The 115,343-nt window shown below is 36.7% G+C and carries 88 protein-coding genes and 1 tRNA gene (1 of these 89 running past the window's edge); 49 read left to right on the forward strand and 40 right to left on the reverse strand.

Annotation, left to right across the window (positions count from 1 at the left end; genetic code table 11):
* Positions 1-212: 212 nt before the first annotated feature.
* From G9Q29_RS00005 to G9Q29_RS00035, 7 genes are all read right to left on the reverse strand, one after another.
* Positions 213-1,883, reverse strand: a complete 1,671-nt coding sequence (locus G9Q29_RS00005; RefSeq protein WP_166132464.1) for a sodium/sugar symporter — start codon at positions 1,881-1,883, stop codon at positions 213-215.
* A 3-nt stretch (positions 1,884-1,886) separates the two neighbouring features.
* Positions 1,887-2,954, reverse strand: coding sequence for a UDP-glucose--hexose-1-phosphate uridylyltransferase (locus G9Q29_RS00010; RefSeq protein ID WP_166132465.1), 1,068 nt, complete (start codon positions 2,952-2,954; stop codon positions 1,887-1,889).
* A gap of 116 nt (positions 2,955-3,070) precedes the next feature.
* Entirely contained in the window at positions 3,071-4,246 is a 1,176-nt protein-coding gene (gene galK, locus G9Q29_RS00015) for a galactokinase (protein WP_166132466.1), read from the reverse strand.
* Between the two features lie 53 nt (positions 4,247-4,299).
* Complete coding sequence (locus tag G9Q29_RS00020; protein WP_166132467.1) at positions 4,300-6,723, reverse strand: DUF4982 domain-containing protein; 2,424 nt, start codon at positions 6,721-6,723, stop codon at positions 4,300-4,302.
* Between the two features lie 126 nt (positions 6,724-6,849).
* Positions 6,850-7,890, reverse strand: coding sequence for a glycoside hydrolase family 53 protein (locus G9Q29_RS00025; RefSeq protein ID WP_225872865.1), 1,041 nt, complete (start codon positions 7,888-7,890; stop codon positions 6,850-6,852).
* An 11-nt stretch (positions 7,891-7,901) separates the two neighbouring features.
* On the reverse strand, positions 7,902-8,996 hold the full coding sequence (locus tag G9Q29_RS00030) for a glycoside hydrolase family 53 protein (RefSeq protein WP_166132468.1): 1,095 nt from the start codon (positions 8,994-8,996) through the stop codon (positions 7,902-7,904).
* A 2-nt stretch (positions 8,997-8,998) separates the two neighbouring features.
* Positions 8,999-10,051 carry an aldose epimerase family protein gene (locus G9Q29_RS00035; protein ID WP_166132469.1) on the reverse strand — a complete coding sequence of 351 codons (1,053 nt, stop codon included), beginning with the start codon at positions 10,049-10,051 and terminating at the stop codon, positions 8,999-9,001.
* Positions 10,052-10,153: 102 nt separating this feature from the next.
* On the opposite strand from G9Q29_RS00035, the gene G9Q29_RS00040 reads away from it, so the two are divergent.
* Complete coding sequence (locus G9Q29_RS00040; RefSeq protein WP_166132470.1) at positions 10,154-11,152, forward strand: GntR family transcriptional regulator; 999 nt, start codon at positions 10,154-10,156, stop codon at positions 11,150-11,152.
* A gap of 34 nt (positions 11,153-11,186) precedes the next feature.
* Here the strand turns inward: G9Q29_RS00040 and G9Q29_RS00045 are convergent.
* Positions 11,187-11,266: transfer RNA gene (locus G9Q29_RS00045), tRNA-Leu, on the reverse strand.
* A gap of 285 nt (positions 11,267-11,551) precedes the next feature.
* Here G9Q29_RS00045 and G9Q29_RS00050 point away from each other — a divergent pair.
* From G9Q29_RS00050 to bioB, 7 genes are all read left to right on the forward strand, one after another.
* Complete coding sequence (locus G9Q29_RS00050) at positions 11,552-12,493, forward strand: ribose-phosphate pyrophosphokinase (RefSeq protein ID WP_166132471.1); 942 nt, start codon at positions 11,552-11,554, stop codon at positions 12,491-12,493.
* Positions 12,494-12,619: 126 nt separating this feature from the next.
* A complete protein-coding gene (locus tag G9Q29_RS00055) occupies positions 12,620-13,231 on the forward strand; it encodes a 50S ribosomal protein L25/general stress protein Ctc (RefSeq protein WP_166132472.1) in 612 nt (203 codons plus the stop codon).
* A 286-nt stretch (positions 13,232-13,517) separates the two neighbouring features.
* Positions 13,518-14,144 (forward strand): aminoacyl-tRNA hydrolase, encoded by a 627-nt coding sequence (gene pth, locus G9Q29_RS00060; protein ID WP_166132473.1) that lies wholly within the window; start codon positions 13,518-13,520, stop codon positions 14,142-14,144.
* A 155-nt stretch (positions 14,145-14,299) separates the two neighbouring features.
* On the forward strand, positions 14,300-16,345 hold the full coding sequence (locus G9Q29_RS00065; RefSeq protein ID WP_166132474.1) for a M43 family zinc metalloprotease: 2,046 nt from the start codon (positions 14,300-14,302) through the stop codon (positions 16,343-16,345).
* A gap of 101 nt (positions 16,346-16,446) precedes the next feature.
* Entirely contained in the window at positions 16,447-17,376 is a 930-nt protein-coding gene (locus G9Q29_RS00070) for a bifunctional riboflavin kinase/FAD synthetase (RefSeq protein WP_166132475.1), read from the forward strand.
* Positions 17,377-17,470: 94 nt separating this feature from the next.
* On the forward strand, positions 17,471-17,926 hold the full coding sequence (locus tag G9Q29_RS00075; protein WP_166132476.1) for a hypothetical protein: 456 nt from the start codon (positions 17,471-17,473) through the stop codon (positions 17,924-17,926).
* A gap of 225 nt (positions 17,927-18,151) precedes the next feature.
* Entirely contained in the window at positions 18,152-19,237 is a 1,086-nt protein-coding gene (gene bioB / locus G9Q29_RS00080) for a biotin synthase BioB (protein ID WP_166132477.1), read from the forward strand.
* A gap of 57 nt (positions 19,238-19,294) precedes the next feature.
* Here bioB and G9Q29_RS00085 read toward each other — a convergent pair whose 3' ends face one another.
* The 3 genes from G9Q29_RS00085 to G9Q29_RS00095 all read right to left on the reverse strand — a co-directional run bounded on the left by G9Q29_RS00085 (position 19,295) and on the right by G9Q29_RS00095 (position 32,195).
* Positions 19,295-23,152, reverse strand: a complete 3,858-nt coding sequence (locus G9Q29_RS00085; RefSeq protein WP_205729812.1) for a delta-60 repeat domain-containing protein — start codon at positions 23,150-23,152, stop codon at positions 19,295-19,297.
* A 193-nt stretch (positions 23,153-23,345) separates the two neighbouring features.
* Positions 23,346-28,181: a PA14 domain-containing protein gene (locus G9Q29_RS00090; RefSeq protein ID WP_166132478.1), complete on the reverse strand. Its 4,836-nt coding sequence runs from the start codon at positions 28,179-28,181 to the stop codon at positions 23,346-23,348.
* Positions 28,182-28,715: 534 nt separating this feature from the next.
* Entirely contained in the window at positions 28,716-32,195 is a 3,480-nt protein-coding gene (locus G9Q29_RS00095; protein WP_166132479.1) for a hypothetical protein, read from the reverse strand.
* 336 nt (positions 32,196-32,531) lie between these two features.
* Between G9Q29_RS00095 and G9Q29_RS00100 the strand changes: the two genes are divergently transcribed.
* Positions 32,532-33,002 carry a regulatory protein RecX gene (locus tag G9Q29_RS00100; protein ID WP_166132480.1) on the forward strand — a complete coding sequence of 157 codons (471 nt, stop codon included), beginning with the start codon at positions 32,532-32,534 and terminating at the stop codon, positions 33,000-33,002.
* Here the strand turns inward: G9Q29_RS00100 and G9Q29_RS00105 are convergent.
* The 4 genes from G9Q29_RS00105 to G9Q29_RS00120 form a co-directional block, all read right to left on the reverse strand.
* A complete protein-coding gene (locus G9Q29_RS00105; RefSeq protein ID WP_166132481.1) occupies positions 32,988-34,151 on the reverse strand; it encodes a beta-ketoacyl synthase N-terminal-like domain-containing protein in 1,164 nt (387 codons plus the stop codon). The genes G9Q29_RS00100 and G9Q29_RS00105 overlap by 15 nt on opposite strands.
* 106 nt (positions 34,152-34,257) lie before the next feature.
* Positions 34,258-35,562 carry an adenosylmethionine--8-amino-7-oxononanoate transaminase gene (bioA, locus tag G9Q29_RS00110; RefSeq protein WP_166132482.1) on the reverse strand — a complete coding sequence of 435 codons (1,305 nt, stop codon included), beginning with the start codon at positions 35,560-35,562 and terminating at the stop codon, positions 34,258-34,260.
* A gap of 3 nt (positions 35,563-35,565) precedes the next feature.
* Positions 35,566-36,183, reverse strand: a complete 618-nt coding sequence (gene bioD, locus G9Q29_RS00115) for a dethiobiotin synthase (RefSeq protein ID WP_166132483.1) — start codon at positions 36,181-36,183, stop codon at positions 35,566-35,568.
* 61 nt (positions 36,184-36,244) lie between these two features.
* A complete protein-coding gene (locus tag G9Q29_RS00120; protein ID WP_166132484.1) occupies positions 36,245-37,402 on the reverse strand; it encodes an aminotransferase class I/II-fold pyridoxal phosphate-dependent enzyme in 1,158 nt (385 codons plus the stop codon).
* 291 nt (positions 37,403-37,693) lie between these two features.
* Between G9Q29_RS00120 and G9Q29_RS00125 the strand changes: the two genes are divergently transcribed.
* From G9Q29_RS00125 to G9Q29_RS00140, 4 genes are all read left to right on the forward strand, one after another.
* Positions 37,694-38,233 carry a hypothetical protein gene (locus G9Q29_RS00125; RefSeq protein ID WP_166132485.1) on the forward strand — a complete coding sequence of 180 codons (540 nt, stop codon included), beginning with the start codon at positions 37,694-37,696 and terminating at the stop codon, positions 38,231-38,233.
* 540 nt (positions 38,234-38,773) lie between these two features.
* Positions 38,774-39,685: a hypothetical protein gene (locus G9Q29_RS00130; RefSeq protein ID WP_166132486.1), complete on the forward strand. Its 912-nt coding sequence runs from the start codon at positions 38,774-38,776 to the stop codon at positions 39,683-39,685.
* Positions 39,682-41,238 (forward strand): phosphatase PAP2 family protein, encoded by a 1,557-nt coding sequence (locus tag G9Q29_RS00135; protein WP_166132487.1) that lies wholly within the window; start codon positions 39,682-39,684, stop codon positions 41,236-41,238. Before G9Q29_RS00130 ends, G9Q29_RS00135 begins: the two co-directional genes overlap by 4 nt.
* 42 nt (positions 41,239-41,280) lie before the next feature.
* Complete coding sequence (locus G9Q29_RS00140; RefSeq protein ID WP_166132488.1) at positions 41,281-41,823, forward strand: GNAT family N-acetyltransferase; 543 nt, start codon at positions 41,281-41,283, stop codon at positions 41,821-41,823.
* 51 nt (positions 41,824-41,874) lie between these two features.
* On the opposite strand, the gene G9Q29_RS00145 is transcribed toward G9Q29_RS00140, so the two are convergent.
* The 7 genes from G9Q29_RS00145 to G9Q29_RS00175 all read right to left on the reverse strand — a co-directional run bounded on the left by G9Q29_RS00145 (position 41,875) and on the right by G9Q29_RS00175 (position 53,003).
* Positions 41,875-42,156 carry a FoF1 ATP synthase subunit delta/epsilon gene (locus G9Q29_RS00145; RefSeq protein WP_166132489.1) on the reverse strand — a complete coding sequence of 94 codons (282 nt, stop codon included), beginning with the start codon at positions 42,154-42,156 and terminating at the stop codon, positions 41,875-41,877.
* 71 nt (positions 42,157-42,227) lie between these two features.
* On the reverse strand, positions 42,228-43,739 hold the full coding sequence (atpD, locus tag G9Q29_RS00150; RefSeq protein WP_166132490.1) for a F0F1 ATP synthase subunit beta: 1,512 nt from the start codon (positions 43,737-43,739) through the stop codon (positions 42,228-42,230).
* Positions 43,740-43,995: 256 nt separating this feature from the next.
* A complete protein-coding gene (locus G9Q29_RS00155; protein ID WP_166132491.1) occupies positions 43,996-45,474 on the reverse strand; it encodes an SGNH/GDSL hydrolase family protein in 1,479 nt (492 codons plus the stop codon).
* Between the two features lie 29 nt (positions 45,475-45,503).
* Positions 45,504-48,314: a TonB-dependent receptor domain-containing protein gene (locus G9Q29_RS00160; RefSeq protein WP_166132492.1), complete on the reverse strand. Its 2,811-nt coding sequence runs from the start codon at positions 48,312-48,314 to the stop codon at positions 45,504-45,506.
* A gap of 338 nt (positions 48,315-48,652) precedes the next feature.
* Complete coding sequence (gene glmS, locus G9Q29_RS00165; RefSeq protein ID WP_166132493.1) at positions 48,653-50,500, reverse strand: glutamine--fructose-6-phosphate transaminase (isomerizing); 1,848 nt, start codon at positions 50,498-50,500, stop codon at positions 48,653-48,655.
* 8 nt (positions 50,501-50,508) lie between these two features.
* Complete coding sequence (locus G9Q29_RS00170; protein ID WP_166132494.1) at positions 50,509-52,176, reverse strand: DUF4270 domain-containing protein; 1,668 nt, start codon at positions 52,174-52,176, stop codon at positions 50,509-50,511.
* A gap of 20 nt (positions 52,177-52,196) precedes the next feature.
* Positions 52,197-53,003 carry a glycogen/starch synthase gene (locus G9Q29_RS00175; RefSeq protein ID WP_166132495.1) on the reverse strand — a complete coding sequence of 269 codons (807 nt, stop codon included), beginning with the start codon at positions 53,001-53,003 and terminating at the stop codon, positions 52,197-52,199.
* 108 nt (positions 53,004-53,111) lie between these two features.
* Between G9Q29_RS00175 and panC the strand changes: the two genes are divergently transcribed.
* The 10 genes from panC to G9Q29_RS00225 all read left to right on the forward strand — a co-directional run bounded on the left by panC (position 53,112) and on the right by G9Q29_RS00225 (position 62,239).
* Positions 53,112-53,960 carry a pantoate--beta-alanine ligase gene (gene panC, locus G9Q29_RS00180; protein WP_166132496.1) on the forward strand — a complete coding sequence of 283 codons (849 nt, stop codon included), beginning with the start codon at positions 53,112-53,114 and terminating at the stop codon, positions 53,958-53,960.
* A gap of 14 nt (positions 53,961-53,974) precedes the next feature.
* On the forward strand, positions 53,975-54,325 hold the full coding sequence (gene panD, locus G9Q29_RS00185) for an aspartate 1-decarboxylase (protein ID WP_166132497.1): 351 nt from the start codon (positions 53,975-53,977) through the stop codon (positions 54,323-54,325).
* A gap of 234 nt (positions 54,326-54,559) precedes the next feature.
* Positions 54,560-55,708 (forward strand): alpha/beta hydrolase, encoded by a 1,149-nt coding sequence (locus G9Q29_RS00190; RefSeq protein WP_166132498.1) that lies wholly within the window; start codon positions 54,560-54,562, stop codon positions 55,706-55,708.
* Positions 55,708-57,069 carry a DNA repair protein RadA gene (gene radA / locus G9Q29_RS00195; RefSeq protein WP_166132499.1) on the forward strand — a complete coding sequence of 454 codons (1,362 nt, stop codon included), beginning with the start codon at positions 55,708-55,710 and terminating at the stop codon, positions 57,067-57,069. Before G9Q29_RS00190 ends, radA begins: the two co-directional genes overlap by 1 nt.
* Before the next feature lie 33 nt (positions 57,070-57,102).
* The gene (locus tag G9Q29_RS00200) at positions 57,103-57,942 is read left to right on the forward strand and encodes a helix-turn-helix domain-containing protein (RefSeq protein ID WP_166132500.1); all 840 of its coding nucleotides are present in this window, start codon (positions 57,103-57,105) and stop codon (positions 57,940-57,942) included.
* An 88-nt stretch (positions 57,943-58,030) separates the two neighbouring features.
* Complete coding sequence (locus tag G9Q29_RS00205; RefSeq protein WP_166132501.1) at positions 58,031-58,579, forward strand: YbhB/YbcL family Raf kinase inhibitor-like protein; 549 nt, start codon at positions 58,031-58,033, stop codon at positions 58,577-58,579.
* Between the two features lie 4 nt (positions 58,580-58,583).
* Positions 58,584-59,030, forward strand: a complete 447-nt coding sequence (locus G9Q29_RS00210; RefSeq protein ID WP_166132502.1) for an OsmC family protein — start codon at positions 58,584-58,586, stop codon at positions 59,028-59,030.
* A 10-nt stretch (positions 59,031-59,040) separates the two neighbouring features.
* Positions 59,041-59,442, forward strand: coding sequence for a GlcG/HbpS family heme-binding protein (locus G9Q29_RS00215; protein ID WP_166132503.1), 402 nt, complete (start codon positions 59,041-59,043; stop codon positions 59,440-59,442).
* Between the two features lie 173 nt (positions 59,443-59,615).
* On the forward strand, positions 59,616-60,128 hold the full coding sequence (locus tag G9Q29_RS00220) for a hypothetical protein (protein WP_166132504.1): 513 nt from the start codon (positions 59,616-59,618) through the stop codon (positions 60,126-60,128).
* 143 nt (positions 60,129-60,271) lie between these two features.
* On the forward strand, positions 60,272-62,239 hold the full coding sequence (locus G9Q29_RS00225; RefSeq protein ID WP_166132505.1) for a transglycosylase domain-containing protein: 1,968 nt from the start codon (positions 60,272-60,274) through the stop codon (positions 62,237-62,239).
* 97 nt (positions 62,240-62,336) lie between these two features.
* Here G9Q29_RS00225 and G9Q29_RS00230 read toward each other — a convergent pair whose 3' ends face one another.
* The 4 genes from G9Q29_RS00230 to G9Q29_RS00245 all read right to left on the reverse strand — a co-directional run bounded on the left by G9Q29_RS00230 (position 62,337) and on the right by G9Q29_RS00245 (position 66,421).
* Positions 62,337-63,233: a leucine-rich repeat domain-containing protein gene (locus tag G9Q29_RS00230; RefSeq protein ID WP_166132506.1), complete on the reverse strand. Its 897-nt coding sequence runs from the start codon at positions 63,231-63,233 to the stop codon at positions 62,337-62,339.
* A gap of 166 nt (positions 63,234-63,399) precedes the next feature.
* Positions 63,400-64,437 carry an aldo/keto reductase gene (locus G9Q29_RS00235; protein WP_166132507.1) on the reverse strand — a complete coding sequence of 346 codons (1,038 nt, stop codon included), beginning with the start codon at positions 64,435-64,437 and terminating at the stop codon, positions 63,400-63,402.
* 124 nt (positions 64,438-64,561) lie between these two features.
* Positions 64,562-65,503, reverse strand: a complete 942-nt coding sequence (locus G9Q29_RS00240) for an OmpA/MotB family protein (protein WP_166132508.1) — start codon at positions 65,501-65,503, stop codon at positions 64,562-64,564.
* Positions 65,504-65,659: 156 nt separating this feature from the next.
* Positions 65,660-66,421: an exodeoxyribonuclease III gene (locus G9Q29_RS00245; RefSeq protein WP_166132509.1), complete on the reverse strand. Its 762-nt coding sequence runs from the start codon at positions 66,419-66,421 to the stop codon at positions 65,660-65,662.
* A 112-nt stretch (positions 66,422-66,533) separates the two neighbouring features.
* On the opposite strand from G9Q29_RS00245, the gene G9Q29_RS00250 reads away from it, so the two are divergent.
* On the forward strand, positions 66,534-68,336 hold the full coding sequence (locus G9Q29_RS00250; RefSeq protein ID WP_166132510.1) for a GNAT family N-acyltransferase: 1,803 nt from the start codon (positions 66,534-66,536) through the stop codon (positions 68,334-68,336).
* Positions 68,337-68,391: 55 nt separating this feature from the next.
* On the opposite strand, the gene G9Q29_RS00255 is transcribed toward G9Q29_RS00250, so the two are convergent.
* Genes G9Q29_RS00255 through G9Q29_RS00270 form a run of 3 tightly spaced genes read right to left on the reverse strand, consistent with a single transcriptional unit; the run spans position 68,392 to position 70,595 of the window.
* On the reverse strand, positions 68,392-68,856 hold the full coding sequence (locus G9Q29_RS00255) for a DUF2752 domain-containing protein (protein ID WP_166132511.1): 465 nt from the start codon (positions 68,854-68,856) through the stop codon (positions 68,392-68,394).
* Positions 68,831-69,214, reverse strand: coding sequence for a DUF4234 domain-containing protein (locus G9Q29_RS00260; protein ID WP_166132512.1), 384 nt, complete (start codon positions 69,212-69,214; stop codon positions 68,831-68,833). The genes G9Q29_RS00255 and G9Q29_RS00260 overlap by 26 nt, the downstream gene beginning before the upstream one ends.
* Positions 69,215-69,236: 22 nt before the next feature.
* On the reverse strand, positions 69,237-70,595 hold the full coding sequence (locus G9Q29_RS00270) for an NAD(P)-dependent oxidoreductase (RefSeq protein WP_187038226.1): 1,359 nt from the start codon (positions 70,593-70,595) through the stop codon (positions 69,237-69,239).
* Positions 70,596-70,737: 142 nt separating this feature from the next.
* On the opposite strand from G9Q29_RS00270, the gene nhaA reads away from it, so the two are divergent.
* Together nhaA and G9Q29_RS00280 are read left to right on the forward strand one after the other, a co-directional pair.
* Positions 70,738-71,901 (forward strand): Na+/H+ antiporter NhaA, encoded by a 1,164-nt coding sequence (gene nhaA / locus G9Q29_RS00275; RefSeq protein WP_166132513.1) that lies wholly within the window; start codon positions 70,738-70,740, stop codon positions 71,899-71,901.
* 305 nt (positions 71,902-72,206) lie between these two features.
* The gene (locus tag G9Q29_RS00280) at positions 72,207-73,352 is read left to right on the forward strand and encodes a pyridoxal phosphate-dependent aminotransferase (RefSeq protein ID WP_166132514.1); all 1,146 of its coding nucleotides are present in this window, start codon (positions 72,207-72,209) and stop codon (positions 73,350-73,352) included.
* A 262-nt stretch (positions 73,353-73,614) separates the two neighbouring features.
* Here the strand turns inward: G9Q29_RS00280 and proC are convergent, their stop codons facing one another.
* The 8 genes from proC to G9Q29_RS00320 all read right to left on the reverse strand — a co-directional run bounded on the left by proC (position 73,615) and on the right by G9Q29_RS00320 (position 81,810).
* Entirely contained in the window at positions 73,615-74,391 is a 777-nt protein-coding gene (proC, locus tag G9Q29_RS00285) for a pyrroline-5-carboxylate reductase (protein ID WP_166132515.1), read from the reverse strand.
* A 219-nt stretch (positions 74,392-74,610) separates the two neighbouring features.
* Complete coding sequence (gene mgtE, locus G9Q29_RS00290; RefSeq protein ID WP_166132516.1) at positions 74,611-75,963, reverse strand: magnesium transporter; 1,353 nt, start codon at positions 75,961-75,963, stop codon at positions 74,611-74,613.
* Positions 75,953-76,732, reverse strand: a complete 780-nt coding sequence (gene rsmA / locus G9Q29_RS00295; RefSeq protein WP_166132517.1) for a 16S rRNA (adenine(1518)-N(6)/adenine(1519)-N(6))-dimethyltransferase RsmA — start codon at positions 76,730-76,732, stop codon at positions 75,953-75,955. The genes mgtE and rsmA overlap by 11 nt, the downstream gene beginning before the upstream one ends.
* A gap of 138 nt (positions 76,733-76,870) precedes the next feature.
* Complete coding sequence (locus G9Q29_RS00300; RefSeq protein ID WP_166132518.1) at positions 76,871-77,182, reverse strand: DUF4286 family protein; 312 nt, start codon at positions 77,180-77,182, stop codon at positions 76,871-76,873.
* Between the two features lie 116 nt (positions 77,183-77,298).
* Positions 77,299-79,077 (reverse strand): tetratricopeptide repeat protein, encoded by a 1,779-nt coding sequence (locus G9Q29_RS00305; RefSeq protein ID WP_166132519.1) that lies wholly within the window; start codon positions 79,075-79,077, stop codon positions 77,299-77,301.
* Positions 79,078-79,155: 78 nt separating this feature from the next.
* A complete protein-coding gene (gene serS / locus G9Q29_RS00310; RefSeq protein ID WP_166132520.1) occupies positions 79,156-80,427 on the reverse strand; it encodes a serine--tRNA ligase in 1,272 nt (423 codons plus the stop codon).
* A 195-nt stretch (positions 80,428-80,622) separates the two neighbouring features.
* Positions 80,623-81,162, reverse strand: a complete 540-nt coding sequence (locus tag G9Q29_RS00315) for a DMP19 family protein (RefSeq protein WP_166132521.1) — start codon at positions 81,160-81,162, stop codon at positions 80,623-80,625.
* A gap of 447 nt (positions 81,163-81,609) precedes the next feature.
* A complete protein-coding gene (locus G9Q29_RS00320; RefSeq protein WP_166132460.1) occupies positions 81,610-81,810 on the reverse strand; it encodes a hypothetical protein in 201 nt (66 codons plus the stop codon).
* Between the two features lie 388 nt (positions 81,811-82,198).
* On the opposite strand from G9Q29_RS00320, the gene metG reads away from it, so the two are divergent.
* From metG to G9Q29_RS00340, 4 genes are all read left to right on the forward strand, one after another.
* Positions 82,199-84,259, forward strand: coding sequence for a methionine--tRNA ligase (metG, locus tag G9Q29_RS00325; RefSeq protein WP_166132522.1), 2,061 nt, complete (start codon positions 82,199-82,201; stop codon positions 84,257-84,259).
* Positions 84,260-84,327: 68 nt separating this feature from the next.
* Positions 84,328-85,017, forward strand: coding sequence for an HAD family hydrolase (locus G9Q29_RS00330; RefSeq protein WP_166132523.1), 690 nt, complete (start codon positions 84,328-84,330; stop codon positions 85,015-85,017).
* 17 nt (positions 85,018-85,034) lie between these two features.
* Positions 85,035-85,664: a chloramphenicol acetyltransferase gene (locus G9Q29_RS00335; protein WP_166132524.1), complete on the forward strand. Its 630-nt coding sequence runs from the start codon at positions 85,035-85,037 to the stop codon at positions 85,662-85,664.
* Between the two features lie 25 nt (positions 85,665-85,689).
* Complete coding sequence (locus tag G9Q29_RS00340) at positions 85,690-86,589, forward strand: histone deacetylase family protein (protein ID WP_166132525.1); 900 nt, start codon at positions 85,690-85,692, stop codon at positions 86,587-86,589.
* A gap of 60 nt (positions 86,590-86,649) precedes the next feature.
* On the opposite strand, the gene G9Q29_RS00345 is transcribed toward G9Q29_RS00340, so the two are convergent.
* Positions 86,650-86,973 carry a single-stranded DNA-binding protein gene (locus G9Q29_RS00345; RefSeq protein ID WP_166132526.1) on the reverse strand — a complete coding sequence of 108 codons (324 nt, stop codon included), beginning with the start codon at positions 86,971-86,973 and terminating at the stop codon, positions 86,650-86,652.
* 186 nt (positions 86,974-87,159) lie between these two features.
* Between G9Q29_RS00345 and G9Q29_RS00350 the strand changes: the two genes are divergently transcribed.
* From G9Q29_RS00350 to G9Q29_RS00375, 6 genes are read left to right on the forward strand one after another with little or no spacing between them, the layout of a single operon-like run.
* Entirely contained in the window at positions 87,160-88,689 is a 1,530-nt protein-coding gene (locus G9Q29_RS00350) for a bifunctional GNAT family N-acetyltransferase/carbon-nitrogen hydrolase family protein (RefSeq protein WP_166132527.1), read from the forward strand.
* On the forward strand, positions 88,686-89,036 hold the full coding sequence (locus G9Q29_RS00355; protein ID WP_166132528.1) for a hypothetical protein: 351 nt from the start codon (positions 88,686-88,688) through the stop codon (positions 89,034-89,036). The genes G9Q29_RS00350 and G9Q29_RS00355 overlap by 4 nt, the downstream gene beginning before the upstream one ends.
* A gap of 30 nt (positions 89,037-89,066) precedes the next feature.
* Positions 89,067-91,475, forward strand: coding sequence for a M28 family peptidase (locus G9Q29_RS00360; RefSeq protein WP_166132529.1), 2,409 nt, complete (start codon positions 89,067-89,069; stop codon positions 91,473-91,475).
* Between the two features lie 5 nt (positions 91,476-91,480).
* Positions 91,481-92,008: an ORF6N domain-containing protein gene (locus G9Q29_RS00365; RefSeq protein WP_166132530.1), complete on the forward strand. Its 528-nt coding sequence runs from the start codon at positions 91,481-91,483 to the stop codon at positions 92,006-92,008.
* Positions 91,995-92,798: a Rossmann-fold NAD(P)-binding domain-containing protein gene (locus G9Q29_RS00370; protein WP_166132531.1), complete on the forward strand. Its 804-nt coding sequence runs from the start codon at positions 91,995-91,997 to the stop codon at positions 92,796-92,798. Before G9Q29_RS00365 ends, G9Q29_RS00370 begins: the two co-directional genes overlap by 14 nt.
* Position 92,799: 1 nt before the next feature.
* Positions 92,800-93,729: a DMT family transporter gene (locus tag G9Q29_RS00375; RefSeq protein ID WP_236364378.1), complete on the forward strand. Its 930-nt coding sequence runs from the start codon at positions 92,800-92,802 to the stop codon at positions 93,727-93,729.
* A gap of 709 nt (positions 93,730-94,438) precedes the next feature.
* On the opposite strand, the gene G9Q29_RS00380 is transcribed toward G9Q29_RS00375, so the two are convergent.
* The gene (locus G9Q29_RS00380) at positions 94,439-95,653 is read right to left on the reverse strand and encodes a helix-turn-helix transcriptional regulator (RefSeq protein WP_166132532.1); all 1,215 of its coding nucleotides are present in this window, start codon (positions 95,651-95,653) and stop codon (positions 94,439-94,441) included.
* 459 nt (positions 95,654-96,112) lie between these two features.
* Here G9Q29_RS00380 and G9Q29_RS00385 point away from each other — a divergent pair, with 459 nt between their 5' ends.
* The 9 genes from G9Q29_RS00385 to G9Q29_RS00430 all read left to right on the forward strand — a co-directional run bounded on the left by G9Q29_RS00385 (position 96,113) and on the right by G9Q29_RS00430 (position 107,971).
* Entirely contained in the window at positions 96,113-98,434 is a 2,322-nt protein-coding gene (locus G9Q29_RS00385) for a T9SS type A sorting domain-containing protein (protein ID WP_166132533.1), read from the forward strand.
* 14 nt (positions 98,435-98,448) lie between these two features.
* Positions 98,449-98,670, forward strand: coding sequence for a hypothetical protein (locus G9Q29_RS00390; RefSeq protein ID WP_166132534.1), 222 nt, complete (start codon positions 98,449-98,451; stop codon positions 98,668-98,670).
* 92 nt (positions 98,671-98,762) lie between these two features.
* On the forward strand, positions 98,763-99,515 hold the full coding sequence (locus tag G9Q29_RS00395) for a hypothetical protein (RefSeq protein ID WP_166132535.1): 753 nt from the start codon (positions 98,763-98,765) through the stop codon (positions 99,513-99,515).
* Positions 99,516-99,587: 72 nt separating this feature from the next.
* Complete coding sequence (locus tag G9Q29_RS00400) at positions 99,588-100,646, forward strand: hypothetical protein (RefSeq protein ID WP_166132536.1); 1,059 nt, start codon at positions 99,588-99,590, stop codon at positions 100,644-100,646.
* Between the two features lie 75 nt (positions 100,647-100,721).
* On the forward strand, positions 100,722-103,076 hold the full coding sequence (locus G9Q29_RS00410; protein ID WP_222616834.1) for a tetratricopeptide repeat protein: 2,355 nt from the start codon (positions 100,722-100,724) through the stop codon (positions 103,074-103,076).
* A 5-nt stretch (positions 103,077-103,081) separates the two neighbouring features.
* Positions 103,082-105,403: a YfhO family protein gene (locus tag G9Q29_RS00415; protein WP_166132539.1), complete on the forward strand. Its 2,322-nt coding sequence runs from the start codon at positions 103,082-103,084 to the stop codon at positions 105,401-105,403.
* Positions 105,400-106,095, forward strand: coding sequence for a class I SAM-dependent methyltransferase (locus G9Q29_RS00420; RefSeq protein WP_166132540.1), 696 nt, complete (start codon positions 105,400-105,402; stop codon positions 106,093-106,095). The genes G9Q29_RS00415 and G9Q29_RS00420 overlap by 4 nt, the downstream gene beginning before the upstream one ends.
* Positions 106,096-106,110: 15 nt before the next feature.
* Positions 106,111-106,815, forward strand: coding sequence for a glycosyltransferase family 2 protein (locus G9Q29_RS00425; protein WP_166132541.1), 705 nt, complete (start codon positions 106,111-106,113; stop codon positions 106,813-106,815).
* Between the two features lie 379 nt (positions 106,816-107,194).
* Positions 107,195-107,971: a DUF3667 domain-containing protein gene (locus tag G9Q29_RS00430; RefSeq protein ID WP_166132542.1), complete on the forward strand. Its 777-nt coding sequence runs from the start codon at positions 107,195-107,197 to the stop codon at positions 107,969-107,971.
* Positions 107,972-108,281: 310 nt separating this feature from the next.
* Here G9Q29_RS00430 and G9Q29_RS00435 read toward each other — a convergent pair whose 3' ends face one another.
* Positions 108,282-110,345: a M13 family metallopeptidase gene (locus G9Q29_RS00435; protein WP_166132543.1), complete on the reverse strand. Its 2,064-nt coding sequence runs from the start codon at positions 110,343-110,345 to the stop codon at positions 108,282-108,284.
* A gap of 228 nt (positions 110,346-110,573) precedes the next feature.
* Here G9Q29_RS00435 and G9Q29_RS00440 point away from each other — a divergent pair, with 228 nt between their 5' ends.
* The 4 genes from G9Q29_RS00440 to G9Q29_RS00455 form a co-directional block, all read left to right on the forward strand.
* On the forward strand, positions 110,574-111,251 hold the full coding sequence (locus tag G9Q29_RS00440) for an SCO family protein (protein ID WP_166132544.1): 678 nt from the start codon (positions 110,574-110,576) through the stop codon (positions 111,249-111,251).
* Positions 111,252-111,392: 141 nt separating this feature from the next.
* Positions 111,393-111,635 carry a FeoA family protein gene (locus G9Q29_RS00445; protein ID WP_166132545.1) on the forward strand — a complete coding sequence of 81 codons (243 nt, stop codon included), beginning with the start codon at positions 111,393-111,395 and terminating at the stop codon, positions 111,633-111,635.
* Positions 111,629-113,731 (forward strand): ferrous iron transport protein B, encoded by a 2,103-nt coding sequence (feoB, locus tag G9Q29_RS00450; RefSeq protein WP_166132546.1) that lies wholly within the window; start codon positions 111,629-111,631, stop codon positions 113,729-113,731. Before G9Q29_RS00445 ends, feoB begins: the two co-directional genes overlap by 7 nt.
* Positions 113,732-113,848: 117 nt before the next feature.
* Positions 113,849-115,343 carry the 5' portion of a TonB-dependent receptor family protein gene (locus tag G9Q29_RS00455; protein ID WP_166132547.1) on the forward strand. Its footprint extends 734 nt past the window's final position, so the window shows 1,495 of its 2,229 coding nt (coding positions 1-1,495); the start codon lies at positions 113,849-113,851; its stop codon lies beyond the right edge, outside the window.

Below are 115,343 nucleotides of genomic sequence, written 5' to 3' on the forward strand. Positions count from 1 at the left end.
GTGCGCTTTAAGTAGCGTGATTCTTGAGGGTTTTCCATAAGGATACTTTTTGTGTATCGCTATTTTAGGACGGGACATAAAGGTTAAAAAAAAGCTTTCGAAATGTTCGAAAGCTTTTTTTTTGCACCAGCATGACCTTGATTGAAGTAGTCTGGTTTTTACTGCTATAATGCTTCACATAGTAATTAAATGCAATGTGAAGCATTTATCTTTTACCAAAAAATAGTATAGAATGCAGCAATTAATGACAAAACAATTAACATTCCTACTGTAAAGGCAGGGCTCATTTTAAACATTGCTCGGTCAATTTCAAGACCATTAGTTTTAACACCTCTTGACATTTCGTACAAACTAATACTCACCATACCGATTATACAAATTAAGAATACAAATCCCATACGGTCAATAAACGGAATTTCATACAATCCATCTGCATTTGGTACTGCAAACCCTGTTGAATATAAAAATGATAAATCAACAACAGCGGGCATAAATTTGAAAGCAAGCGATAGTAAGAAACCACCAATGGTAGCAAACAAAGCCGCATTTGAAGTTGTTTTTTTCCAGAAGAAACCAAGAATAAACATGGCAAAAACTCCAGGGCTTACGAAACCTGTATACTCTTGAATGTATTGAAATCCTCCTTTTTTATCAATTCCTAAAAATGGAGCCACAACTACAGCAATCAGCATCGCAACTATTATTGCTTTTTTACCAACGTTAACTAATTTTTTTTCATCAGCATCCACATTTAGTTTTGTTTTGTAGATATCTAATGTAAAAATAGTCGCAATGCTGTTCGCTTTTCCAGCAAGGGAAGCTACAATTGCCGCTGTTAATGCTGCAAAAGAAAGTCCTTTTAAACCAACCGGAAGTAAATTCAACAACACAGGATAAGCACGATCTGGATTTAAAGTACCGTCTTGTAGCATCTCGGAACCAAAATATCCTTTTTGATACAATACAAAAGCAGCTATTCCAGGCAATACAACAATAATAGGCATTAACAGTTTTAAGAAAGCAGCAAACAAAATTCCGTTTCGCGCCGTTTTAATATCCGCTCCTAATGCTCGCTGCGTGATGTATTGGTTACAACCCCAATAATTGAGATTGATAATTAACATACCACCAATCAAAACAGAAAGTCCAGGCAAATCCATATAATTCGGATTCGTTTTTTCGAAAATCATGTGGAAATGATCGTTAGCCTCAGTAGTCATAAAGTTGAAACCATTAATAACTCCTGTTGTTCCAAACTCCTCGGCAACCAAATTCAGGGCTAGATAAGTAGTTACCAATCCTCCTAATATCAAAAAGAAAACTTGAATAACATCTGTATAACCAATAACCTTCATACCGCCTAGTGTAATCATAACCGCGAAAAACGCCAAGAAAATCATACACAGAGTCAAATTCAGTCCAGAAATACTACTAATTGCCAAAGCACCTAAATACAAGATTGAAGTCAAATTCACTAAAACATATAACAACAGCCAAAACACAGCCATAATCATTGCCACATTGCTATTATACCTTTGATTAAGATACTGCGGCATGGTGAAAATTTTATTTTTTAGATATACCGGTATAAAGAAAATAGCAACAATAATTAAGGTAAAAGCCGCCATCCACTCATAAGTAGCAATGGCTAGTCCCATCTTGAAACCACTTCCGCTCATTCCAATAAACTGCTCCGCACTAATGTTACTCGCAATTAATGAAGCACCAATGGCCCACCATGTGAGTGATCCCTCGGCTAAAAAATAATCCTTACTACTGGTTTCTTCTTTTTTCTTCTTGCGATAAATCCATACTCCATAACTCACAATTAAGATGAAGTAGAAGAAAAAGACAATGTAATCTTGAATAGCTAATGTTTGCATTTGTTAAATGGTTTTTGGTTTTTGGTTGGTTTTATAGTGAATGGTTGGCAATGCTCTTAATATGGCTGCACTTTTTTCTGGTGTAATATCCCGTTGCGATTCGCCCATCATTTCATATCCTACCATGAATTTTTTAACCGTTGCCGAACGTAACAAGGGCGGGTAAAAATGCATGTGGAAATGCCACTCAGGATGCGCATCACCATCAGTTGGCGACTGATGAATACCTGACGAATACGGAAAAGAAGTTTCGAAAAGGTTATCATACTTAGTTGTCAACTGTTTCAACATCAGCGCAAAATCAGCGACTTCGGCTTTGGTAAAAATAGTTATTTTATTTACATTACGCTTACTAATAATCATCGTTTCATAAGGCCAAATGGCCCAGAACGGAACTAAAGCTACAAAATGTTCGTTTTCGATCACAATTCTTTCTTGAGAACGCAACTCCTCTTGCACATAATCCTGCAAAAGTGTGCGCTGGTACTGGTCCCAATATTTTTTCAGACTAACTTGTGTTTTTTCAACCTGAGTTGGTAAAGACGATTGTGCCCAAATTTGCCCGTGCGGATGCGGATTACTGCAACCCATCACACTGCCTTTGTTTTCAAAAATTTGCACATGATTGATGTATGGTACAGCACCTAAATCTGTATACTCGCGCTGCCAAGTGGCAATTATATCTTCAATTTCATGTCCCTCCATTTCTGGCAAAGTCAGATGATGTTTGGGTGAAAAACAAACGACTCTAGAAATTCCTCTTTCTGGTTTAGCTTTAAAAAACAGTTCGTTTTCATCTTCCTCAAAATAGATTTTTTCTTGTTTTAAAGCTGCAAAATCATTCTCAAAAACAAAGGCATTTTCATACTCGGGATTAACTTCTCCGTTGGCACGAACGTTACCCGGACATAAATAACAAGTTGGGTCGTACTCTGGTAGTTTTTCTGTTGCTACAGATTCATTTTGGCCTTGCCAAGGTCGTTTAGAACGGTGGGGCGAAACCAAAACCCATTCATTTATTAAGGGATTGAAACGCCTATGTGGATCTTCGTTGATATTAAAATTTTTCATGCTATTCATTTTCTATTTTTAACACCTCTCAATTGAAGAGTATTTTATAACACAAGTTAGCTGCGCACGCAGACATATTTTATGCTTAAAAATGGATGTAATCAGTGTTACGTTTTTTAATGTTTCAGAGGTTCATACAAAGAAGTGCCGTTTCCGATTTTAACATCATAAATCTTTAAATCGATACCGAAAGTAGCTTTATAACCTTCAACTAATTTCGTTTTTATTGCATCTTCTTCTCCTTTTTTAATCAAATTAATGGTGCAACCACCAAAACCGCCACCCATTAAACGCGAACCTACAACGGCCTTTTCGTTTTTAACAAAATCAACTAAAAAATCCAGCTCGTTGCAACTCACTTCATATTCTTGAGATAATCCTTCGTGGGTTTCAAACATCAACTGTCCTAAAGTTTCTATAGCACCATTATCGAGCGCAGTACAAGCTAAAGTTACTCTTTCGATTTCTTTCACCACAAACGAACATCTTTTAAAAACGTCGGCACTCATAACATCTTTCAGCTCGTGTACATGCTTTAAACGACAATCTCTAAAACTATTGATTTCTGGGAACTTATTTTTTAAAAGAGACAACCCTTCTTCGCATTGTTCTCTTCTTTGATTGTAGGCCGAAGTCATCAAGGAGTGTTTCACATTCGAATCAAATAAAATCAAAGCATAATCATTAAAGTCAGCCGTGTGGTATTCGTATTCTAAAGTTTTACAATCGATTTTAATCACTTTATTTTCGAGTCCCATTACACTCGAAAACTGATCCATGATACCACAATTAATTCCTACCCAATGTTCCGCTTTTTGACCCATAAGTGCCATATCGATAGGTTTTATTTGCAAATCAAAAAGTGAATTAATTCCATATAAAAAGCCACATTCAAGCGCTGCCGAAGATGACAAGCCGGAACCAACTGGAATATTACTGCTAAACACACAATTAAAACCTTCAAAATTAAATCCATTATCCTGTAATTGTTTGATCACTCCCAGAAGATAATTTGTCCATTCAATTTTGCTATAACTAACATCTGCCGAAAGATCAACCACCAATTCTTCATTCAAATCCAACGCTATAATTTTAGATTCGTTTGAATTATTTTTGGCAAAAGCAAAGCAAATAATCTTATCAATGGCAGCGGGCAAAACATAACCATCATTATAATCAATATGTTCTCCGATGATATTAATTCGACCTGGAGAAAGCACTACTTTTTCAGGAGTTGAACCAAATTTTTCCTGAAAAAAAGCACTCGTTTTTTGTATTACTACATCATTCATAAACTTCTTATTTTATTGTATTATTGGCTTGCTACGCCTTTTGCTTGGCTTGATTATTTAACAAGCAAATCGATAAAACCACTTTTTAAACCGGCTCCGCTTACCTCTAATTTCGCTGTTCCAGCACTTGTTTTTGATTGTACTAAAACCACTAATTTTCCGCTAAAAAGTTTCATTGTATCATTATGAAACATTTCGAGCGAGGTCGCATCACCATTACAAGCCGCTCTGTACGATGCCGCACCTGAAACTTTAAACTTTAATTGATTTGTAGCTGTTGGGCACGGAATTCCATTTTTGTCAACCACTGAAACCGTAACAAACGAAATATCTTCACCATCAGCCGACATTGTTTTTCGCTCCGCCTCAAGTACAATATGATGGGGTTTTCCTGCGGTTTGAATTTGCTCCTCGGCCACTGCTTTACCGTTATCATCTAGGGCAACTACTTTTACTATTCCTGGCTCGTACTTTACATCCATCCACATCAGGCGGTAGCGATTTTGTGGTGTGCTGTTATTTTTTTTCAGCACACCCATACTTTTGCCATTGATAAAAAGCTCAGCACTGTTATAATTGGTGTAGACAAAAACAGGTGTTGTTTGCCCCTCGCGGCCTTCCCAATTCCAATGGGGTAAAATATGCAGCGTTGTATCCTTAGTATTCCAGCGACTGCGATACAAATAATATCGATCTTTGGGTAAACCCGCTAAATCATTGATTCCGAAATACGAACTTCGTGACGGCCAACTTTCGTCGTAAGGTGTCGGTTCGCCGAGATAATCAAAACCGGTCCAAACGAATTCGCCAATTACCCAAGGTTTATCATCTTGCAACACAAAATCTTCATCCGGAACATTTGACCAACTGCAGGCTTCTAAATCATACGATGAAGATTGAAAATCGGGATATTGCTTCATTTTTTCTTGAACAACAGGAAATTTGTAAATGCCCCGTGAACTTACTGTGGAAGCCGTTTCGGAGCCCAAAATAAAACCTTGAGGGAATTTTTTTTGAGCCTCATCATATAAATGAACGCGGTAATTGAGTCCAGGAATGTCAAGTAATGCTCCAAAACCTGATTCGATAGTAGCTTTTACCTGATCCATTCCAACGGTTACCGGACGAGTTGGATCTTCTCGATGAAATATTTCTTGCAACCATTTGGCTCTTTTAACGCCTTCTTCGCCCCACTGATCAGGGACTTCGTTACCGGAACTCCACATCACAATCGAAGGATGATTTCTGGTAGCTCGAACTAAATTTACGATATCTTTCTCTGCATATTCTTCAAAAAAACGATGGTAGCCATTATCTACCTTTGGCTTAGCCCATTCATCAAAACTTTCTGCCAGGAATAAGAAACCCATTTCATCGGCCAACTCTAATTGTTCGAATGACGGCATATTGTGTGAACTTCGGATGGCATTGCAACCCATGTCTTTCAGAATTTGCATTTGTCTACGAAGCGCCGCTTTGTTTACAGCAACTCCAAGCGGTCCCAAATCGTGGTGCAAACAAACACCTTTGAACTTAGTCACTTTTCCATTTAAGCTAAAGCCTTTGGCTGCTTCATATTTGATAGACCTTATTCCGAATACGGTAGTATTTTCATCTTTTAACTGATCACCAACGAACAATTGCGACACTGCTTTGTATAAATACGGACTTTCGGGACTCCACAATTTCGGTGTTTCAACTTTTATATTTTGATCGAACTCTTGACCAAACGGCACTGTAGCTTCGTCAGAACCAATTTTTTTACCATCGGCATCAAAAATGGTAGTGAGTAAACGCGTGTTTTCTCCTGATACTTTCGTTTTAATGTTCACTTTTGCAACAGCATCTGTAACAAGTGGTGTAGTTACAAACTGTCCCCATTGATCGATACTTTCTTCATTCTTGATGATCACGCTTACATTTCGATACAATCCTGCACCCGGATACCAACGTGAAGCAAATTCTTTATTGGAAAGTTTTACCGCTAAAGTATTATTGCCTTCTTGTGCCCATTGCGAAATATCAAAATAAAAATAACTGTAACCGTATTTCCACTCGCCTACTTTTTTTCCGTTCCAGTAAATTTCAGGCTCACTCATGGCTCCTTCAAAAAGTAAAATAACTTTTTTACCTTTTACATCTTTTGGCAAAGTCACAGTATTACGGTACCAAGCACTACCAATGTGTGGCAAAGCTCCTGTTCTACCTGTTTTTTCGGTTGCTACAGTTTCTCCGTTTTGAACGATGGCTACCTTTTGGATATCAACATTTTTGTCAAAAGGACCGTAGATTGCCCAATCATGCGGAACGCTCACTCTTTGCCATTTGGCATCGTTAAAAACGACTTTTTCTGCGCCAGCGTGATCGCCTTTTTGAAATTTCCAATTGGCATTTAACACCTTAACTTCTCTTGATTGAGAAAATGCAGCTTGTGTAAAAGCTAAAATTACAACTAGAAAACAGAACAATTTCTTCATTTGTGAAATATTTTTTGAACCATATAAGTCATGTAAGATCAGATAAGTTTGCTACTAATTGTAGATTTAATCTGTGTTACCTTTACCAGATATGGTTAATTTATTTTGCATTTTAATACCGATTGACTACTCTTTGAAAGCATCTAAAGCCATTGAGGGTTTTCCATCTGATTGCCAAGCGCTCAAACTGTAACCGCTCCATGATTTGGCTCCTTGCGGTTCCCAATACATGACGCCTAATCCTTTTTGGTTCGGGACGGCTTTCACGGCTTTGATAGTTTCTGTTAATAATTCAAAAGTGTTTTGAGGTTTATCATCCTCGCCGCCTACTTCAACCACCATAACTTCTTTACCGTAGCGAGAAACCATATCATTTAAATTAAAAGCTAAATCTGAAATAGTTTCTGAGTAGTCTTTTTTAATCCAAAACGGATAATACGATAAACCAATCACATCATACTTGACCTTGAAAAGCGTAGCTTGGTCAAAAAACCAACGGAATTTTTCATTGTTATTTCCCTCATCAAGATGCACAATTACTTTAATTTTTGGGTCGATTGCTTTTGTGGCTTCGTATCCTTTATTAAGTAGTTGGGCTAGTTGTCCAAAATTTGAGGTTTTACCTTCAGGCCAAAGCATACCGCCAGGAATTTCGTTTCCAACTTGGACCCATTCTGGAGTCACTTTTGCCGCTTTTAGCAAACGTAGTACTTCAAAAGTATGATTGTAGACATCGGTCAAAAGTTGCTCAAACGAATGATTTTCCCACGCTTTAGGTTTAAATTGTTTAGCCGGATCAGCCCAAGAATCACTATAATGAAAGTTAATCATGATGCGCATTCCCATTTTTTGAGCACGAACTGCCATTGCAACGGTTTCGGCAGGGCTGCAATGGCCGCTGGCCTTGTCATCATTTGGATTTACCCAAACTCGCAAGCGAACGGAATTCATTCCGCGGGCTTTCAAAAGTTGCAGAGCATCTTTGGGCTTTCCATCCGTATCGTAAAATTTGTAACCCGTAGCTTCCATTTGTGGCAACCAGCCTACATCGGCACCTTTGGCGAAAGCCGGAACAGTCGAAGCTATTTTCTTTGTTGAACTACAAGAAAAAAATAGGAATTGCAAGGATACTAAAACTATAAGATGCTTGATGTTTATCATTTTCATCTTTTAACCTTTTATTGTGCAAAAGCTTGTAAAACAGGCAAAGCTTTATTGTTAAAATCATAAAAAGCTTGGTTCTCAAAAGTAGATCCATTGGTAGCTTGATTCCCTTTGAAAGACACCCATTCGCCACCCCAATAGGCAAACCCTTGACCATATTCTGATGCTTTAACAAGATTTTTAATAGCTAGTACAAAACTTTTTTGACCATCAGGCGTTGCAGGATAACCAGCTACCAACTGCGATTCAAGCCCCACAATATTGTTGGTGTAATCATTCCAAGTTAATGTAAATGGGTAAGCAGTCTCGGCAATGAGTACCTTTTTAGCAAATGTTTTTCCCAAAGCATCAATCGTTGTTTTTACATTATTGATGTCTTTTCCGTGCCATATCGGATAGTAGGACAAACCGATATAATCATAATCGACACTTTTTACTTTATTGAAGAACCAATTCGTATCCGAGGAAGAAACTCCTGCATAATGAATCATGATTTTCGTAGAAGGTTGCGCAGCCCGAACCGCTACACTTGCCGCAGCCAACAAGGATAAACTTTGCGTTTCTTGGCTAATCAAATTACCTTGAGGCCAAAGTAAACCGCTATTTATTTCATTTCCTATTTGAATAATATCTGGCTTAATCTCATTCATTACCGTTGTAGTGTAGGTTGTTACAGCTGTTTTAAGAGCAGTGAATGAGAGTGATTTCCACTCAGCTGGCGTTTCTTGCGCTCCTGGATCAGCCCAAGTATCAGAATAATGAACAGTCAACCAAACTTTGAAACCCGCTTGTTTTGCTTTTTGTGCTAGTGTCTTCACTTCAGCTAAACCAGAACGTCCGTTGCTAGGATTATTCCACAAACGAATTCGAACAGTATTGCATCCTGAATTTTTTAAGGTAGTTAGCATGTTTTCCGGCTGGTTGTTGGCGTTGTACAACACTTTTCCTGACGCTTCTAGTTCAGGTAAATACGAAATATCAGCTGCTCGTATAAATGTATCAACAACTGCAGGAGGCGCTACCTCAACTTCTGTTTCATTACTATTAGAACAAGAGAAAAGGGAAGCAATTGCAATGATTTTGATTAAAAAAGCTTTTTGTAGTTTCATTTTTATAATGCTTTAAATTTGTAAATAGTTTTATGATAGTACAGTTCGCCCTTATCTAATTCACAAGAAGGAAAATGCGAGTGATTGGGCGCATCTGGAAAATTTTGAGTTTCAAAACAAACACCGCTCAAGGCTGTATAATCGGCGCCTTCTTTTCCTTTTAATTGCGAAAAACAATTTCCGCCCACGTACACATGAACAGCTGGTTGATTTGTGAAAACCGACATCTTTAAGGTTTTGGTACTGTTGTACAAGCTGGCAGCATATTCTTTAACTTGATTTAAGACGAAAGTATTGTCTATCTTGCTTGGGCAAAGTCTACCCTCTGAAAAATCAAAAGGGCAATTGGCCACATTTAAAAATTTACCCGTTGGAATTCCAGACGAAATCGTGTCTAAAATGCGTTGCGACTTAATTTTTAATTCATGATTCACAACTGTTGCTGCTTGCCCATCTAAATTAAAATAACTGTGATGCGTCAAGTTGATAATGGTTTTCGCAGTTGTATGGGCAATATACTCTAATGCCAATTCATTCGTTTCAGTTAAAGTATAAGTTAAATCAATATGTAACTCTCCCGGAAAACCGTTATCGCCATCAGGACTTATGTGACTTAAAGTAACCGAAGGGTTTTTACCTTCTGTTCGTTTTTTGATCACCCAATTTTTTTGACTGAAACTATTTGATCCGCCGTGCAATGTATTTCCGTTCGAATTGGTACCCAAATTAATTGTTGCTCCGTCCAGCGAAAAAGCACCCTCGTTGATACGACCTGCAAACCGACCTATAGTAGCCCCAAAATAAGGTGCACTTGGCAAATCAAACGATTTGAGGTATTGTTCTAAAGTTTCGAAACCCAAAACCACATCTACACTACTCTCATCCTTTAATGGCACTTTCAAACTAGTTAGCGTAGCACCGTAAGTGATAATTTTGGCTACAAGACCATTTCCATTTTTTAGTTCACATTCAAAAACAGCTGATCCATCGGCGAGAACACCAAACGATTTGACAGCAGAATTAGAATTAAAATGTGATTTATGTTTTATTTTCATGCTAAAATTATGAAATATGAAAAATCAAAAATAAAGGAATTGTCAAATTATACATACCAGTACCTACCAGTTTTTGTATCTTGCACTAAAATTAGCATACAAATGAAATTAATTTCGATTCAAAACAACATTGGAATTCCAAAATACAAGCAAATTGTCTCCTCAATTGAACAAGTAATTGCCGACAAAAAAATTAAAAAAGGAGATGCTCTTCCATCTGTAAACAAGGTCTGTATGGAGTTTTCATTGTCTCGAGATACCGTTTTACAAGCTTACGAGGAATTAAAAAAGAGAGGGATAATTTATGCCATTCCTGGAAAAGGATACTACATCAAAAGTATTGAAACTACTATCAAACAAAGGATTTTTTTACTATTTGATGAGTTAAACATCTTTAAAGAAGACTTATACAATTCGTTTTTAGAGAGCATTGGAGCTGATGTACAAGTAGATATTTTTTTCCATCATTTTAACCCAACTGTTTTTCAGAAACTAATTAATGATAGCAACGGAAATTACACTAAGTATATCATTATGCCAACCAGTTTAGCAGATGCGGCGGCTTGTATAAAAACCCTACCAGTTAATGAAGTATTTATCCTAGACCAAACCAACGCCGAATTATCAGACTACCCAGCGGTGTATCAAAATTTTGTAAAAGATATTTATAATGGATTACTCAAGGGGCAAAACCAGTTGAGTTCCTACCAAAAATTAATTATGATTTTTCCTGGATTTCGAGAACCTTTGGGAATGAAAACAGGTTTTGAAAAATTTTGTTCAGACTTTGGTTTAAGCCACGAAATTATCACCAAAATGCAAAACCGCACCATTCAAAAAGGCGAAGTATACATTATTCCGAGTGATCGAGATTTAGTTGAAGTAATCGAAAAAGCAAAAACACAACAATTACAACTAGGTATTGATTATGGTATTATTTCCTATAATGAAACTCCTTTAAAAAAAGTAGTTGAAAACGGAATCACCACCATTTCTACTGACTTTAAACTCATGGGAAGCTTACTAGCCGATATGATTTTGAAAGGAAAAAAAGGACAAATTGAGAATAAAAGCGCATTGATACTTCGGAATTCTTTGTAATAAAAAAAATCCGCTTCTTTCGAAGCGGATTTTGTACCCGGAGCCGGAGTCGAACCGGCACGGTTTCCCACAGGTGTTTGAGACCAGCGCGTCTACCAATTCCGCCATCCGGGCTTAGCAGACCGAAACGACAACAGCCGTTTCACGCAATAAAGAGACAAATGGTGGTAGCCAAGTGCCTTTATCTTTAACACGGTGCAAATGTAAAAAATATATTTAATAGTCCAACAAAAAATACTTAATTTTTTCCTTTCAGAGTTGAATAAATTTCATAAATTTGCACCTCGGTAAAAACACAACACACAACTAACTACAACCGAGGTAAATACATAAAAAGAAGCCAAAATACAGTTTGGATTTTTTGAAACAATTTTAACTTCGGGATTAAACAACAACTAAATGTCACACCTAGAACCAGAAGCTAAAATATTTGCTTGTTCGCAAAGTGTTTATCTTGCTGAGAAAATAGCAAAAGAATACGGAATTCCTTTAGGGAAAATCACCATGTCAAAATACAGCGACGGTGAATTTCAACCTTCGTACGAAGAGTCAATTAGAGGATTACGCGTATTTATTGTTTGCTCTACTTTTCCAACAGCAGATAATTTAATGGAATTATTACTAATGATTGATGCTGCAAAAAGAGCTTCAGCCAGACACATAACTGCTGTAATTCCTTATTTTGGCTGGGCAAGACAAGATAGAAAAGACAAGCCTAGAGTTCCGATTGGAGCTAAGTTAGTAGCTAATTTATTAGATGCTGCGGGCGCAACAAGAGTAATGACCATGGATTTGCACGCTGATCAAATTCAAGGATTTTTTGAAAAACCAGTAGATCACCTTTTCGCATCTACTATCTTTTTACCATACGTAAAAAGCTTAGAACTTGACAATTTAACAATTGCTTCGCCTGATATGGGTGGTTCAAAAAGAGCTTATGCCTATTCTAAATTTTTAGAATCGGATGTAGTAATTTGCTACAAACAGCGAAAAGCTGCCAACGTGATTGACACGATGGAACTAATCGGAGAGGTTAAAGGTCGCAACGTCATTCTTGTGGATGATATGATTGATACCGGAGGCACTTTGGCGAAAGCCGCCGATCTAATGATTGAAAAAGGAGCTTTGAGCGTACGTGCTATTTGTACACACGCCATTCTATCTGGTGATGCTTATGAGAAAATTGAAAACTCTAAGTTGAGCGAATTAATAGTTACCGATTCTATTCCGTTAAAGAAAGAGTCAAACAAAATAAGAGTGTTGAGCTGTGCTCCACTTTTTGCCGAAGTAATGCACATGGTACACCATAACAATTCGATTAGCGGAAAGTTTATCATGTAATTTTTAGTCCCTAGTGATTAGTACTTAGTAGAGTGGCTATGATCTAGAGTCAAAAACTAAGGACTTAGAACTAGCAGCTAAGGACTTAAAAAAAGAGTTTAATTAATAACTATATAAATATTTAAAATGAAATCGATTACAATTAAAGGATCAGAAAGAGAAAGCGTGGGCAAAGTAGCTACTAAAGCCTTACGTAATGCTGGATTGGTTCCTTGCGTATTATACGGAGGAAGTCAAGCAGTTCATTTCTCAGCAGAAGTAATGGCATTCAAAAACTTGGTTTACACTCCAAACGCGCACACAGTTGTGATCGATCTTGGAAACGGAAAATCATTCAATGCTGTTTTACAAGACATTCAAGTACACCCAGTATCTGACAAAATTTTACACATTGACTTCTTTCAAATCTTTGATGACAAAGAAATCACTATGGAAGTTCCTGTGAAAATCGTAGGAAAATCTAAAGGTGTTATGGCAGGTGGTGATTTACGTATGAACAACCGTAAATTAAAAGTAAGAGCGCTTCCTAAAGATCTTCCTGATTTTGTTGAGGCTGACATTACTCCACTTGACATGGGTAACAAATTGTACGTTACTAAAGTACCTACACCAAACTTCAAAATCATGCACCCAGACAACACAGTAATTTGTCAAGTGAAGATTTCTCGTGCGGCTATGAAAGCAGCTCAAGAAGCAGCAAAAGCAGCAAAAGCTCCTGCAAAAGGAAAGAAAAAATAATTTTTTTCAATCATACATCAAAGCGTCAGTTGCAAAACTGGCGCTTTTTTTTGCTTTTTAGTTTTTGATGTCAATTTTAAGGAGCAGCTAAACTATTTTATTACAGCTATTTTGTCCCGCTTTCCGTTACAATCTTTTTGTCCGCAAAAAAATGCGCACAAAAAGGATTTTCACTCCAATCGGGGCTACGACACACTACTTTTGCATCTCAGACGATTGCCTAAGCAAAGCTTTAAATATCGGCAACAGCATAGCCATTTTATTGAATTAAGCTTACTTTTGCAACATGATACAATGGATTTTAAATCTTTTCTCAACCTCAAAACAAGAGACCAATAGCAATAGCATGAAGAAATTTTTAATAGTAGGACTTGGCAACATCGGTGCCGAATATGTAAACACTAGACACAACATCGGTTTTAAAGTACTTGACTTTTTAGCCAAAAAAGAAGGCATTCAATTCGAAACCGTAAAACTTGGCGCATTAGCAAAATATAGTTTTAAAGGTAGAGCCTTTTTCTTGCTTAAACCCAACACCTATATGAACCTGAGCGGCAAAGCCATCAAATATTGGATGGATCAAGAAAACATTCCGCTGGAAAACATCTTAGTCATCACTGATGATTTGAACCTTTCATTTGGCACCATTCGCATTCGTCAAAAAGGAAGCGATGGCGGACACAACGGTTTAAAAAACACCAATCTCGTACTTAATACGCAACAATACGCTCGTTTTAGATTTGGAATTAGCGACGAATTTAAAAAAGGAAAACAAGTAGATTATGTGCTTGGCGACTGGAACGATGCAGAACAAGCTGCCTTACCGGAACGTTTAGAAGTAGCTAGCGAAATCATAAAATCATTTGGAACAGCTGGTATTGAGATCACTATGACCACATATAATGGAAAATAAAAGACAGGCAAGCCCTTTTGGGATAAAAAAAATTAGTAATTTTAAAATCTAATTTCATTTTGTACAAATAAAAGAATGGCAAAATAAGTTGAAACGCAAGCCAAAACCATGTTAATTTCGTAAATAGTACAACTCACGTCCCAAAAATACCACACATGAAAAAATTTACTTTCCTTTTGTTACTTATTATAGTTGCACATCACTCGAGTTATGCACAATCAAATGTAGAAGTAACTCTTTTTGGTAAAAAAAAGTCCGTACAAGCAGGAAAAGTAATTCGTTGTGCGTCGACAGAATATGAGGAATATTTAAAAGCATCAAACCCACAGCGACTTTCAACACAAGAATTCGAACAATGGCTTGCGCCAAAAGTACAACTAGAACAAGCTAGAAAGAGAAACTCAAACAAAACAGCAAAGACTAGTGCAGTAATTACAATTCCTGTTGTTGTCCATGTAATTCATAATGGCGACGCTGTAGGCAGTAACGAAAATTTGTTTGCAGAACAAATTTTTTCTCAAATTCGCGTATTAAATGAAGATTTTAGAAGAAAAGTAAGCACCCCAGGATTCAACACCAATCCGGTAGGCGCTGATACTGAAATTGAATTCGCATTAGCCAAAAGAGATCCTGCTGGAGTTTTTACAAATGGAATAAACAGAGTAAATTTAGGAAAAAGTAGCTGGTCAGATGAAGAAATCAAAAACACATTAAAACCTCAAACACAATGGAACCCCGAAAAATATTTAAATATTTGGGTAGTCAACTTTACACAAACCGGTGTATTAGGTTTCGCTCAATTCCCGACCCAATCAGGACTTAATGGATTAAATAGCGATGAAACAGATGCTAATACTGACGGAATTGTGGTACAATATCAATATTTTGGGTCAAAATCCTATTTCCCATCAGGCACATATGGCCCTATTTATGATCAAGGCAGAACAGCGACTCATGAAGTAGGGCATTATTTAGGACTTCGACATATTTGGGGCGATGGGAATAAAAGTATTGACGGGTGTACTGTTGATGATTTTTGCGAAGATACTCCTAATGCAGCCACAGACAATGCTGGCTGCCCAACAAACGTAGATTCCTGCATCAACTCTCCTGGATTAGACATGGTAGAAAACTACATGGATTATACCGATGATATTTGCATGAATATATTTACTGGAGACCAAAAAACAAGAATGATTACCGTAATGAATAACTCACCACGCAGAGCATCATTAAAAACCTCAGATGCGCTTACTCCTGGCGTGATACTAAATCATGATGGTGCAATTGCAATTTCTAACTTAAACATTCAAAAGTGCAGCAACAGTTTTACTCCTGTAATTATTTTAGAAAACAAAGGAAATGCCGCACTAACTGCTGCTACAATTCGTTACAGTATTGACAACACCAATTTACAAACCTTAAATTGGACTGGTAATTTAGACACAAATGCATCTGTAACCTTAACATTAAATACACTAACAACAAGTGGTGGAACTCATAATTTTAACGCAACAATTTTAAATGTTAATAACACAACAGATCAAAATACTGCTAATAACAGCGCCGACCAAACTTTTAAAATTGACAAAAACATTGCAAGTACCATAGTCAATTTTACCCTACAAAATGATCGATTTGGCTCTGAAACTACTTGGTTACTTACTAATTCAGCAGGTACCATTTTATATAGTGGCGGACCTTACACTGATATTGCAAGAGCACAGCCTCTACCCGCTCCAGTAAAAGAAACATTTGTCTTAGCAAATAATGACTGTTATACTTTTACCATAAATGATGATGCCGCTGACGGGGTGTGTTGCGATTGGGGCGAAGGATCTTACACCTTGGCCACTCCAACCAATGAAGTAATAGTGACTGGTGGCGCTTTTTTAGATACAGAATCAACCAATTTTAGAATAGGAACTCTTGGAACAAATTCAATTGATACACTGCAAAATACTGTGATTTATCCTAATCCAACAACAGATATCCTAAACGTTAGCTTTGACACTAACAGTCTTGATTACCCAACATCATACAACATCATCAATCTTTTAGGGCAAACAATACGAACAAAAACAATAGATGTTAAGCAAGAATTACAAATTAATGTTGCCAACTTAGCACAAGGCATGTACTTTTTACAACTTGTCAAAAACGGATCAAGTAGACAAACCATTCCTTTCGTTAAGAAATAACAATTTATGTACTATTTTATATCAAAGGGCCGAAGTTTTCGGTCCTTTTTTAATTATATCAATTGTATAGCGTAAATTTGCAGCATTATAAAACCCTTGCTTTGAAGATTTTTCATTCTATAAACGACTTTTCGACTACCAAAAAAACGATTTTGACTCTTGGAACTTTTGATGGAGTACACTTAGGCCATAAAAAAATCCTTCATAAACTGACTCAAAATAACGCCAACAAAGAATTTGAAAGTTTGGTACTTACTTTTTTTCCGCACCCGCGAATGGTTTTACAAGAAGGCTCAACGATACAACTTTTAAATACGATTACAGAAAAAGTTGCATTAATCGAAGAATTAGGAATAGAAAACATTGTCATTCATCCTTTTGACGAAGCCTTTTCAAGACTTACCGCCGAAGAATTCGTTAGAGATGTTTTGGTTGACAAATTTCAAATACACAAAATTATAATAGGCTACGATCACCGATTTGGACGAAATAGAACTGCTGACATCGATGATTTGATTGGTTTTGGACTTGAATACGGGTTTGAAGTGGAACAAATTTCTGTTCAAGAAATTAATGACATCTCTGTAAGCTCAACAAAAATTAGAACAGCTTTACTCGAAGGCAACATGAGCTTAGCCAACAGTTATTTAGGTTACGATTACTTTTTAACAGGCACCGTTGTAAAAGGCAAACAATTAGGACGTACAATTGGCTATCCTACAGCCAACTTACAAATACCAGAGAAATTTAAACTCGTACCGCAAAACGGTGTTTATATTGTACAAAGCCAAATACAAAACAAACTTGTGTATGGTATGATGAATATAGGTAACAATCCAACTGTGGGAGGACAGCAACAAACTATTGAAGTTTATTTCCTAGACTTTGAAGCCGATTTGTACCAACAAAAACTTCAGATTTCAATCTTACAACGTATTCGATCCGAGAAAAAATTTGACACCATCGAAGATTTAAAAAATCAGTTGCATAAAGACGAGCAAACTGTTTTAGCATTCATAAACAAAATCTAAGATTTTATACTATCGTTCGATTTTTTTAATTAAATTTGGTATTAACCTCTCTTTATCAAAGAGATACTATTGTCAAACTAAAAAATTTAGCGGTATGAAACTTCCAAAAGAATTAACAAATGGAGTACTTATCATTGTAGGTATTGGACTCTATTTCTTGGCGATGGAACTATTGGGCTTAGCCGATAGTCACATTTTACGTGTATTTAATGTGCTGTTCATTTTTTATGGCACTAATCGAACTCTTCTATCCAACTATGCCGAAGGCAAAACTACCTTAGCTGCAAATGCTGTTTCTGCTTTATTAACCGCTTTAATAGGTGTTTTGTTAAGTATCGTAGCGCTTGTTGGCTACAGTTATGCTAAAGGAGGAGAAGAGTACATTGGTTCTTTATCTAAAACATTTTTATTTGGTGGTGAGCCATCAGTTATGACGTATTCAATTTCTCTTTTGTTCGAAGGAGTTAGTTCTGCAGTAATAGTAACTTTTATGCTTTTACTATATTGGGATGCCCGCTTTACTTCGAATAAAAAAATAGCAAAGACGTAAATCTTCATCAAAAAACTTAATCACCTCGCTACAGCACAAGCCTTAGCGAGGTTTTTTTATATCTATTTCCAGACAAAACTTTTCCTGGCTACAAAATTAAAAATAGTCTTTAAAGCAGTGGGATGAATTGAAAAAGGCCTTCAAAGCACTAATTTCATTTCGGCTGTTTAAGATTGGTACTTTAGAACAATTTAACTACTTTTGAAGCATCAAAAATTCGTATCAATGAGCATTACAAAACACAATTGGACTAAAGACGAAATAATCGCCATATATAACAAACCTTTAATGGATTTGCTTTACGAAGCAGCATCTATACATAGAGAACACCACGACCCTAATGTAGTACAAGTTTCTACTTTACTTTCAATAAAAACAGGTGGTTGCCCTGAGGATTGTGGCTACTGCCCACAAGCAGCGCGCTATCATACCGATATTGAGGGCAACGATTTAATGTCAGTTTCACAGGTAAAAGCACAAGCTTTGCGCGCAAAATCTGGAGGATCGTCACGTGTATGTATGGGCGCCGCATGGCGTAACGTAAAAGACGGGCCGGAATTTGACCAAGTACTTGAAATGGTGCGTACCATAAATAAACTGGATATGGAAGTTTGTTGCACACTTGGTATGATTACCGAAAACCAAGCACAGCGACTTGCAGAAGCTGGTTTGTATGCATACAATCACAATCTTGACACAAGTGAAGAATATTACAAAGAAGTAATCTCAACACGTGGTTTTGAAGACCGAATTCAAACTATCGAAAACGTTCGTAAAACCAATGTAACTGTTTGTAGCGGAGGAATTATTGGAATGGGCGAAAGCATCGAAGATAGAGCAGGAATGTTAGTTGCTTTGTCTACATTGAATCCACAACCAGAATCAGTGCCAATTAACGCCTTAGTTGCGATAGAAGGAACTCCGATGGAAGAAGAAAAACCAGTTGAAATTTGGGAAATGATCCGAATGGTAGCTACTACCAGAATTATTATGCCTGAAACTCAAGTGCGTTTATCAGCAGGTAGAATGAACATGAGTCGCGAAGGACAGGCTATGTGCTTTTTTGCTGGAGCTAATTCGATTTTTGCAGGTGACAAATTGTTAACCACACCAAATCCAGATGTAAATGAAGACATGAAAATGTTTGAAATGCTTGGATTAAATCCTCAAAAACCGTTTACAAAAGTATCGCAACCGCAAACTGTTGAAGCAGAAGATTCACAATTTGTACCTCTTGGCGAAAAACCAAAATGGTCAAGACCAGGTCACACTATTGAACGTAATCTAGAAGCATCTGCTAAAGAAAAATAATAGTTATACACCAAAACAATTAGCCATCTTGTATTGCACAAGATGGCTAATTGTTTTTTAAGGAAGTATCACTTTTTTAAAAAACACTTCCCCATCCAAACCTTTTACCTTTAAAATAGCAACTTGCTGCGAAATTGGCAATAGCTGAATGCTGCAATGCGTTGTTTGAATGTCTTTTTTATGATATATTTCTTTTCCATCAATGCCATACAACCATAACTCATCAATAATTTGATTGTGCAAACCAACAGTAATTGTTTTGCTATTTTGAATAACAGTTAGTCCATTTTTTTCCTTCACAAACTCCGAATTACTTAAGTTTTTATCTGTAAATCGCAGCAGAAAACGATCATTAAATAAGCCTTTTTCAGAAGTGAATTTATAGCCCTCGGTTGCGAGTGGAACAATAGTTTGACTCACTTTATCTTCAACAAAAATAATTTTGTCCTGTAAAAAACCATCTGCATGATCTATTTTAAGCACAAATGTACTTGCCGCAGCAGTGCTAAAACCTAGTTTAAAAACATCAATATCATTAAATGGCAATCCATTAGCCTGAATAGTTAGGTTTTTATCCTCATTGATGCTATAAAAATCTAAAGCAGCGTTCCCGTTAAAGGAAATTCCATCATAAGCCAAATCAAATTGATTTGTTGCTGCCTCGCTATACCCTACTAAAATTTGTTTGAATGCACCTTGTTCATTAGTTAAGTTTAACCAAAGCCGATGTTTATCTGTATCATCCTCTTTCTTGTCTTTTGCATTCTTGATTTTAAAAAAATCTTCATTACCTGAACTTTCGCGCATTGAATTATCAAAAACAGCATTACCTCCAGTGTTAATCCCAAGCGCAAAGAAGGATTGTCCAGATGCTATTTTACCTTTTGGAACTAATGTATTAACTCCCAAATTTAAAGCGGCTGTACCCACACCACCAAACAAGTTGTAGGCAGCATAATCGCCTGAATTGTAGTTATAGTTGGTGATAGCTGTATTGTGTGTCCAAAAATACAATGTGCCCCCAATGATAGTTTTGTTTCGATCTAAAAACAAGTCGGCATTTAAAGTTGATGGATACGGATTACCAATTAAGTTGAAGGTACTGGCTCCAACAATTGGAATATTGTATTGACCATTATTGGGAATACCTGTAAATACTGCTTCGTAAACTGCTGGAACGGTTTCTGAAAAATTTAATGGACTCCGAATGATATACCCTTTTCCTACCGTCATGACTGCATTAGGTAGTTCGCCAACCCACTTATTTAGCACGGAATTGTATGAAAAAAGTCGGTCTTGCGGAGCATTTGGCGATACATCAGCCAATACATGACTGGCAACGGGCGACGACCAATACGTATAATCTGATTTTACAATTGGAGTGGTCTTTCTGTGCATTTTCATTTGCCCAGAATTTACCACATGATTTTCTTCTTGAAAAAGCACACCCGTATTTTCTAAAATTAAAGTACCTGTACCAGCATAGTCAAACACCAAATTTAGAGCTGCTGATGAAGCTACTGTCACCGTTGAAATCGAATTAATGCTACAAGAGCAAGCATTAAGTGTATTTGCAATTGAATAATTAGCATTAATAAATAACGATTTTTCTGAAGATGGGAAGCCGTTTGACCATAAAAGGCCATCCCATGTTGAGCTATTAGTACATAACTTTAAGCGTGCAACTCGATGCTTAGTAATTCCTGAAATTGAGTTAAAATTACCTCCAATTATCAATTTATTATTGATGGTAATTGCCATTGCAAATAAAGTATTATTAAGTACAGCCGAAAACGTAGCGTCAATTTGTCCATTACTTAAAGTTCTTATGAGACGTTTAACACTTAAACCATTGTACGTACCAGCAAATGTGCCCCCTATAAGCAATCTGTCGTCTGGCTGAACTACAATTGCCCTTACATCGCCTGTGCTAAAACCAGACCCCATATTAAAACTACTATCAAAAGTACCGTTAGATTCCAATCGAACTATCCTTTTTGCTGCATTCCCATTGTAATTAAAAAAACTACCTCCTAATAGTATTTTTCCATCGGATTGAAAAGCGATTGTATAAACGGTTTTATCCAGTCCCAAACCCGATACAAAACTTGAATCTAAGCTGCCATCAGACAAAAGACGTGCAACACGAGCTTGTGCCGTACCATTAAAATTAGAAAACTGACCACCCAAAAGCAACTTCCCATCAGACTGAATAACGACAGTTTCTACAATGGCATCAGCTCCTAGACCAACATTGAAGGTTGGATCTAAAGAGCCATCATTAAGTAACCGAACTACTCTATTTATTGGGATGCTATTGTATGACGTAAAATTTCCAACTACGATCATCTTACCATCAGCTTGCAAGGCCAAATCATACACTTGATTATTAAAACCGCTTCCTGTACCAAAACTTATATCTACATTTCCGTCAGCAATTATTCGAACAATTCTACCACAAGTTGTTCCATTGTATGTAGTAAAAGCACCTGCAAATACTATTTTTTGATCTGTTTGCACAACGGCTGTTTTAATGGTATTATTTGCACCTGATCCCAAAAGATTAAACGAGGGATCTACAGCGCCTGAGGGCAACAAACGAGTGATTTTCGAACATAGAAAACCATTGAACTTTGAAAAATTTCCAAAAACTAAAGCGGTATTATCTGCCAACGGTATAAGCCCTAAAACCGAATTATCAAACCCTACACCTGCCGTTAGGTAAGCAATGTCTAGTACACCATTAGTGTCAAATCGAGCCAATCGTCCTTGATTTTGCGAATCGAAAACTGAAAAAGAACCACCAGCATAAAAATTTCCAAAACTATCCTCAGCGAAACTGTAAATAGATCCCGATGCCGGACCTACTCCAAGATCAAAATTACTTGCTACAGTTCCATTTGCAATCAACAATACAATTCGATTCACATCAACAGCGTTATAAGTACTAGAAAATGATCCGCCCACAAAAATGGAGCCTGAAGTATTTACTCGAACCGATTCAACTACCCCATTGGCAAAACCTGTACCTGATAGAAAACTTGAATCGATAGAGCCATCTGTATTTAGTCGAATAATTTTTTGTGCCGTAGCAGCATTATAAGCTAAAAAACTTCCTCCAACGATAATTTTACCATCTGCTTGAATTGCTAAAGCGGAAACAGAATTATCAAAACCAGAACCTTGTATGAATGAAGGATCTACAACTCCTGTTGAATTTAAGCGAATAATTCTACCGCAAGGAGTTCCATTATACGAAACGAATGATCCTGCAAGTATTATTTTCCCATCCGTTTGTAATTGCACCTCTTCAACCAAAGAGCTAGCTCCAACCGAAGTAACAAAAGTAGGGTCTAAACCGCCAGTAGGTAAAATTCTCGCTACTCTATTGGCTGTGACTCCATCATATTTAGTAAAGCTTCCTACAATAATAATTCGGCCGTCCGCTTGCTCTGCCATATTGTAAATAATACCACTACTAGCTGCTACGGTGGTATTAAAAGTTAAATCTAAACTTCCATCGCTATTGAGTCGAATTAATCTATTAGCCGGTAGACCGTTGAATGTTGTAAATGATCCACTTAAAATAATTTTTCCACTAGCTAGTAACAAAATACTATAGACTTTTCCATTTAGACCCAAACCCGTATTGAATGTAGGATCCTTAGAACCATCAGGCAATAAGCGACAAATTTGCGGCGTAGATGCACCATTGAAATTTAAAAAATCTCCGCCAACTAGCATCTTACCATCCGGCTGCAAAACAGTTGTTCGAACTATACCATCAAAACCATCACCAAGCAAACCATCATCATACGTATTAAACGTGGGGTCAGAAATTCCTTGCTGCGCAAAACTCACATGGAAAAATAGTGATGCTATTAAAATAAAACCGAAGAGTAAAGTTTTTTTCAAAGGATTAACATTTTAATTTTACAAAAAACATGTATTAATCTGCCATACAAATCAATACAATATAAAATTAATCACATTGGAACTTTTACACAATACCCACATTTAGTGATATTTACAAAAAATTAATTTATTTTTTACATAAAAAAAGCCCATTCAAATTAGAATGGGCTTTGTTAAATAAGGTATTTTTATTTTACTTAAAAATTGTTTTTGTAGTGTACAATGTGCCGTCTTCAAGAACAGTCTTTACAATTAAAACTTGATCGCTCGAAGGAAGGTTCTCGATGACCAATTCTTTATTTGCTATGTCTTTTTTGAAGTAAATTTGCTTCCCTAAAATGGAATAAATAACAACCGAATTGATGTCTTCTTTGCCAGCAGTTACTTTTAATTGCTTATTTTTTACAGTTACTAGCACAGTATTAAAATCAGTAATTACATCTTCTACACCAAGAGTCTTATCCGTGTAACGCAAAACAAAACGATCATTAAAAGTTCCTTTTGTAGTTTGAAAACTATAAGGAGACGTTTTTAGATTATGAATCGTATTGGTGTTTTTGTCTTCTAAAAAGACATTTTGAGTGGTAAATAATCCATCCAAATTATCAATGCTAATTGAAAATTCACCATCAATGGTAGAGCTGTAACCTAATGGAACCAAATCGTTTTGCTCAAACGGAAGTGCACGACCTTGAATTACGTAGTTAGTAGATTTGTTTACGCTATAAAAATTAATAATCGCATTGGCATTAAAACTTGGTCCATCAAAAGCAGCATCAAAATCATTAGTAGCACCATCTATGTACCCAACTAAAGTTTGCTTAAAAGCATTTTGTTTGTTGGTCAAGTTCAACCAAATTCTGCTTCTGTCAACTACTGCACTAACTTTTTCAGTTTCTTTAGTTCTAAAAAACTGAGAATTGTTCAAGTAACCAGTACCAATACGCATATCATTATTAAAAGTAACAGGGGTTCCAGCAGCAGCGATACTTGTAGTGAAAAACGATTGACCAGCAGCGATCATTCCATTCGGAATATTAGGGTTGCTAAGCAACTTATCTGGATCACTTATAGCTACTGTTCCAACTCCTCCTGTACGGTTAAAACTAGCATAATCGTCCTGAATATAAACCAAATCTCCTGAACCTTCATTCAAAGTTCCAACTTTATTACGAATTTCTGTATTATGTGTCCAAAAATAAATGGTGCCACCTAAAACTGTTGAATTTGCATTTAAAAATTTAATAGCATCGATTGCGGAAGGATACGGATTCCCGATCAAATTAAAGGTCCCTGGTCCTCCAACTGCTATTGTTTTTACTCCATTGTTGGGTGCTCCAGAAAATGTAGCTACGAATGTTGAAGATGGTGGATTAAGTCCAGGAAAAAACTCTGGAGCTCTAATAATATACCCCTTTGCTACATCCATTATTTTAGTTGATGGTGTTTCTACAAACCATGTACCTCCCGGTACAAAAGACCAAAAACGTCCCAAATTTGTATTTGGAGAAACAGCCAATAAGTTTTGCCCTATTACCGGACTTGACCAATAGGTGTAATCCGATGCTTTACGAACGACAGACGTTATTCTTTTATAATTAATAACACCACTATTTACCGCAGCATCATTAACTTGAACCAAACTAGAGGCATTTTCGAAAGTGATGGATCCTGAGGTACTTACATTTAATTCATTTTGTAATTTTAATGTAATCCCAGTATTAACGATCACATTAGTATTAGGACTAATTGTACAAGAGCAAAGTTCCGTATTATTTGCCAAAGTAATAGGGCTTGCAGTAGCTGATGTAATTACTCCAAGCTTGGCAATAGTAGGTGGGCTCGTCCAAGAACTTCCATTGTAAGTAGTAGTTACTAAACTGTTAATCGCAGCACTTCCTGTTGCAAGAGAAGAACAAGTTCCGTTAGACACTGTAAAAGTATAGCTTTGGCCTTGGACTAATCCCCCGATCGTTGTGGTTGTCCCTGAACCTGACAAACCAGTTAAGCCAGATGTCGCTGGACTTGCTGTAATAGTCCATGTACCACTAGAAGGTAAACTACTCAAAGCAATACTTCCTGTTTGAACCGCGCAAGTAGGTTGCGTGATAGTTCCTAAAGTTGGAACCACTGGAATTGGTTGTGGCCCAATTAAAACGTTTCCAGAAGTATTATTGCCACACAAAGCAGCCGAAAACAAGCGGTTTTGCGGTATAATTTCTAATGCCTGACTCGCACTTAACCATGATAATTGGGCTACTGCTCCAACTCCTCTCTCATAATACTCTAAAACGATTTCATATTTTGTACCTGCTACAAGACTTATCGTTCCATTATCGATTGTAGGACCGTGATCTGTCCAATTATTTATGACTTGAACTCCATTTACTCGCAACCTGATACCATCATCACTATTTGTTCTAAAAGTATAAGTTTCAGTAAATGCTGGTTCAACAAAACCAGACCATCTTATAGAGAAATTATCATTCCCAATAGCAGCACTTGGGCTTCCAGTACCATAATTGTTATCTATCACTGCATCAGTACGAATTAAAGTTGGGGTACCAGTTAACCCTACATTATTGTAGTACTCGCCTTTTAATCCATTAGTTAAATTGTCAATTGCAAATGTATAAGTGTTAGGCGCAAGATTAGTAATTGTAGTGCTCGCTCCTGTTCCCGTGGTAATAACATTTCCGGGTAATCTAGTTAAAACCCATGGTGTAGATGGTAATCCATTCAAAACAACACTTCCTGTTGCAACAGTGCAAGTTGGTTGTGTTATAGTACCTACTGCAGGTGCTGCCGGAGCAATAGGAATAGGATTAATTACTACAGTTGTGGAAGCTACAGAACTACAGGCTACAGGTGGATCTAATCTTGCTTGCGGAATAATCTCTTCTATTTGACTTGGACTTCTCCATCTCAATCGTGATGTTGCCCCGCCACCTCTCTCAAAAAACTCTAAAACAACATTGTATTTAGTTCCAGCCACAAGGTTTATTGGAGTTGAAATATCGTCTGTAGCGCCATGAATTGTCCAGTTATTTATAATTTGAGCACCATTAACCCACAATCTTATCCCATCATCACTGGTTGTTTCAAAAATATAAGCCTCAGTATAAAGTGCTTCTACTGTACCAGTCCATCTTACTGAAAAATCATCAGCATTAACGCCTGGTCCAGGGCTTCCTCCCCAATTAAAATCTACTGTAGCATCTGTTCTGGTTAGTACTGCAGGCCCTGTAAGATCAACTGTATTAAAATAAGTCCCTTGTAAACCCTTACCCAAATCTGTTACCATAAAGGTGTAAGATCCAGGAGCAAGACCAGAAATAGTTGTAGTTGTACCTGAACCAGTTGTAGTGACATTTCCTGGCATCGTGTTAACAGACCATTGTCCGGCAGGAAGGTTATTTAGAACCACACTTCCTGTTGGAGTTGAACAAGTAGGCTGTGTTCGAGTACCAATAGTTGGAGCGGCTAACTGAACAGGTACAGGATTTATAGTAAAATTGGTAACTGCAGAAGTACACCCACCATTAGTTGCAGTAATTGTGTAGTTTCCCGGATTAGCAGTCACATTTGCACCAGAACGTGTTATACCGGCAGATGGTGAAAATGTATAGCTGTTAGCAGCATTAAAATTAGAAATTGTGAAACTACCTGTACTAGTTGTACAAGATGGCTGTGTAATTGTACCTAATACTGGGGTAGAAGTTCCACCTGCAACAAAAGATGTTACATTAGAATTTACACTTACACCACACCCCAAATTATTGTTACGAACTCTATAGTAATATGTAATACCAGCTGTAAGGCCAGTAAGTGGATAGCTGATAACATTACCAACGTTTAGATTTTCAAAACCAGGAACAAAAGTCCCCGTATTAAAGGTATTTGTAGTAGCAACATCTAAAAAGTACCCGCTAACAAAGGTGTCATTTTGCCATTGAGCCGTCCATCCTGAACAAGTTGAGAAACCTGCAAAGGCAGTAGGAGTTATTGGTTGGTATACATTTACAGTATTAGAAACATTATTAGTCGTTATAGAATTATTACAAGTACCCGAGGCTAAATTACTTACCCTTATGGTAGTAGAATTATTAGCACCTAATATTCCGAGATCTGCGGTAAATTGTCCTGTACCAGCTGTAGTTACAGTCATAGGTGCTGTATATGTCGTAGAATTCCCATTGAAACTTAAACTATACGCTACTGAATATGTACCTACTGGCAAACTCGTTGCTGAACCGCTAAGTGTAACCAAAGTCACTCTATTTGTAGTACATACTGTGGAGACAGCTATAGTGCTTGATAAAGAATATGATGGACAAGCCCAACTTAAAACTACTCTTCCTGCTCCTCCCGATCCTCCGATTCTAGAGCCACCACTTTGAGAAGTCCTAGCTCCACTACCACCTCCACCAGGCATATCACCACTGTTACCGTTATTTGTACCAGATGTAATCGCTGTGCCTCCTGCTCCGCCAGAATTAGCGCTTGCTCCACCTGCTCCAGATGCAATACCAAAACCCGTATCACCGTTTTCACCAGTAATTCCAGCAATTCTGGTGGCGCCAACTGATGCAGCTAGCGAACCACCTACACCACCTGATGATCCGCCTGGATTAGATTGGCCTCCTAGTCCCCCTGCGGCACTAACAGGATAACCTGTAATTGTGGATGCAGTACCGTTTCCTCCATTACCTCCAAGTGAACCAACACCCCCAGCCCCAACCGTTATATTTAAAATTTGGTTAGGCACAACTGTAATAATACCACTTACAAAAGCACCGCCACCGCCGCCACCGCCGCCACGTGCTGATAAAAATGCTGCGTTGTTTGAGCCACCGCCTGCGCCACCGCCTCCCCAAGCTTGAACAGTAATACTAGTTACACCTGCTGGGACTATAAAAGTTCCAGAACTTGGAAATAGTTGTGTACTTTGTCCAAAAGAAAACAGAGAAACGAAGAAAAAGAATGCTGTTAGGTAGCTATTAGTGATCGAAAAGTATTTTTTTTCCATGAAGATAAAAATTAGAGTTAAAGAAATTACTTCAACTTTACTTACAAATTAATAATTAATCGGGATTACTTCAAAATATAGTTGTTTATCAACACGTAAACTCGTTGAACGACTTTTTTACATTCAATTACCTAACATTTAAACCATTATTTCAAATCTACTTAATGGTCAAAATTAAACGGACTTTCAGGTTTCTGTTTCACTCATTATTTTACTTGAAATAGATACCTTCGGAATGAAAATTGTTAGCATTTTAACTTCAACAAAAATAAAAAAAACATAAAACCTTATAAATCAACTCTTAATTCACAAAGAAAATATTTAATAATATGAAAACAAACTTCCTTAACAAAAATATAATAATACAGTATATTCGTCCTTTTTAGAAAATCATAACAGTTATAACGTAGTTATATATCCGAAAATAATTGCTGTTTAGATTTAAAAAAAGGTGAATGGCAATTAAGATATTAAACTAAATAAGAAGCCCATTCAATATAGAATGGGCTTCTTGTAGACTAATAGTATTTTTAATTATTTGAATATTGTTTTTGTAGTATGTAGTGTATCATTTACTAAAATAGTTTTTACAATTAAAACTTGATCACTTGCAGGAAGAGTGTCAATAATCAATTCTTTTTTAGCAATAGCTTCTTGGAAATAAATTTGTTTTCCTAAAACGGTATAAATAGCAACCGATTTAATATCTCCAAGGCCAGAAATCACTTTTAATTGTTTATTTTTTGTTGTAACAACCACATCATTACTATCTGTAATTACATCCTCTATAACTTGATTTTTATCCGTATAACGTAGTACAAATCGATCATTGAATGTTCCCTTTGTAGTTTGAAAACTATAAGGAGCTATTTTTAAATTGTGCATCGTGTTAGTAGATTTATCTTCCAGAAACACGCTTTGTTTGGTAAATAGTCCGTCAACTGTGTCAATGCTTATCGTAAATTCACCTTCAACAGAAGAACTGTAACCTAGCGGTACCAGATCGCTCGGTACAAATGGAAGTGCTCTACCTTGAATTGCATAATTTGTAGCATTATTTATACTATAAAAGTTAATTATCGCGTTCGCATTAAAACTTACACCATCAAATGCCTTGTCAAAGTCATTGGTAGCGCCTTCAATATATCCAACAAGCATTTGTTTAAAAGCTCTTTTTTTGTTGCCTAAATTCAACCAAATTCTATTTTTCTCAGGTTCTATAGTCACTTTTTCAGAAGCCTTGGTTCTAAAAAACTGTGAATTGTTTAAGTATGATGCACCAAGACGCATATCATTGTTAAAAGTAACAAGAGTTCCAGCAGGAGCAATACTTGTTGTAAAAAACGATTGTCCTGCAGCAATCATTCCATTAGGAATATTAGGATTGGTTGGCGACTTATTCGGATCACTTGAAGCAGCTGTACCAACACCTCCGGTACGGTTAAAACTGGCATAATCATCCTGGATGTATACTAAATCTCCAGTTCCTTCATTTGTGGCTCCAACCTTATTACGGATTTCAGTATTATGTGTCCAAAAATAAATGGTACCTCCTAAAACGGTTGAATTTGCATTTAAAAATTTTACGGCATCAATTGCAGAAGGATAAGGATTACCTAAAAGATTATATGTCCCTGAAGCTCCAACAGCTATTGTTTTTACTCCATTATTCGGTTCTCCAATGAACGTAGCCTCGAAAATTGATGAAAAAAATGGGTACGCAGCATAGTAAGAATCTGGTGCTCTAATAATAAATCCTTTTCCTATATCCATTGTTTTAATTGATGGTGTTTCTACAAACCAAGTTGCTGCCGGATTAAATGACCAAAACTTACCAGTATTTGTATTAGGTGACAGGTTCAATAAATTCTGCATTGACACAGGACTTGACCAATAGGTATAATCTGAACCAATACGAACAACAGTTGTTTGACGTTTATAGCTGATGGTACCACTATTAATTGCAGCATCATTAATTTGAACCAAACTAGAGTTATTTTGAAACGTAATAGAGCCGGTGCTATTTACTTCTAGTTGATTTTGCAATTTCAATGTTACTCCAGAATTAACAATCAAATTCGTATTTGCACTAACGGTACAGGAACAAAGCTCGGTATTGGCACTGAGAGAAATTGGTGACGCACTGCTTGCCGTTACGACTCCTATTTTTGCTAAAGTTGGAGCGCTAGACCAATTGGAGCCATCAAAAGTGGTAGTTACCAAATTGTTAATAGGCACAATAGCAGTTTGTACAGAACTACAAGTACCATTAGAAACAGAGAAAGTATAGTTTGTTCCTTGTGCTAATCCTCCAATTGTAGTAGTACTACCAGATCCTGTTAAACCTGTAATTCCAGACGTAGTGGGATTTGCTGTAATAGTCCAAGTTCCTGCAGATGGCAAACCACTCAAGGCTATACTGCCGGTTGGAACAGTACAAGTGGGTTGAGTAACTGTACCAAGAGTTGGTGTTGCCGGCAAAGGATTGACCGTAATATTAAAACTAGAAGTACCACTGGTTGCACATCCGTTCACTGACGCCACTCTTAAAATTCCATTTGTTGCAGAGGCATTAAAAGCCACCGAAACAGACAAACCATCTGCTGCAGGTGTAATAGTCCAACCGGTTCCAGTATTTGTCCAACTATAGGTCACAGCATTAGGAACCGCTGCTATACTGTAGGTTGCCACACTAGCCCTACATTGACTTGACCCTCCAGAAATTGGACCTGGAACAGCTGCGGCACCTCCACTAGTAGTAACAGTAACAACACTTGAATTAAATTCACATGCCCCAGGTATTAAAGCTGAAGGCTTGAAAACACGTCTAAAATAGCGCACGTTATTTGGGGCACCAGCAACCACTGTCACTGCTGGAGCTACATAATTGGCTGCAGTTGCTCCTACAATATCAGTGAATAAAACATTGTTTGTAGATATTTGCCATTGGTACAAAGAGTTAGTTCCACCATTTGTACCTCCTGTGCAAGAACCAAGAACGGAACCTGTTATGTTTGTTGTTAATCCTGAACACAATCTGACATTTGAGGCGCTTGTTATTGCATTGCCTGAACCATCAAAAGTCGCTAGACTGAAAGTCAAGTTATTTCCCCCTCCATTTTCATAATAATCCAATACAATATCACTATTACCTGTCAGTCTTATAAGATTGTCGCAATAGGATGTCGTGCCCTGATCAACCCAACGGTCAAAAACTAAGACCCCATCAACATACACTCGTATTCCATCATCTCCACTAACATTCAAAGTATAGCATCCCGCAGGTCTTGTTGATCTCATTCTATACCTTACAGCAAAAGATTCTGTATAAATCTCAGCTCTTTTTACACTATTGCTAAAAACATCAAAACATGCTGTATTTCCCCCAAAAGTCGTAGTAAAACCCTCTGTGGCCACTGTATAATTACCCACATAATTTGCATTGAGAAACGGAGAAGTAGTTGAAGAAATTGGATTTGGTGAAGGAAATCCACCAGGTCTAACACCACCTCCATAATTATAAACATGACCTACCCAAGTATTTACACCAAAAGCAGATTGATTATCTAACGTATTACCAACTGATAATAGAGTCAAAGTAATTACACCACCGGCTGTATTATCATTCACGCAATTACGAGATAAGAGAACTTTTATTTCACCCGAAAGTGGAGCAGTCCAACTGTTAATAGTTGCTCCAGATGCACCAGATGCAAAACTCCCTGCTCCAAAACTTGAATTATCGGCTGCATTTAGCAGTGTAAGACTCTCTGTATCCGCTGGAAAAACATTTCCTATAGAGAAACGATAGGAAAATCCTTGTACAACATTCAAAAGCACAAATTGACCTGCCCTTACAGCAGCGCTTGAAATCGTATTTGTAGTTCCGGGAGTATTGACACAAAAAGTAGAAGTACCTACCGAGGTAAGAGGCGAACCAGTGTAAGTACATTGCGCCTTCATAGACATAAAAGTCATTAAAAGCAGTACAGCAAAATATAAAGTTTTTTTCATTTTCATTATTTTAAAAACAACAATATCTTAAGGTCATTTATCCTAGCTAACAAACTAACAATCAATAAGTAGCGCAAGTTAGTTAAAGTTCTATAAATGTTAAAAAAATTCAACCTAAAAATTAAAAATTTGCTCCAATTTATTGCAAAAATTTAAAAACTTTAACTAGAAAAATTATTTATTCTATATGCAACCCTAAGATAAGAACATTTTTACTTTTATTTACTAAACAACGGCGAAGTTTTTAACTATAATTTTTATATTGAAAAATTCATCATTTCACCAAAAAGATTAAACGTATTTTTGCCATGCAAAAAACACCAATTTTACGTATTGATGAAAGAAATCTATTCGATAAAAGAAGCTATCAAAAAAGCAGAGCATTACTGCGCTTACCAAGACCGTTGCCATGACGAAATGATTAGCAAACTGCGCAGTATGAAAATGTCAAGTGATGAGATAGACGATATTATCGGCCATTTAATTCAAGAAAATTTTTTAAATGAAGAGCGTTTTGCTTGTAGTTTTGCACGAGGCAAGCACCGCATAAAATCATGGGGTAAAATCCGAATTACAAATGAACTCAAGTTCCGAAATATCAATCAGCGACTGATTACAACAGCACTACAAGAAATTACAACCGAAGAATATTTGGAGACTTTTCATAAAACTGCCGACCGAGTTTGGGAAAACAGTAGCGAAAGAAACACACTGAAAAAAAGAAAAAAGTTTTGTGATTATTTACTCCGTAAAGGTTTTGAGAGCCAGTTAGTGTACGAAAAAGTGAAAGACTTAGAGGCTCAATAACACGCTCACCGCATTGCCACCAAAACCAACCGCATTGACCAACACTTTTCGAATTGGTTTTTTGGACTGCTGCGCTTCCGCAAAAGGTACGCCGATAAACGTATTGTACTGCATCATCAGGATGGCCAATTCCATACTCAAAATTCCAGAAGCGCCAAAAGTGTGACCTATTTTCCATTTATTGGTAGTCAACAGCGGTAAATCGGTACCGAAAAGTTTCTGAATGGCTTTGTTTTCAGTCAAATCGCCTTTTATGGTTCCGGGCGCGTGCATTACAATTACATCCACATCAGTGAGAGCCGTATTTTGCAAAGCCATTTGCATTGATTTTTGAAAACAAATCGCCTCTGTTGATATTGAAATATTATGTTCAAGTAACTCAGTAGCATAGCCAATTCCTTCAATGTAGGCCAATGCATTTGGCGCTTTTCCCGCTTCAAGACAACAAACTGCGGCTCCTTCACCAAGCACCATCGTATTTTTTTTCTTCTCGAAATCTAAAGCACGATTGGGCCATAATTGAACTTCAGATTCTGTTTGAGAATAGATTTTTAACGCTCGCATTTGAGCAATCGTAAAATCAGTCAAAGGCGCCTCGCTGCCACCTACCAAAAACTTATCAATCATACCAGATTGCAACCAAACATAACCATTTAAAACTGCATGTAGCGCTGTAGAACAAGTAATAGAATGTGAAATTTCTGGACCCGAACTTTGTAAATCATGCGCTACCCAAGAGGCAATATTTCCTAGAGTAGTAGTAGGCGAAGCCAAAGTTTGCGCTTTACCAGATTGAATATAATCCAGATGATGTTTTTCGAATAATTCTGTCGCTCCGCGTGAAGAACCTAAGTTTATCCCAAACACGTCTGACTTATCCCAACCCGCTTTTACAACAGCGTTACGGGCAGCAATCATCGCATACAGAACAGACTTGTCGAGGAATTTGTATTTAGAATCTTCTTTACGCAATGCTTCAACCAAAGCTGCTTCTTTTTCATTTAAAGAAGCTACAAATGTTAGTGCATTATCATACGATTGCTTTGTAAAACAATGTTTATCTTGCAAATACATTTCCCAAACCGCCTTAGCGTTGCTACCTAGAGGCGAAATTGAGGCTATTGAAGTGATGGAGATAATTTTCGACAAGACTATTTTTGATTTAAGGAATGCTAAAAAATTAAAAATGCTCCGGTAATTTGCTTTTAAAACTACTTCAGAGCATCTTCACTTACTTTGCAAATTTTCTGCAAATTTAAACTATTTCTAAAGCATTTTCGATCACTTGATATACTTTTTGTAACTGCTCATCGCTAATTACGTACGGCGGCAATACATAAACAATGTTTCCTACAGGTCGTAAAACAACGCCATTGGCAATAAAAAAATCGTACAACTTGTTGCGCAAACTTCCGTAATAACTTGCCGCGCCATCGGTGACAACTTCGAGTGCAATGATAGTTCCCAAAATTCTTGTGGTAACTACTTTTGGGTGAATTTTTATTCGCTTCTCAAAAGCCTTATGATTTTCATGAATCCTGGTAATATTAGTTTGCATTTCACCCGTTTGCAACAAAGTCAAACTCGCCAAGGCTGCTGCACAGCCAGTTGGGTTTGCTGTAAAAGTATGACCATGAAACAAGGCTTTATTGATATCATCATCATAAAAGGCGTCGTATAAATCTTGTGTAAAAGTGGTAATCGCCATCGGAATCGTTCCGCCTGTTAACGCTTTCGACAAACACATCATGTCAGGTTTTGTATCAACATAATCAGTAGCAAAGTTGCGTCCCGTTTTACCAAAACCCGTCATTACTTCATCAGCAATGTTGAAGACTTGATTTTCCTTGCAAATTTGCATCAGTACTTCAAGTGAATTAGGCTCATACATCACCATACCTGCCGCTCCTAAAACCAAAGGTTCAAATATAAAAGCCGCACAATTTTTTGTGTTAATGACATTTTGCAAAGCATCATAACTCTCTTGTTCGTGCCCTTTCAAAGGAACAGGAATACGCACCACATCAATAAACATTCCTTCAAAGGCTTCGACAAAAAACGAGATTCCGCTGGCTGCCATGGCGCCAAAAGTATCACCGTGAAACGCATTTTCAAAGGCAATAATAGTCGTTCGCTTTTCGCCTTTGTTGAAAAAATACTGCAACGCAACCTTAATCGCTACTTCAACAGCTGTTGAACCGTTATCTGAAAAGAAAATCTTTTGTTGATTTTTTGGCAAAATCTCCATCAACTTTTCGGCAACAAGAACCGCCGGCTCATGTGTAAAACCACCAAATAGCACATGTTCTAATGTGGTTAATTGTTTGTAAATCGCATCAGCTATAAACCGATTGGAGTGCCCATAAGGATTGACCCACCACGAGGCAATAGCATCAATATACTCCTTGCCATTCTCGTCCCAAAGTAAAGCGCCTTCTCCTTTTGCTATAGCAATGGGCAAAGAAGCTGTTTTATGTTGGGTGTACGGATGCCACAAATACTTTTGATCTCTATCTACAAGGCTAGACTTTTCCACAGCAACACTTTTTATAGTACTCATAAATTATAAACTCAAAAGGTTGTCACGAAATAAATCAGCGTATTCTTTTATGGCATTGGCATCAAAATAAGGTTCTTGATCAATGCGGCCAATGCATTTAATACCTGTCTTGTTTAAAATAATTGATTCGGTGGCTTTGTTTTTGTTGCCACTAAAAACGATACCAGCAACCAATAGATTTCTGTTTTTCAAACATTCAATGGTCATCAAAGTATGATTGATACTGCCCAAATAATGGCGTGAAACTACTATCACTTTATAATCGGGTTGAATCAAATCAACGACGCAATCCGTATCATTTAATGGAACCAAAACCCCTCCAGCGCCTTCAATTACCAAATGATTTTTGGTTTCGGGTGAAGTTATATTACTTAAGTCAATTGTAATTTTATCTAACACGGCAGCATAATGCGGACTTGCTGGAGTTTGCAAAGCGTAGGCATTAGCATGAATCACTGTTTTATTGTTTGACAAAAGCAATTTGATTTTGTGACTGTCTGAGTCATCTAAATCTCCTGCTTGAATTGGTTTCCAGTAATCAGCTTCGAGAGCCTCTGTAATAATTGCCGATGCAACAGTTTTACCAACATCAGTTCCAATTCCTGTTATAAATAGTTTCATACTTTTCAAATAATTAACCACCAAGCAAATGCTAGCAGTACTTTAATATTTTATCTTTTTTTTATGCAAAAACGTACGCACTTAGCAAAGTAAGCACTTTTTCAATTTGTTCCTTCGTGTTGTAATTATGTAAACAAAAACGAAGGCGTTCTTGGCCTTCTGGCACCGTAGGCGAAAGGATGGCTTTTACATCAAAACCTTCCTTTTGTAATTGGTTGGCAATCATTTTTACCTTGTCATTGCCCGGTATAATTGCGGATTGAATGGCAGATTTGCTACGCACAAATAAGGGCTTTACTCCCAACATGTTTTTTATTTGATTAAAATGAACAATATTCTCCCGAAGTTGAGATAATGCGGTTGCATCTTGATCCAAATGATTGTAAGCAACGAAAATCGTTGCCACCGAATGGGGAGAAAGACCGGTTGTATAAATAAAACTGCGAGCAAAATTTACCAAATAATTCTTCAAATCTTGACTACCTAAAATGGATGCTCCATGGCAACCTAATCCTTTACCAAAAGTCATGATACGCGCAAAAACATGGTCTTGTAAGCCTAACATTTGCACCAAACCTTCCCCTTTTTCGCCAACCACTCCCAACGCATGCGCTTCATCTACTACCAAAAAACAATCATTGTCAGAAGCAATTTGAACTAAATTAGATAAATCTGGGCTATCGCCATCCATTGAAAAAACTGATTCAGTGACAATGTAAATACTGGACGAAGATAGTTGCGTAGCTTTGGCTTTAGCGATGAGTTCTTCTAAATTTTCAAAATTATTATGCTCAAATTTAAACGACCTTGCAGCACTCATTTGAATTCCGTCACGAATGGAGGCATGACACAAAGAATCAAATAGAATAATATCATTGCGTTGCGGTACAGCACCAAAAAAACCAACGTTAGCATCGTAACCAGAATTGAAAAGCAAAGTAGTTTCTGATTGATGAAATTGTGCAATATAATTTTCAGCTGTAGCATAAACAGCATGATTACCTGATAACAAACGGGAACCCGTTGCACCATTTTGAAGCAAATTATGAGCTACTAAATACTCATGAGTTTGATGAAACAGACTTGCAGAAGCAGCAAAACCTAAATAATCGTTAGAAGAAAAATCAACACCGCCACGAGTCGAAGGCAATACGCGTAAAGCATTTTGCTCCACTCTTGCTTGTAGCTTATCCGAAAGATTTTTTGGAAATTTTTTCATGGTGACACAAAAATAGGCAAGTTTTATTTGAATTGAATTTTGAAGCGTCAATTCATCAAAAAGAGTGCTCTAACACATGACTACTAATTAAGGAAACGAAAAAAGAGTTTTGAATTAAAAAAATACAAATTCATTATAATTTAACATATTAAAAAGAAGAGTCATAAGGTTAGCGCTTTATTTTTACGAAAACGGTTTCGATTAATCTAAATCATAAATTTATGTTAATTTTATCTTAAAAACAATCTCAAAAAAAACAGTCTGAACAATTGTTTGCTACTTTCGGAGCATATGAAACGGATTGCTACTCTTTTTCTGATAGTTACGTTATTTTATAACGTACTTGGTTATTACCTGATGTTTGCCTATCAGGAAGAGCAAGCATGGGTAGCAGCGATTGAAAAAAAAGACAATATTAATTACCAAGTTATTCAATTAAATGCCTCTTTATATTCATTTATAGAGGATACTGAATTTGAATATGTAAATGAAAATGTAGTTATCGACAAAAAAACGTATCACATATTCAAAAAAAGAATTCAAAACAATATTCTGAGCTTGTATTACCTCCCGAATTCGCATCAAGAATCAATAAATCCTGACTTACAAAATATTGTTGATCAACAATTGTTTAATGGCGGCGCCACAAAAGAATCGCCTTTAAAAAAACTTATGAAATCTTTCTTAAAAGATTATATTCCTCAAGAAACAGCTGCCATAGTGTTTTCACCAGAAAACAAGGCAACTACTACTGAAATTGCATTATTACCTACTCCGCTTCTAATTGCAGGTTATCTGTCTGTGCCCTTCTCACCACCGGATCTGGTTTAAGACCTTGTTAAAACCTATTTTACCTTAACTTTTTGTACAAGATAAACTTTAGCTGTTTACAAATGTGCTAAACGTAAATGCTTGCGCAATCAACAACATTGGCTTTTAGCTTGTTATTGATCTAAAGCATGGCACCTATTTCATTATAGCCGTTTTTAGCAAATATCATTTTACAAAAAAGCAACACAAATTTTAGCTATCCTGCACAGCCAACATACAAAAATTTGACTGAGCAGTTAATAAACATAACATTTTGTGTTTACCAAAAGAGCTACTCAAGTAAATCAGGCTTTTAACAACCCAATATCTAATGGAGTTCTATTGATTTTCGAGAACTATTTTTTTTTAAAAAATCAACTCCTAAGTAACCTAAATCAAATACAAAAAACTTCTTTTTGATAGAAGTGATGTGTATTTTATGCTTCTTGTTTTGATCACTACAAAAATCAAAATCAGGTTCTGCAGATAAAGGATAATTGAGCATAAAAATATATCACTGCACTTAAAAGATCAAAAAATTAACCAGACCAGCAATTAAAAATGAAAAATAAATATTTACTTGGATTACTACTCGCTCCACTTTTTTTGTTTTCTCAAACAGAAACCGATGGATTATTTATGAGTAAAAATTATTTCTGTTTCGGAACGGTATATCAGCACAACAACTGGAATGAGTATTGGGAAGGTGACTTTAAACGTGAAAATCTTAATTTAGGAACCGTTTCGAGTTCTTCCTTGGCTGTAATGGGTAATTACGGATTAACGAAAAAATTAAATGTACTAGTAAGCCTACCCTATGTAAAAACAAAAGCTAGTGCAGGCACTTTGGCCGGCCAAGAGGGCGTTCAAGATGTCACTCTATCACTCAAACACCTAACATTTAAAAGAAAAATAAACAGAACAGCCTACACACTATATACCGTTTTGGGAGTTTCTACACCCTTATCAGATTATGCAGCAGACTTTTTACCATTGAGCATCGGTGCAAAGAGCAAAACCGCTACGCTACGCTTGATAGCTGACTATCAAAACAAACGCTTTTTCACCACATTTTCAGCTGCATACGTAAAAAGAGCTTCTATTGAAATTGATCGCAATTCCTACTTTACTACAAAACCGTATTACACCAATAGAGTAGATATGCCAGATGTAATAAATGTAAACTACAAAATAGGATATCGAACCAATACCTTTATTGCCGAAGCCTCTTTGGAAAACATGGTGACTCAAAGCGGAGGTTTTGACATTACCAGCAATAATATGCCTTTCCCGAGCAATACCATGAATGCACTACGAACAGGTGCTTTTACAAAATACAGCCCAAAACAAAACCCTAGATTATCCTTCTTAGCAGGTTGTAATTACACTTTAAATGGTCGAAATGTAGGGCAAACAACCTCTATTTATGGCGGCCTATTTTACATCTTGAATTTTAACAAAAAACAATCATGAAAAGTACATTCAAAAAAACCTCAATATACCTTTTAGCAGCAATTTCTTCGATAATTTTCACTTCATGCAATGAGGATTCAGAAGAGAGAAATAATGAATTTCAAGCTTTAAATCCGATAACACAAGATGAAGAAGCAGGAGCTTGGAAAACATTTTTATTAACTAGTCCTAATGAATATTCATTAGATGCTCCAATAGCCAGTAACAGTCCGGCATTTACAAGAGAAATCAATGAAATAAAAAGTTTTCAAGCTAATATTACTGCTGAGCAACAAAGAATCATTCGTTATTGGAGCGTAGGTGGCGTATTGCGCTGGAATGAAATTATGCGAGCACTCGTGGCCAAACACAACCGACCGCCCTACCAAAATCCTGACGGAACCTACCCAACTCCATCAGCAGCAAATCCTTTTGCTAATCCTGAGTTTCCTTTTTCGAGCCCACCGTACGCAGCGAGGGCCTATGCCTATGTAAGCGCTGCACAACACGATGCTTTGGTTGCCACATGGTTTTATAAAAAGCAGTTTAACAGAATTGCTCCCTTTACACAAGACAACGCGTTGCAAGTATTAGTTCCTAAAAGTACATTACCCTCCTATCCCTCTGAAGATGGTGCAATCTGCGGTGTAACAGTAGAATTACTCAAATTATTATTCCCAACAGAAATTGCATTTATTCAAGAAAAAGCAGCTGAACACCAACTGTATCGCATTATTGCAGGCGCAAACGTGCGAAGTGATGTTGATGCAGGAATAACTTTAGGAAAAAAAATAGCAGCGAAGTTTATTGCAAGAGCAAGTTCTGATGGCGCAGGAGCCGCAATAGGAACTCCAGCGCAATGGGCACAACTAGAAAATGAAACAATTGCAAAAGGCGAAACACCTTGGAAATCTCTTGAATTGCCAGCTCGTCCGCCAATGCTACCCTTCTTTGGGAAAGTTAAATCATTTATTATGACACCCGAAATGGTAATCGCAAATAGACCAGTACCACCACCATCAACTAAATCAGATCTTTTCAAAAAAGAATTAGCCGAAATCAAATCAATAAGTCAAAATCAAACCAGAAGAAATATGGAAATTGTTACATTTTGGGCAGATGGAATTGGCACTTATACTCCGCCAGGGCATTGGAACGCAATTGCAGCAGAATCTTTTGTTAAATTGAATTATAGCGAAGTGCGTTGGGCTAGAAACATGGCATTACTAAATATCGCTATGATGGACGCAGCAATCAGCTGTTGGGATGCCAAGTATACCTATTATAACCCGAGGCCAACACAAATGGATCCTTCTATTAAAACAAATACTGGAGTTCCAAATTTTCCAGCTTACGTTTCAGGACATTCCACATTTAGCGCAGCAGCAAGTACTGTATTATCTCATTTAATCCCAAGTAAAAAAACCACTTTTGAAGCTATGGCAAAAGAAGCATCTGAATCCAGGATGTTAGGTTGTATACATTACCGCAGCGATTGCGAAAAAGGAATGGAGCTAGGACAAAAAGTTGGAAATCTAGCCGTGCAACGCGCCAAGCTAGATGGAGCGGAATAATTAAAACTCAACTAGAATAAAACGATCATTATCAAATACATCATGAACACGATACTTTATTACAGGGCCAATTTACTCGAGGAACTTGAACAAATAAGGGAATTACAATTGCAAAATAGTAGCTCGCAATTCTCTACTGAAGAAAAAACTAAAGAAGGTTTTGTGACTGTACAACATACTGTATCTCTGCTTGAAAAAATGAATAATGCTTGTAAGCATATCATTGCCAAGGATCATACAAAAGTAATTGGATTTGCATTAGTCATGCTGCCTAGTTTTAAAGCCGAAATACCTGCTTTACAGCCACTATTTACTAGAATAGAACAACTTGTGGCTCCCGAAACGAAATACGTTGTAATGGGGCAAATTTGCATTTCAAAAGATTATCGAAAGCAAGGTGTATTTAGAGCCTTGTACCACTTTTATAGAGAACAACTTCAAGGTGAATTTGATGTACTGATTACCGAAGTAGCAACACTAAACCAACGTTCGCTGCAAGCACATCAAGCAATAGGTTTCAAAATTATTGCTACTTACCTTGAACACGACCTCGAATGGAACATCATAAAATGGAACTGGAAATAAAAAAAAGCCTAACGATAAGTTAGGCTTTTTTTTGGTATTTATAACGGGAACTTAATCAACTAAAACAATCACTTTATTGTCTTTCATTTCAACAGTCCCAGAATGAATCTCTAAAGTATAGTTTTGAGCATCCAGTTTTGTAAACTTATTAGCAACATCCTTTGTTAAAGTAAGGTTTGCCGCTGCAATTTTAATCACACCTTTCTCAAGAATTGAAACAATAGGAGCGTGATTATTTAAAATTTGAAAACTTCCATCTACTCCTGGCAAAGTAACCGAAGTTACTTCTCCTGAAAACAATTTAGCCTCTGGTGATACTATTTCTAAAATCATATTTTTAAGTTTTCAGTCTCAGTTTTCAGTTTCAGTTACTACTAACTGTTACTATCAACTGTAAACTCGTTTTACGCTTCGGCTAACATTTTTTCTCCAGCTTCGATAGCTTCTTCGATAGTACCTTTAAGGTTAAAAGCTGATTCTGGTAAGTGATCTAACTCACCGTCAATAATCATGTTAAATCCTTTGATAGTATCTTTAATATCTACTAAAACTCCTTTTAAACCTGTAAATTGCTCCGCTACGTGGAAAGGCTGAGACAAGAAACGTTGTACACGACGCGCTCTAGATACTGCCAATTTATCATCTTCTGATAATTCTTCCATACCAAGAATCGCGATAATATCTTGCAATTGCTTGTATTTTTGAAGAATTTCTTTTACTCTTTGTGCACAGTCATAGTGCTCATTTCCTAAGATATGTGGAGTCAAGATACGAGAAGTAGAATCTAACGGGTCAACCGCAGGATAAATACCTAACTCAGCAATTTTACGAGACAATACTGTAGTTGCATCTAAGTGAGCAAATGTTGTTGCTGGTGCCGGGTCAGTTAAATCATCCGCAGGTACGTATACCGCTTGTACAGATGTAATAGAACCTTTGTTTGTAGAAGTAATACGCTCTTGCATAGCTCCCATCTCAGTAGCCAATGTTGGTTGGTAACCTACTGCAGATGGCATACGACCCAAAAGTGCCGATACCTCAGAACCTGCTTGTGTAAAACGGAAGATATTATCAACGAAGAACAATACATCTTTACCTTGATCAGATCCTGCTCCATCACGGAAATACTCAGCAATAGACAATCCAGAAAGTGCTACACGTGCACGAGCTCCTGGTGGCTCATTCATTTGACCGAAAACGAAAGTAGCTTTAGACTCTCTCATTCCTGGTAAATCAACTTTTGATAAGTCCCATCCTCCATTTTCCATAGAGTGCATGAATTCCTCACCATATTTAATAATTCCTGACTCTAACATCTCACGAAGCAAGTCATTTCCTTCACGTGTTCTTTCTCCTACTCCTGCGAATACTGAAAGTCCACCGTGACCTTTTGCAATATTGTTAATTAACTCCTGAATTAATACTGTTTTACCAACTCCAGCACCACCAAACAATCCAATTTTACCACCTTTTGCATAAGGCTCAATCAAATCGATTACTTTGATACCCGTGAATAAAACTTCAGAAGATGTAGATAAATCTTCGAATTTTGGAGCCTGACGGTGAATAGACATTCCATTCTCACCTGTTTTAGGCAATTCTGGTAAACCATCAATAGCGTCTCCAACAACGTTAAATAAACGACCGTAAACATCTGCACCAATTGGCATTTGAATAGGATTTCCTGTACCCACAACTTCGTAACCTCTAGACAAACCGTCTGTTGAGTCCATCGAAATGGTACGAACTGTGTTTTCACCAATGTGAGATTGTACTTCTAGCACTAATAAAGTACCATCTTTTTTTGTGATTTCTAACGAATCATAAATTTTTGGAAGTTCAACATCCTTACCGTTGAAAACTACGTCAACTACTGGTCCAATGATCTGGGCAACTTTTCCTATTACTTTCGACATTACTTATGTATTTATTAAATAGCTATTTAGGTTTATGAAAAGAGCCTAACCAATACATATTGATTAAATACTTTTTTCAGTGTGCAAAGATAATTTTTTAAAATATAAAATCAATTATTTTTTATAAAAATTGGAGTATTTTAATAGATATGCTAGAAATGAGTCAAAAACCATCAAAGCATCGCATTATCCTCAAAAAAAAACCACCTGCAAAACTGCAGATGGCCTTCCTAATTAACTAAATTTTATTTTTAAACTACAACGAAGCAGGGTACAAAATGCGGTACGTACCTACGTTTTTGTTTTTAAAGTTAGCTCCAAATTTTACATTTATAGCATCAGTAAATAAATTAGCAATAATTGCATATCCTCTTGGACTTGGATGTACTCCATCTAATGAAAACATTCCTCCAAAAATAAAAGCAGAAGTTGTATTAAAACCATTATACACAATACCACCACTAGCTAATTTATCTGTAACACCTTTCAATTCTACGAAAGCCAAACCTTTTGCAGTTGCAACTGATTGAATTGTTGCATTGTAAGCATCAGTAGCTACTTTTACTTCAGCAATTTCTTCTTTTGACAAAACCCAGTTATCAGCAAGAGGTACAGAAACTCCGTTAACAGCAGCAGCATTCCCTCCTACTAATGTACCAATAAAACTACTTGCTGGTAAAACAATCAAATCATCAGCTGTTGCATGTCTGAAAGAAGGAATACTGAAAGAAGTTCTGTCAGTTAAATAACTATCTACAATAACTACTGCATTGGCACCAGCTTTAAAATTGATTGTTCTTCTTGTAGCTTCAGCAGCAGTCAATAAATTAGCATTTACCATTGATTGTAAACCTGCATTGTAAGCTGCATATCCAGTATTTAACTGTGCAGCTGCAGTTGCTGTTAAATTTACTGGATTAAAAGGTACTGTTGTAAAATATGGCAAAGCCGTTACATAAGGCAAATTAGCCACAACACCTTTAGCTCCATTAGCAGTCATAGCATTTACAATTCCATTAAACGCACTTGCAAAAACATTTGGATCTGTAATATCATTACTAGCATAGGTAGCAGGATTCAAATTACCTGTTTGGTTTCTTCCTGAACCTCCAGAGGTTGCATAACCCAAAACATCATTACCACCAATCCACAAAGAAAAGAAGGTTGGCGCTTGAGCTACAGCATCAGCAACAACAGTTGTTGCAGCTGTTGAAGCAAATCGTGCAAAATACGGATTAGCAGCTCCAGTAGCTACACCAGCTACATTACCATAATTTGGAGCTACCAAATGATAACTCTTTGCACCTGGAACACCCATATTATTGAAAGGCCCAGTCAATTTAGTCGTTACTTCTGTTGTAGGCCTTCCAGGAACCGAAACTGGTGCCGCACCATTAAAAAACAATCTGGTTCCAAGAATCACATTACCATTTAACAAAAGCCCTCCTGTATTATCGTTCATAAAGGGAGTTTTGAACTCACCTCCTCCTGCTAAAGCAAACTGTTGTGCAATAATGTTTGCATAAGAACCTTCTTGCGCTGTTTTAAAAAGAGCATTATCACTAAAACCAGCCGCATAGGAATCACCTAGTGCTACATACTTAGTCACCACCGCAGAACCTGCTGTCAAAGGTTTTCCATCAGATGAGTTAGCATCTACCACTACTTCCTCTTCGTTATTACACGCTACAAATGCTAACGAAGCAAATAATAGCCATTTAAAGTTTTTTATCATTGTAATTTTATTTTATTATGAATGATTGCTTATGGGTTGATTGTCCAAGATGCAAAATACTGCTGACCAATTAAACCAGCTCCTAAAACCTGACCATATTCTTTACCACCAATATTTGAAGCTCCAAGTTTGAATGTTGATTTTAAAGATGGGAAATTGTAATTCAATTGCGCATCGATAACTGTTGCAGAAGCGATAACTCCATCAGCAAAAGAAGATTGCCATAAGTACTCACTATTCCATCTTCCGCTCACATTAAATCCGAAATTTTTAAATAATTTCTCATTCCCAATAGATGCCTTTACTCTATGTTTTGGAGTGTTGAAACCAGCTTCAAAACTTGGATCTTTTGATTGATCAAAACTGAATTCAGCATAGTTATAATTGGCTCCAATCTCAAATTCTTTGTATACTTTTCTAGACAATCCAATTCCGAAACCAATTGACTCGATTTCAATTGGAGTATTAGTGTATAACTGAAAAGTTCTTGTGTTACCACTTTGTAAAGCTTGTATCGCTTTTGGACCTTCAGGGTTAGTTAATCCACCACCATCTAGTGCTAAACCATACAATGGAGTAATCACATTTAAGTTTCCAATGAAGTTGTTGTATATATTGTAATACCCATTGATATCAATAGAGGTTTTGTTGATAAAAGAACGATATCCTAATTCAAAAGCTTTCACTTCTTCTGGTTTAACAAGACCAGCATTTGTTTTTTTAAGTAAAGCTGGATTTCCAGCAGCAGAAAATGCTAATACAGACGAAGCAAGATATGAATTCTCATAAGCTCTTCTTCCATCAATAGTAACTGTAGCGTTTCCATTATTGTTAGCCTGACCAACAGTACCATTAACTGGTAAAGTCTCTGTAAAACGAGTTAAGTTATCTGGAGCTGACCCAAGCAAGATAGCACTACCAACATTGAAACCAATGTATTGATCTTGAGTAGATGGATTTCTAAAACCTGTTTGGAATGAACCTCTGAAATTATGATTTTTGTTTTCCCCAGCAGAATAAACCAAAGACACTCTTGGAGAATAATTCCCATCAAAATTTTGTGCTTTATCATAACGAAGCGACCCAGTAAATTTCAATCGATCGTCAATAAATTTTTTCATCACTTGAGTATACATTCCGTACTCGTCATAACGAATTGGTCCGTTAGCATCTGTGTAAATACGACCAAAAGAATTCAATTCATATTGTCTAAAAGAACCTCCAACTTGAATCTCAGCTACTTTGATAATGTCTTTGAAATTGTAATTTACATCTGAGTGATAAATTTTAGAATTATCAACCAACTTTGAACCAGATAAAACACTTGCTTCGTTGGTAACTTGAGCAAAAGCATTTTTAAACTCTGGAGTTCCTGGTAAAAATCTTCCTGAATCAGCTGAAGCTCTTGCTCTTGCATGCGCTTGCTCTGGAGTAAAACCTCCTAAAGTTGACTGTACGTAAGCACCGGCATATTGACCAAACCATGTTGCATCACTTTTCCACTTTCTATTTACATTAATACCTGTAAATAACATATCATATGAATTACCACCATCCTCAGTAGTAGTATAACCTCTTAAGAAAAAGTTTTTACCCTTGAATTCAATTTTATGTTGTTGCATAAAAAAGTTATTCAAGTAATATCTGTTAGCTCCTTGATAAACAGTGTTACCAAAACCAAATTTACTTTGAACAATAACCTCTAGTCTTTCGTCACCAAAAGGACGTACATGTAACGATAAATCAATTTTTGTATTTGACACTTTATTATCTGTCAAATCAACTTCATTATAACCAGTTCTACTTACATTTCTGTTTGGTAATAAATTTACCGCAGATGCTGGAATTATGTTTTGAGCCGCAAGAGCTTGTCCAACATTTTTAATGTTAGTAGCAACTTCGTCACCGTAAACATTGATACCATCATAGTCAATTGAATTTCTATCAACTCCCATTCTAGTTTTATCATCATAATTTACTGCATGCCATTCCGTACCTTTCATGTAAGCAAAGTTTGCTTTACCTGCTACATATTTATTGAAAGCTTTTGCCATACGCACTCCATAATCTACGTAGTCATTTGTACCGGCTGCTTTTTGAGTAGTTTGACCAAATTTAGCATATGCTCTGATACCTTCGCTTGTAAATGGACTTTTACTAGTCATGAACAAAATTCCGTTAAATGCATTCGCACCATACAAAGCCGAAGAAGCTCCTGGTAATAATTCAACTGACTGAACATCAATTTCTGAAACTCCTATTAAGTTTCCTAACACGAAGTTTAATAACGGAGAAGAGTTATCCATACCGTCCACTAATTGCATAAAACGAGTATTGGCTACAGAAGCAAATCCACGAGTATTGATCGACTTGAATGACATACTAGAAGTATTCATTTGAACTTCTTTCATGTTTTCTAATCCGTCATAAAAAGATGGTGAAGCTGTTTTTTTAATTTCAGCAGTACCCATTCTTTCAATGGTTACTGGCGACTCAAGCACACGCTCTGGAGTTCTTGACGCAGATACCACGATTTCATCTAGTTTATTCTCTTCATCTAATAATTTGACAACAATTTTTTGAGTTGATGAAGCAACAGAAACCTTTTGAGATGCAAAACCAATACTTGTAATTTCAATTACAAACGGTGGTTTTTTATTTGATTTTAAAGTAAAAGCACCGTCAACATCTGTCGTTGTGCTGGCAGCATCTCCTAGAAGTTTGATATTGGCTCCAGGAATAGGCTGGTTGTTACTGTCTGTAACAACACCTGAAATTGAATTTTGAGCAAATGTTACGCTACAAAAAAACAATGTCAAAAAAAGTAAATACACTCTCATTGGGCTATAATTTGTTGGTTTATGACGCCAAAGTACAAATAATTTTGATATTAATAAAAAAGAAGCGAAAAAAATCGGGAATCAGCATTTATAATGGTCTAATCAGACTTAATTGCTATTTCTAAAAGAATTTTTAATGTTAAATTTTAAGTATAAAAAACATAATTTCATTATGCATGCATATAAAAAATACATTAATCTTAAAAATTTTATTAAATTTTAGATATTTGACAAAAGTGCAAAAAACGTAAAAATTTATACTAATTTTCACATTTACAAAGCAAAAAAAAAGCCCCGAAAGTTGAACTTTCAGGGCTATTATAAAAAAATATTTTCACTTATTCAACTGTAACTGATTTTGCTAAGTTACGAGGTTGATCAACATTACAACCACGCATTACCGCTATATGGTAAGACAATAACTGTAATGGAATTGTAGTAATTAGTGGCGAAAGCGCATCTGAGGTTTCTGGAATCTCAATTACGTAATCAGCCAACTCGCGAACTTGCGTATCTCCTTTAGTTACTACAGCAATAATTTTTCCGCTACGAGATTTAATTTCTTGAATATTACTAACAATTTTATCGTAATGTCCTTGCTTAGGAGCAATTACAACTACAGGCATATGCTCGTCAATTAATGCAATCGGACCATGCTTCATTTCGGCAGCAGGATAACCTTCAGCGTGAATGTATGATATCTCCTTTAGCTTTAACGCACCCTCTAAGGCAACTGGGAAATTATACCCACGACCTAAGTACAAGCAATTTGAAGCATCTTTAAATACAGCTGCGATTTCTTGTGCTACTTCATTGGTCTCTAAAGCTTCTTTAACTTTCTCTGGAATAATTTCTAATTCCTCAAGGTAAGCATGAAATACAGAATTTGACAAAGTTCCTTTTGCTTTAGCTAAACGCAAGGCAATCATCGTTAAAACTGTAATTTGCGTTGTAAACGCCTTTGTAGATGCTACTCCAATTTCTGGACCAGCGTGCGTATAGGCACCTGCATGACTTTCTCTGGAAATAGAAGAACCCACCACATTACAAACTCCAAAGACGAATGCACCATGTTCTTTAGCTAACTTAATAGCAGCCATAGTATCTGCAGTTTCCCCTGATTGTGAAATTGCTATAACAATATCTTTACTACTAATGATTGGATTTCTATATCTGAACTCAGAAGCATATTCTACTTCAACAGGAATTCTAGCAAATTCTTCAAAAATATATTCGGCAACCAAACCAGCATGCCAAGATGTTCCACACGCAACGATTAGAATACGATCAGCATTTAAAAATTTCTCTAAATTATCTTCAATTCCAGCCATTTGAATCAAACCTTCATTTGCATGAAGTCTACCACGATAAGTATCCTTAATTACACTAGGTTGTTCGTAAATTTCTTTCATCATGAAGTGATCGTAACCTCCTTTTTCAATTTGCTCCAAATTCATCTGTAGCTCTTGAATAGTTGGGTTTACCAAAGAGTCATCTTTAATTTTACGAACCTTCATTGGTTTATGCAACCTAATGTTAGCCATTTCTCCGTCTTCTAAGTAAATAGCATTAGATGTATACTCGATGAATGGCGATGCATCAGATGCAATGAAAAACTCACCTTCACCTACACCAATAGCTAAAGGACTACCTAAACGTGCCGCAACTATTTCATTTGGATTTTTTTTATCAAATACAGCTATAGCATAAGCGCCAACAACTTGATTTAATGCTACTTGAACTGCTTTTCCTAGTTTCAATTTATCTTTTTTCTGTACTTCTTCAATCAAATTCACCAACACTTCAGTATCAGTATCTGAATGAAATACATATCCTCTTTTTAAAAGCTCTGCCTTTAGAGGCGCATAATTCTCAATGATACCGTTGTGAACAATAGCTAAATCTCCAGAATTTGATAAATGAGGATGTGAGTTTACATCATTTGGCACTCCGTGAGTAGCCCAGCGTGTATGACCCACTCCAATAGAACCTGAAATTGCCATATCTACTGATGCCTTAGCCTCGAGATCAGCGACCTTGCCTTTAGTCTTAGTAACTTGTATAGACGCTCCATCATACAGCATTACGCCTGCACTATCATAACCTCTATATTCAAGTCTTTTCAGTCCCTTAATTACAATAGGATACGCTTCTCTGTATCCAATATATCCAACGATTCCACACATAATTTACACTAATTAGGTTTTGTAAAATAAATTTCAAGCTTTAGCCTTTTATCAGCTGGCACGGTCGATTTTCCACCAAAAATAATGGTTCCAAGCGGATTCATAACGGACGCCTTAGGCACTTGTTTAATAAAACTGTTCGCATTTCTTACGGAATAAGAATTTGAAACAGCAATTGATTCGGTCACAACCACACCTAATTTTACATTAGTGGAGTCTTTATTATTAATCAAGTTACGAATTTGATTTGTAATTCGCACTTTGTACGTTGTTCCTCTTTTTGATGTAGCATCTTTACGAATTAATCCATCAAGAATAGATTTCGATTTTTTAGGATCAGCAGCATTGGTCGAAGGGTCTAAAGTAAAATCAACTATCGGGCGATTGTTTGTGAAATCGTAAACATAAATACGCTGCGGCTCTTTACTTGAAGCCATACTTGCAGCATCAATGTGAAATACAAGGTTTGCCTCATTAACCAACAACTTTTTACCATCTGCAGGATTTCTTAAATCATCCAATTCATCTGATATTCCGTTTGGCCCACCCAAGACACCATTTGCATCGTATCCTTTCAAGTCTGTTTTATTGAACAATTCTAAGATTGAAACAGCACCTTCTCCACCTCTCAAAAATAATTTATCATCACCTTCTGTCGTATTCCCAGTATTAGGAAGCGCATTGTATGCTGCACCTGAAGATGAAAAATCATTAGTTAATAAACTAACAGAATTACCTCTAAGATTTAACTCAATAGTTTTCTTAACCCTTGGGATTTTTGTAGTTCCTGCAGCTGGGGTACCATCTTCATTATATTTAATGGTTATTTTACCTTTTGTAAAATCCAACATCGCCATGTTCCCTGCACTTCCCGGAATCTTTTCAATTTTAAAATACAAGCCTCTAAAATAGTTTTTGAACACTTCATTTGAAGCCAATTTACCAGAGTTTATGGCATCAATAATCTTTGTCTTAAAAAAACTTCTATTAAGAGTTAACTGCATAGAAGGCGGCGAATAGGTCGTAGTTTTTGCATTAGTAACCGTATCTGTTGTAACCACAGAGAGCTCTTTTGAATCAAAGAAAAACTCTTCGTTTTGCGATTTATCAGCACTATTATCGTTTAGAAGCGTAGGCAGTTTTAAACCGTCAAAATCAGCATTTTGATTGCTGTAATATTTTTGTGGAGATTTGAATCCTGTAGCTGGATCTAAGTCTCTCATAAAAAAACCTGATTCATAAACACTTAACTTCATCTTGGCTTTTTCAGGACCATAAATAGAATCTAAAACATAGGTTCTCGTGCCATCAGTATTTAATTTTGTTTGTGTATTATCTACATAGTAAGGAATTGTCAAAACAACACTTTCTACAAATGGATTCGCACCTACAGAAGTAATTACAGACTCTAATGTAAGTTGCGTATTAAAGTTTGCACTAGTTTGACCAAAATTAGAATCACTGTAAATACCCAAAGGGTTTACCTCTAAATTATTAGATTGCACAGCATTCGTTTTTTGGGTATATCCCAAAACGCTATAGGACTGTTTACTAAGGTCAAAATTATTTTCACCTATCAAGTCACCACCAATTTCATTAAATTCTTTATCACAAGAAGTTAAAAAAATAACACTAAACAAGAGGAAAATGTTCTTAAAAAAAGAATTGTTAATCATAGGATCAAAAAAGTTTAATTTTATAGCACTTCATTTTTATAGAAGTTTGTATACGCTTCTGCAAAAGCACCTTTCGCGGTGAAAGGTAAAAAAGGTTTTCCTGAAGACTCTATAAATTTTGTTAAACTTGATGAGAGGTTATCAGCAGCAATAATCACAGCATCCGAATGCAGTACGGTTGCCTTCATAATATTTTCGAAATTAGGCACTTCTAAGTCTGCAATAGCCTCATCAGGAACACCGTCGAATTTTACTTTGTTTATCATTTCTGCATCTAGTGTACCATCAAAAGATTGACTGTAAACGGATGTAACGATTTTGGTATCCGAAAATAAAGCTTCGTTTTTATAGAAGTGTTTCATGTAAACCGGTAGCATAGCAGCCATCCAGCCGTGTACGTGAATAATATCTGGAACCCAATTTAGTTTTTTTACTGTCTCTACAACACCTTTTGCAAAAAAGATAGCGCGTTCGTCATTATCAGGATACATGACACCTTCTTCATCAGCAAATGTGGCTTTCCTTTTAAAATATTCATCGTTATCAATAAAATAAACCTGAATACGCTCTTTTGGTATCGAAGCTACCTTAATAATCAAAGGCATATCGAGATCATTCACTACCAAATTCATCCCCGAAAGTCTAATTACTTCGTGTAATTGATGTCTTCTCTCGTTAATATTTCCATACCTTGGCATAAAAATTCTTATCTGTCCACCTTGATCATTGATCATTTTAGGCACGTCATAAGACATTAAAGAGACCTCGTTTTCAGCGAGATACGGCACCACTTCAGATGATACATATAATATCCTCTTATCTTTCATATTGTAATTTACTTTGTTTATTGGCAATAAAAACCACGCAAAATTACAAAATTTTATGCAGTTATTAACTAAAATAGTAAGTTTGCATTTAATTTTAATAATACAGCCATGCCTATTTTCTACGGAAAAGCATCTTTGATGGACTATTTGAAATCGATACAAACACTCCATTCAACGATTGGGTTTGTCCCAACAATGGGCGCTTTACACGAGGGTCACCTGGCTTTAATGCAAAGATCACTAGAAGAAAATACTACAACTGTGGTCAGTATTTTTGTGAATCCTACACAGTTTAATAACCCTGAGGACTTAGCAAAATACCCACGTACACTCGATCAAGATGTAGCTAAACTTAATGCGCTAGATCCTACTATTGTGTTGTATGCACCTGCTGTTGAAGATTTATACGAGGGCATTCCTTCATCAGAACATTTTGATTTTGACGGACTGGAAAATCAGATGGAAGGACGTTTTAGACCCGGGCATTTTAACGGAGTAGGTACAATCGTAAAACGCTTATTTGAAATTGTTACCCCACAAAATGCTTATTTTGGCGAAAAAGATTTTCAGCAACTTCAAATTGTTAAAAAAATGGTAGCCAAAAATAACTTACCGGTTAATGTTATTGGTTGCCCCATTTATAGAGAATCGAATGAATTGGCCATGAGTTCAAGAAACGAGCGCTTATCTACAGAAGAACGTGCTGAAGCCGCCTTGATTTACCAAGCATTACTTGGTGCTCGGTCCCAATTTGCGACAAAAAGCACTGCAGATATTGGCAAATGGGTTACCAAATATTTTGATAAGAACCCTCGATTTACTCTCGAATATTTTACAATTGCTGACGAAGCCACTTTAGTTTCTTGCGTTAGAAAAAATAAAAACAAAAAATACCGCGCGTTCATAGCTGTTTTAGTTAACAATATTCGCTTAATTGACACCATTTCATTAAATTAAATTACTTTTGTAGCATGCAAATTCAAGTTTTAAAATCGAAAATCCACCGTGTAAAAGTTACAGGGGCTGATTTAAATTATATCGGATCTATTACAATTGACGAGGCACTTTTAGAAGCCTCTAATATTATTGAAGGCGAAAAAGTTTCTATTGTTAACATCAATAATGGAGAACGCTTTGAAACTTATGCCATCAAAGGCGAGAAAAACTCTGGCACTATTACTTTAAACGGGCCTGCTGCCAGAAAAGTTCAAAAGGATGACATTATCATTATCATTTCTTACGCAGGAATGGATTTTGAAGAGGCAAAAACTTTCAAACCATGGGTTATTTTCCCGAATGAGAATGACAATTCATTGACTTAATAAATCAAGCACAAAACGCAATCACAAGTTAGGATTGCACTTTCTAATATCACCATTAAAACGTATTCCGAAATTGTATAGGAATTCGTTTTAATGGTTTTTTTAATCCATTATATTTCGAAAACATAACAATTGAATACGTTTTAACCAATCACTTTTTGCAACTCGTAAACCAATATTTGTGCTATCTTAGTACCTTTCATTTGCTACAGCGTAACAAAAAAAGAACCCCTTATGAAACAAACCCTACTTTTATTTCTTTTTTCATTGAGTGTAATGGCACAAAAAACAAGCTTTGAGTTTGAGTCTAAGCAATTAGGTAGTACCAGAACACTTTCTATTGGGATTCCGGCATCACTAGAAAAAAACCCAAATAAAAAATATCCTTTACTCATACTATTAGATGGAGATTATTTGTTTGATCCTTTTTACGGATCACTTAGCTATGGTGCGTATTGGGACGATATACCAGAATGCATCGTTGTTGGAATCAATCAAAATACTGATGAAGAGCGCTACGCTGACTGTGAATTTGACGCTGAAACAGGACTTCCGAATAGTCAAAGTGCCAAATTTTATAATTTTATCGCAACGGAATTAGTTCCATTTTTAGAAAAAAAATACTCTATTGCACCCTTTCGAATCCTAGCAGGACATGATCTTACGGCAGGTTTCATCAATTATTATTTGTACCAAGACCAATCTATGTTTGATGGATATGTGGCACTAGGAACCGAATTTGCCCCAGAGATGGAAACCAAAATAGCAACCGCCTTGAGTAAGGTTAAAAAACCTTTGTTTTATTACCATTCGAATGGTGAAGGCGATACTAAAAAAATTCAAACACCAATAAAAGAACTCGACTCACAACTCAAACAAATCAGTAATCCAAACCTGCATTACAAGTTTGATAATTTTAGTGGCGCTTCTCATTACTCGTTAGTACTCTACTCCATTCCAAGTGCATTATATCATTTTTTTGACACCTACAAACCAATCTCATCAACTGAATACAGCGAAAAAATTGCTGTACTTACATCAGGTTACGCAGACTATCTCCAAAACAAATACGACGTACTACAAAAAACACTCGGTATAAAAACTCCCGTCCGATTGAATGATTTTAAGGCAATAGAAGCCGCAATTTTAAAAAACAAAGCGTATCCTGAACTTGAACAATTGGCACAAATGTCAAATAGAGATTATCCTAAATCAATGCTCGCAGAGTATCAATTGGGTTTGATGTATGAAAAAACAGGAGACACAAAAAGAGCGGCCAAAAAATATCAAAACGCTTCCCAATTAGATGAAATTGGAGATCTCACCAAAGACATGATGATCGAAAAATATGAAGATATGGTTAGCCAAACACCAAAAAAATAATGTCAAAAGTTAAAACTACCTTTTTTTGCCAAAACTGTGGCGCACAATATACCAAATGGCAAGGGCAATGCAATTCCTGCAAAGAATGGAACACGATTGCCGAAGAAATTATCCAAAAACAAGAAAAAGTAGCTTGGAAAAGCGAGCCCACTCCAACTAGCAAAGCACCAAGACCACTGCGAATTGACCAGATTGATTCAGCGCAAGAGATTCGTATGGACACTACTGATGGCGAATTGAACCGGGTTTTAGGTGGAGGAATTGTACCTGGTTCTTTAATTCTTTTAGGAGGTGAACCAGGAATTGGAAAAAGTACGCTTTTACTACAAATTTCCCTAAAATTACCTTACAAAACGCTATACGTTTCAGGAGAAGAAAGTCAGAAACAAATAAAAATGCGTGCTGAACGAATTACTCCAAGCGGAGATAATTGCTACATTCTTACTGAAACCAAAACGCAAAACATATTCAAACAAATTGAAGCCATTGAGCCTGAAATTGTAATCATCGATTCAATTCAAACTTTACATACGGATTATATTGAATCAACTCCCGGGAGTATTTCTCAAATTCGAGAAACGACCGCCGAATTGATCAAATTTGCCAAAGAAACCAACATTCCAGTGATTCTCATCGGACATATTACCAAAGACGGAAACATTGCAGGTCCTAAAATCCTGGAGCACATGGTAGATACGGTTTTGCAGTTTGAAGGCGACCGCAATCACGTTTATCGAATTTTACGCTCTCTAAAAAACCGATTTGGCTCTACAGCCGAAATAGGGATTTATGAAATGCTTGGCAGCGGATTACGGGAAGTAGCCAACCCATCAGAAATATTAATTTCGCACAAAAACGAGGAGTTATCAGGAACTGCAATTGCCTCGACTCTAGAAGGCATGCGGCCTTTGATGATAGAAATACAAGCACTCGTAAGCACTGCAGTTTACGGAACACCACAACGAAGCACCACGGGTTACAATGCTAAACGACTCAACATGATTTTAGCAGTACTCGAAAAAAGAGCTGGTTTTAGGCTTGGCGCCAAAGATGTTTTCTTGAACATCACTGGAGGGATTTCGGTAGACGATCCCGCTATCGACTTGGCTGTAGTTGCTGCGATTCTATCTTCCAATGAAGATATTGCAGTCAATAAAGATTTTTGTTTTGCTGGCGAAGTAGGACTTTCGGGCGAAATACGCCCTGTGAATAGAGTAGATCAGCGAATTCAAGAAGCTGAAAAATTAGGATTTTCGACCATTTTTGTATCCAAATACAATAAAATCACTTTGAAAAACACAGGTATACAAATTAGAATGGTCGCCAAAATAGAAGATGTAGCGAGTGAGCTATTTGGATAACTATATTTATTGTAGAAAATTTTAAATCATAAGATGGAAATTCAATATTTACCTGAGCAGATAGAAACCAACAGCGATAGTGAACTACAACTGTATGAGTATTTTATTTCAAAAAGTGTCAACAAAAACAAGGTGCAACTATCTAAAAATGTTTTTAGTTTTCTGCTCAATGGCACCAAAGAACTAATCACTCAAAACCACACAACGCGAATCGAAAACGATAAATTTGTCATTATCAAAGCGGGCAATTGCTTAATGAGCGAAAGCATTTCTTTAAGTCAAAATTACCGCAGTATGTTGCTATTTTTTTCGGATAAAGCCGTTGAAGACTTTCTAAAAAAATACGATTACAAGAACAATCACAAACAAAATAACGATCCTTTTATTATCACAGAATACGATCGCGTAATTCAAAATATTGTTAAAAGCTTGGTTCATCTTCAAACGCAACCTGTTGATTTTATCAACAAAATGCTACCGTTAAAATTTGAGGAAATCCTTCTGTATCTTGTGCAAATGAAGGGAATCGATTTTTTATTGAATTTTGTTCATCATCAAAACCCTTCGGCAAAATCATTTGTAGATACGATGCACAAAAATGCTTTGAACAATTTAAGCATACAAGAACTTTCGTTTTTGTGTAACATGAGCGTTTCTACTTTTAAACGCAACTTTGATAAAGAATTTCAAACAAGTCCGATTCGATGGTTTCAAGAAAAGAGACTTGAACATGCTGCTTACTTGTTGCAAACCAAAAAAATGCGCGCCTCTGATGTTTACGAAGAAATAGGTTTTGAAAATTTATCGAGTTTTGTTCAAGCGTACAAAAATAAATTTGGAACAACTCCTAAACAATCACAAATTAATATTTGAACTTTTAGCAACATTTTTTGAACTTTTTAGTTTTAGAGTTTCCTGCCATATTACTGACTTTTGTAATGTAATTTTTAAAACATTCATCATGCAGAAATCAATTTTATTTTTATCAGCTGTATTACTTTTTACAGGTACTCTTTTTGCTCAAAAAACGTTTACTTTAAGCAGTAAAGATATGGGCGGATCCTTTACCATTCAAAATGAGTTTAATGGATTTGGCTGTAACGGAAACAATGCATCACCACAATTAAGCTGGACTAATGCTCCAGAAGGAACCAAAAGTTTTGCTATTACGTGCTACGATCCAGATGCGCCTACAGGAGCAGGTTGGTGGCATTGGGTAGCGTTTAACATTCCATCAAATAGTAATGAAATTGTTTCAAAAGCAGGAAATCCAGCCTTAAATTTAATGCCCGCAGGAACAATTCAAAGTACTACAAGCTTTGGCGCAACTGGTTTTGGAGGTCCATGTCCGCCCGTAGGCCACGGCATTCACACATACATTTTTACAGTTTACGCGTTAAAAACAGATAATTTAGGACTAGATGCAACTGCTAATCCAGAATTAGTTGGTTACAATCTATGGGCCAACACAATTGCAAAAGCAACTATTGTAGCACACTATAAAAGATAAAACTATGGGAACATTACGTAAAGCGACCGCCACTTGGAACGGTACCGGATTAGAGGGAAAAGGAACTCTAAACTCTAAAAATCAATTTTTTAACAACACTCCTTACAGCTTTAGTTCTCGTTTTGAAAATGCAGATGGCACACAAGGCACCAATCCGGAGGAGCTATTAGCAGCAGCTCACGCAGGATGTTTTGCAATGGCATTGAGTTTTGCTGTCACTCAAGCTGGTTTTACTCCAGAAGTTTTGCACGTTGAGGCCAAAGTAGCACTTGACGCTGTTGGCGATGGATTTGAAATATCAGTAATCAAACTTCATTTAACTGGTGAAGTTAGCGGAATGACCGAAGCACAATTTAACGAATTAGCCGAAGCAGTAAAACTTGGATGCCCAATCAGCAAAGCCTTAAGTGCAACTCCAATTGAATTAATTACACAATTTACAACCAAATAAGTTTAAAAAAATGAACATTACATTACAACAAGCAGAAGCAGTAATCGCTGCAGCAAAAATCAAATCAGAAGAAATTGGAACTAAAATGGACATTTGCGTAGTAGACGCAGGAGCTAATTTAGTAGCATTCGCAAGAATGGATGGCGCATGGATTGGCTCTATTGACATTTCATTCAAAAAAGCAAAAACATCAGCATGGTTCACGATGGACACTGCAACTTTAACTCCGTTGGTAAAACCTGATGCTCCGTTGTACAACATAGAGCACAGTAATGGCGGATTGATTACTTTTCCTGGAGGTGTTGTTATCAAAAACAATGCTGGTGAAGTAATTGGAGCTATTGGAGTAAGCGGAAGCACCGTAGAAGACGATCATACTGTAGCAGAATTTGCAGCCAAAGCGATCCTGTAACTTACAAAATCTAATTTTTAAAAGCCTAACAAACATTTGCTTTGTTAGGCTTTTTTGTTTGAAGTCTGCAAGCTAGAAGAGTTCACTCGATTATGAATAAGACTGAATAAAGTATATATTTACCATGCTTTTGCTCATCAAGAAACTGAAATAAACTGCACTAACTTACTACAATGAAAACCTACCAAGACCAACTACAAATTGTACACTCCTTTCATGAAATGGGCGAAACGATTGCTGCAGCGCAGTTCTTGATTGAAGAATACGGATTGACACACCCTAATTTCAAGGGTTTTGAACTCAGAGAAAAAGCAAAACCCGATTTTATTTTAATGACTACCGAAGGACCACTTGCTGGACCTCAAATTATTCGGATTCCTGAAAATACTTTCGAATTTCATTTGCCCTTAATGCTCAACTTGTTGCTGCACGAAATGATTCACGTGAGTCAAAAAACACCTCAAAATTCTGTTGCTGACAAAAACGAGAGAGAATGGCAAGCGTACTATGAAATGATTTTTCATCATCAATTCCCACATATTCCAATATTGACCGATACACACAAACGCTTTTTTGCTAACAAAGCGCTAGAATATTACACTCGTATGTGCGAAGGTTCCTTACTTCAAGAAAAATATGCCATTCAAAAACGAGAAATAGACCAACTATTACTTGATTTAAAATAAATCATTTAACTAAGGATCGTATTGTAAACCAAAATCATAAAACCACAACAGCTACTAATTGCTAAGAATTTATTAAACTTTAAAACACCTGAGGACTAATAATCAAAAAACTAACTATTTTAGCGGTTCCCAGTCAAGAGATAATGAAAATCAAAAAGCAAAAAGTAATTCTGGCGCTAAAAATAAGTGTCGCAGTTGTAATTATATTAATTGCAGCATTTTATTTTTTTAGAGATGCCGTCCTGCAACAAACCATTGCTAAGATTTCGCATGAAATGGAGGTAGATTACAATGCTAATTTTAGCGTTAAGTCGGCTTCATTCGACGGACTTTCGGGTTTACAATTTACCGATTTGGTTTTGGCTCCTAATAATGCCGACACTTTATTTAAAATTCAAAAGCTAGAAACCAGTGTCAATTTATGGCAATTACTTGGTGGAAATGTACAAGTAGGCACTTTACACATCGATAATGGTTACATTCAATTGGTAAAAAATGGCAAAAAAAGCAATTTTGATGCCTTCTTAAAAAAAGACAAACAAGCGAGCGCCGACAATGAAAAACGGGATTACGCTGAATTTGCATACCGATTAATTTCGAAAACCTTTAATTTGGTTCCAACCGATATGGAGCTGAACAATGTGGCTTTTAAATTCAATGACAACGGCAATCAAACCAATATTCAAATTCAAAAATTGGGACTAGCCAACAAACAACTAGAAACCAACATACAAGTTCAAAACAAAACCTTCACCCAGCGCTGGCGCATCAAAGGTTTTGCCGATCCGAGAAATAAAAAGGCCGACATTCAACTGATTAATATCGATACGGGAGCTATCAGAATGCCGTATTTACAAGAACGTTTTAACCTCAAAACCAGCTTTAATTCGATACGCGTTGTTCTTGATAACATTGACAAAGACGGCGATGAAGTACGTATTAATGGCGCCATGTCGATTGCCAATTTAAAACTCAATCATCCAAAAATAGCGAGCAAAGATGTGCTTTTTGAAAAGGCAAAATTCGACTATAGATTTGTTTTAGGATCTGATTTTATTGCGCTTGACAGTAGTTCAACAGTACAAATCAACAACATCAAAATACATCCGTATTTGGCGTACGAAACCGAGGAAGACACCATTTATAAGATGAAGATTGATTTGCCAAAAATGAAAGCGCAGGATTTCATCACCTCATTACCTGCGGGATTGTTCACCCATTTTCAAGGCATGGAGGCCAGCGGAAACTTTAGCTACAAACTCGATTTTGCATTTAACCAAAACAAACCCAATCAGCTTGTTTTTGACAGTAAATTACAAAAAGAAAATCTTAGAATCATCAAATACGGAGAGGCGAATTTAACCAAACTCAACGGCGAATTTGTGTACCGCGCTTTGATTAACAATGTTTTTCAGCGTGGTATTTTGGTAGGAACGGGCAACCCAAATTATACGCCTTTGGATCAAATTTCACCTTACCTGCAAAAATGTGTATTAACTACTGAAGACCCGTCGTTCTTTTCACACCGTGGGTTTATCAACGAAGCCTTTAAACAATCGATTGTAAAAAACATCCGAACCAAAAAATTTGCTCGTGGCGCAAGTACCATCAGTATGCAATTGGTTAAAAATGCTTTTTTGAGCCGAGAAAAAACGCTTTCGCGAAAGCTGGAAGAGATTTTACTCGTTTACATTCTAGAAAACAACCGCATTGTGAGTAAAGAACGAATGCTTGAAGTGTATTTTAACATCATTGAATGGGGGCCAAATGTTTACGGAATTGGCGAAGCGAGTCAGTTTTATTTCCAGAAAACTCCTGCCGAGTTATCGCTAAATGAATGTTTGTACTTAGCTAGAATTATCCCTAGCCCGAAGAAATTCATGTACCAATTTAACGATCAAGGACAGTTGAAAGATTTTGCAGTGAAGCAAGAAGCTTTTTTAACCAAATTAATGTTCCGACGTGGACTATTAATCCCCGAAGACACTATTTATAAAGCTTTACCGCTCTTTATTTCTGGTCCGGCACAATCATTTATCAAAATAAAAACAATCGATTCTACGCAAGTAAAAACTGATTCGATTGCGCTTGATAATGAGTTTGATCTTTAAATAAAAAATTACACTATTATTGTGTAACTGAAAAAAGTTGGTGGTCAAGACAGTCGAAACTTCAAACTATTGAAATGGATTATTTGGCGATTTTTTGCTAGTAATCCGTATCTTCTGATAGTTGATTATATGTTTTAAAAATTTTTAATTTCGGATTAACACTTGACAACTTTTTTAATATCAACTCGCTATCATCATTAGCTATATAGTTACCGATATGCAATTCTTCCAATGTTTCAATACCAATTAAACTTCCGAAGTTTTCAATAGATTTATTAGTAGTTATTTTTAACTTTTTCAATTTGGGCATTTTCTTAAATGGAATACGAGCAATTTGAGCCCCTGTCAAACTTATTTCTTCTAGACCGGTTAAGCTGCCGAAAATCTCAAATAAAATATGACTATTTTCATTTGAATCGCTTAATGCTATTCGTTTAAGGTTTTTTAAATTCTTTAAATTTCTATAACATATATTTAAATTGGTACCCAAATCTAATTCTTCTAAAGATGGCAAATCTTCCAAAAACGTATAATCTATAAACACATTTTCACCTTCGCCATTATTTGAAATAGTAAGGTTAGTCAAGGCTTTTAAATTGCTTATTTTGTGCGAAATAGTATTAATTGTAGAAGAATTTATTTCTAATGTTTTCAATCGAGGCAATTTTTCAAATAATTTTGAATCAATTTTAATGCTTCCAAAGCGACAATTATCAATTTGTAATCGCTCCAAGTTATCTAAACAACATAGGTTATCTACATTCTTTAGTTCTTTACAACTTGCTAGACGCATTTCTTTTACGTTATAAAAGTCTTTTAAATCATTTGGTATTTTTTTTACTCTGAAAAAAGTTAAATAAGTAGCATCTTCTATTTTCATAGAACCATCTTTTACTCTTTCATATGCTCCATATTCGATACCCCATTTTTTTTCTTGTGCATTAATAACTGAAACAGAAAAAAACATAAAGAACAAGAAAATTATATTTTTCATAATTGATTTTTAAACTTTACACTTAAACAATGATGCATCTGACTCTAGAGTTACAATTATATAAAGCCCAAATTCCAAAAAGTAAGTCCAAATCAAATTTTGGATAAACTATTTTAATCTTTTTTTGGCGTTCCTTCTTTTATAATCTTTCTATTTCTATCATTTTTTACGGAGCTGGATTAGGAATACTCGCTTGCACGGCATCAATGGCTTGCAAAATTTCATCAGAAAGTGACACTTGAATGGTATTGATATTTTGTTGGAGTTGCTCTATCGAAGTAGCTCCAATTATGGTACTGCTCACAAATGCTTGCTGCTCGATAAAGGCCAAAGCCAATTCGGTCAAGGTTAAACCATTGCGCTGAGCAATATCTTGGTATCTTTTTGTAGCCTCGGTAGATTGTGCACTGCTGTATCTGGTGTATTGCGGAAATAACGAAATGCGCGCATTAGGCTGTGCCTCACCGGATAAAAATTTACCTGATAAAACTCCAAAAGCCATTGGTGAATATGCCAGCAAACCAACATTTTCGCGCATACAAACTTCTGCCGAACCCACTTCGAACAAACGATTCAATAACGAATACGGGTTTTGAACTGTTTTTACTCGAGGCAAATTGTGGTGTTTGCTTTCTTCTAGAAAACGCATTATTCCCCACGGATTTTCGTTTGATAGTCCGATATGCTTTATTTTACCTGCTTTGACAAAACCATCTAGAGTTTCCAATACCTCGTGAATATTGTCTTGCCATTCATCCTCTTGCACTTTAAAACCGCGTTGCCCAAAATAATTCGTTTTTCTCTCTGGCCAATGCAGTTGGTAAAGATCAACATAATCGGTTTGCAAACGTTCTAAACTAGAATTTAATGCGTGCGTGATACTGGCGGGAGAAAAATCTAACTCGGGTCTCATGTACCCAAAATTAGGATTGGGTCCTGCTATTTTGGTAGCTAAAACCACCTGATCTCTTTTGCCTGATTTTTTAAACCAGCTACCAATAATGCGTTCGGTGCTACCGTACGTTTCTTTCTTGGCAGGAATGGAGTACATCTCGGCAGTATCAAAAAAATTGACACCGTTTGCAAGCGCACAATCCATTTGAGCGTGACCCTCGGCCTCTGTGTTTTGTTGGCCGAAAGTCATCGTTCCAAGGCAGATTTTGCTAATTTTTATATCGGTATTCGGTAAAGTAGTGTATTTCATTTTTTTTTTAAGTCAGTTGTAAAAAGGGACAAAAGTGCAAGGGTACAAAGGAACAAAGGGAAAAAAGGCAAAAGTATCGAGTAAAAACTCTGAACCTTTGCCTCTATGAATATTTGCTTCAATATTAATTTATTTCATTCAGCATTTCTGCAATGGCATCCAAACGAGGGGTTAAGATGATCTCAATACGACGGTTTTTTGCTTTACCATCAGTAGTAGCGTTACTAGCTAAAGGCGAGAATTCACCACGGCCAGCTGCAGTTAGATTTTGCTTGTTGATTTTTTTGTTTTCGCTCAAAATAGCTACGATTGCAGTTGCTCTTTTGGTTGATAAATCCCAGTTATCAGCTATTGGTCCAGATGCGCTAAAAGCATCGTCATCTGTATGCCCTTCGATAAGTACAGCAATATCAGGGTTATCACCCAATACTTTTCCTAGCTCTACAACCGCTTTTTTACCTTCGGAGCCTACTGCCCAACTTCCGGAATTAAAAAGCAGCTTGTTCTCCATAGACACGTAAACTTTTCCGTTTTTTTGCTCTACGGTTAAACCTTTACCTTCAAAACTATTTAAAGCTTTAGATAAGGTTTCTTTTAGTTTTTTCATGCTCGCCTCTTTGGCGGCAATCAAATCTTCTAGCTCTTGCAAACGTTGTGCACTCTTGCTCAAACGCTCTTGCTCCAGTGCTAAAGCTTTTCCTTTTTCGTCAAGTTGACCTAACAAATCACGATTTTTTTTGAGGTTGCTTTGCAAGGCATCGTTGCTGTTTTTTTCAAGAGCTGCATACGAATCTTGCAAGGCTTTAAATTGCTCTTGTGCCGCTGCATATTCTGCTTTGAGTTTGGCTAAGTCGGCTTTGTTTTTATCTAAATCCGATTTCAGACCGTCACGCTCTAGTTCGACTTTGTTTTTACCTTGTTGCAAGTTAGAATTTTCATCAGCCAAGCTTCTGTTTTCTTTTTTTAGGTCGGCAAATTTATTCTCTAGATCGTTGTATATTTTTTTTGAAACACAGGATGTTGACAAGGCTAAAACTAGCAATCCGATGGAAAATTTTTTTATCATAACGTTAATTTTTGATGTTGATTCATTTTGTTTTAGAACTCGAAAATGTGATGAAAACCGTACTCTTTTAGCCCTGATAGCAGCGGAAATCCTTTTATTTTTTTCTTTAAAAAATAAAAGATTACAGCGAATAGCAGGATAAAGCTCCTAATACTACTACTCGAGTTCGACTAGAATTGGGCAGTGATCGGAGTGCACTGCATCAGAAAGGATAACGGCTCTTTTTAATTTATGTTTTAGAGAATCGCTTACTAAATTGTAATCAATACGCCAGCCTTTATTGTTTTTTCGGGCTCCCGCACGGTAACTCCACCACGAATATTGATGCGGCTCGCTGTTGAAATGACGAAAACTATCTACAAAACCCGATTTGATAAATCCATCTAACCAAGCGCGCTCTTCGGGCAAAAATCCAGAAACATTTTTGTTGCGCACCGGATCATGAATATCAATAGGTTGGTGACAAATGTTGTAGTCTCCGCAAATTACTAGATTTGGAATTTCAACTTTGAGTGCGTTAATGTAGTTTTGAAAATCGTCCATGAACATGAACTTGTGATCCAATCGATCCATGTTGGTACCTGATGGCAAGTACAAACTCATAACTGAAAAATCATCAAAATCAGCACGAATGTTGCGCCCTTCAAAATCCATGTGGTCAATTCCGGTTCCGTGTACTACTGCATTGGGTTTTATTTTGGATAAAATGGCTACTCCGCTGTATCCCTTTTTGGTAGCAGAATGGTAATATTGGTACGGATAACCCGCTTGAGTGATGGCTTCGACCGGAATTTGATCCTCGGTAGCCTTAATTTCCTGAAGGCAAATAACATCCGGTTGAGCGGCTTGCAACCAGTCTAAAAATCCTTTTGTGATAGCGGCTCGTATCCCGTTGACATTGTATGAAATAATTCTCATGAAGTAGATTTTTGAAACCCAAATGTAACAAAAAAGAAGAAGTTTGGCCCAGAAAAATAGAGAAAATGGAGTTTTTTGCTATCTTTGTTTCTTGCCTTAAAAACAATAATAAATGGGTTTAGTAACCGCCAAAGAAGTTGCAAAAGCAATAAATGTAGACAAATACGGATTTCTTGGAACTTTTTCAGGATGGATGTTAATGAAGGTGCTAAAAATATCTACCTTAAACACAGTATATAACAGAAATAAGCATCTGCAAGATGTTGCGTTTTTGAATGGAGTATTGGATGACTTAAAAATTAAATTTGAAATTCCAGAGGAAGATTTAAAACGATTACCAAAAGAAGGCGCTTACATCACCATATCAAACCACCCGCTAGGCGGAATTGACGGGGTTTTACTTTTAAAATTAATGCTAGAAAGAGAGCCCAATTTTAAAATTATAGCCAACTTTTTACTGCACCGAATTGAGCCGCTCAAAAAGTACATCATGCCGGTAAATCCTTTTGAAAATCATAAGGATGTAAAGTCAAGCGTGGTAGGTATTAAAGAAACTTTACGTCATTTAAGCGATGGAAAGCCTTTGGGGATGTTTCCTGCGGGTGAAGTTTCGACTTATAAAGATGGTAAATTGATGGTAGATAAACCTTGGGAAGAAGGCGCTATCAAGGTGATTCGAAAAGCACAAGTGCCCGTTGTACCAATTTATTTTCATGCTAAAAACAGTAAATTATTTTATTTTTTATCGAAAATAAGTGGCACGTTGCGCACTGCAAAACTGCCTTCGGAAGTGTTTAGTCAAAAACGCCGCGTGATTAAAGTGCGTATTGGTAAACCGATTTCGGTAAGCGAACAAAACGAACATACTACGCTTGAAGAATACTCTGAATTTTTGAGAAAGAAAACATACATGTTGGCGAATCCTTTCGAGAAAGAAATTCCCTTTTTGCCAACCCCTACGCTTAAAATTCCGAAAAGCCCAAAAACAATTGTTACCGCTGCCAGTCCAGAAACGATGGTGCAAGAAGTTGAAGCTTTACGCAGCACAGATTGTCGTTTGTTGCAAAGTAAAAACTACGAGGTGTTTTTTGCAAGAGCGAATAAAATTCCGAGTATTTTACATGAAATAGGCCGCTTACGCGAAATTACATTTCGAGAAGTAGGCGAAGGCACCAATGAATCGATCGACTTGGATAAGCACGATCAATACTACCACCATTTGTTTTTGTGGGACAACGAAGCGAATAAAATAGCGGGCGCTTACCGTATGGGATTAGGATCAGAGATTTACCCGAAATACGGAATTAATGGTTTTTATTTGAATGATTTGTTCCGATTTGAGCCGGAGTTGCACGACATGATGCACAAATCTATCGAAATGGGCCGTGCCTTTATCATTAAAGAATACCAGCAAAAACCAATGCCTTTATTCTTGTTGTGGAAAGGAATTATGCATACCACTTTGCGTTATCCGGAACATAAATTTTTATTAGGCGGAGTGAGTATTAGCAATCAATTTTCAGATTTTTCGAAATCGTTAATGATTGAGTTTATGAAATCAAACTATTACGATCCGTACATTGCGCAATACATTCATCCGAAAAAGGCTTACAAAGTTAAATTGAAAGATGCTGATAAAGACTTTATTTTTGACGAAGCTGAGTCGGATTTGAATAAATTTGATAAGATTATTGACGAATTAGAACCTGGCAGTTTACGCTTACCAGTTTTAATTAAAAAATACATCAAACAAAACGCAAAAGTAGTGGCGTTTAACGTTGATCCTTTGTTTAATAATGCGGTAGATGGTTTGATGTACATAAGGATTGCTGATATTCCAGAAAGCACTATGAAACCGGTTATGGAAGAATTTCAAGCCGAACTAGAGCGCAAACTAGTTGAAAAAGAAGAGTAATACAAAGATTTATAAAAAACAAAATCCCGATTGAATCGGGATTTTGTTTTTTATATCACTTCCAAATGGACTCTTTTAAAATACTATCTATTGAATTATTTTGAACAAAATAAATTAATCTACATACATGGTAAATTGCCAAAAAAACTCCTAATCCGTATGCAAGCTTTTTATTGTAAAAATATTTGTTTAAATATTCTTTTCTAGTAGCTATTTCACAAGTCAACAAAACGATTGAAAAAAGACTAAATAGCACTACAAAAGGACCCAAGATATGATAACTTAAACTCTTAAGTAAATCACCTTGAAAAAAGTAAACTAATGATTTGGTGATTCCACAGCCTGGACACGGAAAACCAGAGATCATTTTAAACGGGCACAAAGATTGATCTGTTTGAAGATGATTATCTTCATTAGAGATCATTAATAAAAACGGAATTATCAGCGTTAAAATCGCACCAATAATTCCGTAAATCTTTCTTTTTACCCTAGTATTAGTTATATAATTTATTGATGTCATTTTGAACTTTCATTGCAGCAATCATTGGAAAAAAGAATCCTAGAACAAGTAAAAGTACAGTATCATCCTTCTGTGGAACACCTGCATGGGCATACACATCTGGCAAAGCATCTCTTCCTGCCAAATAAAAGAAGTATATATTTACCGGGTAGCAACAGCCCGCAAAAATCGCAACTGGCTGTGAAATAACTTGTCTTTCTGAAACAGCATTAAAAACTTCTGCTACTTTAATATTCCAATAAATTAAATACAATCCGCATGTTAAAAAACCCAATACTAAAACCAACAAAGGGTCTACCTTAAATACAGGGATTGGTTTTCTTGGCGTGTTCCAAGCTTCGTGTTTTTGATTTTCCATAGTTTATAGTTTTTTGGTTAGATTAGTTTTTTGGTTCAAAAGCAGCATCAATTGGTTCCCAGAGTTCAATTTTATTTCCTTCGGGATCCACGATCCAGCCAAATTTTCCGTACTCATAAGTCTGCATCTCCCCTACAATTGTTACACCTTCGGTTGTTAATTTTTTTAAAAGCGATTCTAAATCAGCAACTCTGAAATTTTGCATGAAGTCTTTTTGACTGGGTTCAAAGTAGTTGGTGTCTGCTTCAAAAGGCGACCATTGCGTGCTACAATCGTTACCTTGTTTGTCTTTCCACCAAAAAGTAGCACCATAATCATCGGTTGGCAGCCCTAAATGTGTGTGGTACCATTGTTTCAATTCGGCTGGATTTTGCGCTTTAAAAAAGAAACCGCCCACACCGGTTACACGTTGTTCAGGCTCTGTCATTTCTGGTTGTGGAGCGTACTTCGTTTTTATTTTATCAACAATAACTTGTGCCAATCGCTCGTGACTTTCAAACGTCCAACCCGCTACATGGGGTGTTAAAATTACATTAGGCGCTTGCAATAAATATTGGAAAGCGGCTGGCGGATTGGCATCCGTAAAAAGTGTTTCGAAAGACAATTTTTCATATTCTAAAACATCCAAACCAGCGCCCAAGATTTTTCCTGATTGCAGTGCAGCGACTAAATCATCGGTTAGAATATTCTTGCCTCGTGAGGTATTCATAATCCAAAACGGATTTTTAAAACCATTAATAAAAGCTTCGTTTACCATTTTATCGGTATCAGGTGTCCAAGGCAAATGCAAACTCAATACAGTAACTTTTTCTTGAAATTCTGCCCAACTTACTTGCTTAGCATTGGCATCGCCAACCCCATCTATAATATCGTAACACAAAACAGTAACATCAAAACCACGTAGTTTTTTGGCAAATGATTTCCCCATATTGCCATAACCAATAATTCCTACGGTTTGACCGTCTAACTCATACCCACGGTTCAATTCGCGATTCCATTGACCCGAACGAATTTCACGATCGGCTTGGTTTAACTTGTTAAAAAGTGACAAAATCATGCCCAACGTATGTTCAGCGACCGCATTACGGTTGCCTTCTGGCGCTGCAATAAGTGAGATGTTTTTTGATTCGGCATACTCGCAATCAATACTTTCTAATCCAGCGCCCACGCGAGCAATGAACTGCAATTGCGTTGCTTTGTCTAAAAAAGTCTGATCAATTTTAAAACGACTCCGAATTACGATTCCGTGATATTGATCAATTAGTACTTCTATTTCTTGTTTAGAGGATTTGTAATCGCTGTGATTAATGAAACCAGCATTTTCTAATTGGTCCCACAATATGGGATGATTGCTATCGAGATGAAGGACTTTTATAGCCATAATGATGATGGAGATTTAACCATTCAAATTAACAAAAAAAATACGGTTTATTGGCTCCCGAATGGAATTTCACTTTTAAAATCGTAAATTTGCAAACTACAAATTCGTAGCAATCCGACTGCTGCTACACAATAAATTACCCATGAAATTAACAAAAACCTTCAAAGCTTTTTTTGAAAGCGAAAAATCAGGCGGAATCTTATTACTATTTGTCACTTTAGGATCGTTGTTTTTAGCTAATTCTGCCATACAAACCGATTACATTGCATTTTGGGACACACAAATTGGCCATCATTCCATAACCCATTGGATTAATGACGGATTGATGACGATTTTCTTTTTACTAATAGGTTTAGAATTAGAACGCGAAATTTACCAAGGAGAGCTATCTGACCTAAAAAATGCTGCCTTACCTATTTTTGGCGCACTTGGCGGAATGATTGTTCCGGCAGGAATTTTTTTGGCCTTGAATTTTGGAACAATTACCCAAAACGGTGCGGGAATACCAATGGCCACTGATATTGCCTTTGCAATAGGGATTTTATCGCTTTTAGGTAACAAAGTACCTACATCGTTAAAAGTATTTTTGACTGCTCTTGCTGTTATTGACGACTTAGGTGCCATCATGGTTATTGCTATTTATTATACCGAAAGCATCTCATTTTTAAATCTAGCCATCGCTTTTGGAATTATGGGAGGCTTATTTATTTTGAACAGAAGAAACGTACATAGTCTTTGGCCGTACCTACTTGGCGGTGCAGGAATGTGGTATTTCATGCTTAACTCTGGTGTACATGCTACAATAACTGGCGTTTTGTTGGCATTTGTGATTCCGTTTGGAGATGGCGGCAAAAAGACCATCTCGTACAAATTGCAGCATTTCCTGCACAATCCGGTTGCCTTTTTCATTTTGCCCTTATTTGCAATAGCCAATACGTGTATCGCCATAAATCCAGATTGGCATGAGGGCTTAACGCAATCAAATACCATCGGAATCATTGCCGGATTAGTGATTGGTAAGCCATTAGGAATCTGGTTATTTTCGTTCCTTGCGGTGAGTTTAGGAATTTGTACTTTACCACGAGACTTAAAATGGTCTACTATTTTGGGCGCTGGAATGCTGGGTGGAATCGGTTTTACGATGTCGATTTTCATTACGCTTTTAGCCTTTAAAAATAATGGCGAAGAAGTAATCACGTACTCTAAAATTGCCATTTTATTAGCTTCGTTTATGGCGGGAACAATTGGTTTTGTTTGGCTTAAGTTTAATTTGAAAACAAGAAAAACAAAATCTACCACAACTTAATTGGATTGTCTGATAATAAAAAAAGCCTCGTTTACAAAGTTGTTAATGAGGCTTTTTAGTATTTAGTAGCTTTTGGTTTGCGTTATGGCAAAACTATCTATGAAATCGCGTTTACTCAAGAAGAAAAAACAAAACATGGCAGCAACATTAAAAGCGATAGTTTTTGAAGGACAATAAACTGCGCCACTGCAACTGACAACACAAGTCCGATCATTATACTACAGCTAAGCTTATGGTTCGTTCCATTTTTACACACCGCAATTGTAACAAACTGTTTATTTAAAGACCAATTTAAAAAACAAAACATGGAAACGAACAGAAGACTTTGGTTGAAAAAAATTGGAATTGGAGTTGCTGGTGTTGGACTTACTAACTTCAATTTATTTGCCTCTCCACTTGAATCAGAAATTTTAATCAATAGTTTTGAAAATGATACTAACTTAATTTTTTTACGTTCAAATGAAAACCCTTATGGTCCATCTCCATTAGCAAGGAAAGCATTTTTGGACAATGCGAATATTAGTAACCGATATAATTGGGATGTTGCAACACTTCTTATCTCTGACCTTGCAAAAAAAAATAGTGTTAAAGACGAAAATATATTGTTAGGAGCTGGTTCAACTGAAATTTTAGATTTAGTTGCAAAATTTGTGTCACTAGAGAAAGGACAAGGCTCACCGCAGCGAGGAACTGGCAACGCAAATTATGTAATTGCAGACCCGAGCTACGATTACTGGACAGTTTCATTAGATAATTTAGGTTTAACGAAAAATAAAGGGCCTCTCACAAGCGACAAGAAAATTGATTTGAATGCTATGTTGCAAGCTGTAAACCAAAATACTAAACTAGTTTATATCTGTAATCCAAATAACCCAACTGGAACAGTTTGCGAGAGAGAAGCATTAGTAGAATTTATATCCAAAATTTCACAAAAAACAATTGTATTAATAGATGAGGCTTATTTGGACTTCACTAAACAGCAATCACTTAGTCCTATCGTCAATGACCACAAAAATATTATTATAACCAAAACATTTTCCAAGATGTATGGATTAGCTGGAGCGAGGATTGGGTATGCAATTGCAGACAAAACAACAATTGATGATTTATCAAATATACAATCCAATACTAATAATAGCGTAAGTGTCCTATCAAAACTTGCTGCAATAGCTTCATTGAAAGATGAAAATTTTGTTTCAAATTGTTATTCCTTAAATGAAAATGTTAGACAATATACTATCAGCGAACTCAAAAAATTAAATTGCGAGTGCATTTCATCCAATACAAATTTCATCTATTTTTCACTTGCAAAATACGGTAAGGATTATTTCAAGCAATTAGAAGATAATAATATTGAAGGCGGAAAAATATATGAAGAACGAGGTAAATGGACAAGGATTACAGTAGGTACAATGGATGAAATGAAAAAATTTATTAAAGCAATACAATAACAAACTGCTACCAAATCAATCAATAAGTAATTTGAGTTTAAGCTTAAATTAAAATTGGTTTTGTGGCTTAGGTTTAATTTGAAAACAAGAAAAACAAAATCTACCACAACTTAATTGGATTGTCTGATAATAAAAAAAGCCTCGTTTACAAATTGTGAACGAGGCTTTTTAGTATTTAGTAGCGTTTGGTTTGTGTTATGGCAAAACTATTTATGGAATTTTATGGTCTCAAACCCATAAAAAGAACTCACATTGAACTCCACTACCCCTTAATCTGCTTAAGAGAAGTTTTTATTCCTCGAATTAATGACGAACTAAAACCGTGCATTTCCATTTCGTTTAAGCCAGCAATAGTACAACCTTGCGGCGTGGTCACACGATCAATTAATTGTTCGGGATGGATTTTTTCTTCGAGAAGCATTTCGGCAGCTCCCTTTACCGTTTGAGCAGAAATGGCCAATGCCGTTTGCCAATCGAAACCAATTTCGATTCCAGCTTGCATTGAGGCGCGAATGTAGCGCAGGGCAAAAGCTGTTCCGCTCGCTGCTAGCACAGTGGCTGCATCCATCAACTTCTCGTCAATAATCGGTGCGGTACCCAAACTTTCGAATAGAGCAACTACCTCTTGAGCCAATTCTTTATGGGCTTCATGAAATGCAATACATGTTGCCGATGCACCAAATTGTGCGGCAATATTAGGCATGATGCGAACCGCATAGTTATTGGCGCCAATTTTAGATTGCAAATTTTCAATAGACAATCCGCTTACTGCCGATGCAATGATTTTATTGGAGATTTGTGGTAGAATTTCGGCCAAAACGGTATCTACCTGATAGGGTTTAATGGTGAGTATAATTACGTCAGCCTCTTGAATTCCGAGAATGTTATTCGTTGTTACTGTTGCCCCTAATTTTTCGAGATAAAGAATACTTGAAATGTTGCGTCGTGTAATGGTTACCTGATGTTGTGTAGCAAATTTAGCCAAACCGAGTGCGATAGAAACGCCAAGGTTTCCTCCGCCAATAATGTGTACTTTCATGCGTTGTAGTTTTTTGCCCTTTCCTTTGTATTTAAAACAAAATCAATAAGGCAAGTAGTTAGTTTTAGTTTAGTTTTCTCAAAAATAGCTAAAACAGCAACACAAACCACAAACTCCATAAATGAAAAAGCCAAAAATGAAATCAATTTGAACCAAACTAGTGGTATAAAAAGATTTCACTTTTGGCTGAATGATAATATTCAAATCTATTTTAAGAGGCTAAAACCCTAAGATCAATCGTGCTATTGAAAAGTATATTAAAATACCACAAATGTCGTTACTCGTTGTTATAAAAGGTCCAGTAGCCAAAGCAGGGTCAATTCCGAATTTATCCAACAACAATGGTATAGACGTACCAATTAATGACGCAATTATGATTACTGCAATCAAAGCGGTAGTGACAATAATCCCGATAATCATTTCTACATTCAGTAAAAAATGACTTCCTACAAATAAAATGGTAGCTAAGATAACTCCATTTAATAAGCTTAGGGAAACCTCTTTAATGAGTCGGTTAAAAACGGAACCACTTAACGTATTATTAGCCAAACCTTGCACAATAATAGCTGATGATTGCACACCAACATTGCCCGCCATTGCAGCAATAAGCGGCGTAAAAAAGAACAAATTACCGTGTTGCAACATTGCACCTTCAAAAAGTCCAAGAACTTTAACCGAAACAAAACCTCCTAATAGTGCCAAGACCAACCAAGGCAAACGTGCTTTGGTATGTTCGTAAATGCTATCATCGGCTTCAACATCTTGCGAGATACCAGCTGCTAATTGGTAATCCTCATCGGCTTCGTCCTTGATTACGTCAACGATATCATCAATAGTGATTCGGCCTACGAGGCGACCTAATTCATCTACTACCGGAATAGCCTCTAAATCGTATTTTTGCATGATACGCGCTACCTCAACATCTTCTGTATCTACTTTTACCGAGTTTAATTTTCGGATATACACATCATTAATTGGCGTTCTAGACGAAGTAGTCAACAAATCTTTTAGTGATAAGCGCCCTTTTAGCCTGTCCTCATCATCTACCACGTAAATGGAGTGTACTCTGGAAATATTTTCAGCTTGAATGCGCATTTCTTTTACACAAGTGAGTACGTTCCAATTTTCATTGACCTTAACCAACTCCTTGTGCATGATTCCACCCGCAGTATCCTCGTCATAACGCAACAAGTCAACAATATCTTTGGCGTGTTCTACGTCTTGAAGTTCAGATATTACCTCTGCTTTCAAATCTTGCGAAAGCTCGGCGATAATATCCGCCGCATCATTCGTTTCAAGTTCATCTAACTCCTCAGCGATTTCCTTTGGCGAAAGCCTACTTAAGATATTTTCACGCAAGTCATCCTCGAGTTCCAAAAGGATCTCGGCCGTTTTCTCACTATCTAAAACTTTAAAGATATAGGTAGCTTCATTAAAGTCTAATTCATCCAGAATTTCAGCAATATCAGCATGGTGCATGTCATTCAACAAGACCTCCAATTGCTGGTCGTTTTTGTTTTGAATGAGTTGCTCTAATTCATGAATTAATACTTTGCTGATTTTAAATTCCATCGGCTTCTATTTTTTGGGTGAGGGCAATAAATTGAGCTACATTAAGCTGCTCTGGTCGTTTGTTGAATATTTCATCTTCACGCAAAGCATCAGTCAAATTCAACGTTTTCAAACTATTTCTTAAGGTTTTACGTCGCTGTTGAAAAGCAGTTTTTACTACGGTAAAAAATAATTTTTCGCTGCAAGGCAAACTGTAATCTTCTTTTCGGCGCAAGCGCAACACACCCGATTTTACTTTTGGCGGCGGATTAAACACATTTTCATCTACTGTAAAAAGGTATTCGGCGTCATAAAAAGCTTGTACCAATACTGATAAAATTCCGTAAGCCTTAGAACCTTCTTTTTCGCAAATTCGCTCGGCTACTTCTTTTTGAAACATTCCTGCAAACTCCGGAATTTGATCTCTAAACTCCAGCGTTCTAAATACAATTTGAGTCGAAATATTGTACGGGAAATTACCAATAATTGCAAACTGTTTTCCTTCAAATATCTCGTTGATATTGTATTTTAAAAAGTCTTGCGAAATGATTTTATCTTTCAATTTTGGATATTTTGCATCCAAATACGTCACAGATTCTGCATCAATTTCGATCACGTAAGTTGTAATGGGCTTGTCCAGTAGGTATTTCGTTAACACACCCATTCCAGGTCCAATCTCTAAAACATCATCATATCCTTGTAAATTCAAGGTATCGGCTATATCTTTTGCAATACTTTCGTCTTTTAAAAAGTGTTGTCCTAAGTGCTTTTTGGCGGTAACTTTTTCCATAATTCTTGTTTTGCCTCAATGGCACATAGGCACAAAGCCTACTTCTATTATTTTAAAATTGAAAATAATTGCATACTACTTTAATGAAATGCTTTCTTTAGCTCTTTAAAACAGTACTATTTATCTTCTTTTGATGAACTAATAATCTGCTATTAGTTGCAATTCGGTTCTAAAAGCGAGCATTTTGTCTCCAAAAAGCTTGGCTCCTTCGGCTCTCATTGCAGGAGCATCTTCTTGATAATAACTTTCGAGTGTAGCTTTACTATCTGTGGTATATTGCACAGAATAAGTTACACCGCCCATTTCTTCTTCGACTAATACGCGTACCATTCGTGCTGCGGTGAATTTTCCCGTTGCTAGCATTTCAGGTATGTGTTTGTGCTGCATCCAGATCATCCATTGGTCGTGTACGCTTTCGTGTATGTTTGTGGTAACGTTGTATAGTATCATAAAATCACCTTTTCCCTGAATGGGTCATCTATAAAGGTCAATAGGTTTAAAAGTGTTTAATAAATCTGTTTTAAATGCGCTTTTAATTGTGCATTATGAAAAGAGGTCATTGTGAATTAAGGATTCAAAGTATCGCCTCGCAACTGCCTAAATTTGTTTCGCGCCTCTACAAAATAAATACTGTCTTCGTGTTCAAATAGTATTTTTTCATAAAGCGGTTTTGCCTTTTCAGGAACCGTTTGCTTGTTGTAAATCTCTGCCGAAAAAAACAGTGCTTCATCAACGTAAATCCCATCCTTATGCTGTGTAATTATGGCTTGATATTGGTTTAAAGCTTGTTCGTAATTGGCTTTCTTTTCATACAATTTGCCCAATCGTAGCAAGGTTACCGCTTCTATTTCAGCCCCTTTGTGCTTTTTTAATATTTCTAAAAAATGGGTTATGGCTTCCTCATCTCTATTTTGATAAACCAGATAATCGCCTTTGGCAAAATCTTTTAAAGCGGTTTGGGTAGAATCAGCCACCGTATTGTCATTAATCAACAAAAAATACTCTAGCGCATCATTTGCTATTAATTGTGTATTGGCAGCTTTTAACTCTTTGAACTGCTTTAATGCCCATGAAAAATCAGTTTTAAAATAACTGGTTTTAGCAGCTTTTAGACTAGCTTCGTGTGCCAAAACATCATTTTTTATATCCAATTCAATTTGCGAATAATAAATTAAGGCTTGATTGAATTTCTCTTCGTACAAAAAAATATCGGCCAGTTCCATTTTGGCTTTAGCTTTATCAAATTCATTCAAAGGCATTTCTAATGCTCGCTTAACTATTGTTTTCCCTTCTTCGGGATTTTTTAAATTAAAGGCTGTAAAATGTGCCTGAGCGAGTTGTAATTCTAAAGTTTGTGGTACGATCCCAAATTGCTGCACAAGTGTTTCCAATTTCAGTTTTATTGCCGCCAAGTCTGCTGCATTGGCCTTTTCTATTTTTAACTGAATCAAATAGGTTTCAACTTGTAACACTAAATCCTTGTCTTGTGTATTCTCTAGCACAAAAGTTAAAATCTCTTGAGCTGTTTCGTCGCGCTCTTCTTGAATGGCCAACTGTCCTAAATTTACAATAGCATTTAACGACTCCGGATTTCGTTTATAAATGGCTTTTTCTTGAATGAAAGCTTTGTCAAATTCCTTTTGTTGTACATAAAACCAACTCAAATAATGATTCCAAAACAAATCTTGATTCTTTTGTGTTCTTAGAATTAATGCTTTTCGCAGAAGCTGATTAAAAGAATCATCCCCTTCATCAGCCATAAAACGAACAAATTGATTTTGAATTCGAATAGAATTTTGTGGATTAGCAAAAGCTTCATCTAAAAGCGTGGTTACCATCATCTCTAAATTTGCCATTTGCCCATAAAGCAAACCAATTTGATAGCTAAAATTAAAATTTTGATCTGATTTTGTAGCCGATTGATAGCATTGTAAAGCATAATCGAGCAGTACTTTTTTCTCAAAAGCATTGGCAATACCGTACACTTCATTCGGGTTTTTTTTGACTTTTTCTACCGCTTGATTGTAGTATTCTTTTGCTTTAGCGTCATTTTTTTGAAGCTGAAAATTATAGCCTAATTCTACCACCAAATAGCCTTGTGGATATTTGCTCAATCGCTGTTGAATGGCCTTATCTGCTGCATCATATTGCTGTAACTGCTGCATACATTCTACCGTGCGCAAAAAATATTGACTGTTTTGAGGTGCTTCTTTAAGGAGCTCTTCGAAACTTATTTTTGCCTTTTCAAAATCGCCTTTGTCAAAATAATACTGAGCTAGTTGGTCGTTTTGAGAAAACACCACTAGCGAGCATGACAAAAAGAGATATAGAAAAAGCTTTTTCATTTTCAATATTCGGTATTAGTTGCAGTTACCGTTTTCAGCAACAGTGTAAAATTACTGTGGCTGAAAACTGCAAATTGCTTAATCTATAATATCAAATCCACAATACGGACGCAATACTTCTGGAATTACAATTCCTTCTGGAGTTTGATAATTTTCTAAAATCCCAGCTAGTACTCGTGGCAAAGCCAAAGCACTTCCGTTCAAAGTATGAGCCAATTGGTTTTTTCCATCTTTGTCTTTGAAACGCAATTTCAAACGATTGGCTTGAAAGGTTTCAAAATTAGATACTGAACTAATTTCTAACCAACGGTCTTGTGCCGTAGAAAAAACTTCAAAATCATACGTTAATGCTGATGTAAAGCCCATGTCGCCTCCACAAAGACGCAACACGCGGTATGGTAATTTTAAGTCTCTCAAAATATCCTTAACATGCTCAACCATGCCATCAAGCGCTTCGTAAGACTTATCAGGATGCTCAACGCGTACAATTTCTACTTTATCAAACTGATGCAAACGGTTTAACCCGCGCACGTGCGCTCCGTATGACCCTGCTTCACGACGGAAACAAGGTGTGTAAGCTGTTGTTAAAACAGGTAATTCGTTTTCGTTCAGGATTACATCGCGAAACAAATTGGTTACAGGAACCTCAGCTGTTGGAATCAAGTACAAATCATCGGTTTTGTCGTGGTACATTTGCCCTTCTTTGTCAGGCAACTGTCCTGTTCCGTAGGCCGAAGCTTCATTTACCATATGTGGCACCTGCACTTCATTGTAACCTGCTGCTGTATTTTTATCTAGGAAATAATTAATCAAGGCGCGTTGCAAACGAGCTCCTTTGCCTTTGTAAACTGGGAAACCCGCACCGGTGATTTTAACACCCAATTCAAAATCGATGATGTCGTATTTTTTTACCAATTCCCAGTGAGGCAAAGCGCCTTTGTGTAATAAGGGCACAGTACCTTCTTCAAAAACATTTAGGTTTTCTTCGGGTGTTTTACCTTCTGGAACAATCGCTGCAGGAAGGTTTGGTAGCGTATATAGTTTTTCAAGTAATTCGGCTGCTAAAGCATCGGCAGTTTCAGCTAATTTTTTACTTTTTTCTTTGTTAGCTACTGTTTTTTCTTTCAAGATCGAAGCTTTGGCCTTGTCGCCTGCTTTCATGAGTTCACCAATATCTTTCGCTAATTTATTAGATTCGGACAAAATGGTATCCAGTTCTACCTGAGTTGCACGACGGTTTTCGTCCAATTGTATCACCTCTTCCACTACACTTTTGGCATCCATATTTCTTTTTGCCAAAGCTTGGATTACCTTTTCTTGATTCTCTCTAATAAATGCGATTTGTAACATAGCTTAATTTTTTTGCGCTAAATGGTATAATAATGGTAGCAAATTTAAGGAAATGTTTGGTAAGATTGGGACAAAGTTTTTGGGGAAAAGCTATTTCACGAAGATTCACAAAACAACCACTAAGATTCATCAAGTTTTTTTGAAAAATCTTTGCGCTGCTCTGTGTTTTTCTTGGTGTGTCTTTGCGAAATAACGCTATTCTCTTTTAATCTCGTGACCCACAAATTCTTCTAATGTAGCAAACATATCGTCTATAGAAAGCACTTCAAGATCAGGGTGCGACATTAAAAAAGCAGCATTAAGTTCTACTATATTTTCTTCTATTTCGAAAAAAGTATCGGTGTTGAGTGCGTCACGAGTTGGGTTAACACCGTCTAATTTTCCTTGTAAAAATTTATTGAGTTTCACACTGCTCATTAAACGCACTTTTTTAGACTGTTGTTGAAAAAGCTCTAGATGTTTTGGTGCTTCAATCAAGGCCAAACCTTCTTCAATAAGTTCATTTAACTCTTTGTTCCATCCGGAACGGTGTACAAATTGCGCAAAATTACCCTCAACATGTTGGGCTACGTAAAAGTCTAAATAATAACTCATCAACGCATCTTCGTGAATCAAATCGTCATCAATTTTTTCTTCGCGCATTAAGTTAATTACCGAAATGTTTGAGTTAATTATGTCTTGTGGGTTTTCACTTTGAGCGGCGTTTTCTGAGATGATGATTTTTCCGAATTCCATTGGGGTTGCGTTTTATATTTAGGTTGCAAATTTCGTTTTTTCGCCACAGATTAAACAGATTAAAATAGATTTATTTTAAATGGTGATTTGTTAAGAATGTTTTTTAAACGCAGATTGGGCAAATTAGCGAATTATTTTGAGCATAATTTCAATACGAAGAACGAAGCAGGCGTTTTTTACCACAGATTGCACAGATTACCACAGATATGTTTCTGCTATAATTTACCGCAGATTACGCAAATTATTTTGAGCATAATGTAATTACGAATAACGAAGCAAGTGTTTTTTTTTGCCACAGATTGCACAGATTAACACAGATTTATTTCCGCTATAATTTACCGCAGATTGCGCAAATTATTTTGAGCATAATTTCAATACGAAGAACGAAGCAGGCGTTTTTTTTGCCACAGATCACACAAATTAACACAGATTTATTTCTGCTAAAAATTAAATATCATCAGGTGTATCCTTTTTCTTTTGCTGATTAATTTTGGCAACCAAAGCTTTCAGGCGCAAGGCTTTTTCTCTTTTTTCCTCTTGTAATTTGGCCTTTTTACGATTTAGTAATTTGGTGTGCAAGGCTTTATTTTTGGTGTTTTTTTCGGGACCTTTGGGCATAATAAGGAGTGGTTTTATTGGATTAGCCATTTATTGCAAAATGATGCGCACGAGATTTAAAACTTTGCAAAGGAAACTATTTTTCCTGACTCTGTTCTTCTTACAAAGCATGAATCGTACTTTGAGTTACTCCCGAATTAAAGATTTCTTTTCCCTCTGAATGAAAAATAGCTTACAAAAACCCAATTCCCTAGCCCCAATAGTAGTGAAGATCCTTTTGCGCTGAGGTTCGGCGCAAAAGATTACAACAGATAATGGGACATCGCAGATTCAGCAAAGCTAAATAGCTTCAAATAAAATTCTATTGCTTATTTTTGCAGGCAATTAAATTAAATCATGCAATTAGCCAGTGAAAAAAAGGCATTTTATCACTTTTTAGGCGAATTACATGCGAAAACTAAAAAAACACGAGTTACAAATGATACAGAATCCAAAAAGATATACAATTACGGCGGCTTTGCCTTATACTAACGGACCCATTCATATTGGCCATTTGGCTGGTGTTTATGTGCCATCGGATATTTACTCTCGCTATTTGCGTTTGCAAAATCGCGACGTTCTGTTTGTTTGCGGAAGCGACGAACATGGTGTAGCTATTTCGATGAAAGCTAAAAAAGAAGGCATTACACCGCAGCAAGTAATAGATAAATATGATGGTATTATTCGCAAATCATTCTCAGATTTCGGAATTTCATTTGATAATTATTCCAGGACTTCGGCTAAAATTCATCACGATACGGCATCGGAATTTTTTAAAAAATTATACGCTCAAGGCGATTTTATTGAGGAAACAACAGAGCAATTGTACGATGCGAAAGCCGATCAGTTTTTGGCTGACCGTTTTGTAACTGGAACTTGCCCAAAATGTGGCAACGAAGAGGCGTATGGTGATCAGTGCGAAAAATGTGGTTCTACATTGAACGCTACGGATTTAATTAATCCAAAATCAACTATCACAGGAGAAACGCCTATTTTAAAATCGACTAAACACTGGTTTTTACCTTTGGATCGTTACGAAGATTTCTTGAAAGAATGGATTTTGGTAGGACATAAAAGCGACTGGAAACCGAATGTGTACGGCCAAGTAAAATCATGGATTGATGGTGGTTTAGAACCTCGTGCTGTAACACGTGACCTTGATTGGGGAATTGATGTTCCTGTGGCTGGCGCCGAAGGTAAAAAATTATACGTTTGGTTTGATGCACCTATTGGATACATATCAGCCACCAAAGAATGGGCTGCACGCGAAGGAAAAGACTGGGAGCCATACTGGAAAGATCAAGATACCAAATTGGTTCACTTTATAGGAAAAGACAATATTGTTTTTCACTGTGTTATTTTCCCGGCGATGTTAAAAGCGGAAGGAAGTTACATTTTACCTGATAACGTTCCTGCCAATGAATTTTTAAATTTAGAAGGCAATAAATTATCAACCTCTAAAAACTGGGCAGTTTGGTTGCACGAATATTTAGAGGATTTCCCGAATCAACAAGATGTTTTACGTTATGCATTGACCTCGAACGCACCAGAAACGAAAGACAACGATTTTACTTGGAAAGACTTTCAGGCAAGAAACAACAACGAGTTGGTTGCTATTTTTGGTAACTTCATCAACCGTGTGGTGGTTTTAACCAATAAATATTACAACGGAGTGGTTCCTTTACCAAATGAACTTTCTGAGGTAGACGAACAAACTTTGGCTGAATTGAAAGCGTATCCAGCGGTGATTTCTAGTTCGGTAGAGCGTTTCAGATTTCGCGAAGCACTTGGCGAAATGATGAATGCTGCGCGACTTGGTAATAAATACTTAGCCGACGAAGAGCCTTGGAAAATGATTAAAACAGACGAAGAGCGCACCAAAACACAAATGTATGTGGCCTTGCAAATTGCCGCAGCATTGAGTACACTTTGTGAACCGTTTTTACCATTTACAGCACAAAAATTGTCTCGTATTTTAAAAATAGAACAACCATTGGCTTGGAACACCATTTCTGAAACATCAGAGTTGTTAGGTTCTGGACATCAAATTAGAGAGGCAGAATTACTATTTTCTAAAATTGAAGACGAGGCCATCCAACAGCAAATTGAAAAATTGCAAGCTACCAAAACGGCAAACGAAGCTGAAAATAAAGTAGCCGAGCCACAAAAAGAACTGATTCAATTTGAAGATTTTGCAAAAATGGACATTCGCACCGGAACTATTTTAGAAGCGGAAAAAATGCCAAAAGCGAATAAACTTTTGATATTGAAAGTGGATACTGGCATTGATGTTCGCACTATCGTTTCTGGTATTGCCGAGAGTTTTAAACCAGAAGATATCATTGGGAAACGTGTAACTGTTTTAGTGAACTTGGCACCAAGAAACTTACGCGGCGTAGAAAGTCAAGGAATGATTTTGATGACTACCAACACTGAAGGAAAACTTGTTTTTGTAAATCCAGATACAGATGGTGTTGCAAATGGAGAGACAATCAATTAAAAAAATTAACCGCAGATGCGCAGATATATCTTTTATCAATCTGCGAATCTGCGGTAAAATACATAAATATGAACCTAAAAGTAATTGCTTTCGATGCTGATGACACTTTGTTCATCAATGAAACCTATTTTTTGGAAACCGAAGAGAAATTTTGCGCCCTAATGAGTGATTATTTGTCGCATCAAGGACTTTCGCAAGAATTGTTTAAGGTAGAAATCGCTAATTTAAAATTATACGGTTACGGAATCAAAGGATACATTTTATCCATGATTGAAGCGGCAATGAAAATTTCGAACAATACCATTCCGATTGAAGTTATTGAAAAAATAATTCAATACGGAAAAGAGCTTTTAGAAAAACCTATCGAACTTTTAGAAGGCGTTGACGAAACTTTAGAGGCGCTTTACGGCAAATACAAATTAGTAGTAGCCACCAAAGGCGATTTACTAGACCAACGACGGAAGTTGCACAATTCTGGTTTAGGAAAGTATTTTCATCACATTGAAGTCATGTCGGATAAAAAAGAACAAGATTATGACGATTTATTGAAACGTTTGGATGTGCAACCGCATGAATTTTTAATGGTTGGCAACTCTTTGAAATCCGACGTATTACCTGTTTTAGAATTGGGCGGATATGCGGTTCATATTCCATTTCACACGACTTGGGCTCATGAAAAGATTGACCACGAAATAAAGCACGAGAACTTTCACAGTTTTACAAATATTACAGAAGTTGTTGACCTAATTACGAATTGAGAGACGCATAAATACAAATGAAACAGCTTTTAGATCTAGAAAACTGGAACAGAAAAGAACATTTTTTATTTTTTAAAGAGTTTGACGAACCCTTTTACGGGGCAACAGTTACGATCGACTGCAGTAAAGCTTATGCCGTGGCAAAAGAAAAACAGACTTCTTTTTTTACTTATTATTTACACAAAACACTTGCAGCAGTCAATCATTTTGACTGTTTTAGATACCGAATTGCTGATAATCAAATTTACATTTGGGACCGCATTGACGCCTCAGCAACCGTAGGCCGTGAAGATGGTACTTTTGGATTTTCATTAATGCCGTATAATGAAGACTATGCAGTTTTTAATCAAGATGCATTAGCCGAAGTAGAGCGCATTCAGCACACCACTGGTTTGTTTACACGTACTTTTTCTGATGATAATGTGATTCATTTTTCAGCCATTCCGTGGTTGGATTTCACCTCATTATCTCATGCCCGTAGCTATCAATTTCCTGATAGTTGTCCTAAAATTTCATTCGGAAAAATGACCGTCCACCCTGATGGTAAACGAACCATGCCTATGAGCATACACGTACATCACGGTTTGATTGATGGTTTGCACCTTGGCCAATTTGTAGATTATTTTCAGGATTTAATGCATCAGTAAGCATTGAACTTTAAACAAAATCACAATGCTTCCTATAGCTTTTCATCCAATATACCAGCATCCTTTACCCGACGGGCACCGTTTTCCGATGCTGAAATACGAATTGTTACCCCAACAATTACTGCATGAAGGCACCGCTGTAGCTGCTGATTTTTTTGAACCTACTGGTTGCGACATCGAACTAGTTCTTGCAGCACATGAACAAGAATATGTTCAAAATTTAATAGCGCTACAAATTGAACCGCGAGCTGCTCGAAAAATTGGTTTTCCACTTTCAAAAGAATTAGTCGGACGTGAACTCACCATTGCACAAGGTACGGTCATGGGCGCTGTAAAAGCATTTGAGCACAAAATTGCATTTAATATTGCTGGCGGAACACATCATGCCTTTCCCGGTCATGGCGAAGCTTTTTGTTTACTTAACGACCAAGCCATTGCGGCCCACTATTTACTGGACAAAAACCTGGCAAAAAAAATCCTGATCATTGATTTAGATGTGCATCAAGGCAACGGAACTGCAGTCATCTTCCAGAATAACACACAGGTTTTTACTTTTTCTACGCATGGCAAAACTAATTATCCATTTAAAAAAGAAATCTCCGATCTGGATATCGCTTTTGAAGATCATACCACCGATGCTGTTTTCTTAAAAACAATTGCCGAAGTAATACCGCGTTTAATACAGGAACAAAAACCCGATTTTATTTTCTATTTATCAGGCGTTGATATTTTGCATACAGACAAATTAGGCAAATTAGGCTGCACGATAGAGGGCTGCAAAAAGCGAGACGAAATTGTTTTCGAACTCTGTGCCAAACATCAAATTCCCGTTCAAGTATCAATGGGTGGTGGTTATTCTCCAGAAATTAAAACCATTATTGAGGCGCACGCCAATACGTACCGAGTAGCGAAATCTATTTTTTAAAAAGAAAAAAACGGGACATCCCCAATGAGACATCCCGTTCTTTTCAACTCCTTACAAAAACTATTTACTTAGCAAAAGCAATTCATTAGCCACAATTTCAGTGATGTATCGTTTTTCACCGTTTTTATCTTCGTAGCTTCTGTGTACCAGCTTTCCTTCGATACCAATTTCTTTTCCTTTGGTTACGTATTTCTCTATTAAATCAGCAGTTTTACCCCAAGCAGTTACGCGGTGCCACTCGGTTTGCTCCACCTTATCCCCGTTTTCTTTGTAATAAACATCATTCGTGGCGATACTTATGTTGGCTAGTTTTTTTCCTCCTTCTAAAGTTTTAACTTCTGGATCTTGACCTACTCTTCCAATTAATTGTACTCTGTTTTTCATGGCGTGTAAATTTAAATATTAGTGTTTATTTGTTTGTATCTCGATCTTGTTTCAAATCGACAGTGCAAAGATGTGACCACTACCAAAAACTATTCGGTTGCTAACTACTTACTTTCGGTTGTAACTATTTGTAAGCGTTTGTAAATGGCAAATTTTTTAATTATATTTGTTGAAAATCAATTTATTATGCAAGCAGCAATCAACAAAGTAGAACTCCGAAATTTGAAATTTGAGGACTATAAAGAACTCAAAAATTCAATGGTCGAATCGTATCCAGAAATGACCGGATCCTACTGGAGAGAGCATCACATCGAAAAATTATTGAATCTTTTTCCCGAGGGACAGTTGGTTATTTTGGTAGATGGCAAGGTAGTTGGCTCTGCGCTTTCACTAATTGTTGATGAAAACTTAGTCGATAAAAATCATAATTACTCTGACATCACTGGCAAGTATACTTTTTCGACACACAATCCAAAAGGAGAAGTTTTGTATGGTATTGATGTTTTTATTCACCCCAATTATAGAGGTTTACGTTTGGGTCGTCGCCTATACGATGCGCGTAAGGAATTGTGCGAACAGCTGAACCTAAAAGCTATTGTTTTTGCCGGACGCATCCCTAATTACGGGCAACATGCCCAAACCTTATCGCCTAAAGATTATATCGAAAAAGTAAAACGAAAAGAATTGCATGACTCCGTACTTTCATTTCAATTGAGCAACGATTTTCACGTGCTGAAAGTCATGAAAAATTATTTAGAGGGCGATACCGACTCGAAAGAATTTGCTGTTTTACTGGAGTGGAACAACATTTATTTTGACAAAAGTCCAAAACTAATCAACTTAGAAAAAACGGTTATTCGCCTTGGACTCGTACAATGGCAAATGCGTCAATTGAATAACTTGGAAGCCTTATTTGAACAATGTGAGTTTTTTGTAGACGTGGTTTCTGGTTACGGAAGTGATTTTGCACTTTTTCCAGAACTGTTTACAGCACCGTTGATGGCTGATTACAACCACTTATCAGAGGCGGAAGCAATTCGCGAATTAGCCAAACACACCGAGCCCATTCACAAACGATTCAAAGAATTAGCTATATCCTACAATATCAACATCATTACCGGTAGCATGCCATACCTTGAAAATGGCACACTTTACAATGTAGGTTTCCTTTGCAAGCGAGATGGGACATCAGAGATGTACGCCAAAATTCACGTAACGCCAAACGAAGTACAACATTGGGGTATGACGGGCGGGTCACAAATTAAAACTTTTGATACCGATTGCGGAAAAATAGGAATTGTAATTTGTTATGATGTCGAATTTCCGGAGTTGTCGCGATTACTTGCCGATGAGGGAATGAATATTTTGTTTGTCCCTTTTCTAACCGATACACAAAACGCCTACACGCGCGTAAAGCATTGTGCACAAGCACGGGCTATTGAGAACGAATGTTATGTGGCCATTGCAGGTTGTGTGGGTAATCTACCAAAAGTAAACAACATGGATATTCAGTACGCGCAATCAGCTGTGTTTACACCATCTGACTTTGCCTTTCCGAGTAACGGAATCAAAGCAGAGGCTACTCCAAATACCGAAATGACGTTGATTGTAGATGTTGATTTAGACTTACTAAAAGAATTACACGAACACGGAAGCGTACGCATCCTGAAAGACAGAAGAACTGATTTATACGACATCAAAAAAATAAATCCATGACAAAAACCTGTTTAGAATGTGGAGAAAAAATTGTGGGTCGCGAAGACAAAAAGTTTTGTAGCGACGGCTGCAGAAATGCCTACAATAACAAAATCAATAAAGACAGTACCAATTACATGCGCAACATCAACAACAAGTTGCGCAAAAATTACCGCATTCTATCTGAACTCAATACCGAAGGTAAATCAAAAACCACTCGAGCGAAACTCCTTAGCAAAGGATTTGATTTCGATTTTTTTACCTCGATTCTTAATACCAAAACCGGAAACACCTACTACTTTTTATACGATCAGGGTTACATGGTTTTAGACAATGATTATTACATGTTAGTTAAAAAAGACCTATAAATACCACGACCCCAAATGCTATAACCAACCATGAAAAAAAATTACGCATCCTTTTTTAGCGCCTTGTTTATTACAGGCATTATCGGCTTTCTATTTTTTAGCCTAATGCCCCGGTGGACCGCTGAAGAAGAAGAAGAACCTTTTGCCGAATTCTCTACCAAAAGAGCTCTACAACACATCAAAGCTATTGCTCAAAAACCGCATTATGTAGGCTCAACCAATCACGATAACGTTGCCAATTATCTTGTACAAGAATTACGTAACCTCGGTCTCACTTCAAGCACGCAACAAGGCTACACCTTGAACGATAATGGACTCTTAGTTCAATCCAAAAACATTTTAGCACGAATTAAAGGCAGCAACTCCGGCAAAGCATTGGTTGTATTATCCCATTACGATAGTGCGCCACACTCCTACTCTCCCGGAGCGAGTGATGCAGGCTCAGGCGTAGCTACTATTTTAGAAAGTGTACGCGCATTTCTATACGCCAAAACACCACATAAAAATGACATTATTATCTTGTTTACCGATGCCGAAGAACTCGGATTAAATGGCGCAGCTCTTTTTGTAACCCAACATCAATGGGCTAAGGAAGTAGGTCTTGTTTTGAATTTTGAAGCGCGCGGCTCGTCAGGACCAAGCTATATGTTGATGGAAACTACCGCAGGCAATGAAGGAATGGTCAACGCTTTTGCGGAAGCAAAAACTAAATATCCAGTATCCAACTCCTTAATGTACAGTATTTACAAAATGTTGCCAAACGATACCGATCTCACAGTATTTAGAGAACAAGGCAAAATTCAAGGTTTTAATTTTGCTTTTATTGACGATCATTTTAACTACCATACCGCTCAAGACGATGTGGCGCATTTGAACCAAAACACATTAGCGCACCAAGGAACTTATTTGATGCCGTTGCTCAATTATTTTTCAAACGCCAATCTTGAAGCCACCAAAAGCAAACACGACGAAGTTTATTTTAGCATTCCGTACACTTTCATCCACTACCCGTTTAGCTGGAATATACCTTTGGTCGTTTTTGCAGCAATATGGCTTGCTTTTTTACTTTTTATAGGAAAAGCAAAAAGGTTGTTTTCGTTTCGAGAAATTGCTAAAGGATGTATTCCGTTATTTGGAAGTATACTTACCGCCGGTTTACTAACTTTTTTAGGATGGAAAAGTCTACTGTTATTTTATCCGCAGTACAACGATCTACTCAATGGCTTTACCTACAACGGTCATGATTATATTGCAGCATTTATGGCACTTACTCTTGCCATAAGTTTCACCTTTTACCATTTTTTCTCCGAGCGAAAAATAACCATGAATCATTTGGTTGCGCCACTTTTCTTATGGATCATTATTAATTTCGTACTTGTTTTTTTCCTTCCAGGAGCTGGATTTTTAATCATTCCTGTGTACTTTACCTTACTTGCATTAACAGCTTTTGTGGTCACACAAAAATCAAGGATAACTTTAAACGTTTTACTAAGTATTCCTGCGCTTCTGCTTTTGGTTCCGTTCATACAAATGTTTCCTATTGGTCTTGGTTTAAAGTTACTTTTTGGCAGTGCCAGCCTCACCGTTCTAACTTTTGTTTTGCTACTGCCTGTTTTTGGTTCGTATACCAAAAAAGGTTGGTGGGCAATTTTGTTTTATGTCATTGCAATAGGCTTTTTTGCGAAAGCAGATTTCAACTCTAGCTACGAATTAGGCAAAGCCAAATCCAACAGTTTGGTTTACGTTTATGATGCTGACACGAAACAAGCCAATTGGGCCACATACGACACCAATTTAGACAGTTGGACTAAGACTGTTCTTGGCAACCAACCCAAAGCTGCTACTAATAACACGATTAATTCACTCACAAGCAAATACAATTCTGGTTTTAGTTATACCGCTGCAGCACCGAAAGTAGCTTTGAAAGAACCATCGATCGTATTTTTAGAAGACCGAATAGTTGCTTCAAAAAGATACGTAGCACTACAGATTACACCGAATAGAAAAGTGAACCGCTACGATATTTTTGCTAATGAAAAGATGAAAATCTATAATTTCAAAGCCAATCGTACCACTGAAAACAATAATCCAACAGGTGAATACCGCAGAAAAGGATCTAATTTGTTACGCTATTATGTGGTAAATAATGCGCCTTTGGTTTTAAAATTTAATTTTGATGCCAATATCGCTTTCGACATGGAATTGCTAGAAAGTTCCTTTGATTTGATGAGCAATCCGCTATTTCAAATCCCGAAAAGAGAAAACTGGATGATGCCTACGCCATTTGTATTGACAGATGCTGTGGTGATTAAACAAAAAATTAAAGTTACTCCCGTGGCAATTGTTCCAACCGAAAACAATTTAATTATTCAGCCTTATCGGCAAGTGGTGAAAATTAAAGGTAATACTATAAGAAGAACAATTTCGAAAAACTTATAGATCAAATGCAGTTAAACACTCTACAAACTAAGATTCATGTCATGCAGGGACAAAATGTTATTCTTGACTATGATCTTGCAGCACTTTATGAAGTAGAAACCAAAGTACTAAATCAAGCCGTAAAAAGAAACAGCAAGCGCTTTCCTAGTGATTTTATGTTTCAATTAACCGATTCGGAATACGCTTCTTTAAGGTCACAAATTGTGACCTTAGATGCAAACGGACGGGGCAAGCATAGAAAATACAATCCGTATGCTTTCACAGAACAAGGAATAGCCATGCTCAGCGGCATTTTAAATTCTGATGTTGCGATACACGTTAATATTGCTATCATGCGTACCTTTGTCCATATGCGAAAATATGCATTAGAGCATAAAGAATTCAATGAAAGAATGCTTGAAATAGAAGCAAAATACGATAAAAAATTCAGCGATGTGTATGAAGCCTTAAATTACCTCATCCAAAAAGAAGAAAAAGAAACTACACAAAAAGTACGCAAGCAAATAGGTTATAAAAACAATGAAACAAATTAGCATATTAGGTTGTGGATGGCTCGGACTGCCTTTGGCGAAAGCCCTGATTACAGACGGTCACGCTGTAAAAGGCTCTACCACAACTACCGAGAAAGAAGCCATTTTAGCCGAAGCGCAAATTAAACCCTACTCGATACAACTTTCTGAGAGTGGAATAACGGGACCAATCACCAATTTTCTCGACGGGTCAACTACTTTACTCATTGATATTCCTCCGAAATTGCGCAGCACAGAAAGCGAAAATTTTGTTGCCAAAATCAACCAATTGATTCCTTTTATCGAGCAATCAACAATAGAAAATGTCCTATTCATCAGCTCAACATCAGTATTTAATGACCTTCAAGGCCTAATTACAAAATATACTATTCCTGATCCTGATACCGAAAGTGGCAAACAACTTTGGGAAACCGAACAACTTTTGCACAGCAACACGCGTTTCAAAACCACTGTACTTCGTTTTGGCGGATTGATTGGTGGCAACCGACATCCGATACATTTTTTATCCGGACGCCAACAAGTACCCAATCCAGATGCGCCGGTTAATTTAATTCATTTAGAAGATTGTATCGGAATCATAAAAACCATCCTAAAAAACAACTTGTGGGGACAAACTTGGAACGCCGCCGCACCTGCGCATCCTAGCCGAAAAGACTATTACACTCAAAAAGCATTAGAATTTGATTTGGCTCCGCCACAATTTGTTAACGAAGGCGGCTCCGACCAAAAAATAATAGGAACCGACGAGCTACAAAGCATATTAAAGTATACTTTTGCACAACCAAATTTGTGAAGTGAAAACCAAAATTAAGAATGCCGTTTCGTCAAAATTAAGTACCATTGGCTTGCCAATTCTGGCTTTGTGCTGGATTAGTTTTTTTTGGGGAACCACCTGGATCGCTTCCAAAGAAGGCGTAAAACACATGCCCGCTTTGCAACTAGTAGCTATCAGGCAATTTTTGGGCGGAATCATTTATATTTCCTTTTTCTTGTTCAAAAAAACCCCTTGGCCAAAAGGAAAGCAATGGAAAACTATTGCCATACTCAGTATTTTAAACTTCGTGTTGAGCAATGCACTAAGCACTTGGGGTGTCAAGTACATCAGCAGCGGCTTGGGCGCCATTATAGGTGCGTGTGTCCCGTTGTGGATTGTCATTATTTCCTTTTTTCAAGGAGAACGTTTATCTAAGTTCTCTATTCTGGGTTTGTTGATTAGTTTTAGTGGTGTTTGCGTGATTTTTTACGATCATTTAGCTGATTTTTTAATTCCTGATTTCCGCTTTGGAATCATCATTTCGGTGATTTCAACCATTACTTGGGCCTTTGGTACTTTGTACACCAAACAAAAAGCCGCCAGTTTTAATCCTTATTTTAGCCTAGGTATTCAAATGTTTTTGTCCAGTATTTTGCTTTTTGCCTACAATGGCGCCACCGGAACCGCTGTAAACCTAGCCGAAATACCGGCAATATCTTGGTGGTCTATTGCATATTTGGTTGTTTTTGGCTCGGTACTTACTTTTATCGCCTTTATTTATGCGTTGCAAAACTTACCAGCAGCCATCAGTAGTGTTTACTCGTACATTAACCCAATTATCGCTGTGTTGTTGGGCGCTTTGATTTTTGGCGAAACCCTAAATGCAGCTATAGCCATAGGCGGCAGCGTTACTTTATTTGGTTTGTATTTAGTAAATTACTCCTTACGAAAAGCACGAGCAAAAGAATAAAACACCAATAATTCACAACACTTTTTCTTGATTTTAGGAGCAGGCGTCTATCTTACCAAGTCGTTTTGTCCTGCTGTACGCTACAATCTCCTGTGCCATCCCGAAGCTTCGGGATTAGCACAGCAGGATTTTCGCTGCCATCAGGGCTATTAAAAGCGTGTTGATTTTCAGTAGGTAACTAAACCCGAGCATCTTGCCATCAGACGATACAAAACCAAAGGAAGGAAATCATTTGGTTCTAAAACGGAGACACCTAACAGGTTTTTGAAACCTGTTAGGTGTTTGAAACGGGTTAGGTGTTTGCAATTAATCAAGAATAAGAACAGCCGTCACATCGAGCACAGTCGAGATAACGTTTCCTTTTTTTACAACAAATACAATCGAGATACAATGTAGGTTCTCGACTGCACTCGAACTGACAACGTACTATTTGCTGATTTTGTAATGAAAATAAAACGAACTATCGTAGCCCCGATGGAAGCGGCATCTCCCGATTTAGAAAAACAAGGCTTTTTGGCCGTAGTTTTTATTTATCGGGAATACAGCGCACAGCGGGACAACTCGCGAACGGAGCAATAAAGTACTGCTCCTAAAATTACAACTTGTGTAAAAGAATATCTAACCCGATATTAAAAGTGTTGACTGTCCGTATTTTTTTATCCAGAGTTCCTCAAAACCTAGAGCGGAAGAGTTAAAAAACGACCTTAATTTATTTAATGGCCGAGCGATGCGGCACCTTCATGACCTCATAAATAATTTTGAGGTGGTATTTTACGGTGTTTTCTGAAATGTGCAGTTTGTTGGCGATTTCTTTGTTGGTCAAACCATTTTTAATCCAAGTGATGATTTCGCGTTGCCTATCTGTAAAATCGTATTCAGGCAAGATGACTGTTGCGGCATCATCGGTTTTTTGTTGGTGCGTTAACTTTTCAATTTCACCATAAATACGGGTATTTTCTTGTTCAACAAGTATTCTACGAGTTTTGTTAGAATAGTACAAACGCACTGCAAAATACAGCAGTAGCAGCAATGCCACGATTACGCCATACAAGATGTAATCAAGGTAACGTGCGTTTTGCTCTTTCAATTTGGTGTTTTCTTGTTCTAATTGCAGCTCTGCCAACTCGAGTTTACCATTAGCATCGGTGGCATCGTAGAGTTTTACAATTGAATCGTATTTTTTTTGAACATCAAATGCGTTTTTATAATCGTTATTTTCTTGATAAGTATTGCGCATTACCTCGTACAGGTACATTTCGTACTTGATTTTTTTGTATTTTTTGGCAATGGCTAAGCCCTCTTTGAATGCGTTATCACGTTGTGCGTCTAACTTCATTTTATTGTACACTTCAATTTTTTTACCAAAAATATTAGGTAAATGTTCTGGTGCTTCGGCTTTGATGATGGCAGCTGCTTCGTCTAACAATTGCAGGGCTTCGTCATACTTTTTATCTAACATTTTTAAGTAGCCATCTTGCATAATCAACCACGATTTGGTTCCCGCAGTTAAGTGTTTATAGCCCTCTTTACGCAAGATTACTAATAATTTGGCTGCCTTGTCGTACTCGTGATTATCAAAATATACAAAACATCTCTCTGCTGAAATGGTATTGGTAACTTCTTGAGGATGGTCACTTTTCATTCCTTCTAAAAGTGCTTGCTCCAGTTTATTTAATGCTTTAGTGTAGTTAAAAAGTCGTTTGTAGGTGTACGACATATACAAATACGCAAAATATTTATCGTACGACGAAGCGTTAGAATTGGTTGTAATCTTGCTTAAAACAATAATCGATTTCTCGTATTGCTGTGCATCGTTATAGCCATTTATTTGTTTTTCGAGTTTTATGATGTGTGGAGGTTGCCCTAAAACAGCGCAAATTCCTGATAGAAAAATCATAAAAACCAAAGCGTACTTTTTTATCATTTTTAACTTTTTTTCAAAGATAATAAATGCAGTAGATTTTCAACAAAAATAATAATTTTCACAAACAATTCATTTACAGTTTTTTACGTAACCGACTACCCGACGGGTAGTCAGCAAAACTACCCACTAACTACCCGCTCTAATCTAGGAAAATCTAAAAATCATGTTAATCTTTGTACTTTCAATAAAACAATGTTATGCAACAACTGCTCAATTTTTTAAAACTCCTTTTTCTGAAAAGAGACGAAGCTATTTATACTTGCTTTCAAAACAACATAAAACTCACCGATAAAAACATCACCGAAGTGAGGCAAATTTTGAAACACAAAAAAATATTGTGAAAAAATCTTATTTCAAAAAAGTATTAACAATTCATATAAAAATGTTAATTTTTAACAAATAATACAAAACCTAAGTAAAAAATTTAACGTAATTAATGTATTCCAAACCAATAAATTTATGAAAAAAAAATTATTTATCCCTAGCATTATCATGCTCATGTTATTCCTAAACAATAATTATGTTCTAGGACAGTGTAGTACTTCGCTTACTTCAGCTGCTTCAGCAACCAATTTGTTAACTACAACAGGGCAGTCTTTTCAAGTTTCTTGTACAGGCACTTTAGGAACAATATCTTTTACACCAACAGCAGGTTCTAGTGTAGATGTATTCAATCCAGGTGAAGATATAAATGTTGGAGTACGTTTGTTAAATGCAGGAGGAACTGTTCTTGCCACTGGATCAATTGCAGGTCAAACCACAACAGACTCATGGGGTCCAGGAATTACTAAAACTTTTGATTTTACAACTGCCAACATAAATTTAATTGCGAACACCACATACCGTTGGGAACTTTATAATAATTTTGGTACACTTTATCTTTTAACTTTCTCTAATTCAAATCTTTATACAAACGGTACTGCCTTTAATAATGGAGTTGCGCAAACATCTTCCGATTTTCATGGTTGGACTGTTAACGTGATTGCTGGCGCACAAAATACTTTTGCAATCGGCAGTAACATTAATGTTGTAACCTCTGGAAACGTAACTATCAATTACAAAGGTGGCGCACTAACCAATAATGGAACCATCTCCAATAACAATGGAACCCTAGCTTTTTCAGCACCTGTAACTTTTGCAGGAACTGGTACTACTAACACAAGAAACCTCAAAATTGAACACACGGGTAGTAGCCGCTTAAACAACCGCATCAATGTCTTTGGAAGTGTTGACGTTAGCAACGGAAGCTTGAATGCCAACAACAACCTTACCCTAGTTTCTAATGCAGCAGGATCAGCAGTAATCGCTCCTTTTACTACAGGAAGCATTACAGGTAAAGTTACCGTACAACGCTACATTCCTCAAGGCAAAAGAGCGTTTCGCTTTTTGAGTCCGGGTGTAACTACTGACGATTTTATTAGCAACAACTGGCAATTGGGCACACACATTACTGGCTCAACAACAGGCGCTAACGGTTTTGATGCTACTGGTACTGGTAGCCCATCGTTATTTACTTACAATAACAACCAAGTTACTGGAAGTGGTTGGACAGCAGTAGCCTCTACCAATGCTACCAATTTACAAGCTGGTCAAGGCTACCGTCTTTTGGTACGTGGTGACCGTAATGTAAACATCAATAGTAACTCGCTTCCTACGATGAATGCAGCTGTGACTCTCAGCGCAACGGGTACGATACGCAGTGGCAATGTAGTTTTTGATACTGCTTTAAATGCGACTAGCAATTTGGTAACCAATGGCTACAGTTTAGTAGGTAACCCTTACGTAAATACCGTAGACTGGAACGCTTTAACTAAGGTAGGTTTAACCGACTCGTATTACATTTGGGACCCGAACATGGGTACTGCCGCACAAAGAGGGCGTTATGTGGTGTATAGCAGCACTACAGGTTCAAGCAATGTGGCCTCAGCTGCAAACCAATATATTCAGCCAGGGCAAGCATTTTTTGTACAAAACAGCGTACTAGGAACGCCTGGAACACTGACTTTTCAAGAAATTAACAAAGTAGGCAATGCCAACTTGACTAGTGTTTTTAGAACACAAAAAAATCCGATGGCTCGTTTGGACTTGAGCGTTTATGAAACTAGCGAATTAACTACAGGCGGTTTCCCCATTGATGCTACTGTAGCTGTTTTTGATGCTGCTTTTAGCGCCGATATTGACAAGGCTGATGTTGCCAAACTAAGTACTGGAACAGAAAACCTATCTATTAGTAATAATACCAAAACATGGGCTATTGATGCTCGTGGACCAATTAGCGAAAAAGACGAAGTGCTTTTGAATTTACAAGACTTTCAAGCCAATAAAAACTATAGTTTCCGTACGCAGTTTTCGAATTTTGATGCATCAGTAAGTCCGTTTTTGGTAGATAAATTTTTAGGAACTACTACTGCAATAACGACCGATAGTGCTACTACACTAAACTTTACAACCACAGCAGCAGCGGCATCGTATGCAAGCGATCGTTTTAAGATAGCGTTTACAAACAAAACGTTGGATACCAAAGATTTTGAAGCAGCGCAATTACAATTGTACCCGAACCCTGTAGTAAACGGTCAATTTTCAATTGATTTACCAAATACCATGAGCGGAACGGTTAACGTAAAAATTATCAACTTGATTGGACAAACGGTTTATGAAACCAATACCGAAGCCAAAAACAGCATTCGTATTAACACGCAATCACCGCTACCGCAAGCTGTTTACTTGGTACAACTAACCAACAATGGCGAGCGTTTTACTAAAAAAATTACTGTTAACTAATTACAATGTTACTCATGAAAAAACAAACTTTATCCATACTGCTTAGCCTTAGCGCTTTACTATTTCCATTTGTAACAGCACTGGCTCAGGCAGAAGAATTTCCAGAAGATGTACAAGATGTACCAGCGGCACCTATAAACGACTGGATTCCGCTACTATTGCTACTTGCTATTGCCGTCGCTTTTTATTTCTTTAAAAAACAGCACAATAGCAACAATAAATTAAACAAGTGGTAGATTAAGTAAGTCGAAAGTATCAAAGTCATAAAGTAATAAAAAGCTGAAGCAACCTATATTCTTTCAGTGCAAAACAAAAAATTTAAATAAGAATGAAAAAACTTTTCTTTTTAGGCTTAAGCCTTATCGCATTAAACGCAACTGCGCAATCTGTAGCGATTAATACCGATGGTAGCACCGCTGATCCATCTGCTATTTTAGATTTAAAAAGCACCAACCAAGGGGTTTTAGTACCACGCTTAACACAAACGCAAAGAACTGCAATTGCAACACCTGCCACAGGTTTAATGGTGTACCAAACTGATGCTACTGCTGGTTTTTATTATAATGCTGGTACTCCAGCTACTCCGAATTGGCAACCTATCGGTGGTGGAGGTGGCACTTCTTTGCCAGCACAAACTGGTAATGCAGGTAAAGTCCTAACTACAAATGGCACAAACCCAAGCTGGGCAAACGCACCCATTTTAGGAACATTACAAGTAAGTCCTGTTACTTCAGGAGGTTCTTCAACCGTTACAGTATCTGATTTAAACGTTAGAACCATTATGCTTGATTACCAAACAGGAAATGGAAATGCAACTGGTACAACTATAAACATTATTGTACCAAGTGCAGCAAGTTATCCAGCTGGTACAATACTTACATTTTCTAGTACAAATACAACAACAACATCTCCATTAGCTGGTGGTGGGAGTTACACATTTACCTCTCCAAACTCCACCATTACTGCACATGTTGCAAATAATCTTCCTACAGGAACTGCTGTTACACTAACAAATAATGCTGCAGGTGGAGTTTTTAATGTGATTACCGATGGTGTAAGCAAATGGTATAGAATTAATTAAACTAAAATATATTGAACCATTTGCGCAAAGTCAGCAGACTTTGCGCACTAATGAATAAAAAAATTAAACCAAATGAAAAAACTTTTCTTTTTAGGCCTTAGCCTTATCGCATTAAACGCAACTGCGCAATCTGTAGCTATTAACACGGATGGTAGCACTGCTGATCCATCTGCTATTTTAGATTTAAAAAGCAGCAACCAAGGGGTTTTAGTACCTCGTTTAACACAAACGCAAAGAACTGCAATTGCTACTCCTGCCACAGGTTTAATGGTGTACCAAACCGATGCTACTGCTGGTTTTTATTTTTATAATGGAACGGCTTGGACGAGTTTAAATGGAGCAAACGGCACTAACGGTACAAATGGTGCCAACGGCCAAGGTGTACCAACTGGCGGTACTGCCAATCAAGTACTAGCAAAAGTTAACGCTGCTGATTTTAATACACAATGGGTAACACCAAGCAGTTCTGATAATCTTGGTAACCACACCGCAACACAAGCCTTAAATATGAATAGCAATGCGATCACAGGCGCAACAAATATTACGGCAACGGGAACTGCTACTTTAGGAGGCAATGCCTACCCAACTAATACAGGTACCAACGGACAGGTATTACAAACAAACGGTGCTGGTGCTCTAAGTTGGGGCTCAGCTTCAGGTGGCGGCTCTAGTTTACAATTGGTAGTTACAAAAACTGTTGGTCAAACAACTCAAGCAGCAAGCTCATTGACGCTTCCTGATGTAGTTAATTTTGAAAGCGCCAATGGTACAGGTGCTGCGCTTACAGGCGGAAATACATGGACCAACAACAATACTTTTACCGTAGGTCCAGGAGGTGCAGGTACTTATTTAATACAAGTGCAACTAATGGGATTAACCAATAGTCTTGTATTAGCTTTACCAATGATTGAAATGAATAACACAGGTAATGGTGGATCCAATTTTTATGGAACATCTGTTGCTAATATTAATGCACAGTCTCCTCATAAATCAAGAGGACAGCTCACTTCAGTAGTGTATATGACCGCTGGCGAATTTTTTAAAATTAGAGCTTTGAGTTCATCAAACGCTATAGGAGCTGATTTTACCCTCAATGGCAGTACCAAGGTTACTGTGGTCAAGCTAAATTAGATCTAATTAGTCAAAACAATAATATTAAATAGGCTGGCTGTTTTGGTCGGCCTATTTGTTTTAATTTTGCAAGTTATGAAACAGTTTTTTCTACACCCCAAAAAAGCACAGTGGTTCATTTTTGTCATTGCTGTCTTGATTTATGCCAATACTATTCCTAATAAATGGGCTATAGATGATAGCGTTATTGTTTATCACAATAGTTTTGTAAAAAAAGGTGTTTCCGGCATTCCTGATATTTTAAGCAAAGATGCCTTTGCTGGCTTTTATGGAAACGACATCAATGCGGTTGCTGGAGGCAGGTACCGACCACTAACACCTGTAGTGTTCGCCGTTCAGGCAGAAGTATTTGCTCCTACCAAAAAAGACGAAATTCAAAAAATTGAAAAAGATAAAGAAGGGTATAAAATAAAAGATCTTTCAGAAAAAACGTGGTTTGCAAATATCCTTCATTTTTTTAATATCCTTTGGTATGGTTTGCTTTGCTTGGTTTTATATAGAACTTTGTTGCTTCTATTTTCGATAAAAAACAAAGAAAATGTTTTCAAACAAAATTTTATTGCGCTAGGTACAACATTGCTTTTCGCGGTGCATCCTTTACATACTGAGGCTGTTGCCAATGTGAAAGGCTTAGATGAGATTTTGGCGTTATTAGGAGCATTAGCAAGTTTGTATTGTGTGCTAAAATTAGTAGAAATAAAAAATGAAAGTAATGAAGGCACATCGAAACTAAAATGGCAACTGGGCGCGGTCGCATCTTTTTTCGCAGCCTTAATGGCCAAAGAATCTGCAGTTACTTTCATCGCTGTTATTCCAATGGCGCTGTGGTTTTTTTCAGAAGTGTCGCTTAAAACCATTTTTAAACTTACAGTCCCTTTGTTGCTTCCTTTGGTTCTCTTTTTAGGTATTCGTAATGCCGTATTACATCAGCCTAATAAGGGTGAAATTGCAGAAGAATTGATGAATGATCCATTTCTAGTATTAGATCCTGAATCGAAATACGAACCATTGATTGAAGGGTCATCTATAAAAAAACTTGTGGAGCCTAATGCCAACACCTTTACCCAAATGCCGTACAGCAACAAATTGGCAACCAATTTTTATACGTATGCTGTTTACTTGAAATTGTTAGTAGCTCCTTATCCTTTAACAACCGATTATTACCCAAGGCACATTGAAATAAAATCATTTTCAGACATCAGTGTTTTGTTTTCTTTGTTGTTACATTTATTCCTTTTTATTTGGGCCCTCTTTCATATCCATAAACGAAATAGTATTGCGTTTGGCATTTTGTACTATTTCATTACTTTTTCAATTGTATCCAATTTGTTCTTTCCGATAGGTACCAATATGGCAGAACGTTTTATGTTTATGCCTTCACTTGGTTTTTGTTTGATTGTAGTTTACTTAGCATATCAATTAGGTTCAAAATGGAGCAAGCCGAATGAGATTAACGGTTTCAGTGCAATTTATAAAATTGCGGTAGTTGTTGTACTTCTTTTTACAAGTCTTACCATCAATAGAAATTTTGACTGGAAAGATAATTTCACTTTATTCTCAAAAGACGTCTTAGTTTCGAAAAACAGTGGTAAAATTCATACCGATTTGGCTGGGGAGATGATAAATAAAGCCATTACAATGCAGTCAGTAAAAGAAAAAGAAATCGAAGACTGGACTTTAGAAGAAAAACTAGAAGCTTTAAAAGAAAATCAATATGAGCGGATGGAATTAGTGAAAAGTGCGATCCCTCTATTACAAAAGTCTCTCGAGGTACACCCCATGAGTAATGCAGCTTGGTTGCAAATGGCCAATGGACAGCATTTTTTAGGGCAAATCGAAGATAATGAGCCCAAAGTAAATTTAACTTATTTACACACGGCCTTAGCTGCCTATGATCAAGCGTATTACTATCGAGGAAGAGGAATGGACTCTACAATTGTTAAATACAAAGCCATCTGCTTGATGGATATAGGTAAATTGATAGGACAAAAACTAGGAGATATTCCTAGTGCTATCGTATCATTAGAAAAAGCCAAAGCATTGAGTCCAAAAAATGCGGAAATTTATCTCTTACTAGGAACAGCCTATTCGATGATTAATGAGTACGAAAAAACAATTGAAAACTGTTTAAAGAGTGTTTCGCTCCGATCAAATGACAGAGATACAAAACAAAATTTGGCTGTTGCTTATCAGCAATATGCATTTGCAAATGCAACCAAGCGTAACCTATTGCCATTGGCCGAGAAAATTCTCTTAGACGTTTACAAAGAAGAGAAAAAGTTAGATGATAATGACGTCACTAAAAAAGATGCCATGATTCGTACTTTGGATTTAATTTATAAAAATTATACCATACAAGGCAAGCTAGATAAAGCAAACGAATACAAGAAAGAAGTACTGTATTTGAATCCCAATGCATATCTTAATTAAATCATATGAAAGATCTTTCGTTTAAGAAAAGCTTACTCTATTTTAGTGTTATTTTAATAGTATTAGAGTTGTTGTTGTACAAAGATTTTATTTTTGGTGAATATTATTTTTTGTACAAAGATTTAGGTGACGATATTTATAATGTTGGTTACCCAGAACTATATTCAAAAATGGAAGCCCTAAAAAACGGATATCTTCCTAGTTTTAGTTTTCATACAGCACTAGGAGAGAATAAATATCCGTTCGCCATCGAGCACATTGCTCTAACTGTAACTTATTTGTTCTTTAAAAATGACATTGCAAGTGCTTTCATTTGGATGCAGTTGATTTATACTTTTCTTGCTGGCTTTTTCTTGTTTGTATTTTTTAGAAAAAAAGGAATCCATGTTTTGGCTGCCGGAATTGGGAGTGTTTTGTTTGCTTTTAGTGGCTATATGGTTGGTTGCAGTACCTGGTACTTAGTACAGTTTTCTAACGATATGATGCTTTTTGCTTTGTTTATTCTTTCCCTTCATTATTTTCAAGAAAACAAAAGAGTCTACCTCCTGACGATCACAACTGCACTGATTGGAATGGCGTATACTTCTATAATACTATATTTTGCATTCCTTTTAGCGGTAATTTATCTTCTTGTTAATTATGATTCCAACAAATCTCTAAAATTAAGTTTACAGCAGTTCGCAAAAATCGGCTTTGCTGGTTTGTTAGGCTTAGGACTTGCAAGCTTCATACTTTTAAGTAATCTTCATCAGATGCTCAACAGCCCTAGGGGTAAAGGCATGTATCCACTGATGGATGAATTGAAGCAAACTCCACTTCAAATCGCTGAAAAACCTGAGCTTGCCACTTCTTTATTACGACTTTTTTCGAATAACTTACAAGGGATTGCTGAAAATTACCAGGGTTGGTACAACTATTTTGAAGCACCATTTTTATATTCAGGTTTGGTGGTTCTGTTGCTTATTCCGCAACTTTTTCATTTTGTTGATAGGCGAAAACGACTTACTTATGGAGGAATTTTATTCTTTTTCATGTTAATAATTGCAGTTCCTCTTTTCCGCCATTCTCTCTGGTTATTTACAGGCAACTATTACAGAATGATTGGAATGTTAGCAACCATTGTTTTTATTTACTTCGCCACAATGTCTCTTGACTTTGTAATCAAGCAAGAGAAGGTTTATTTTAAAACACTTCTATTAACAATCATTGGTTTTCTTACACTATTATTTTCACTGAAAAGCCAAATAGCGATAGACGCTTCTCCAAGTGTCTTTATTGTGATTTCATTCCTAATCGTTTATTTTACCTTGCTATATTTTTTTGGCAAAAAACGCTTGATTAATTATTTTCCACATCTATTAGTAGGATTTATTGTTTTAGAGATTTTCATTTTTGCAGCGCCAACCCTACAAGATAGAATGCTTGTCACAAAAGATGATGTGAAAGTAGGGAAAGGCTTTTTTGATGCTACTAAAAGTATTATCAAAGATATCAAAGAAAAAGATTCTTCTTTTTTCAGAGTAGAAAAAGATTTTTTCTCTGGAAATTCAAGAGTTTATAGCTATAATGAAGCACAAATTCAAGGTTTTTATGGGAGTTCAGGCTACTGGGCTTTTCACAATTCAAATTACATAGCATTCCTAAAAAGTATAGATACTCTTAATTACAAAAATGAAATCGGCTCGAGATATGTGAGAGGAATTCGAGAAATACCTGAAGCTATGCAATTGTGTGGGGTAAAGTATTTTATTTCTAATCAAGATAGCCTAAAAAAGAATCAAGGCGAATTTGAATTTTTAAAATCGATAAATGGTTATTCCTTGTATAAATTAAAAAACCATAGGTCTTTAGGTTTTGCATTTACTAATTATATCACTGAAAAAGAGTTCGATAAACTAACTTTAGGTCAAAAGCACAAAATAGTAAATAAGTCAATAGTTGTCGAAGAAAAAGATGTAAAAAAACTAACGGAGTTGCAGCCCGATTATCAATCTGTTCTAAATGATAGTAGTCCTAAACAATTATTGATTAGATCTTTTAAAGAAAATGAAATAATGGGCAGCATAAAAATTGACCAACCCTCAATGCTTTTTCTATCAATTCCTTTCGATGACGGATGGAAAATCAGTATCAACGGACATAAAACGATTAAATATAAAGTTTTTCACGGACTAACAGCAGTGTATCTTAATAAGGGAAATCATAAAGTCGAAATGTCATTTTTTCCTCCATATAAAAGTATAGGATTTGCTATTTCAATACTATCCGTTTTAATAGGTATTATAATACTTAGCATAAGAAAAATTAAAGACATTAAAACAAAATGAACAGGACTATAACCAATAGCATTCGATATATTATTGATGAATTTGTACCACCTATTCTACGGGATAGTAAATGGTTTATGTATCCTTTTTTTTTCATCTTTTTTAAAGGAAAAAAAATTAAGCTATACATGGAGTTTAAGCAGCTTGTATATTTAATGAACGATCAGGAATATGCAGAAGCCTACAGACAACTGGATTGTATGGGAACCGATAGACCTACAGATCTAAATCAGCTCAGTATTAATTATATGCTTAAAAATATTTCTTCCGAAGCTACTAATTTGTTAGATGTTGGTTGTGGTAGGGGATATTGGTTAAACAAATTAAGTGAAATTACAAACTTAAAACTGACAGGCTTTGATATGCACGATTCGGTAGCTTTAACAACAGCCAATTATGTGCAAGGAAGAATCGAAAAACTTCCTTTTGCAGACAAATCTTTTGACATTGTTACCTGTCATCACCTACTTGAACATTTGAAAGATCTTCCTGCGGCAATCTCTGAACTTAAACGAGTAGCAAAAAAGCAACTAATTATCGTTGTCCCTTGTCAACGTTATTATTACTATACCTTGGATATGCATATAAATTTTTTTCCCATAAAAGAATACTTGCAAGAGGTAATGAAAATTGAAAAAAATACTTGCGAAAATAAGTGGGGCGATTGGGTTTATATTGGATATCTAGAATAGTTTTAATACAATAAGATGCTAAACAACAAAAAAATAATAGTAGTGCTACCGGCTTTCAATGCCGAAAAAACATTGGAGCAAACGTATCATGAAATCCCTTTTGAAATAGTTGACGAAGTTATTTTAGTTGACGATTCAAGTTTGGATAACACTATTGAAATAGCTAAAAAACTCAATATTAGCCACATCATCCAACACGATAAAAACAGAGGTTATGGAGGCAATCAAAAAACCTGCTACAACAAAGCGCTAGAATTAAAAGCTGATATAGTTGTAATGCTGCATCCCGATTACCAATACACACCAAAGTTAATTACAGCCATGTGCAGTATGATTGCCAACGGGGTTTATCCAGTAGTTTTTGCTAGCAGAATTTTAGGCAAAGGCGCTTTAAAAGGTGGTATGCCAATTTATAAATATGTTGCTAATAGAATATTAACGTTAGTTCAAAACATCCTCATCAATCAAAAATTAAGCGAATACCATACGGGTTTCAGGGCTTATAGCATTGAGGTACTTCAAAAAGTAAATTTCAATAATTTTAGTGAAGATTTCATTTTTGACAATCAAATGGCGGTTCAAATATTCAAAAATGGTTTTGAAATTGGCGAGATAAGTTGCCCAACAAAATACTTCCCAGAAGCATCAAGCATTAATTTTAAACGTAGCGTTATTTATGGCCTTGGAGTACTAAAAATTTCTCTTAAAGAATTAAAATAGGAAGCAATTACTACTTGAATTTCGTACTCATCAAATGCTTGGTCTTTTGCTAATACAAAAAAAGCGTTTCTAACGCTTATAAATCAAACAGGAATAGCTTTAAAAAAGGGAGACTTTGTAAATAGTAGCTATTGAAATTATGAAGAAGGAAACACTGTTTTTTGTAACGTAAATGTGGAGCCTTTATGGTAATGTATGTAATAGAGCCGCGTTGCAAACGCTTTGTTTTCGTTAATAAAGTAAGTAGGTACTCGTTGCAAACGAGCACCAGATGGTTTTGTCACATCGAGCGCGGTCGAGATGTGGTATTGGTTTTTTAATCGTTATTTATCTTACATTTGTATAGTTACAATACCAAACCAACCAAAAAAAACCTTTTATGCAGCACCATTTATGTAAAAACTGCGACCGTACCTTTGAAGGGCAATTTTGTTCGCATTGCGGGCAAAAATCAAGTGTGAGCGAATTGAACATGCATGATTTAATTCATGAATTTTGGCACTCCATTACCCATACCGACAAAGGGATTTTAAAATTGGTAAAAGATTTATTTCTGTATCCTAAAAAGGTGTACCATGGTTATTTTGCAGGTCAACGTAAAACTTATTTTAGTCCCGTAACCTTTTTTTTAATCACCGCCACATTACTACTTATTATTGGTGATAAAATATACGATTATGAAGATGCAGTACACCTAGCCGACAATCCTTTTGGTTATAATGAATTTGGTAGAACCGTATTTGAAGCTACTAAATTTAGAACTTTGTTTACCATTCCGTGTGCCGTTTTAGTGACTTGGTTGCTGTTTCGAAAGCGATTTAATTTGGCTAAAAATGTGGTGTTTTGGATTTATTTTAATGCCTTACTTTTTACCATAGACCTAATTGTTTCGCCTTTGTATTTCCCTTTTATACTGCACAAAGCAACTATTGAATTGTATGTATTGTTTATTAGTTATGCCTTCTTGTTTTGGCACGTACTTGTGGTGTTTACCAATAAAAAATGGACCGATTACTTGCTTAGTTTCTTGGTAGTAAATTGTTTTCACATCATCAACTACGTCACTATTTACTTGTTACTGTTTGGTACCAATGTTTTCAAACAAACCAAAACCAATAATGTGTTTGAATTTTTGATTCATCTGTATAAGTTTTGATCTTAAGCCTAAGTTGAGACCTAACCCGTTTTAGAAACCTGTTAGGTCTGTACAAATTGCATTTGCTGATTTTGTAATGAAAATAAAACGAACTATTGTAGCCCCGATGGAAGCGGCATCCTTGCTGGGGAAGTCCCGACACTTCGGGATTGCACAGCAATATACAGCGTACAGCGGGACGAGTAGTGTACGTAGCAAAAAAGTGCTGCTCCTAAAAAACAACACCTTTCAAATCATTAAAATTTAACTTTTGGCGATAAAAAAACCCATTCGCCTTAACGAATGGGTTTTGTATTTATAAGGTACTGAATTACCAGATTCTTACACGTTTTTCAGGTGCAATGTACATCCCGTCATTTTCCTTGATATCAAAAGCTTGATAAAAAGTATCGATATTTTGCAAAGGCACATACGCACGGTACATTCCTGGAGAGTGCGGATCGGTTTTTACTTGGTTTTTCAAAGCTTCATCACGCATTTTTGAACGCCAGATCGTTGACCAAGAAATAAAGAAACGCTGCTCAGGAGTGTATCCATCAATCAAGCCTGGATTTCCGTTTTCTTTCAAGTACAATTGTAAACCGTCATAAGCTGCGTTTACACCACCTAAATCACCAATGTTTTCACCTAATGTAAATTTACCATCTACAAAAGTTCCTGGCAATGGCTCCAATGCGCTATACTGTGCAGCTAAAGCTCCTGTTAAAGCTGAGAATTGTTTTAAATCGTCAGCAGTCCACCAGTCAACTAAGTTTCCGTCAGCGTTGTAACGCGATCCTGAATCGTCAAAACCATGTGAAATTTCGTGACCAATAACGCCACCAATTCCGCCATAATTCACAGCTTCATCAGCTTGGTAGTTGTAAAACGGTGGTTGTAAGATAGCTGCTGGGAAAACAATCTCATTGTTTGATGGATTGTAATACGCATTTACAGTTTGTGGTGACATGCCCCAACGCTCTTTATCAACTGGTTTGTTCAACTCAGCAATGTTTTCTTGAAAACGCCATTTGGCCATGCTCAACGCATTTTCAAAGTAGCTTCCGCCTTCTTCTGGACTCTTGATTGTTAAAGCAGAATAGTCTTTCCACTTGTCAGGATATCCAATTTTGATTCTGGATTTGTTCAATTTAGCTAAGGCGCTAACTTTAGTTTCAGCGGACATCCAAGACAAGTTATTGATTCTATTTTCGAAAGCACGGAAAATGTTTTTGATCATTTTTTCTGCTTTGGCTTTGGCCTCAGCTGGGAATTTTTTCTCAACGTATAATTTTCCCAAAGCCTCACCTACAGCGCCATTGATGGTTTGCAACGCTCTTTCGTCACGTGGTCTTTGGCTTACCGCACCTGTTAAGGTTTTTCCGTAAAACTCAAAGTTGGCGTTTTCAATATCGGTAGACAATTGGCTTGAAGCTCTGTTTAATAAACTCCAACGCATGTAGGCTTTCCACTGGTCAACTTTGTTTTCTTTCAACATCGTTTCAAGTGCCACCATGTATTTAGGTTGGGATACAATAACGGTATCCACTTTTGCCAAACCAATTTTAGTAAAATAATTATTCCAGTTGATTGATGGTGTTAATTTACTCAACTCGGCCAAAGTCATTGGGTTGTATGACTTACGACGGTCTCTGCGCTCTACTCTGTCTAATCTTGGTTTAGACATTGCGATTTCAAGCGCTAAAATTTTCTCTGCATTCGCCTGAGCTACGGCTGGCTTATCGCCAAGAAATTGCAACATTTTAGCAACGTGAAGCACGTATTTCGCACGTTTTTCTTTAGAGTCAGCATCTTCAGAAACGTAATAATCTCTGTCAGGTAAACCTACTCCACCAGGACCTACATTGATTACATTTCGGCTACTGTTTTTAGCATCAGTACCAACGCCCGCTCCCATGAAACCAATTCCGCCAATTGGCTCCATTTCGATTAATAATGCCTCAAGGTCTTTAGCATTTTTAACCGCATCAATTTTTTTAAGGAAAGGTTTCAATGGCGCAATTCCCATTTTGTTACGACCAACGGTGTCCAAAATAGACTTGTATAAATTAATCGCTTTACCTTGATCGGTATTTGACTTGTACTTTGGGTTGGTTGCTGCCTCTTTTAAAATAGCTAGTGCATCCGCGTCTGTTCTTTGACGCAATTCATCAAAACTTCCCCAACGGGTTCTATCAGCTGGAATGGCGGTGTTGTCTAACCAAGTTCCGTTTACGTAACGAAAGAAATCGTTACTTGGCTTCACTTTTTTGTCCATGTAATTCACATTAATCCCTGGCTCCTTAGCCGCAGGATTACTTTGGGCTTGACCCACTGCAAAAGCCATCATTGCAGGAATCACAAAAAGCAATTGCTTATTGTTGGTTTTTTTCATTTTAATTAGTTTTTTATTTAAGTAAACAAAGCTATTAATAAATTTTGTGATTGCTTACGATTCTATAAACAATCACAAAACATTGTGATTGGACATTAAAAAATCAAAAAGGTTTAATCGAATCGGATAACAATTTTGTTTTTTAAGCGCATTCCACTAGCACTAAGATTGTGTTAATAAGACCAAAAAACAAGCTCCGATTTTGTACTTTTGTGGCAAAATTGGATTATGTTACAGCTATTTAAAAAATACCGTCTTTTTTTAGGAGTGTTCTTCGTGCTTTCGGCCGTTATACTTACGTTATTTTACAACGCTTTGAAGCCAGCAAAATCATTACCTATTTTTAATCCAGCCGATGTGAATCCGGAGTTGGTAGACAGTACGGTACAATACAAAAGCAAGTACCACACCATTGCTGATTTTTCGTTTGTGAACCAAAACGGCGTCACGATTACTCAAAAAGATTACGAAGGTAAAATTTATGTAGCCGATTTCTTTTTTACTACTTGTGGTTCTATTTGTCCAAAAATGTCGGTGAATCTAGAAGAAGTTCAAAAAGCTTTCGCCAATAATCCTAAAGTTAAATTACTCTCACATACCGTATTTCCTGAAACGGATAGCGTTCCTGTGCTTAAGGCTTACGCCAAAAAACACAATGTAATCGATGCCAAATGGAATTTAGTTACCGGCGATAAAAAAGAAATTTATGCCATGGCTAGAAAATCTTACTTGGCTGTAAAACTGGGCAAACCAAGTGAATTGTATGATATGGTTCACACCGAAAATTTTGTTTTGGTAGATGCTAAAAGACGAGTTCGTGGTTTTTATGACGGCACCAACAAAGAAGACATCAAAAAATTGATTGAAGACATTACCTTTTTATGCGAGCAAGAGGCAGCAGAGTAAGGCGATTTTTCAGTGATTTCCAAGTCTGCAAATAAAACGTCAACATACCTCTGAATCTGCCAACTAATTATTGAAATAATTAACATTTGTCTTTCCTTTAAAATGTGTATTTTTGCAATCTTAATTCAATCTAAATAAGGTTTGCAAACAACGATACATTCTCTCAAAAAAGGCGAAAAAGCCATTATCAAAGACTTTGATATTGATACCGTTCCGTTAAAATTACTGGAAATGGGTTGCTTGCCTGGCAATATGGTCGAGCTGTTACAAGTTGCCCCTTTTGGTGATCCTTTGTTTTTGAACATCAATGGTTCACATGTGGCAATTAGAGTAGAAACCGCCAAAGAAATTGCAGTTGACCTATTAAAAACCAACCTATGGTAAGCAAACAAAACATCAATGTAGCCTTAATTGGCAACCCTAATGTGGGTAAAACTTCGGTTTTTAATCAGCTTACAGGATTGAATCAACAAGTGGGGAATTATCCCGGAATTACCGTTGAAAAAAAGATTGGTTTTTGTAAATTATCCAACAACATCAAAGCCAACATTCTGGATTTACCAGGAACATACAGCTTGAACGCCAGTTCTATTGATGAAAATGTGGTTATTGAATTACTACTCAATAAAAACGATAAGTTATACCCTGACGTAGCTCTTGTGGTTACCGATGTGGAGAATTTAAAACGAAACTTATTACTTTTTACCCAGATAAAAGACCTTGAAATTCCGACGATTCTTGTCATCAACATGGCTGATAGAATGAAGTTCAAAGGAATTTCACTGGACATTCCGTACTTAGAGAAACATTTAAACACCAAAATTGCCTTGGTTAGTTCACGTAAAGGCTACGGAATTGAAGAATTAAAGCAGTTAATTGTGAGCTTCAAATCGATTTCGAGCGAACCTTGCTTGAATGCTTCGGTAATCGATCCGGATTATTTTAATAGTTTGCGCAAAGCATTTCCAAACCAACTTTTGTACAAATTATGGTTGGTAATTACGCAAGATGTGAACTTTTTGAACTTGGATAGAAATGAAATTCGAAGTTCATTTACCAAATCACATTCTGATTTAAAACGCTTACAGCAAAAAGAAACCATCAAACGTTATCAATTTATTAACGATGTTTTGAAGGTAGGTTTAAAAGTAGATAGCAGCGTAGCCAAAGATTACCGCAGCCAGCTTGACCGCGTACTAACACACAAAGTTTGGGGATATGCGATTTTCTTTTTGATTTTGTTCGTAATCTTTCAATCGATATTTGAATGGTCAAAAATTCCAATGGATTTTATTGACGCCTCTTTTGCCTCATTGAGTTCGCTCGCAGCAGAGCAGTTGCCAGCCGGTGTTTTAACCGATTTGATTTCGCAAGGAATTATTCCTGGTATTGGAGGAATTTTAATTTTTATACCTCAAATTGCCTTTTTGTTTATGTTTATTTCCATCCTTGAAGAAAGTGGATACATGAGCCGTGTGGTGTTTTTAATGGATAAAATCATGCGCAAATTTGGACTTTCAGGTAAAAGTGTGGTACCACTTATTTCAGGAACTGCCTGCGCTATTCCTGCAATTATGGCTACGCGTAATATCGAAAATTGGAAAGAACGATTGATTACTATTTTGGTAACACCTTTCACTACTTGTTCGGCTAGACTACCTGTTTACGCCATTATTATTGCCCTGGTAATTCCTGACGAACGTTTGTTTGGATTTTTAAACATGCAAGGGATGACTTTGATGTTGTTGTATTTGTTGGGATTTGGAATGGCTATTTTCTCGGCTTACATCTTGAATAAAATATTGAAAATTCAAAGTAAAACGTATTTTGTGGTTGAAATGCCGAATTACAAATTGCCTTTGTTTAAAAATGTAGGTATCAACGTAATCGAAAAAACAAAAGCGTTTATATTTGGCGCGGGTAAAATTATACTTGCCATTTCGATAGTGCTTTGGTTTTTGGCATCATATGGACCTGGAGAAAAATTCAACAAAGCGGAAAAAATTGTTACTCAAAACACCATCAACAAACCATTATCGCCTGCTGATTTTGAAAATGCAGTTGCCTCACAAAAACTAGAGAACTCCTATATTGGTATTATGGGTAAAACCATTGAACCTGTTATCTCTCCATTAGGTTACGACTGGAAAATTGGTATTGCTATCATCAGTTCGTTTGCTGCACGCGAAGTGTTTGTAGGAACGCTGGCAACCATTTACAGCGTAGGTGGTAGCGAAAACGAAGTGACTATCAAAAACAAAATGGCAGCCGAAATCAATCCTGCTACAGGCGAGAAAGTGTTTAATTTTGCCTCAGGAATCTCTCTACTTTTGTTTTACGCTTTTGCCATGCAATGCGCTAGTACTTTGGCAGTAACAAAAAAGGAAACCAACTCTTGGAAATGGCCTGCTGGTCAGCTTTTATTCATGTCGGCCTTTGCTTATGCCGTTGCCTTGATTGCTTTTCAAATCCTACAATAAGAGCCAGAGTCTATCCTCAACCTCAACAACAGTTAAAAATTAAAAAATCATTATTTTTAATTTGTCTAAATAAGTTTCTCGTTTTATCTTTGCTGCATAGAATTAATCTAAATAAAAATGAGAAACGGTTTAGTAACAGCTGCAATACTTACCTCAGTATTTGCTTTTGCTCAAGAAAAGGAACTTACACAAGCACAAAAAGACAGTATTGCAAGAGCTAACTCTTTGATAGTTGATTTGCAAGAAGTAACGGTTACCCCGTTTAAACAAAGCCCAGAAAGACAACCAGAAGTAAAAGGAACCGTACTTTTTTCAGGAAAAAAGAACGAAGTTTTAAAATTATCTGCCTTTACCTCTAACCTGACTACAAACAATGCGCGCGAAGTGTTTTCACGTGTTCCTGGTGTTACTGTTTGGGAAAATGAAGGATCTGGTATTCAAATTAATATTGGAGTTCGTGGATTAAGTCCAAATCGCAGCTGGGAATTAAACACCAGACAAAATGGTTACGATATCTCATCAGATATTTTTGGTTACCCAGAAGCGTATTATAACCCACCTTTAGAAGCAGTAGAAAATATTGAGCTAGTTCGTGGTGGTGCTTCATTACAATTTGGCCCTCAGTTTGGCGGAATGGTGAACTACGTTTTAAAACGCGAGCAAAACAAAAAATTCAGCTTTGAAACTCAAAACACAGCCGGAAGCTATAACTTAATGAGTAGTTACAACGCAATTGGTGGTAAAATAAATAAGTTTTCTTATTATGCCTACAACCACTCTCGTAGCGCAGATGGATGGAGAGAAAATAGCCAATATAAAGTACGTAACTCACACGTATTTTTAGAATATGCTTTTACAGAAAAAACAAAATTAGCAGCAGAATACACTAATATGGATTACCAAATGCAACAAGCAGGTGGTTTGACAGATGCGCAATTTGCCGAAAATTCAAGACAATCTTTTAGAGAGCGAAACTGGTTTGGAACTCCTTGGAATTTGTTTGCGTTAACGCTAGACACGCAATTGTCTCCTTCTATTAAATCGAATACTAAACTTTTTGGTTTAATTGGAGAAAGAAATAGTGTTGGAAATACAGCAACACCAAACAATCCTGACACTAACGGAAATAGAAGAGTTGACCGCGATTTTTACAAAAATTTCGGAATAGAAAACAGAAACACTTATACGTACACCTTAGGCAAAAATAAAAACACTTTGGCATTTGGAGTTCGTGCTTACCAAGCACAAACGCAAAGACAACAAGAAGGAGCAGGAACTTCAGGATCTGATTTCGACTTAAGTACGTCAGCAAAATATCCAAGAGACTTGCAGTTTAAAACACAAAACATTGCTTTTTTTGCCGAAAATCAATTTAAAGTGACCGATAAATGGAGTGTTGTTCCTGGAGTTCGTTTTGAGCACATCACCGCTGATGGAGAAGGTCGTTTTGGAATCAATTCTGGAAATGATGTTCCGTTTGAAAGCAAACAAATGGTTAGAAACAAACCCTTGCTTGGATTAGGAATGGAATATAAATTCGGCGCAACGAACTTATATGGAAATATAACACAAGCTTTTAGACCAGTTTTATTCTCAGATATTACTCCGCCAG

This window comes from Flavobacterium turcicum, from assembly GCF_011365745.1.
In the GTDB taxonomy this organism is placed as follows: Bacteria; Bacteroidota; Bacteroidia; order Flavobacteriales; family Flavobacteriaceae; genus Flavobacterium; species Flavobacterium turcicum.

Coding starts and splice junctions, on each gene's coding strand:
- G9Q29_RS00005 (WP_166132464.1), bottom strand. CDS start 1,883: ATGCAAACATTAGCTATTCAAGATTACATTGTCTTTTTCTTCTACTTC.
- G9Q29_RS00010 (WP_166132465.1), bottom strand. CDS start 2,954: ATGAAAAATTTTAATATCAACGAAGATCCACATAGGCGTTTCAATCCC.
- galK (WP_166132466.1), bottom strand. CDS start 4,246: ATGAATGATGTAGTAATACAAAAAACGAGTGCTTTTTTTCAGGAAAAA.
- G9Q29_RS00020 (WP_166132467.1), bottom strand. CDS start 6,723: ATGAAGAAATTGTTCTGTTTTCTAGTTGTAATTTTAGCTTTTACACAA.
- G9Q29_RS00025 (WP_225872865.1), bottom strand. CDS start 7,890: ATGAAAATGATAAACATCAAGCATCTTATAGTTTTAGTATCCTTGCAA.
- G9Q29_RS00030 (WP_166132468.1), bottom strand. CDS start 8,996: ATGAAACTACAAAAAGCTTTTTTAATCAAAATCATTGCAATTGCTTCC.
- G9Q29_RS00035 (WP_166132469.1), bottom strand. CDS start 10,051: ATGAAAATAAAACATAAATCACATTTTAATTCTAATTCTGCTGTCAAA.
- G9Q29_RS00040 (WP_166132470.1), top strand. CDS start 10,154: ATGAAATTAATTTCGATTCAAAACAACATTGGAATTCCAAAATACAAG.
- G9Q29_RS00050 (WP_166132471.1), top strand. CDS start 11,552: ATGTCACACCTAGAACCAGAAGCTAAAATATTTGCTTGTTCGCAAAGT.
- G9Q29_RS00055 (WP_166132472.1), top strand. CDS start 12,620: ATGAAATCGATTACAATTAAAGGATCAGAAAGAGAAAGCGTGGGCAAA.
- pth (WP_166132473.1), top strand. CDS start 13,518: ATGATACAATGGATTTTAAATCTTTTCTCAACCTCAAAACAAGAGACC.
- G9Q29_RS00065 (WP_166132474.1), top strand. CDS start 14,300: ATGAAAAAATTTACTTTCCTTTTGTTACTTATTATAGTTGCACATCAC.
- G9Q29_RS00075 (WP_166132476.1), top strand. CDS start 17,471: ATGAAACTTCCAAAAGAATTAACAAATGGAGTACTTATCATTGTAGGT.
- bioB (WP_166132477.1), top strand. CDS start 18,152: ATGAGCATTACAAAACACAATTGGACTAAAGACGAAATAATCGCCATA.
- G9Q29_RS00090 (WP_166132478.1), bottom strand. CDS start 28,181: ATGGAAAAAAAATACTTTTCGATCACTAATAGCTACCTAACAGCATTC.
- G9Q29_RS00095 (WP_166132479.1), bottom strand. CDS start 32,195: ATGAAAAAAACTTTATATTTTGCTGTACTGCTTTTAATGACTTTTATG.
- G9Q29_RS00100 (WP_166132480.1), top strand. CDS start 32,532: ATGAAAGAAATCTATTCGATAAAAGAAGCTATCAAAAAAGCAGAGCAT.
- bioA (WP_166132482.1), bottom strand. CDS start 35,562: ATGAGTACTATAAAAAGTGTTGCTGTGGAAAAGTCTAGCCTTGTAGAT.
- bioD (WP_166132483.1), bottom strand. CDS start 36,183: ATGAAACTATTTATAACAGGAATTGGAACTGATGTTGGTAAAACTGTT.
- G9Q29_RS00120 (WP_166132484.1), bottom strand. CDS start 37,402: ATGAAAAAATTTCCAAAAAATCTTTCGGATAAGCTACAAGCAAGAGTG.
- G9Q29_RS00125 (WP_166132485.1), top strand. CDS start 37,694: ATGAAACGGATTGCTACTCTTTTTCTGATAGTTACGTTATTTTATAAC.
- G9Q29_RS00130 (WP_166132486.1), top strand. CDS start 38,774: ATGAAAAATAAATATTTACTTGGATTACTACTCGCTCCACTTTTTTTG.
- G9Q29_RS00135 (WP_166132487.1), top strand. CDS start 39,682: ATGAAAAGTACATTCAAAAAAACCTCAATATACCTTTTAGCAGCAATT.
- G9Q29_RS00140 (WP_166132488.1), top strand. CDS start 41,281: ATGAACACGATACTTTATTACAGGGCCAATTTACTCGAGGAACTTGAA.
- G9Q29_RS00145 (WP_166132489.1), bottom strand. CDS start 42,156: ATGATTTTAGAAATAGTATCACCAGAGGCTAAATTGTTTTCAGGAGAA.
- atpD (WP_166132490.1), bottom strand. CDS start 43,739: ATGTCGAAAGTAATAGGAAAAGTTGCCCAGATCATTGGACCAGTAGTT.
- G9Q29_RS00155 (WP_166132491.1), bottom strand. CDS start 45,474: ATGATAAAAAACTTTAAATGGCTATTATTTGCTTCGTTAGCATTTGTA.
- G9Q29_RS00160 (WP_166132492.1), bottom strand. CDS start 48,314: ATGAGAGTGTATTTACTTTTTTTGACATTGTTTTTTTGTAGCGTAACA.
- glmS (WP_166132493.1), bottom strand. CDS start 50,500: ATGTGTGGAATCGTTGGATATATTGGATACAGAGAAGCGTATCCTATT.
- G9Q29_RS00170 (WP_166132494.1), bottom strand. CDS start 52,176: ATGATTAACAATTCTTTTTTTAAGAACATTTTCCTCTTGTTTAGTGTT.
- G9Q29_RS00175 (WP_166132495.1), bottom strand. CDS start 53,003: ATGAAAGATAAGAGGATATTATATGTATCATCTGAAGTGGTGCCGTAT.
- panC (WP_166132496.1), top strand. CDS start 53,112: ATGCCTATTTTCTACGGAAAAGCATCTTTGATGGACTATTTGAAATCG.
- panD (WP_166132497.1), top strand. CDS start 53,975: ATGCAAATTCAAGTTTTAAAATCGAAAATCCACCGTGTAAAAGTTACA.
- G9Q29_RS00190 (WP_166132498.1), top strand. CDS start 54,560: ATGAAACAAACCCTACTTTTATTTCTTTTTTCATTGAGTGTAATGGCA.
- radA (WP_166132499.1), top strand. CDS start 55,708: ATGTCAAAAGTTAAAACTACCTTTTTTTGCCAAAACTGTGGCGCACAA.
- G9Q29_RS00200 (WP_166132500.1), top strand. CDS start 57,103: ATGGAAATTCAATATTTACCTGAGCAGATAGAAACCAACAGCGATAGT.
- G9Q29_RS00205 (WP_166132501.1), top strand. CDS start 58,031: ATGCAGAAATCAATTTTATTTTTATCAGCTGTATTACTTTTTACAGGT.
- G9Q29_RS00210 (WP_166132502.1), top strand. CDS start 58,584: ATGGGAACATTACGTAAAGCGACCGCCACTTGGAACGGTACCGGATTA.
- G9Q29_RS00215 (WP_166132503.1), top strand. CDS start 59,041: ATGAACATTACATTACAACAAGCAGAAGCAGTAATCGCTGCAGCAAAA.
- G9Q29_RS00220 (WP_166132504.1), top strand. CDS start 59,616: ATGAAAACCTACCAAGACCAACTACAAATTGTACACTCCTTTCATGAA.
- G9Q29_RS00225 (WP_166132505.1), top strand. CDS start 60,272: ATGAAAATCAAAAAGCAAAAAGTAATTCTGGCGCTAAAAATAAGTGTC.
- G9Q29_RS00230 (WP_166132506.1), bottom strand. CDS start 63,233: ATGAAAAATATAATTTTCTTGTTCTTTATGTTTTTTTCTGTTTCAGTT.
- G9Q29_RS00235 (WP_166132507.1), bottom strand. CDS start 64,437: ATGAAATACACTACTTTACCGAATACCGATATAAAAATTAGCAAAATC.
- G9Q29_RS00240 (WP_166132508.1), bottom strand. CDS start 65,503: ATGATAAAAAAATTTTCCATCGGATTGCTAGTTTTAGCCTTGTCAACA.
- G9Q29_RS00245 (WP_166132509.1), bottom strand. CDS start 66,421: ATGAGAATTATTTCATACAATGTCAACGGGATACGAGCCGCTATCACA.
- G9Q29_RS00250 (WP_166132510.1), top strand. CDS start 66,534: ATGGGTTTAGTAACCGCCAAAGAAGTTGCAAAAGCAATAAATGTAGAC.
- G9Q29_RS00255 (WP_166132511.1), bottom strand. CDS start 68,856: ATGACATCAATAAATTATATAACTAATACTAGGGTAAAAAGAAAGATT.
- G9Q29_RS00260 (WP_166132512.1), bottom strand. CDS start 69,214: ATGGAAAATCAAAAACACGAAGCTTGGAACACGCCAAGAAAACCAATC.
- G9Q29_RS00270 (WP_187038226.1), bottom strand. CDS start 70,595: ATGGCTATAAAAGTCCTTCATCTCGATAGCAATCATCCCATATTGTGG.
- nhaA (WP_166132513.1), top strand. CDS start 70,738: ATGAAATTAACAAAAACCTTCAAAGCTTTTTTTGAAAGCGAAAAATCA.
- G9Q29_RS00280 (WP_166132514.1), top strand. CDS start 72,207: ATGGAAACGAACAGAAGACTTTGGTTGAAAAAAATTGGAATTGGAGTT.
- proC (WP_166132515.1), bottom strand. CDS start 74,391: ATGAAAGTACACATTATTGGCGGAGGAAACCTTGGCGTTTCTATCGCA.
- mgtE (WP_166132516.1), bottom strand. CDS start 75,963: ATGGAATTTAAAATCAGCAAAGTATTAATTCATGAATTAGAGCAACTC.
- rsmA (WP_166132517.1), bottom strand. CDS start 76,732: ATGGAAAAAGTTACCGCCAAAAAGCACTTAGGACAACACTTTTTAAAA.
- G9Q29_RS00300 (WP_166132518.1), bottom strand. CDS start 77,182: ATGATACTATACAACGTTACCACAAACATACACGAAAGCGTACACGAC.
- G9Q29_RS00305 (WP_166132519.1), bottom strand. CDS start 79,077: ATGAAAAAGCTTTTTCTATATCTCTTTTTGTCATGCTCGCTAGTGGTG.
- serS (WP_166132520.1), bottom strand. CDS start 80,427: ATGTTACAAATCGCATTTATTAGAGAGAATCAAGAAAAGGTAATCCAA.
- G9Q29_RS00315 (WP_166132521.1), bottom strand. CDS start 81,162: ATGGAATTCGGAAAAATCATCATCTCAGAAAACGCCGCTCAAAGTGAA.
- G9Q29_RS00320 (WP_166132460.1), bottom strand. CDS start 81,810: ATGGCTAATCCAATAAAACCACTCCTTATTATGCCCAAAGGTCCCGAA.
- metG (WP_166132522.1), top strand. CDS start 82,199: ATGATACAGAATCCAAAAAGATATACAATTACGGCGGCTTTGCCTTAT.
- G9Q29_RS00330 (WP_166132523.1), top strand. CDS start 84,328: ATGAACCTAAAAGTAATTGCTTTCGATGCTGATGACACTTTGTTCATC.
- G9Q29_RS00335 (WP_166132524.1), top strand. CDS start 85,035: ATGAAACAGCTTTTAGATCTAGAAAACTGGAACAGAAAAGAACATTTT.
- G9Q29_RS00340 (WP_166132525.1), top strand. CDS start 85,690: ATGCTTCCTATAGCTTTTCATCCAATATACCAGCATCCTTTACCCGAC.
- G9Q29_RS00345 (WP_166132526.1), bottom strand. CDS start 86,973: ATGAAAAACAGAGTACAATTAATTGGAAGAGTAGGTCAAGATCCAGAA.
- G9Q29_RS00350 (WP_166132527.1), top strand. CDS start 87,160: ATGCAAGCAGCAATCAACAAAGTAGAACTCCGAAATTTGAAATTTGAG.
- G9Q29_RS00355 (WP_166132528.1), top strand. CDS start 88,686: ATGACAAAAACCTGTTTAGAATGTGGAGAAAAAATTGTGGGTCGCGAA.
- G9Q29_RS00360 (WP_166132529.1), top strand. CDS start 89,067: ATGAAAAAAAATTACGCATCCTTTTTTAGCGCCTTGTTTATTACAGGC.
- G9Q29_RS00365 (WP_166132530.1), top strand. CDS start 91,481: ATGCAGTTAAACACTCTACAAACTAAGATTCATGTCATGCAGGGACAA.
- G9Q29_RS00370 (WP_166132531.1), top strand. CDS start 91,995: ATGAAACAAATTAGCATATTAGGTTGTGGATGGCTCGGACTGCCTTTG.
- G9Q29_RS00380 (WP_166132532.1), bottom strand. CDS start 95,653: ATGATAAAAAAGTACGCTTTGGTTTTTATGATTTTTCTATCAGGAATT.
- G9Q29_RS00385 (WP_166132533.1), top strand. CDS start 96,113: ATGAAAAAAAAATTATTTATCCCTAGCATTATCATGCTCATGTTATTC.
- G9Q29_RS00390 (WP_166132534.1), top strand. CDS start 98,449: ATGAAAAAACAAACTTTATCCATACTGCTTAGCCTTAGCGCTTTACTA.
- G9Q29_RS00395 (WP_166132535.1), top strand. CDS start 98,763: ATGAAAAAACTTTTCTTTTTAGGCTTAAGCCTTATCGCATTAAACGCA.
- G9Q29_RS00400 (WP_166132536.1), top strand. CDS start 99,588: ATGAAAAAACTTTTCTTTTTAGGCCTTAGCCTTATCGCATTAAACGCA.
- G9Q29_RS00410 (WP_222616834.1), top strand. CDS start 100,722: ATGAAACAGTTTTTTCTACACCCCAAAAAAGCACAGTGGTTCATTTTT.
- G9Q29_RS00415 (WP_166132539.1), top strand. CDS start 103,082: ATGAAAGATCTTTCGTTTAAGAAAAGCTTACTCTATTTTAGTGTTATT.
- G9Q29_RS00420 (WP_166132540.1), top strand. CDS start 105,400: ATGAACAGGACTATAACCAATAGCATTCGATATATTATTGATGAATTT.
- G9Q29_RS00425 (WP_166132541.1), top strand. CDS start 106,111: ATGCTAAACAACAAAAAAATAATAGTAGTGCTACCGGCTTTCAATGCC.
- G9Q29_RS00430 (WP_166132542.1), top strand. CDS start 107,195: ATGCAGCACCATTTATGTAAAAACTGCGACCGTACCTTTGAAGGGCAA.
- G9Q29_RS00435 (WP_166132543.1), bottom strand. CDS start 110,345: ATGAAAAAAACCAACAATAAGCAATTGCTTTTTGTGATTCCTGCAATG.
- G9Q29_RS00440 (WP_166132544.1), top strand. CDS start 110,574: ATGTTACAGCTATTTAAAAAATACCGTCTTTTTTTAGGAGTGTTCTTC.
- feoB (WP_166132546.1), top strand. CDS start 111,629: ATGGTAAGCAAACAAAACATCAATGTAGCCTTAATTGGCAACCCTAAT.